General features: G+C 28.4%; 117 protein-coding genes and 2 tRNA genes. 57 read left to right on the top strand and 62 right to left on the bottom strand.

Annotated features, from left to right (window positions below; genetic code table 11):
- The coding region (locus AMN81_RS05495) for an AMP-binding protein (RefSeq protein WP_143312064.1) at positions 1–563 on the bottom strand (563 nt) is incomplete at its 3' end.
- Positions 564–736: 173 nt separating this feature from the next.
- Between AMN81_RS05495 and AMN81_RS05490 the strand changes: the two genes are divergently transcribed.
- Genes AMN81_RS05490 through AMN81_RS05475 form a run of 4 tightly spaced genes read left to right on the top strand, consistent with a single transcriptional unit; the run spans position 737 to position 4,796 of the window.
- Positions 737–3,217, top strand: coding sequence for a helicase-related protein (locus AMN81_RS05490; RefSeq protein WP_080986921.1), 2,481 nt, complete (start codon positions 737–739; stop codon positions 3,215–3,217).
- Between the two features lies 1 nt (position 3,218).
- A complete protein-coding gene (locus AMN81_RS05485) occupies positions 3,219–3,629 on the top strand; it encodes a tellurite resistance TerB family protein (protein WP_072091056.1) in 411 nt (136 codons plus the stop codon).
- Positions 3,626–3,952, top strand: a complete 327-nt coding sequence (fdxA, locus tag AMN81_RS05480; protein ID WP_072091055.1) for a ferredoxin FdxA — start codon at positions 3,626–3,628, stop codon at positions 3,950–3,952. Before AMN81_RS05485 ends, fdxA begins: the two co-directional genes overlap by 4 nt.
- The gene (locus AMN81_RS05475; RefSeq protein WP_072091054.1) at positions 3,909–4,796 is read left to right on the top strand and encodes a CarD family transcriptional regulator; all 888 of its coding nucleotides are present in this window, start codon (positions 3,909–3,911) and stop codon (positions 4,794–4,796) included. Before fdxA ends, AMN81_RS05475 begins: the two co-directional genes overlap by 44 nt.
- Before the next feature lie 351 nt (positions 4,797–5,147).
- On the opposite strand, the gene AMN81_RS05470 is transcribed toward AMN81_RS05475, so the two are convergent.
- Positions 5,148–6,878, bottom strand: coding sequence for an AMP-dependent synthetase/ligase (locus tag AMN81_RS05470; protein WP_072091053.1), 1,731 nt, complete (start codon positions 6,876–6,878; stop codon positions 5,148–5,150).
- A gap of 7 nt (positions 6,879–6,885) precedes the next feature.
- Positions 6,886–6,970, bottom strand: a tRNA-Leu gene (locus AMN81_RS05465).
- A gap of 62 nt (positions 6,971–7,032) precedes the next feature.
- Between AMN81_RS05465 and AMN81_RS05460 the strand changes: the two genes are divergently transcribed.
- Genes AMN81_RS05460 through AMN81_RS05450 form a run of 3 tightly spaced genes read left to right on the top strand, consistent with a single transcriptional unit; the run spans position 7,033 to position 8,633 of the window.
- On the top strand, positions 7,033–7,638 hold the full coding sequence (locus AMN81_RS05460) for a YqaA family protein (RefSeq protein ID WP_072091052.1): 606 nt from the start codon (positions 7,033–7,035) through the stop codon (positions 7,636–7,638).
- A complete protein-coding gene (locus tag AMN81_RS05455; protein WP_080986920.1) occupies positions 7,631–8,116 on the top strand; it encodes a disulfide bond formation protein B in 486 nt (161 codons plus the stop codon). The genes AMN81_RS05460 and AMN81_RS05455 overlap by 8 nt, the downstream gene beginning before the upstream one ends.
- Entirely contained in the window at positions 8,100–8,633 is a 534-nt protein-coding gene (locus AMN81_RS05450) for a demethoxyubiquinone hydroxylase family protein (RefSeq protein ID WP_072091050.1), read from the top strand. The genes AMN81_RS05455 and AMN81_RS05450 overlap by 17 nt, the downstream gene beginning before the upstream one ends.
- Here the strand turns inward: AMN81_RS05450 and AMN81_RS05445 are convergent.
- A complete protein-coding gene (locus AMN81_RS05445; protein WP_072091049.1) occupies positions 8,630–9,199 on the bottom strand; it encodes an HNH endonuclease in 570 nt (189 codons plus the stop codon). The two genes, AMN81_RS05450 and AMN81_RS05445, sit on opposite strands and share 4 nt — an antisense overlap.
- A 47-nt stretch (positions 9,200–9,246) precedes the next feature.
- Positions 9,247–9,897: an alpha/beta hydrolase gene (locus AMN81_RS05440; protein ID WP_072091048.1), complete on the bottom strand. Its 651-nt coding sequence runs from the start codon at positions 9,895–9,897 to the stop codon at positions 9,247–9,249.
- A 49-nt stretch (positions 9,898–9,946) separates the two neighbouring features.
- Here AMN81_RS05440 and AMN81_RS05435 point away from each other — a divergent pair, with 49 nt between their 5' ends.
- Positions 9,947–10,150 carry a twin transmembrane helix small protein gene (locus AMN81_RS05435; RefSeq protein ID WP_072091047.1) on the top strand — a complete coding sequence of 68 codons (204 nt, stop codon included), beginning with the start codon at positions 9,947–9,949 and terminating at the stop codon, positions 10,148–10,150.
- On the opposite strand, the gene AMN81_RS05430 is transcribed toward AMN81_RS05435, so the two are convergent.
- Positions 10,147–10,656: a TlpA family protein disulfide reductase gene (locus AMN81_RS05430; RefSeq protein ID WP_072091046.1), complete on the bottom strand. Its 510-nt coding sequence runs from the start codon at positions 10,654–10,656 to the stop codon at positions 10,147–10,149. The two genes, AMN81_RS05435 and AMN81_RS05430, sit on opposite strands and share 4 nt — an antisense overlap.
- 24 nt (positions 10,657–10,680) lie before the next feature.
- Between AMN81_RS05430 and argH the strand changes: the two genes are divergently transcribed.
- The 4 genes from argH to AMN81_RS05415 are packed head-to-tail and all read left to right on the top strand — an operon-like array spanning position 10,681 to position 14,128.
- Positions 10,681–12,072, top strand: a complete 1,392-nt coding sequence (argH, locus tag AMN81_RS05425) for an argininosuccinate lyase (protein WP_072091045.1) — start codon at positions 10,681–10,683, stop codon at positions 12,070–12,072.
- Positions 12,069–12,200, top strand: a complete 132-nt coding sequence (locus AMN81_RS06435) for a hypothetical protein (RefSeq protein WP_023854463.1) — start codon at positions 12,069–12,071, stop codon at positions 12,198–12,200. The genes argH and AMN81_RS06435 overlap by 4 nt, the downstream gene beginning before the upstream one ends.
- A complete protein-coding gene (gene lysA, locus AMN81_RS05420; protein ID WP_072091044.1) occupies positions 12,200–13,414 on the top strand; it encodes a diaminopimelate decarboxylase in 1,215 nt (404 codons plus the stop codon). Before AMN81_RS06435 ends, lysA begins: the two co-directional genes overlap by 1 nt.
- Before the next feature lie 12 nt (positions 13,415–13,426).
- On the top strand, positions 13,427–14,128 hold the full coding sequence (locus AMN81_RS05415) for a lysophospholipid acyltransferase family protein (protein WP_072091043.1): 702 nt from the start codon (positions 13,427–13,429) through the stop codon (positions 14,126–14,128).
- Here the strand turns inward: AMN81_RS05415 and dnaN are convergent.
- The 4 genes from dnaN to mutM all read right to left on the bottom strand — a co-directional run bounded on the left by dnaN (position 14,125) and on the right by mutM (position 18,105).
- Entirely contained in the window at positions 14,125–15,237 is a 1,113-nt protein-coding gene (dnaN, locus tag AMN81_RS05410; protein ID WP_072091042.1) for a DNA polymerase III subunit beta, read from the bottom strand. The genes AMN81_RS05415 and dnaN overlap by 4 nt on opposite strands.
- The gene (gene dnaA, locus AMN81_RS05405; protein WP_072091041.1) at positions 15,227–16,645 is read right to left on the bottom strand and encodes a chromosomal replication initiator protein DnaA; all 1,419 of its coding nucleotides are present in this window, start codon (positions 16,643–16,645) and stop codon (positions 15,227–15,229) included. Before dnaA ends, dnaN begins: the two co-directional genes overlap by 11 nt.
- 285 nt (positions 16,646–16,930) lie before the next feature.
- Complete coding sequence (rpsT, locus tag AMN81_RS05400; protein WP_072091040.1) at positions 16,931–17,191, bottom strand: 30S ribosomal protein S20; 261 nt, start codon at positions 17,189–17,191, stop codon at positions 16,931–16,933.
- A 50-nt stretch (positions 17,192–17,241) separates the two neighbouring features.
- A complete protein-coding gene (gene mutM / locus AMN81_RS05395; RefSeq protein ID WP_072091039.1) occupies positions 17,242–18,105 on the bottom strand; it encodes a bifunctional DNA-formamidopyrimidine glycosylase/DNA-(apurinic or apyrimidinic site) lyase in 864 nt (287 codons plus the stop codon).
- Between the two features lie 29 nt (positions 18,106–18,134).
- Between mutM and ubiE the strand changes: the two genes are divergently transcribed.
- Genes ubiE through AMN81_RS05365 form a run of 6 tightly spaced genes read left to right on the top strand, consistent with a single transcriptional unit; the run spans position 18,135 to position 23,250 of the window.
- Positions 18,135–18,839 (top strand): bifunctional demethylmenaquinone methyltransferase/2-methoxy-6-polyprenyl-1,4-benzoquinol methylase UbiE, encoded by a 705-nt coding sequence (gene ubiE, locus AMN81_RS05390; protein WP_072091038.1) that lies wholly within the window; start codon positions 18,135–18,137, stop codon positions 18,837–18,839.
- The gene (ubiB, locus tag AMN81_RS05385; protein ID WP_072091037.1) at positions 18,839–20,407 is read left to right on the top strand and encodes a 2-polyprenylphenol 6-hydroxylase; all 1,569 of its coding nucleotides are present in this window, start codon (positions 18,839–18,841) and stop codon (positions 20,405–20,407) included. The genes ubiE and ubiB overlap by 1 nt, the downstream gene beginning before the upstream one ends.
- A gap of 8 nt (positions 20,408–20,415) precedes the next feature.
- Positions 20,416–21,621, top strand: coding sequence for a bifunctional phosphopantothenoylcysteine decarboxylase/phosphopantothenate--cysteine ligase CoaBC (gene coaBC, locus AMN81_RS05380; protein WP_072091036.1), 1,206 nt, complete (start codon positions 20,416–20,418; stop codon positions 21,619–21,621).
- Positions 21,621–22,058 carry a dUTP diphosphatase gene (gene dut, locus AMN81_RS05375; RefSeq protein WP_072091035.1) on the top strand — a complete coding sequence of 146 codons (438 nt, stop codon included), beginning with the start codon at positions 21,621–21,623 and terminating at the stop codon, positions 22,056–22,058. Before coaBC ends, dut begins: the two co-directional genes overlap by 1 nt.
- On the top strand, positions 22,055–22,810 hold the full coding sequence (locus AMN81_RS05370) for a HesA/MoeB/ThiF family protein (protein ID WP_072091034.1): 756 nt from the start codon (positions 22,055–22,057) through the stop codon (positions 22,808–22,810). Before dut ends, AMN81_RS05370 begins: the two co-directional genes overlap by 4 nt.
- A complete protein-coding gene (locus tag AMN81_RS05365; RefSeq protein WP_102133217.1) occupies positions 22,801–23,250 on the top strand; it encodes an SH3 domain-containing protein in 450 nt (149 codons plus the stop codon). The genes AMN81_RS05370 and AMN81_RS05365 overlap by 10 nt, the downstream gene beginning before the upstream one ends.
- Here AMN81_RS05365 and AMN81_RS05360 read toward each other — a convergent pair.
- The 4 genes from AMN81_RS05360 to AMN81_RS05345 form a co-directional block, all read right to left on the bottom strand.
- Entirely contained in the window at positions 23,247–23,840 is a 594-nt protein-coding gene (locus AMN81_RS05360) for a DUF3501 family protein (RefSeq protein WP_072091033.1), read from the bottom strand. The genes AMN81_RS05365 and AMN81_RS05360 overlap by 4 nt on opposite strands.
- A 2-nt stretch (positions 23,841–23,842) precedes the next feature.
- Positions 23,843–25,174 (bottom strand): (Fe-S)-binding protein, encoded by a 1,332-nt coding sequence (locus AMN81_RS05355; RefSeq protein WP_072091032.1) that lies wholly within the window; start codon positions 25,172–25,174, stop codon positions 23,843–23,845.
- Between the two features lie 157 nt (positions 25,175–25,331).
- Positions 25,332–25,748 (bottom strand): rubrerythrin family protein, encoded by a 417-nt coding sequence (locus AMN81_RS05350; RefSeq protein ID WP_014953887.1) that lies wholly within the window; start codon positions 25,746–25,748, stop codon positions 25,332–25,334.
- A gap of 95 nt (positions 25,749–25,843) precedes the next feature.
- Positions 25,844–26,281 (bottom strand): Fur family transcriptional regulator, encoded by a 438-nt coding sequence (locus AMN81_RS05345; RefSeq protein WP_072091031.1) that lies wholly within the window; start codon positions 26,279–26,281, stop codon positions 25,844–25,846.
- 94 nt (positions 26,282–26,375) lie between these two features.
- Here AMN81_RS05345 and fabA point away from each other — a divergent pair, with 94 nt between their 5' ends.
- Genes fabA through AMN81_RS05330 form a run of 4 tightly spaced genes read left to right on the top strand, consistent with a single transcriptional unit; the run spans position 26,376 to position 29,890 of the window.
- Positions 26,376–26,876, top strand: a complete 501-nt coding sequence (gene fabA, locus AMN81_RS05340) for a bifunctional 3-hydroxydecanoyl-ACP dehydratase/trans-2-decenoyl-ACP isomerase (RefSeq protein ID WP_072091030.1) — start codon at positions 26,376–26,378, stop codon at positions 26,874–26,876.
- Positions 26,876–28,087: a beta-ketoacyl-ACP synthase I gene (gene fabB, locus AMN81_RS06335; protein ID WP_102133216.1), complete on the top strand. Its 1,212-nt coding sequence runs from the start codon at positions 26,876–26,878 to the stop codon at positions 28,085–28,087. Before fabA ends, fabB begins: the two co-directional genes overlap by 1 nt.
- Before the next feature lie 3 nt (positions 28,088–28,090).
- Positions 28,091–28,876, top strand: a complete 786-nt coding sequence (locus tag AMN81_RS06330; RefSeq protein ID WP_102133215.1) for an enoyl-ACP reductase FabI — start codon at positions 28,091–28,093, stop codon at positions 28,874–28,876.
- Between the two features lie 9 nt (positions 28,877–28,885).
- On the top strand, positions 28,886–29,890 hold the full coding sequence (locus AMN81_RS05330) for a class I SAM-dependent methyltransferase (RefSeq protein ID WP_072091029.1): 1,005 nt from the start codon (positions 28,886–28,888) through the stop codon (positions 29,888–29,890).
- A 22-nt stretch (positions 29,891–29,912) separates the two neighbouring features.
- On the opposite strand, the gene pnp is transcribed toward AMN81_RS05330, so the two are convergent.
- From pnp to AMN81_RS05270, 12 genes are all read right to left on the bottom strand, one after another.
- Positions 29,913–31,985 (bottom strand): polyribonucleotide nucleotidyltransferase, encoded by a 2,073-nt coding sequence (gene pnp, locus AMN81_RS05325; RefSeq protein WP_072091028.1) that lies wholly within the window; start codon positions 31,983–31,985, stop codon positions 29,913–29,915.
- 57 nt (positions 31,986–32,042) lie between these two features.
- Positions 32,043–32,291, bottom strand: coding sequence for a 30S ribosomal protein S15 (rpsO, locus tag AMN81_RS05320; protein WP_023854485.1), 249 nt, complete (start codon positions 32,289–32,291; stop codon positions 32,043–32,045).
- A gap of 12 nt (positions 32,292–32,303) precedes the next feature.
- The gene (gene rbfA / locus AMN81_RS05315; RefSeq protein WP_023854486.1) at positions 32,304–32,672 is read right to left on the bottom strand and encodes a 30S ribosome-binding factor RbfA; all 369 of its coding nucleotides are present in this window, start codon (positions 32,670–32,672) and stop codon (positions 32,304–32,306) included.
- Positions 32,672–34,891, bottom strand: a complete 2,220-nt coding sequence (infB, locus tag AMN81_RS05310; protein ID WP_072091027.1) for a translation initiation factor IF-2 — start codon at positions 34,889–34,891, stop codon at positions 32,672–32,674. The genes rbfA and infB overlap by 1 nt, the downstream gene beginning before the upstream one ends.
- A 10-nt stretch (positions 34,892–34,901) precedes the next feature.
- Positions 34,902–36,455 carry a transcription termination factor NusA gene (nusA, locus tag AMN81_RS05305; RefSeq protein WP_072091060.1) on the bottom strand — a complete coding sequence of 518 codons (1,554 nt, stop codon included), beginning with the start codon at positions 36,453–36,455 and terminating at the stop codon, positions 34,902–34,904.
- 99 nt (positions 36,456–36,554) lie between these two features.
- Complete coding sequence (gene metK / locus AMN81_RS05300; protein ID WP_072091026.1) at positions 36,555–37,724, bottom strand: methionine adenosyltransferase; 1,170 nt, start codon at positions 37,722–37,724, stop codon at positions 36,555–36,557.
- Entirely contained in the window at positions 37,717–39,261 is a 1,545-nt protein-coding gene (gene lnt, locus AMN81_RS05295; protein ID WP_080986918.1) for an apolipoprotein N-acyltransferase, read from the bottom strand. Before lnt ends, metK begins: the two co-directional genes overlap by 8 nt.
- Before the next feature lies 1 nt (position 39,262).
- A complete protein-coding gene (gene ybeY / locus AMN81_RS05290; protein WP_072091024.1) occupies positions 39,263–39,724 on the bottom strand; it encodes an rRNA maturation RNase YbeY in 462 nt (153 codons plus the stop codon).
- Entirely contained in the window at positions 39,717–40,712 is a 996-nt protein-coding gene (locus AMN81_RS05285) for a PhoH family protein (protein ID WP_072091023.1), read from the bottom strand. Before AMN81_RS05285 ends, ybeY begins: the two co-directional genes overlap by 8 nt.
- Positions 40,713–40,715: 3 nt before the next feature.
- On the bottom strand, positions 40,716–42,044 hold the full coding sequence (gene miaB / locus AMN81_RS05280; protein WP_072091022.1) for a tRNA (N6-isopentenyl adenosine(37)-C2)-methylthiotransferase MiaB: 1,329 nt from the start codon (positions 42,042–42,044) through the stop codon (positions 40,716–40,718).
- A 2-nt stretch (positions 42,045–42,046) separates the two neighbouring features.
- Positions 42,047–42,460 carry a Fur family transcriptional regulator gene (locus AMN81_RS05275; protein WP_023854494.1) on the bottom strand — a complete coding sequence of 138 codons (414 nt, stop codon included), beginning with the start codon at positions 42,458–42,460 and terminating at the stop codon, positions 42,047–42,049.
- A gap of 9 nt (positions 42,461–42,469) precedes the next feature.
- Complete coding sequence (locus tag AMN81_RS05270; protein WP_256998234.1) at positions 42,470–42,811, bottom strand: peptidase M22; 342 nt, start codon at positions 42,809–42,811, stop codon at positions 42,470–42,472.
- Here AMN81_RS05270 and AMN81_RS05265 point away from each other — a divergent pair.
- Positions 42,804–43,865, top strand: a complete 1,062-nt coding sequence (locus tag AMN81_RS05265) for a polysaccharide deacetylase family protein (RefSeq protein ID WP_072091020.1) — start codon at positions 42,804–42,806, stop codon at positions 43,863–43,865. The two genes, AMN81_RS05270 and AMN81_RS05265, sit on opposite strands and share 8 nt — an antisense overlap.
- A gap of 3 nt (positions 43,866–43,868) precedes the next feature.
- Here AMN81_RS05265 and AMN81_RS05260 read toward each other — a convergent pair whose 3' ends face one another.
- From AMN81_RS05260 to murJ, 4 genes are read right to left on the bottom strand one after another with little or no spacing between them, the layout of a single operon-like run.
- Positions 43,869–44,933, bottom strand: coding sequence for a glucosaminidase domain-containing protein (locus AMN81_RS05260; protein ID WP_080986917.1), 1,065 nt, complete (start codon positions 44,931–44,933; stop codon positions 43,869–43,871).
- A gap of 6 nt (positions 44,934–44,939) precedes the next feature.
- Positions 44,940–45,482: a NifU family protein gene (locus AMN81_RS05255; RefSeq protein ID WP_072091019.1), complete on the bottom strand. Its 543-nt coding sequence runs from the start codon at positions 45,480–45,482 to the stop codon at positions 44,940–44,942.
- 52 nt (positions 45,483–45,534) lie between these two features.
- Positions 45,535–46,536: a tryptophan--tRNA ligase gene (trpS, locus tag AMN81_RS05250; RefSeq protein WP_072091018.1), complete on the bottom strand. Its 1,002-nt coding sequence runs from the start codon at positions 46,534–46,536 to the stop codon at positions 45,535–45,537.
- Positions 46,537–46,540: 4 nt separating this feature from the next.
- Entirely contained in the window at positions 46,541–48,070 is a 1,530-nt protein-coding gene (gene murJ, locus AMN81_RS05245; protein WP_072091017.1) for a murein biosynthesis integral membrane protein MurJ, read from the bottom strand.
- A 52-nt stretch (positions 48,071–48,122) separates the two neighbouring features.
- Here murJ and AMN81_RS06440 point away from each other — a divergent pair, with 52 nt between their 5' ends.
- The gene (locus AMN81_RS06440; protein WP_072091016.1) at positions 48,123–50,408 is read left to right on the top strand and encodes an NADP-dependent malic enzyme; all 2,286 of its coding nucleotides are present in this window, start codon (positions 48,123–48,125) and stop codon (positions 50,406–50,408) included.
- Here the strand turns inward: AMN81_RS06440 and AMN81_RS05235 are convergent, their stop codons facing one another.
- Entirely contained in the window at positions 50,409–51,002 is a 594-nt protein-coding gene (locus tag AMN81_RS05235) for a BON domain-containing protein (RefSeq protein ID WP_072091015.1), read from the bottom strand.
- A complete protein-coding gene (gene rsmI, locus AMN81_RS05230) occupies positions 50,992–51,855 on the bottom strand; it encodes a 16S rRNA (cytidine(1402)-2'-O)-methyltransferase (protein WP_072091014.1) in 864 nt (287 codons plus the stop codon). Before rsmI ends, AMN81_RS05235 begins: the two co-directional genes overlap by 11 nt.
- Positions 51,856–51,888: 33 nt before the next feature.
- Here rsmI and AMN81_RS05225 point away from each other — a divergent pair, with 33 nt between their 5' ends.
- The gene (locus AMN81_RS05225; RefSeq protein WP_072091013.1) at positions 51,889–53,043 is read left to right on the top strand and encodes an ABC transporter substrate-binding protein; all 1,155 of its coding nucleotides are present in this window, start codon (positions 51,889–51,891) and stop codon (positions 53,041–53,043) included.
- Here the strand turns inward: AMN81_RS05225 and rdgB are convergent.
- The gene (rdgB, locus tag AMN81_RS05220; RefSeq protein WP_072091012.1) at positions 53,027–53,629 is read right to left on the bottom strand and encodes an RdgB/HAM1 family non-canonical purine NTP pyrophosphatase; all 603 of its coding nucleotides are present in this window, start codon (positions 53,627–53,629) and stop codon (positions 53,027–53,029) included. The two genes, AMN81_RS05225 and rdgB, sit on opposite strands and share 17 nt — an antisense overlap.
- Before the next feature lie 36 nt (positions 53,630–53,665).
- On the opposite strand from rdgB, the gene AMN81_RS05215 reads away from it, so the two are divergent.
- The 7 genes from AMN81_RS05215 to AMN81_RS05185 all read left to right on the top strand — a co-directional run bounded on the left by AMN81_RS05215 (position 53,666) and on the right by AMN81_RS05185 (position 60,654).
- Positions 53,666–54,319, top strand: a complete 654-nt coding sequence (locus AMN81_RS05215) for a nucleotide exchange factor GrpE (RefSeq protein WP_072091011.1) — start codon at positions 53,666–53,668, stop codon at positions 54,317–54,319.
- Between the two features lie 63 nt (positions 54,320–54,382).
- Positions 54,383–56,308 carry a molecular chaperone DnaK gene (gene dnaK, locus AMN81_RS05210; protein WP_072091010.1) on the top strand — a complete coding sequence of 642 codons (1,926 nt, stop codon included), beginning with the start codon at positions 54,383–54,385 and terminating at the stop codon, positions 56,306–56,308.
- Positions 56,309–56,337: 29 nt separating this feature from the next.
- Positions 56,338–57,465: a molecular chaperone DnaJ gene (gene dnaJ, locus AMN81_RS05205; RefSeq protein WP_072091009.1), complete on the top strand. Its 1,128-nt coding sequence runs from the start codon at positions 56,338–56,340 to the stop codon at positions 57,463–57,465.
- A 2-nt stretch (positions 57,466–57,467) separates the two neighbouring features.
- Positions 57,468–58,286, top strand: a complete 819-nt coding sequence (locus AMN81_RS05200; protein WP_143312063.1) for a hypothetical protein — start codon at positions 57,468–57,470, stop codon at positions 58,284–58,286.
- A 7-nt stretch (positions 58,287–58,293) separates the two neighbouring features.
- Positions 58,294–59,070 carry a 4-hydroxy-tetrahydrodipicolinate reductase gene (dapB, locus tag AMN81_RS05195; protein ID WP_072091007.1) on the top strand — a complete coding sequence of 259 codons (777 nt, stop codon included), beginning with the start codon at positions 58,294–58,296 and terminating at the stop codon, positions 59,068–59,070.
- Positions 59,070–59,723 carry an endonuclease III gene (nth, locus tag AMN81_RS05190; RefSeq protein ID WP_072091006.1) on the top strand — a complete coding sequence of 218 codons (654 nt, stop codon included), beginning with the start codon at positions 59,070–59,072 and terminating at the stop codon, positions 59,721–59,723. Before dapB ends, nth begins: the two co-directional genes overlap by 1 nt.
- 1 nt (position 59,724) lies before the next feature.
- The gene (locus tag AMN81_RS05185) at positions 59,725–60,654 is read left to right on the top strand and encodes an adenosine kinase (protein WP_072091005.1); all 930 of its coding nucleotides are present in this window, start codon (positions 59,725–59,727) and stop codon (positions 60,652–60,654) included.
- Here AMN81_RS05185 and AMN81_RS06420 read toward each other — a convergent pair.
- Together AMN81_RS06420 and AMN81_RS05180 are read right to left on the bottom strand one after the other, a co-directional pair.
- Positions 60,651–60,776 (bottom strand): alternative ribosome rescue factor ArfA, encoded by a 126-nt coding sequence (locus tag AMN81_RS06420; RefSeq protein WP_256998233.1) that lies wholly within the window; start codon positions 60,774–60,776, stop codon positions 60,651–60,653. The genes AMN81_RS05185 and AMN81_RS06420 overlap by 4 nt on opposite strands.
- On the bottom strand, positions 60,757–61,320 hold the full coding sequence (locus AMN81_RS05180; RefSeq protein WP_179850573.1) for a winged helix-turn-helix domain-containing protein: 564 nt from the start codon (positions 61,318–61,320) through the stop codon (positions 60,757–60,759). The genes AMN81_RS06420 and AMN81_RS05180 overlap by 20 nt, the downstream gene beginning before the upstream one ends.
- Before the next feature lie 12 nt (positions 61,321–61,332).
- Between AMN81_RS05180 and AMN81_RS05175 the strand changes: the two genes are divergently transcribed.
- Positions 61,333–61,827, top strand: a complete 495-nt coding sequence (locus tag AMN81_RS05175) for a L,D-transpeptidase family protein (protein WP_072091003.1) — start codon at positions 61,333–61,335, stop codon at positions 61,825–61,827.
- Here the strand turns inward: AMN81_RS05175 and AMN81_RS05170 are convergent.
- Complete coding sequence (locus AMN81_RS05170; protein ID WP_072091059.1) at positions 61,824–62,483, bottom strand: YggS family pyridoxal phosphate-dependent enzyme; 660 nt, start codon at positions 62,481–62,483, stop codon at positions 61,824–61,826. The two genes, AMN81_RS05175 and AMN81_RS05170, sit on opposite strands and share 4 nt — an antisense overlap.
- Between AMN81_RS05170 and AMN81_RS05165 the strand changes: the two genes are divergently transcribed.
- Positions 62,478–63,053: a thiamine phosphate synthase gene (locus AMN81_RS05165; RefSeq protein WP_072091002.1), complete on the top strand. Its 576-nt coding sequence runs from the start codon at positions 62,478–62,480 to the stop codon at positions 63,051–63,053. The two genes, AMN81_RS05170 and AMN81_RS05165, sit on opposite strands and share 6 nt — an antisense overlap.
- Here the strand turns inward: AMN81_RS05165 and AMN81_RS05160 are convergent, their stop codons facing one another.
- Positions 63,054–63,974 (bottom strand): porin, encoded by a 921-nt coding sequence (locus AMN81_RS05160; protein WP_072091001.1) that lies wholly within the window; start codon positions 63,972–63,974, stop codon positions 63,054–63,056.
- Positions 63,975–64,187: 213 nt separating this feature from the next.
- On the opposite strand from AMN81_RS05160, the gene AMN81_RS05155 reads away from it, so the two are divergent.
- Genes AMN81_RS05155 through holA form a run of 4 tightly spaced genes read left to right on the top strand, consistent with a single transcriptional unit; the run spans position 64,188 to position 68,766 of the window.
- Positions 64,188–64,745, top strand: a complete 558-nt coding sequence (locus AMN81_RS05155) for a DUF3576 domain-containing protein (protein ID WP_072091000.1) — start codon at positions 64,188–64,190, stop codon at positions 64,743–64,745.
- Between the two features lie 18 nt (positions 64,746–64,763).
- Positions 64,764–67,322 (top strand): leucine--tRNA ligase, encoded by a 2,559-nt coding sequence (gene leuS / locus AMN81_RS05150; RefSeq protein ID WP_072090999.1) that lies wholly within the window; start codon positions 64,764–64,766, stop codon positions 67,320–67,322.
- A gap of 2 nt (positions 67,323–67,324) precedes the next feature.
- Positions 67,325–67,777 (top strand): hypothetical protein, encoded by a 453-nt coding sequence (locus tag AMN81_RS05145; protein ID WP_072090998.1) that lies wholly within the window; start codon positions 67,325–67,327, stop codon positions 67,775–67,777.
- On the top strand, positions 67,774–68,766 hold the full coding sequence (gene holA / locus AMN81_RS05140; protein ID WP_072090997.1) for a DNA polymerase III subunit delta: 993 nt from the start codon (positions 67,774–67,776) through the stop codon (positions 68,764–68,766). The genes AMN81_RS05145 and holA overlap by 4 nt, the downstream gene beginning before the upstream one ends.
- Here holA and AMN81_RS05135 read toward each other — a convergent pair.
- From AMN81_RS05135 to hemE, 10 genes are all read right to left on the bottom strand, one after another.
- On the bottom strand, positions 68,756–69,598 hold the full coding sequence (locus tag AMN81_RS05135) for a ParB/RepB/Spo0J family partition protein (protein ID WP_072090996.1): 843 nt from the start codon (positions 69,596–69,598) through the stop codon (positions 68,756–68,758). The two genes, holA and AMN81_RS05135, sit on opposite strands and share 11 nt — an antisense overlap.
- Positions 69,598–70,392 (bottom strand): ParA family protein, encoded by a 795-nt coding sequence (locus tag AMN81_RS05130; RefSeq protein WP_072090995.1) that lies wholly within the window; start codon positions 70,390–70,392, stop codon positions 69,598–69,600. Before AMN81_RS05130 ends, AMN81_RS05135 begins: the two co-directional genes overlap by 1 nt.
- Positions 70,393–71,058, bottom strand: a complete 666-nt coding sequence (locus AMN81_RS05125; protein WP_072090994.1) for a 16S rRNA (guanine(527)-N(7))-methyltransferase RsmG — start codon at positions 71,056–71,058, stop codon at positions 70,393–70,395.
- Positions 71,058–72,929: a tRNA uridine-5-carboxymethylaminomethyl(34) synthesis enzyme MnmG gene (gene mnmG / locus AMN81_RS05120; protein ID WP_072090993.1), complete on the bottom strand. Its 1,872-nt coding sequence runs from the start codon at positions 72,927–72,929 to the stop codon at positions 71,058–71,060. The genes AMN81_RS05125 and mnmG overlap by 1 nt, the downstream gene beginning before the upstream one ends.
- A 118-nt stretch (positions 72,930–73,047) precedes the next feature.
- Positions 73,048–74,379: a tRNA uridine-5-carboxymethylaminomethyl(34) synthesis GTPase MnmE gene (gene mnmE, locus AMN81_RS05115; protein ID WP_072090992.1), complete on the bottom strand. Its 1,332-nt coding sequence runs from the start codon at positions 74,377–74,379 to the stop codon at positions 73,048–73,050.
- Positions 74,380–74,400: 21 nt separating this feature from the next.
- On the bottom strand, positions 74,401–75,966 hold the full coding sequence (locus AMN81_RS05110; RefSeq protein ID WP_072090991.1) for a tetratricopeptide repeat-containing sulfotransferase family protein: 1,566 nt from the start codon (positions 75,964–75,966) through the stop codon (positions 74,401–74,403).
- A 32-nt stretch (positions 75,967–75,998) separates the two neighbouring features.
- The gene (gene rho, locus AMN81_RS05105; protein WP_023854529.1) at positions 75,999–77,267 is read right to left on the bottom strand and encodes a transcription termination factor Rho; all 1,269 of its coding nucleotides are present in this window, start codon (positions 77,265–77,267) and stop codon (positions 75,999–76,001) included.
- Between the two features lie 66 nt (positions 77,268–77,333).
- The gene (gene hemJ / locus AMN81_RS05100; RefSeq protein ID WP_072090990.1) at positions 77,334–77,768 is read right to left on the bottom strand and encodes a protoporphyrinogen oxidase HemJ; all 435 of its coding nucleotides are present in this window, start codon (positions 77,766–77,768) and stop codon (positions 77,334–77,336) included.
- 3 nt (positions 77,769–77,771) lie between these two features.
- Entirely contained in the window at positions 77,772–78,767 is a 996-nt protein-coding gene (gene hemH, locus AMN81_RS05095) for a ferrochelatase (RefSeq protein WP_072090989.1), read from the bottom strand.
- Positions 78,764–79,768 carry a uroporphyrinogen decarboxylase gene (gene hemE / locus AMN81_RS05090; protein ID WP_072090988.1) on the bottom strand — a complete coding sequence of 335 codons (1,005 nt, stop codon included), beginning with the start codon at positions 79,766–79,768 and terminating at the stop codon, positions 78,764–78,766. Before hemE ends, hemH begins: the two co-directional genes overlap by 4 nt.
- A gap of 267 nt (positions 79,769–80,035) precedes the next feature.
- Here hemE and AMN81_RS05085 point away from each other — a divergent pair, with 267 nt between their 5' ends.
- Genes AMN81_RS05085 through dnaQ form a run of 5 tightly spaced genes read left to right on the top strand, consistent with a single transcriptional unit; the run spans position 80,036 to position 83,456 of the window.
- Positions 80,036–80,863: a pyruvate, water dikinase regulatory protein gene (locus AMN81_RS05085; protein WP_072090987.1), complete on the top strand. Its 828-nt coding sequence runs from the start codon at positions 80,036–80,038 to the stop codon at positions 80,861–80,863.
- Entirely contained in the window at positions 80,853–81,437 is a 585-nt protein-coding gene (locus AMN81_RS05080) for a Maf family protein (protein WP_072090986.1), read from the top strand. Before AMN81_RS05085 ends, AMN81_RS05080 begins: the two co-directional genes overlap by 11 nt.
- Positions 81,437–82,231 carry a shikimate dehydrogenase gene (aroE, locus tag AMN81_RS05075; RefSeq protein ID WP_072090985.1) on the top strand — a complete coding sequence of 265 codons (795 nt, stop codon included), beginning with the start codon at positions 81,437–81,439 and terminating at the stop codon, positions 82,229–82,231. Before AMN81_RS05080 ends, aroE begins: the two co-directional genes overlap by 1 nt.
- The gene (gene coaE, locus AMN81_RS05070; protein ID WP_072090984.1) at positions 82,224–82,793 is read left to right on the top strand and encodes a dephospho-CoA kinase; all 570 of its coding nucleotides are present in this window, start codon (positions 82,224–82,226) and stop codon (positions 82,791–82,793) included. Before aroE ends, coaE begins: the two co-directional genes overlap by 8 nt.
- Entirely contained in the window at positions 82,794–83,456 is a 663-nt protein-coding gene (gene dnaQ / locus AMN81_RS05065) for a DNA polymerase III subunit epsilon (protein ID WP_072090983.1), read from the top strand.
- Here the strand turns inward: dnaQ and AMN81_RS05060 are convergent.
- Together AMN81_RS05060 and AMN81_RS05055 are read right to left on the bottom strand one after the other, a co-directional pair.
- Positions 83,453–83,875 (bottom strand): protein-export chaperone SecB, encoded by a 423-nt coding sequence (locus AMN81_RS05060; protein WP_080986916.1) that lies wholly within the window; start codon positions 83,873–83,875, stop codon positions 83,453–83,455. The two genes, dnaQ and AMN81_RS05060, sit on opposite strands and share 4 nt — an antisense overlap.
- Complete coding sequence (locus tag AMN81_RS05055) at positions 83,859–84,284, bottom strand: FxsA family protein (protein ID WP_072090981.1); 426 nt, start codon at positions 84,282–84,284, stop codon at positions 83,859–83,861. The genes AMN81_RS05060 and AMN81_RS05055 overlap by 17 nt, the downstream gene beginning before the upstream one ends.
- A 100-nt stretch (positions 84,285–84,384) precedes the next feature.
- Between AMN81_RS05055 and AMN81_RS05050 the strand changes: the two genes are divergently transcribed.
- Both AMN81_RS05050 and AMN81_RS05045 read left to right on the top strand, forming a co-directional pair.
- Positions 84,385–84,939: a Tim44/TimA family putative adaptor protein gene (locus AMN81_RS05050; RefSeq protein ID WP_256998232.1), complete on the top strand. Its 555-nt coding sequence runs from the start codon at positions 84,385–84,387 to the stop codon at positions 84,937–84,939.
- A complete protein-coding gene (locus tag AMN81_RS05045; protein ID WP_072090979.1) occupies positions 84,940–85,362 on the top strand; it encodes a Smr/MutS family protein in 423 nt (140 codons plus the stop codon). It abuts the gene before it with no gap.
- On the opposite strand, the gene hslU is transcribed toward AMN81_RS05045, so the two are convergent.
- Complete coding sequence (hslU, locus tag AMN81_RS05040) at positions 85,352–86,725, bottom strand: ATP-dependent protease ATPase subunit HslU (protein WP_080986915.1); 1,374 nt, start codon at positions 86,723–86,725, stop codon at positions 85,352–85,354. The two genes, AMN81_RS05045 and hslU, sit on opposite strands and share 11 nt — an antisense overlap.
- Positions 86,725–87,240 (bottom strand): ATP-dependent protease subunit HslV, encoded by a 516-nt coding sequence (gene hslV, locus AMN81_RS05035; protein ID WP_072090978.1) that lies wholly within the window; start codon positions 87,238–87,240, stop codon positions 86,725–86,727. The genes hslU and hslV overlap by 1 nt, the downstream gene beginning before the upstream one ends.
- An 89-nt stretch (positions 87,241–87,329) precedes the next feature.
- Between hslV and hisB the strand changes: the two genes are divergently transcribed.
- The 7 genes from hisB to AMN81_RS05000 are packed head-to-tail and all read left to right on the top strand — an operon-like array spanning position 87,330 to position 91,087.
- Positions 87,330–87,920, top strand: a complete 591-nt coding sequence (hisB, locus tag AMN81_RS05030; protein ID WP_072090977.1) for an imidazoleglycerol-phosphate dehydratase HisB — start codon at positions 87,330–87,332, stop codon at positions 87,918–87,920.
- 5 nt (positions 87,921–87,925) lie between these two features.
- A complete protein-coding gene (gene hisH / locus AMN81_RS05025; RefSeq protein WP_072090976.1) occupies positions 87,926–88,552 on the top strand; it encodes an imidazole glycerol phosphate synthase subunit HisH in 627 nt (208 codons plus the stop codon).
- Complete coding sequence (hisA, locus tag AMN81_RS05020) at positions 88,553–89,278, top strand: 1-(5-phosphoribosyl)-5-[(5-phosphoribosylamino)methylideneamino]imidazole-4-carboxamide isomerase (RefSeq protein WP_072090975.1); 726 nt, start codon at positions 88,553–88,555, stop codon at positions 89,276–89,278.
- The gene (hisF, locus tag AMN81_RS05015) at positions 89,271–90,026 is read left to right on the top strand and encodes an imidazole glycerol phosphate synthase subunit HisF (RefSeq protein ID WP_072090974.1); all 756 of its coding nucleotides are present in this window, start codon (positions 89,271–89,273) and stop codon (positions 90,024–90,026) included. Before hisA ends, hisF begins: the two co-directional genes overlap by 8 nt.
- Position 90,027: 1 nt before the next feature.
- Positions 90,028–90,300: a phosphoribosyl-ATP diphosphatase gene (hisE, locus tag AMN81_RS05010; protein WP_072090973.1), complete on the top strand. Its 273-nt coding sequence runs from the start codon at positions 90,028–90,030 to the stop codon at positions 90,298–90,300.
- Entirely contained in the window at positions 90,297–90,662 is a 366-nt protein-coding gene (locus tag AMN81_RS05005) for an HIT domain-containing protein (protein ID WP_072090972.1), read from the top strand. The genes hisE and AMN81_RS05005 overlap by 4 nt, the downstream gene beginning before the upstream one ends.
- Positions 90,659–91,087, top strand: a complete 429-nt coding sequence (locus AMN81_RS05000; RefSeq protein ID WP_256998231.1) for a GNAT family N-acetyltransferase — start codon at positions 90,659–90,661, stop codon at positions 91,085–91,087. Before AMN81_RS05005 ends, AMN81_RS05000 begins: the two co-directional genes overlap by 4 nt.
- Before the next feature lie 70 nt (positions 91,088–91,157).
- Here AMN81_RS05000 and AMN81_RS04995 read toward each other — a convergent pair whose 3' ends face one another.
- Positions 91,158–91,706 carry a LolA family protein gene (locus AMN81_RS04995; protein WP_072090971.1) on the bottom strand — a complete coding sequence of 183 codons (549 nt, stop codon included), beginning with the start codon at positions 91,704–91,706 and terminating at the stop codon, positions 91,158–91,160.
- The gene (locus AMN81_RS04990; RefSeq protein WP_072090970.1) at positions 91,706–93,790 is read right to left on the bottom strand and encodes a DNA translocase FtsK; all 2,085 of its coding nucleotides are present in this window, start codon (positions 93,788–93,790) and stop codon (positions 91,706–91,708) included. Before AMN81_RS04990 ends, AMN81_RS04995 begins: the two co-directional genes overlap by 1 nt.
- A 62-nt stretch (positions 93,791–93,852) precedes the next feature.
- On the opposite strand from AMN81_RS04990, the gene AMN81_RS04985 reads away from it, so the two are divergent.
- On the top strand, positions 93,853–94,935 hold the full coding sequence (locus tag AMN81_RS04985) for an FAD-dependent monooxygenase (protein ID WP_179850572.1): 1,083 nt from the start codon (positions 93,853–93,855) through the stop codon (positions 94,933–94,935).
- Position 94,936: 1 nt separating this feature from the next.
- Here the strand turns inward: AMN81_RS04985 and AMN81_RS04980 are convergent, their stop codons facing one another.
- On the bottom strand, positions 94,937–95,575 hold the full coding sequence (locus AMN81_RS04980) for an LON peptidase substrate-binding domain-containing protein (RefSeq protein WP_072090968.1): 639 nt from the start codon (positions 95,573–95,575) through the stop codon (positions 94,937–94,939).
- A 46-nt stretch (positions 95,576–95,621) separates the two neighbouring features.
- Here AMN81_RS04980 and AMN81_RS04975 point away from each other — a divergent pair, with 46 nt between their 5' ends.
- From AMN81_RS04975 to AMN81_RS04965, 3 genes are all read left to right on the top strand, one after another.
- Positions 95,622–96,470 (top strand): sulfotransferase domain-containing protein, encoded by an 849-nt coding sequence (locus tag AMN81_RS04975; RefSeq protein WP_072090967.1) that lies wholly within the window; start codon positions 95,622–95,624, stop codon positions 96,468–96,470.
- 111 nt (positions 96,471–96,581) lie between these two features.
- Positions 96,582–96,656 (top strand) — tRNA-Gly (locus AMN81_RS04970).
- Positions 96,657–96,667: 11 nt separating this feature from the next.
- Positions 96,668–97,012, top strand: coding sequence for a 4a-hydroxytetrahydrobiopterin dehydratase (locus tag AMN81_RS04965; RefSeq protein ID WP_023854556.1), 345 nt, complete (start codon positions 96,668–96,670; stop codon positions 97,010–97,012).
- Here the strand turns inward: AMN81_RS04965 and purH are convergent.
- From purH to AMN81_RS04935, 6 genes are all read right to left on the bottom strand, one after another.
- The gene (gene purH / locus AMN81_RS04960; protein ID WP_072090966.1) at positions 97,002–98,540 is read right to left on the bottom strand and encodes a bifunctional phosphoribosylaminoimidazolecarboxamide formyltransferase/IMP cyclohydrolase; all 1,539 of its coding nucleotides are present in this window, start codon (positions 98,538–98,540) and stop codon (positions 97,002–97,004) included. The genes AMN81_RS04965 and purH overlap by 11 nt on opposite strands.
- Positions 98,540–100,165, bottom strand: coding sequence for a heparinase II/III family protein (locus tag AMN81_RS04955; RefSeq protein WP_072090965.1), 1,626 nt, complete (start codon positions 100,163–100,165; stop codon positions 98,540–98,542). Before AMN81_RS04955 ends, purH begins: the two co-directional genes overlap by 1 nt.
- 4 nt (positions 100,166–100,169) lie before the next feature.
- A complete protein-coding gene (gene rpe, locus AMN81_RS04950; protein ID WP_072090964.1) occupies positions 100,170–100,829 on the bottom strand; it encodes a ribulose-phosphate 3-epimerase in 660 nt (219 codons plus the stop codon).
- Between the two features lie 34 nt (positions 100,830–100,863).
- On the bottom strand, positions 100,864–101,214 hold the full coding sequence (locus AMN81_RS04945; protein ID WP_072090963.1) for a hypothetical protein: 351 nt from the start codon (positions 101,212–101,214) through the stop codon (positions 100,864–100,866).
- A gap of 68 nt (positions 101,215–101,282) precedes the next feature.
- On the bottom strand, positions 101,283–103,097 hold the full coding sequence (locus AMN81_RS04940) for a VC_2705 family sodium/solute symporter (RefSeq protein WP_080986914.1): 1,815 nt from the start codon (positions 103,095–103,097) through the stop codon (positions 101,283–101,285).
- Complete coding sequence (locus tag AMN81_RS04935; protein ID WP_023854562.1) at positions 103,094–103,354, bottom strand: DUF4212 domain-containing protein; 261 nt, start codon at positions 103,352–103,354, stop codon at positions 103,094–103,096. The genes AMN81_RS04940 and AMN81_RS04935 overlap by 4 nt, the downstream gene beginning before the upstream one ends.
- A gap of 135 nt (positions 103,355–103,489) precedes the next feature.
- On the opposite strand from AMN81_RS04935, the gene AMN81_RS04930 reads away from it, so the two are divergent.
- On the top strand, positions 103,490–104,113 hold the full coding sequence (locus AMN81_RS04930; protein ID WP_072090961.1) for an esterase: 624 nt from the start codon (positions 103,490–103,492) through the stop codon (positions 104,111–104,113).
- Here AMN81_RS04930 and acs read toward each other — a convergent pair.
- Positions 104,110–106,161: an acetate--CoA ligase gene (acs, locus tag AMN81_RS04925; protein ID WP_072090960.1), complete on the bottom strand. Its 2,052-nt coding sequence runs from the start codon at positions 106,159–106,161 to the stop codon at positions 104,110–104,112. The genes AMN81_RS04930 and acs overlap by 4 nt on opposite strands.
- A gap of 15 nt (positions 106,162–106,176) precedes the next feature.
- Positions 106,177–106,301 (bottom strand): EVE domain-containing protein (locus AMN81_RS04920; protein ID WP_143312062.1); only part of this gene is annotated, 125 nt, incomplete at its 5' end.

The following is a 106,301-nucleotide window of genomic DNA, read 5'->3' as shown; positions in this document are numbered from 1 at the left end:
TTTGGATTAATTTGAGAAAATCTTTCTATAACCCCTTTAGAACCAAAATCAGGACTACAAGAAGACCAAATACCTCCCAAAGAAGTTGTAGCAATGAATGCTTCAACAGTTTCAATAGTATTCGGCATATAGGCAGCTACTCTATCTCCTTTTTTAATATTTATTTTTTTTAGAAACTTTGAAATTTTATTAGAATTTAAATTTAATTGTTTCCATGATCTTTCTTCTCTAAATCCATTTTCACTAATAAAGGTTACTGCTTTTTCATTATTGTTTTTAGATAATAAATTTTCACCAAAATTTAGTTTGCTACCTGGTAAAAATAAATTTTTATAAAAAGTCTTTGATTTTCTAAAATTTTTATTACTTTTAATTCCCTTAATTTTGCTAAAATCCCAAAATCTACTCCAAAACTCTGGTGAATTTTTAATACTCCAATTTAATAATTTTTTATAATTTCTATTAAATTTTATTTTTAATTTTTTTGAAATGTAATTTTCAAAAGCAAATAAATTTGAATTTTTTTTTACAATTAGAGAAGGTTGCCAAAGTTTTTTACTCATTTTATTAAATTAAATTACTGTTATAGAATTAATCTTATTTATGATAATCTCACTAATATTTAAAAGAAAATGAGAACTTTTTACCCTCCGATTCGGTCATGTTTTAGTCTATTTTTGTTCTTTAGCAGTAACAATATCTGGTAGGTAAAAAAAAAGAAGCACAAAAGATAGAAATGACTAAAAATAAAATTACAGCTGTTCTCGGTCCTACAAATACAGGTAAAACCCATCTTGCTATCGAAACTATGCTTTCTTTTGAGAGTGGCATGATTGGATTTCCACTTAGATTACTTGCAAGAGAAGTATATGACAAAGTAATCAAGAAAATAAGTTTAGATAAAGTTGCACTTATAACTGGAGAAGAAAAAATAATCCCATCTAATGCAAAATATTTTTTATGCACAGTAGAGTCTATGCCAATTGACAAATATCTTGAGTTTGTTGGTGTAGACGAGATTCAAATGTGCTCTGATCATGAAAGAGGTCATATTTTTACTGATAGACTTTTAAATATGAGGGGGGAAAAACTTACAATGCTAATGGGCTCAAGTACCATTAAAAATATTATTTCAAAATTAGATGGAGATATTGAATTTATAAATAGAGAAAGACTATCTAAACTTACCTACGCTGGTCATAAAAAAATATCAAGAATTGAAAGAAAAACAGCAATCATTGCTTTTTCAGCAGAGGAGGTTTACGCCATTGCTGAGTTAATAAGAAGACAAAAGGGTGGTGCAGCTATTGTAATGGGATCACTAAGTCCAAAAACAAGAAATGCTCAAGTTGAATTATATCAATCTGGGGATGTTGATTTCCTAGTTGCAACAGATGCAATTGGGATGGGAATAAACATGGATTTAGATTTTGTTTATTTTTCAAATGTTAAGAAATTTGATGGAAAAAAATTAAGAAGATTAAATTTATCTGAAATAGGTCAAATAGCCGGCAGAGCTGGTCGATACCTTAACGATGGAAGTTTCGGTATTACTGGTGATTGTAAAGAAATATCTCCAGAAGAGGTAGAATTATTAGAAAATCATAAATTTGAAGAAATAAGAACTTTGTTTTGGAGAAATTCAAATCTTAATTTTAATAACCCAATTAGTTTAATTAAAAGTTTAGAAGAAAAATCTCAGGTGGAATGGCTAAGAAAAATTCATGAATGTGAGGATGAAAAAGCACTTAAATATTTTTTAAAAGATCAAAAAATTTTAAATAGAGAATTTGATAAGAAAACTTTAATGCTTTTATGGGAATGTTGCCAAATACCTGATTTTGTTAAAAAAACTTATGGAAATCATTTTGAAGTTATTGGAAATGTATTTAAATTTTTAACTAGCAAAAAAGGACTAATTTCTGAAGATTATATGAGGTTGCAGCTAATGAAACTAGATAAATTAGATGGAAATGTAGATTCTTTATCAAATAGAATTGCAAATGTCAGAACTTGGTCATATGTTTCAAATAAAAATAATTGGGTAGAAAATCAAAGTTATTGGATAGAAAAAACTAAATATTTAGAAGACAGACTTTCAGACAGATTACATGAAGAACTTACTAAGACTTTCATCGACAAAAGAGCAAGTGTACTCGCAAGAGGTTTAAAACAAGATATGGAATTTAAAACTGAAATTTTACAAAACAATGACGTTAAAATTGACGATCAATTTATTGGAAAGATAAAAGGACTAAAATTAGAACTAGATCTAAAAAAAGGTGCTTTAGAAACTGATATTAAATCTTTAAAAAAAGCTGCAAGACAAACTATTGGTCCGGAATTAGAAAAACGTGTACAATCAATAATTGATACAGGATTAATTAGTTTAAATGAAGATTTTAAAATTTACTGGAATGATTTCCCAATTGCCAAATTAACAACAGGTAATGACTATTTAAATCCTAGTTTTGATTTAATTGTTGATGATGTTATTGAAAAAAACAATAAACAAAAATTAAATGAATATATTAATAAATGGATACATTCAAAAATAAATAACGTTCTTAAAAGTTTAATTGATTTAAAAAATATAAAAGAAAATAATTCATCAATTAAAGCACTGGCATACCAACTCTATGAAAATAATGGAGTATTAAAGCGAGATCAAGTTTCTGAATACCTAAAAAACTTAGAACAAAATGAAAGAAAAATTCTTAGAGATTTAGGAGTTAAGTTTGGTAGATATCATGTTTTCCTTTATCAATTAATTAAACCAGAAGCAGTATCTTTGCGAACATTATTATGGAAAAATTTTTATCAAAAATTTCATAAATTAAAACCACCTACCTTCGGTTTGAATTTTTTAAACGATAAAGAAATAAAAAATAAAGATTTTATGCTTTTGTGTGGATTTGAAAGATTTGATAATTTTTTTGTAAGAATTGATATTTTGGAAAGATTATTTGTATTGATAATAAATTCTAGCTCAAAAGAAAATTCTGAAATAAAATTAGTTCCAGAAATGTTAAATCTTTTAGGATGTAGTAAAGATAACTTCAAAAAATTACTTCAAAAAATGAATTATAAAATATTTGAAAAAGAAAATGAAACATTTTTTAAATATAGTCCTACTAAGAAATTTAAAAAAATTACTACAAAGAAGATCTCAAATGAAAATCCGTTTAAAATATTAAAGAATTTAAATTTAAGTTAAAATGTTTTTTAAAAAAGAAGAAATAAAAAATAATAATTTTCTCACAAAAGTTTGTGCTTTATTAATTCATGCTGCTAAAATAGATGAAAACTATACAGATAAAGAGGAAGAAATTATTAAAAAAACACTTAATGAGCTAGGTATAGAGAATGAAAATATTTCTAAAACAATTGAAGAAGCAAAAATAATTGAAGAAAGTTCAAATCAAATTTTAGATTTTACTAGAGAAGTAAAAAATTTATCTGAAGAAGACAAAATTAAAATCGTAGAGGCTTTATGGTCTATAATTTATTCCAATAAGGACGCTGATGTATATGAAACTAATTTAATGAGACGACTTGCGGGGTTACTTTACATTGACAATAAAACTATGGGCGATATTAAAGAAAAAATTAAACAAAATTTTAAATGACATATATCGTTAACGACAATTGTATAAAGTGCAAATTAACAGACTGTGTTGATGTTTGCCCAGTTGATTGTTTTTATGAAGGTAAAAATATGCTTGTAATTAAACCCGATGAGTGTATAGATTGTGGCGTTTGCGAGCCAGAATGTCCTGTCGATGCCATAAAAGCAGACACCGAACCTGGAAGTGAAAAATGGTTAGAGATCAATAAAAAATACTCTGAAATCTGGCCTAACATAAGTGAAAAAAAAGATCCGCCAGCGGATCACGAGAATTTTAAAAATGAGCAAAATAAGTACGAAAAATATTTTAAAGAAAATCTTTAAAGGCAAAACAGACAAAAAAGTGAAAAAAAAAGTTTCTAAAAAGAAGATTTTAAAAGCTAAAAAAATTAAAAAAGCTAAAAAAATAATTTCAAAAAAAATCAAAAAAGTTGTTAAAAAAGTTTCATCTAAAATAACTAAAACAAAAAAAACTGTTAAAGTTAAAGAAACAACTGCTGAACCAAAAATAGATAATTTAAGAATTTCAAAAACAAATGAAGTTAAGCCTGAAATTAAAAAAGTAAAAAAACAAGAAACTGAAAAAAAAGAATTTAAAGTAAAAGACTATATTGTTTATCCAAAACATGGCGTTGGTCAAATCACTGAATTCAAAAAGATTAATATAGGTGGTATCGATGTAGAAACTTATGTAATAAAATTTGAAAAAGATAAAGCCTTTGGAATGGTGCCAGTCAATAAACAATCACATTTAAGACCTCTAGCATCTATTAACCAAGTTAATAAATGTATCTCAATTCTAAAAAGTAAACCAAAAATTAAAAGATCAATGTGGAGTCGGAGAGCACAGGAGTATGAAGCAAAAATTTCTTCTGGTAAAATTTATGAACTAGCAGAAGTAGTTAGAGATTTGAATAAAGGCGATGATCTTGTAGTTGATCAATCCTATAGTGAAAGACAATTATTCGAAAAAGCCTATGAGAGAATTTTATCAGAATTTCAAATTGTATTAAATGTATCCTTAGAAGATACACAAAAAAAGCTAGATAAAGCACTAAAAAGAAATTTAACTGGGCAGCCTCAACCAGTAACAACTGCAAAAACTCCAACTAGTGAACTACCTGTAGACGAGCCAATTTCTGATAACGACGAACCGATTGACGAGTAAAAAAAAACGCCTCTCACACAAACTGTAATGAGAAGCGTTTTTTATTAAGAATACTAAGTTACTATCTTCTTCTTCTTTTTTTTGCTTTCTTAGCTTTTTTCTTAGCTTTTTTCTTAGTTTTCTTTGCCGCTTTTTTTCTTTTCTTAGGCATCTTTAGCTCCCTTTTTTAGTTAAACGAATCATATTGATTCGTTGTTACTATATTTTTATTTTTTTCTATAAGTTATGTCAATTCTTTAATTAGAAGTTAAATTTTATAAAAATTATTTTTAACTTTTTATTTTTATAAAACTTTTTTTTATTAATTTAGTTAATGTTTATGCGGTTAATAAACAATTTTAATTAAATATTTTAATAAAGATTTTCTAACTGATTTTTATATTTTTCTGTAACTTTTTTCCTTTTTACTTTCATTGTTGGTGTCATTAAACCATTTTCAATAGAAAAATTTTCATCTATTAATTGAATTTTTTTTATCTTTTCTAATAAAGTTAATTTTTTATTTATTTTTTCAATTACTTTATTTATTTTTTCTTTTTCATTTAAAAAATCTTTGTTAGGAACAATTAAAGCAACTAAGTAATTTTTTTTATCACCATAAACCATGCATTGATCTATCTCTGGTTCACTCGTAATCATATTTTCAATTTTAGCAGGTGAAATGTTATCTCCACCAGCGCTTACTATGATATCTTTTTTTCTATCAGTAATTTTTAAATAACCATCATTTGGATCTATCTCTCCAATATCTCCTGTATGTAACCATCCATTTATAATTACTTTTTCAGTTTCTTCTTTTTTGTTCCAATATCCTAACATTACATTTTCGCCTTTGACTAAAATTTCTCCATCTTCAGCAATTTTAACTTCATTTCCTTTAAATGGAGGTCCTACAGTTTCCACTTTAATTTTATGTATTGGATTGCAACTTACTACTGGTGATGTTTCTGTTAAACCATAACCCTGAAGAGTAGGCAGCCCTACAGAATTCAAAAATTCTCCTATTTCTTTGTCTAGAGCCCCACCACCTGAAACGAAAGCTTTCAAATTTCCACCAAACTGTTTTTTTATTTTTTTTCTAACTAATTTATCAGCTATAATATTGAGTAATTTTTCAGAAAATGTCATTTTTTGATTTAATAATTTTTTTCTTCCCAAACGAAGAGTTGCTTCAATTAATTTAGCTTTAAAACCTGTTTGTTTTTTTAAATTCATATTTATTTTGTTGTAAAGGTTTTGGTAGAATCTTGGAACAGCTGTCATGATTGTAGGTTTTGCTTCAGATATATTTTCTAAAAGTTTTTCTATTTTTTCTGCATAAAATACTTTTGCTCCTACTGCTATCTGTGCAAATTGAACACAATGCTCATAAGAGTGTGAAAGAGGAAGCCAAGTTAAAAATACTGGTCTTGAGTTAAATAATGGTTTCATAATTTCGCATGCTCCTACGAGATTATTCAAAATTCCACCATGACTTAAAATTACTCCTTTAGGATTACCTCCAGTCCCAGAAGTATAAATAATACATGCGGGAGAATTTCTTTTTAATTTATTATTTTCAATTTTATCTTCTGTTAATGAATTGTTCTTTACAATTAAATTAAAATCTAAATATTTTTCTTTGTTAATTATATTTAAACTATTTGTTACCTCAGCTTTTACATCCAAAGTAATAACTTTTTTGATAAAGTCTTTTTCATTAATTGAATTATTTAATTTTTTTAACATTTCATTATTTGAAACAACAACTAAGCTAGGCTCACAATCTTCTATCAAGTACTTATAATCATCTTCTGTATAGGTTGTGTATGCTGGAACTGTAATTCCTCCAGCTACCATAATAGCTAAATCAGAAACAAACCACTCCGGTCTATTTTCTGAAACTAAAAGACATCTATCACCTTCTTTTATATTTTCTTTAATTACTTTTGATAATTTCAAAATATTCTTTTCAGTTTCTTCCCATGTGTATGTTTTTTTATTGTTTGGGTTTAGCCATTCTAAAAAAATATCTTTTTTGTTTTGTTTATTTGCTTGATTAACAAATAATTCGATCAAATTATTTAAATTATTTAAATTCATAGTTACTTGGTGGGCGAAGAGAGAATCGAACTCTCACTTCTTGCGAAACACGATTTTGAGTCGTGCGCGTCTACCAGTTCCGCCATTCGCCCTAGGTATTCAATTAAATTATATTTAAATAGTATAAGAACTAAATTTATATTAAAACCAAAAAATGTTTAAAACACTTTACAAAAAATGTTTAGAATTAGCCGCGCATAAAAGTTCAAATTTTTATTTAGGGCTTGTATCTTTTATAGAAAGTTCTTTTTTTCCTATACCTCCAGATGCAATGATAATTCCAATGGTTATTGCTAAAAAAAAGGAATATTTGAAAATATTTTTAATAGCATCTATATTTTCAGTTCTTGGTGGAATCTTTGGATATTTGATAGGTTATTTATTTATTGATTTAGCAATGTATGTAATCGAATTTTATGGTTATCAAGATAAAGTTGAAAATTTAAAATTTAGCATGTCTCAAGGTAGTGGATTCCTCGCGTGGCTGAGTATTCTTTTTTTAGCTGGCTTTACTCCATTGCCTTATAAAGCCTTTACGATTTCAAGTGGTTTAATTGCTTTTAATCTTCCTGTTTTTATTTTTGTTAGCGTAATTTCAAGAAGTCTGAGATTTTTTATAGTTGCCTATTTATCCTATAAATTTGGAGAATTATTTACAGAGTATATGGAAAAACATGGATCAAAATGGTTCACCATAATTGGAATTATTATAGTTATAATATTTATTATTATTTATTTATTTTTTAAATTTAATGGTTGAGATTAACAAAACAATTACATTAAAGTTAATTTTTTTAATTAGCATTATTGCTTTATCTTCAGCATTTTTTATTGAATATGTTTTAGGTCATCAACCCTGTAACTTGTGTATATTGGAAAGAATTCCATACCTCTTAGCATTAATAATTATTGTATTAAATTATAAATTTATTAATCTTGAAAAATATTTCATTCTTTTTCTTATTTTAATTTTTTTAGCTGCTACTATTTTATCTTTATATCATTTAGGTATTGAGCAAGGTTTTATTGAAGAATCATTAGTTTGCGATTTAAAAAATGGCTCCAATTTACTATCAAAAGAAGACATATTGAGACAATTGCAAGAAAAGAATGTTAGCTGCAAAGATGTTACATTTAAAATTTTAGGATTATCGCTTACAAGTTACAATATTATAATATCAATATTAATAGTATATTTTACAACAAGAACTTATTTAAGTTATGACAACAATAAATAAAAAGAAAATAGAAGAATTTATTAGAGTTGATCATGCTGGGGAGCGTGGTGCTGTTAAAATTTATGAAGGACAGTTGCTTGCTCTAAACACATTAGTTAAAGATGAAGGTTTAAAAAAAACAATTGAAGAAATGAAGGTCCATGAAAAAGAACATTCTAATTTTTTTGAAGAAGAAATTAAAAAAAGAAATATAAAACCGACAAAATTTTTACCCTTATGGGATTTATTAGGTGTTGGATTAGGTTTTGGTTCAACTTTACTTGGTAAGAAAGCAGCTATGCTTTGCACTGCTTCAGTTGAAGAAGTGATAGATGAGCATTATTTAAACCAAATAAAACAACTTGATAATAGTGAGTCAAAACTTAAAAAAAAAATAATTAAATTTAGAGAAGATGAATTAAGTCATAAAGATATTGCCTATGAAAAGGGTGCTACAAAAGAAGGTCCATACTCTATATTAGATAAAATTATTAAAACTGGATCAAAAATTGCAATAAATATTTCAGAGAAAATTTAGGACTCTAACTCTACATCCCAATATAAGTAATCCATCCAACTTTTATGTAAAAAATTTGGCGGAAAATTTTTACCATTTTTGTGTAGATCTTCTGTTGATGGTCGATAAGGGTACTGATGCAACTTCATCCCTGAATGTTTTAATAGTTTTCCACCCTTTTTCACATTGCATGCAGAACAAGCTGTTACAACATTATCCCAATTAGTTTCGCCTCCTTTTGATCTAGGTAATAAGTGATCAAAAGTTAACTCTTCATTGCTTCCACAATATTGACAGGAAAATTTATCTCTTAAAAACACATTAAATCTAGTAAAACTTGGCTTGCTTTGAGGTACAATATAATCCTTTAATGCAATGACACTTGGTAATTTCATGTTAAATGATGGACTTCTTATAGTTCTATCGTAATTACTAACAATAACAACTCGGTCAAGAAAAACTGATTTAACAGTATCCTGCCATGACCATAAAGACAAAGGGTAGTAACTCAAAGGTCTATAGTCTGCATTGAGTACTAGCGCAGGACACTTTTCTAATGAAACATTTTGTTCAATAAAATTGTTCATTAACTAATTTTAACTTAGTTAAACAAATTTATCAATAATAAGAGATGTTAAATTTTTTTTAAAATAAAATTTAAAGCTGTACTTGATGCTTCAATAGGAATATGATGATCACAATTTTTTATTAATAATGTATCAACTTCAACGTTGTTTCTAATTAAAAAATCTTTCGCTTCTAGTAAATGTGTTGATGGGACAATTTGATCAGCTTCTCCATGTATAAGTAATGTTTCAGTATTATTTTTGATTCTGTTTTTTAAATCTTTTTGATTTATTATCTTTCCAGAAAAACCAACTATACATGAAAATTTTTCTTCAAACGTAAGACCAACATTTAAAGACATCATGCATCCCTGACTGAATCCTGATAAACAGATTTGATTATTTGATAACTTAAACTCTTGTTTTATTTCATTAATAAATTTTTTTAAAACTTCTTCAGCTTTAATTGATTGCTCTAATATGTAATCAGTATCCTCTTTAGTTAAATCAAACCACTGATAACCAGAAGGATTTATAGCGCATGGCTCATGACCATTCGGGCAAACAAAGACTGTATTAGGCATATGTCTTTTCCAGTTTAAAGATAGCATGCTTATATCCTTTCCATCACCTCCATAACCATGAAGCAAAATAATAGCATTTTTAATTTCAACACCGTCTTCTGGTTTAATAATTATTGAATCTAGGCAAAATGTCATAGTTGATAAATTATGTTTTTTATTTCAAAAAACAATCTAAAATAAAAATATGATATCAGGAATATTTGTAAAAGTTTTATCAATAGCTCTTTTGATTGCTGTGGGAATAGTTTTAATTTTAGGCATAGGTACTCTTTTTAAAGGAGGGGAAACTAGTAAAAAATATTCAAACAAATTGATGCAATTAAGAGTTCTTCTCCAATTTATTGCTATTCTTGCTTTGGTTGGCTTTGCTTACTTTTTTAAAAATTAGTTATATTTTTTTATCCAATTAACGAAATTTGTATCTTCAAAATCAATTGAACCTATTATTCTGGCAAATTCTTGACCCTCTTTATTAATTAGAATTGTTGTAGGGACACCTCTTAAAGTAAACATTTTTGCTAATGTAGTAGGTGGGTCAAAATAAGGTTCAAAATTTTTAATGTTAAGATCTATAAAAAATTTATTAACTTTTTCTAAGGTTTCTTTACCAATATTAATTGGAAAAATTTCTATTTTATCCAATTCTGGGTTAGCTTGGAGTTTATCTAAAGATGGCATTTCATCTTTACAAGGTTCACACCAGGTCGCCCAAAAATTTAATATCAATAAGTTGCCAGTATATTCATTGATATTAATTTTTTGATCATTTTTGTCTAAAAAAATAACATTATCATATGTTTTTGGTATTTTATGGATTACAATATTTTTAATACCAGGTAGTTGTTCGGCTACAGCATTGGTTATCAAAAAAATAAATATTATTAAAAATCTCATGTTAAATAGGTATAATTAAATATCATGGCAAAAAATAAAAACAACCAAGCAATCTGGAATACACGCATAAAAAAAAATGCATCAAGTTTGTTTCAAAAAGTCGGTAATTCAATAGATATTGATAAAAGACTCTACAAAGAAGATATTCAGGGATCAATTGCTCATGTTGAAATGCTTTTTAAACAAAAAATAATTTCATTTAAAATAAAAAATAAAATTATTTATGGACTAACAAAAATTGATAAGGAAATCGCAAAAAATAAATTTGAGTTTAATAAAAAATATGAAGATATTCATATGAATATCGAAAAAAGACTTTTTCAAATTATAGGTGATGAAGCTGGCTATGTTCACACTGCAAGATCAAGAAATGATCAAGTAATTACTGATTTTAAAATTTGGATGAAAAATTCGACCAGCGAAATAATTAGTAATATTAATAAAATTATTAAGAGCACAATCAAGTTAGCAGAAAAAAATGTTGAGACTATCATGCCTGGATTTACACATCTTAAAAATGCTCAGGCTATCTCTTTTGCACATTATTTAATGTCTTATGTAGAAATGTTTAATAGAGACAAAAAAAGATTTTCTAATAATTTAAACAGTTTAAATGAAAATCCCTTAGGTGTTGCAGCTTTAGCAGGAACATCATTTAATATAGATAGAAATTATACAACCAAAAAACTTGGTTTTAAAATACCTACAAATAATTCTATTGATACAGTTTCAGATAGAGATTTTGTTTTAGATTTTTTATACGCTACATCAGTATGTGCTATGCATATTTCTAGAATTGCTGAAGAGTTAATTATTTGGAATTCTGATGGTTTTAACTTGATCAATTTATCTGATAAAGTTGTTACTGGATCATCGATAATGCCACAAAAGAAGAATCCTGATCTTTTAGAATATTTGCGTGGAAAATCAGGAAGCGCTTATGGAAATTTATTTTCGATGCTTACAATTTTAAAAGGTTTACCATTATCTTATTTTAAAGATTTACAAGACGACAAGGAAATAGTTTTTAAATCAAACGATAATCTTAATAATTGTTTAAAAATTTTTGATGAAATACTAAAAAATTGTAATCCAAATAAGAGTAGAATGTTAGAACTTGCTAATTCTGGATACATTACAGCAACTGATTTGGCTGACTATCTTGTAAAAAATCACTCAATATCTTTTAGAAAAGCATATCAAAAAACTGCTGCTGTAGTTAATTTTGCTGAAAAAAGAAAAAAAAAGTTAAATGAATTAACTTTAGATGAGTTAAAAAAAATTGAACCTAAACTTAAAGAAGATGTATTGAAAATATTTAACTTGAAAAATTCAATTAATTCGAAAAAATCTTATGGTGGAACTTCTTTTGATAATATTAAAAAAATGATAATGAAATATAAAAAAGAAAAATGATAAAAAAATTTACCATAATTATATTGTTATTTTGTGTAGTTATTTCTTGTGGAAAGAAAGGTGATCCTAAATACGTAGATCCAGATAAAAAAGCAGAAATAAATGAAGTTTCAATTAACTTAACTTAATGAAATACATAAATAGAAGATTAACAATAGAAAAAATTAGTCTCCAAAAAATTGCAAATAAATTTGGAACTCCATTTTATTCTTATTCTTATTCTAAATTAAAAGAAAATATTAGTAATTTTAAAAAAAGCTTTAGATCTTTTTCGCCACTTATCTGCTTTGCAGTCAAATCCAACACAAATGTTAATATAATTAGAGAAATTAAAAAATTTGGGTTAGGTGCTGATGTTGTTTCTGTAGGAGAACTGATGATGGCATTAAAAGCAGGAATTAATCCAAGCAAAATAGTATTTTCTGGTGTTGGTAAAACAACAAGTGAAATCAGCTTTGCTATTGATAAAAAAATTCTGCTTATTAACGCTGAGTCTTTAAGTGAAATAAAAGAAATAAATCGAATAGCAAAATCAAAAAATAAAAGAATTAAAATTGGTGTAAGACTAAACCCTAATACAGATGCAAAAACATTAAGCCAAATATCAACTGGGAAAAAAGAAAATAAATTTGGTGTAAATAAAAATACTTTCTATGAAATTATAAATTATTGCAAGAATTCAAAAAATATTGATTTAAAATGTCTAAGCGTTCATATAGGCAGTCAAATTTTAGACTATAGACCTTATGAAAAAATGCTTAAAGCGGTCAGTCAAATTCTCAATAAATCAAATCATAAATTTGAATTTATAGATTTAGGTGGAGGTATGGGCATTTCTTACACTGATAAAAATAAAAAACTTAATTATAAAAAATATAATACAGCTGTTCTTAAATTTTTAAGAAAACATAAAGTAAAAATTATATTTGAGCCAGGTAGATCAATTATTGGCGATACCGGGACATTAGTATCAAAGATAATCTATATAAAGGATAGCGGAAGTAAAAAATTTATAATTTTAGATGCTGCAATGAACGATTTAATGAGACCTGCTTTGTACGGTGCATTTCATAAAACCTTACCTGTTACAAAATCTAACAAAACATCTAAAAAACCATATGAATTTGTAGGTCCTATTTGTGAAAGTACAGATAAATTTGTTACATTAAAAAAATTTCAATTGTTGAATGAAAAAGATTTAATAGCAATATGTGATGTGGGGGCTTATGGAATGTCACTAAGCTCAAATTATAATTTAAGACCTAAACCAATAGAATTATTAATAAAGGGATCAAAAATTAAAGTAATAAGAAAAAGACAAAAGCATAAAGATATAATTTAGCTTTTGATAAAAATGATAAGAAACTTTTTATTTTCAATATTATTTTTCACTGGAATCATCTTCATTTCGATAATTTTTTTACCATCATTTTTTTTACCTAAACAGGTTGTTTTGATGGGAGGTAAATTGATGGGCCATTGGGCTAGTTTTTGTTTAAGGTTTGCTCTTTCAGTAAAGATTTCAATCAAAGGAAAAGAAAATATTATTAATAATGAAAAATTTTTTATAGCAGCATCTCATCAATCAATGTTTGAAACTTTTTATTTACAAACAATCTTTAACTCACCTGTATTTATTCTAAAAAAAGAATTATTGTTAATTCCAATATTTGGTTGGTACTTAAAAAAAATAGGGTCAATTTCAATAAAAAGAAACAAAGTTACAAAAGATAACTTGGGTTTTTTTGATGATATTTCAAAAATGATGGCTACTTCTAATAGACCTTTAATTATTTTTCCTCAAGGAACTAGAGTTCTTCCAGATGAAAGACCACCTTTTAAAAAAGGTGCTTCGAGAATTTATGAACAACTAAATGTTACTTGTCAGCCAGTTGCAATTAACTCTGGATATGTGTGGCCTAAAAAAGGTAAAAAAAAATCTAATAGAACCATAACAATCTCTATTCTAAAACCAATTCCTTCTGGATTAACAAAGGAAAATTTTATTCAAATTCTTGAAAAAAATATTTATTCAGAGTTAGATTTAATTAATTAGCCCTTCATAGGCATAACAACAAAAATACTATCGAAATCACCCGGATCTTTTATCAGTGCTGGTGAACCGGTATCATTAAAGAAAATTTCAATTCTATCTCCATCTAGTTGTGAAGCAACATCTATCAAATATCTAGAGTTAAAACTTATCTCTAAGTCATGATCAAAGTTAACAGTTAAAGTTTCTTTACCATCACCACTGTTAGTATTATTTACTGATAGATCTAAAGTGTCTTTAGATAAATTGAATTTCACACCATCTTTTTTATCTAATGAAACAGATGCTACTCTATCAACTGAGTTTAAAAATAATTTTAAGTCTATTTCTAATTTTTTTTGATTATTTTTAGGTATAACTTGAATGTAATTAGGAAATTTTCCATCAATAAGTTTCGAAATTAAAATACTATTATTTAATTCAAATTTTATTTTTGATTTCATATTTGAAACTTTTACATCTCCATCATAGCTATCTAATAAAGAGCAAAGTTGAAAAATTGTTTTTTTAGGTAAAATTATTGGATCAAAATCAATTTTTTCTTCTAATCTAACTTTTGAAATAGACATTCTATGACTATCAGTTGCAACTGCAGTTAAATAATTTTTATCTTCAACTTCTGTTTGATGAAAATATATACCACTTAGATAATGTCTTGTTTCATCATTAGAAACTGAAAATTTACACTTATTTAATAGTTTTAAAAGTTGTTTTGATTTAATTATAAATTCATTTTGATTAAAATTTTCGTCTGTCAGTGGAAACTCTGTTGCACTTATACAATTCAAATTAAAAATAGATTTTTCAGACTCTACTTGTAATTTGCTTATATCTTTTAAAGAAAGATTTATTTTTTTTCCTGAATTAAACTTTCTTATAATATCATACATAATTGATGAAGTTGTGGTTGTTTTGCCCTCCTCTAGAATCTCTATATTATTTAATTGGTGTATAAATATTAAATCTAGATCAGTCGCTGTTATAGTAAGTTTTGAATTACTTGCATCTAACAAAATATTAGAAAGTATTGGTAATGTACTTCTTTTTTCAATAACGCCTTGGCAATAATTTAATGCTTGCTGAAGGTCTTGTTGATTAACGTTAAATTTCATTTTCTTTATTATTATATAAAATCTGGTTTTTTAATTTATTTATATTATCAACCATCTCAGGATCTTTTTCTTTTATCTTTTCAATAGTTTTTACTGAATGAATTATTGTTGTATGGTCTCGGTTAGAAAATTCTCTTCCAATTTCAGGCAATGATTTAGAAGTCAAAATTTTAGTTAAATAAATTGCTGTTTGCCTAGGTCTTACTAAATATCTTGATCTTCTAGATGATAACATTTCATTTTTGCTAATTTTGAAAAACTTACAAACAATTGTCTGAATTAGATCTATTGTAACCTTATTTTCTGCTAAATTTAATAAATCCTTTAAAACTACTTTAGTTTCAGCAAGATTTGGAACTTTGTTGTAAATTCTTGAAAATGAAACAACTCTATTTATTGCTCCAACTAATTCCCTTACACTTCCAGTTATTTCATTACTTATAAAATCTTGAATTTCACTAGAGACTTGTAATTGTTCAGAATACAAGGCATTCAATTCTTCATTTTTTTTTTCAACTATTTTTTTTCTTAGCTCAAGGTCTGGCTTTTGAATATCAACAACTAATCCGCCAGAAAATCTTGATTTAATTCTTTCTTGAATCCTTGATAATTTATTTGGTGCTCGATCGGCTGATACAATTATTTGAGATCCCTTATCAAGTAATGCATTAAATGTATGAAAGAACTCCTCCTGCATAGCCTCTTTTCCACTTATAAACTGGATATCATCGATTAATAAAATATCTGTATTTCTAAAATATTCTTTAAACTTAACCATGTCGTTTGATTTAATTGATTTTACAAACTGATACATGAAACGTTCGGCAGAAATAAACATTACTTTATTATTTTTTTTAAGCTCTAAACCTATTGAATTTAACAAGTGAGTTTTTCCCATTCCAACACCACCATAAATATAAAGTGGATTATAATGGGATATATTTTCTGAAACTTTTAAAGAAGCTTCGTAAGCTAATTTATTACTTGAACCTGTTATAAAATTACCAAATCTTTTATTTGGATCAATTCGGTTATACTGAAGGTAGGAGTCTTTTATAAATGAAATATTTTCATTAGTATTATTCTCTTTAATATTATTTTCTTTTAAAGAGATATCTTGAGCTTTTTCAACTATTTTAAACTCAATTCTAATAATGTCTTTTTTATATACTTTAATTATCTGTAATATTTGGTCTAAATACCTTGATGTAATCCAATCTCTAATAAATCTTGTTGGAACTGATAATAATAAATAATTATTGAATTCCTCTACAAAAGAAATCTTTTTTAACCAACTCTCATAAACTTCTAAGCCTAATTTATTTTTCATTTCATCCTGCACTTGCTTCCATTCAAAGCCTTCAGAAGAAAAATTATTAATATTTTTTATATTTGTTAATTTATTCATAACGTAAGGGGAAATCTCAGTTAGAACGATTTAAAAAAATTTGCAACAAGTTAATAATAAAAATTAAAAAAAAATAAAATCTATGATTGTGATTTATAACGTTGCAGATTAATTTTTTGTTTAGATCTAAAATTAAAATTATAAATTGAATCAAACATAGATTGAATCAAACATAGATTGAATGATGGTAAACCAAATATTTACTAAATCTAAATATAGTAACTTAAGACAAATCTAAAACATATAATGTAGATATCAGGAGTTGTTTAAAAATTAAACTAACGTTTAAATTGCAGCTATTTTTTTGGTAATTCTAGAAACATTTCTAGAAGCATTTTGTTTTTTTATTATTCCTGTTTTTGCAATTTTCATCAACTCAGAGTTTAACTTTGGTAAAAATTTTAGAGCTTCATCTTTTTTTTTACCATCAATTAGAAGGTTCATTTTCTTAAGAGCGTTTCTAAATCTGCTCTTTCTAGCTTTATTTACCGCTGTTTGTTTAGAAATTCTTCTAATTCTCTTAATTGCTGATTTTGTGTTTGCCATCTGCGCAGGGGTATAGCTTGAGAATTTATAGTGGTCAACTAAATATTTAACTATTTTTGACAGGAAACACAAAAAAAAGACGACCTATTTGATGTTATTTTTTTTTTTATAATACCTTTGCAATTCGTACGCTTACAATCAGCTCCCTCTTGCTGATAAACTTTAAACTCCTTTTGAAAGGTACCTTTGTTACCTGAGATATCTTTAAAATCTCTTATACTTGAGCCTCCTTTATTAATTGCCTGTTGAAGTATTTTCTTAGAATTAAATATAATATTTAAACATTCATTTTTATTAAGTTTTTTTGCCTTTTTAAATGGATTTATTTTACTAGCGAAAAGAATTTCACTTGCATAAATATTACCTATTCCAGAAACAAATCTTTGATCAAGTAAAAAACTTTTTATATCCTTATTTTTTTTCTTAAAATAATTAACTACATAATTTAAGTTAAATTTATCACTAAATGGTTCAGGTCCCATTGATTTAAATCTTTTCTGTAGATCTTGATAATTATTAATTATTTCAAAAAATCCAAAACGTCTTGGATCATTATAAATTACTTTCAAGCTATCAAATATAAACTCTGCATGATTGTGTTTTTTAGGTAAAAAAGGTGAATGATAAAAACTAGTATTCGTAAATTTTAGAGGTTTTTTCTTATCAAGAATGTGAATTGTTCCTGACATTCCTAAATGGATTAAACAATAATCTTCATTTTGAAAATGGATAATCAAATATTTAGAAAATCTACTAACTTCAATTATTTTTTTGTTTTTAAGAAAACTTTCAAAATCACTTGGTATTTTAAACCTTAAATTCCTGTTTCTAATTATTACTTTTTTTATACTTTTTTTTTTGATCTTTTTATGAAGGGATTGTCTAACAATTTCTACTTCTGGTAATTCTGGCATTTGATACTATATTCAATATATATTTTTTTATGCAACAAAATCTTCAAAATAAAAAAGGACTTGTAGAAAATGTATTTAATCAAGTCTACAACAAATATGACTTGATGAATGACTTTATGTCTATGGGTGTACATAGATATTGGAAAAAAAATTTAATCAATATGATGAATCCGAGAGTTAGTAGAAAATTGATAGATGTTGCGTGTGGGACGGGTGATGTTGGAAAGTTATTTTTAGATAGCACAAATAAAGAGGCTGAAATTACATGTGTAGATCCTAATAAAGGGATGGTTAGTCAGGGAAAACAAAAATTATCAGATTATAAAAATGTAAAATGGGTTATTTCACCAGCAGAAAAATTACCAATAGAAGACAATTCATTTGATTACTACACTATTAGCTTTGGACTAAGAAATACAAAAAATTTAAATGAAGCACTTTCAGAAGCCTATAGAGTTTTAAAACCTGGTGGACGCTATCTATGTCTAGAATTTTCTAAGATTCAAAATTCAAATATTGATTTTATATATAAAAATTATTCAAAACTTATTCCTATTATTGGTCAGTTTGTAGTTGGAGAAAAAGAACCTTACGAATATTTAATCAAAAGTATTGAACAATTTATTAATCAAGAAGAATTAATAGAATTAATGGAAAAAAATAATTTTCACAAATGTTCTTATAGAAATCTTTCTGGTGGTATTGTTTCAATTCATAGTGGTTGGAAAGTTTAATGATTAAAAAACTTATTACTTTATTTAAATTAGGAAGAAAAATTGCAAGATCAGATATTTTAAAAATTGCATCGAAATTTAAAAAACCTCCCTTAGCTGTAACAATATTATTCCAAATTTTATCTATTTCATTTGAAAAAAGAGAAAAAAATAATTTAATTGAAGATGATGGAGAAAGATTATCTAGGTCTTTAGAATCTATGGGTACAACTTTCATTAAACTTGGGCAATTTCTTGCTACTAGACCTGATATAATCGGAGAAGAATTATCTATAAAGCTAGAAAAACTTCAAGATCGATTACCCCCTTTTTCAATTCATGAAGCAAGAGAAATTATTAAAGAGGATCTTGGAGTTGATGCATTTAATTCAATAATTGATTTAAGTGAACCAGTTGCTGCTGCATCAATTGCACAAGTTCACAAAGCAAAAATAAATGACAATGGAACAATTAAAGATGTAGCAATAAAAATTTTAAGACCAAATATAAAAAAAATATTCAATGAAGAAATAGATGCAATGATGTTATTTGCATTTATTATCGAGTCATTTATAAAAAAAACAAAAAGATTAAAACTTGTTGAGGTTGTTTTTTTACTTAAAGAAATAACTAATCTTGAAATGGATTTAAGATTCGAAGCTGCTGCGGCTAATGAATATGCTGAAAACACTAAAAATGATGCTGGGTTTAAAGTTCCTGAGATTTATTGGAATTTTACTAGTGAAAATGTAATGACTTTAGATTGGATAGATGGAATTTCAATTAGGGAAGCTGAGGAGTTAAAGAAAAGAAATTTAGATACCAATAAAATAGCAGAAGATATTATCCAGCATTTTTTGAGACATGCTGTAAGAGATGGTTTTTTTCATGCAGACATGCACCAAGGAAATATTTTTGTTGATAATAATGGCCAGATTGTACCTATAGATTTTGGGATTATGGGCAGGTTAGACAAACTTAGCAAAAGGTTTTTAGCAGAAATTTTATTTGGATTTATTCAGAGAGATTATCGTAAAGTAGCTGAGGTTCACTTGGTAGCCGGATTAGTTCCGAAAGAAGTACCAATCGATGATCTAGCTCAAGCTTTGAGATCAATTGGTGAGCCTATATTTGGTCAAGAAGTAAAAGATATTTCAGGAGGTAAATTACTCAAACAATTGTTTGATGTAACAGAAAAATTTAATATGCAAACTCAACCTCAATTATTAATGTTGCAAAAAACTATGGTTGTTGTTGAAGGTGTAGCAAGAAAATTAAATCCAAACACAAATATTTGGACAACTTCAAAGCCTGTACTAGAAAATTGGCTTAAAGAAACAAAAGACCCAATTAATAATTTAAATGAAACTTTAAAAAATACATCTGAAGTTATTAAACGTTTGCCAGAATTTCCTGAGATTATGGATAAAGCAAATCAAGCATTAACATTTTTAGCTAGTGGTCAAATTCCACAAAACTCAAATTCTTATACCGCTCTGAATGATAAAAAATCAGAAATGATAGCATTTAGAAATCAATCTATTATTGGTTTATTACTTCTTGTAATTTTTGGCCTTATAGTATTTTAATTCTGGAAATGAAAAATTTGTTAAATAAAAAAATACTATTTATTATCTGTGGAGGAATATCTGCTTATAAAAGTCTTGAAACAATTAGGCTTTTTAAAAAAAATGGCGCAGATATAAAGACAATTCTTACAACAAGTGCGAAAGAGTTTGTAACTCCACTTTCAGTAACATCACTTTCTCAAGGTAAAGTTTATAGCGATTTATTTAGCGTAGAAAATGAGACAGAAATGGATCATATTTCACTTTCAAGATGGGCAGATATAATTGTAATTGCGCCTGCAACTGCAAATACAATTTCAAAACTGGCTCAAGGAACAACTGATGATTTAGCATCTACTGTTGTTTTGGCTTCAGATAAAGACATTATTTTAGCACCAGCAATGAATGTAAGAATGTGGGAACATCCAACTACTAAAACAAATATAAAAAAATTAAAAGAGTTTGGATATAAACTAATTGGTCCTGAGGTTGGTGAAATGGCATGTGGTGAATATGGAGATGGTAAAATGTCAGACCCATCAATAATTGCTGAAGAAATTGATAAATATTTCTTAACTCAAAAAAATAACAAAAAATTTAAAGCATTAGTTACAGCAGGTCCAACTAATGAGTACATAGATCCAGTTCGTTTTATTACGAATAAATCAAGTGGCAAACAAGGATATGAATTAGCAAAATCATTATCCAAAAAAGGTTTTGATACAACATTAATATCAGGTCCAACTAATCTTGAAATAACTAAAGATATTAATCTTATAAAAGTCGAAACAGCAGATGAAATGTTAGTTGCCACTCAAGAAAATTTACCTGTTGATGTAGCAATTTTTTCTGCTGCAGTAGCTGATTTTAAAATTAATAAAAAATATGAAAATAAAATTAAAAAACAAGAGAACTTAAACTTAAATTTAGAAAAGAATGTAGACATACTTCATTATGTGTCTAACCATAACTCCATGAGACCTGATCTTGTCATTGGATTTGCAGCAGAAACTAATGAGATTGATAAAAATGCAGAGGAAAAATTAAACAAGAAAAATTGCGACTGGATAATTTCTAATGATGTATCAAATAAAGATATAGGATTTAATTCTGATTATAATGAGGTAACAATTCATTATAAGAATAGAGACATTAAAAAAGAAAAACTTTCATACAAAAAAAAATCTGGAATTTCTGATGAAATAGTTGATAGAATACTTGATCAATTAAATTAATGGCAAAAGTTCTTATCAAAAAGTTAGACCCTGCGGTTGAATTACCTGCTTATAAAACAGAGGGTGCATCAGGCATGGATTTAATGGCATTAATAAAAGAACCCATTAATCTTAAACCAAACTCTTCATGTTTAGTTCCAACTGGGCTTGCTGTTGCATTTTCAAATGATTTCGAAATCCAAATAAGACCAAGATCCGGTTTAGCTGCAAAAAATAGTATAAGTGTTTTAAATACACCTGGAACTATTGATAGTGATTACAGGGGAGAAATAAAAGTAATTCTTTTTAATCATGGTAAAAATGATTTCTTGATAAATAATAATGATAGAATAGCGCAAATGATTTTAACTCCTGTAATTAAAATGGATCTCGAGGAAACTGATGATCTACCAGAAACAATTAGAGGAGAAGGTGGGTTTGGCTCAACAGGAAAATGAGCAAAAATTTAAACAAAAAAGAAATAGAGAAATTCTCAAGGCAAATAATTCTTAAAAATATTGGAGCACCAGGTCAAAAAAAAATTTTATCATCTAAAGTTTTGATAATTGGTATGGGAGGTCTAGGTTGCCCAGTAGCAGAATTTTTAACTCGATCAGGTATTGGCACACTTGGAATTATAGATCATGATACTGTAAGTCTCTCTAACATTCACAGACAAAGTCTTTATAATGAAAAAGATATAAATCAATCAAAAGTAAAAATTGCAAAAAAAAAATTAAATAAAATTAATTCAAAAACAAAAATACATATTTTTAATTTAAAATTAAATAAAACTACATTTGAAAAAATTATTAAAAATTATGACTATATTGTTGATGGGACTGATAACTTTGAAAGTAAATTTTTAATAAATGATTTAAGTCTAAAATATAAAAAATTTCTAGTCACCGGTGCTATAAGTAAGTTTGATGGACACATTTTTACTTTTAATTTTACCAACAAAAAAAATCCTTGCTTGAGATGTTTTTATCAAGAAGACACAATATCTGATGAAATTTTAAATTGTGAATATGAGGGAATTTTAGGAACTGTTGCGGGCACAATAGGTACATTGCAGGCAAATGAAGTTTTGAAAAAAATATTAAATATTGGACAAAATTTAAATGGATACATTCTAATTCTAGATCTATTAAATTTAAATTTCAGAAAAGCAAAAATCAATAAAAGAAAAAAATGCCTATGCAATTAATAATAAAAAAAATTTATATAGTATTTTTTTTATTATTTTTTACTCACATCTCGTTTGCTAATGAAATTTTTGTCTCTCTTAAAAAAAATAAAGTAAATGTTCGCTATGGACCAAGTTTTGAATCTGATATTAAATATGTTTATAAAAAAATAAATCTTCCATTAAAACAAATTGATAAAAAAGAAAATTTTAGGCGAATTATAGATTTAAAAAATAACAGTGGGTGGATTCATATCTCTCAATTAAAAAAAAGTAATTCTGTAATAGCCACGAAAGATAAAGTTTTATTTAAAAAACCTACATCTTTTGCTAAACCAATTGCTCAAATAAAAGAGGGAAGATTATTAATTATAGAAAAATGTGAACAAAATTGGTGTAAAATTAAATCAGAAGAATTTGAAGGTTGGATTAAAACAGATAATATTTGGGGGCTAAATTAACTAAAATCAGTAGATAAAGAGGCTATATTTTCTGTAGATAATTTTGTGCTATGAGAATATTCTTTATGATCAATTCCAAGCTCAATTTCTGAGCTATTAGATTGAAATTTCTCTATTTGATCATCAGTAAAATTAAAATGAATAAACTGTACTGAGGAAGCTTTTCCTTCAGCAGAAGTTCTGTCAACATCTTCTTCCGGAACTGCTTTAATTTTCTCACCATTGATTTTCATAAATACTGTTTCTTCTATTCCACCAACTTTTCCAAGAAACGCAGCTCTTGAGATAGGATTATCTATTTCAAACATTAAAGTTGCTGTTAGTTCTTTGCCGTTAGGTATTAAAGGATTGTACGCAGATAACTCATCCTGGAGTTGCTCATCACCACCTTTTTCTATGTACAGCATTTCTTGCACTTGAGCTAACATTGTTTCATAACTTTCAAAATAAAAAGTTGCATAAGGACCTAATGCAACTCTTCTATTTTTTTTATAATCAACAATACTTTTTCTTAATTCACGTCTCTTTTCTGTATAAACATCTAAAGGCATAATGTCTTCTTTCTGAATTTCTCTTTTTTCTCTCGGCATGATCATAAGTTATAACTTTTTGCCATTAATTCGATAGGATGTAGTGCCTCATCATTAGTTATGTTTGTATCAACTTCTAACTGTTTTAAATGTTTACCAGCTAAAGGACAATCAGAAGCCATATACTTATTATTTTTAGTTTTTATTTGTCTAGCTGTAGGTCTTCCAACTTTATTTGCTAAATCATGAGTTTCTTTCATTACTCCAAAAGTTCCTCCATGACCTGCACATCTTTCAACTACATCAATTTTAATGTTTGGTATCAATTTTAACATATCTCTTGCTTTGATACCCATATTCTGTGCTCTAGCATGACAAGCATGATGCACGGTTACTCCTCCATCAATCTTATTTAATCCTTCTGCTAACCCCTCATTATTCGCTATGTCAACCACATACTCATCAATGTCCATAACATTTGCAGATAATTTTTTTATTTTTTCATTGTCTGGTAATAATAAAGGCCATTCGAATTTTAACATCAATCCACAACTTGCTGTTAAGGTTACTACTTTATATCCTTTATCAATCCATTCGATTAAATCCTTAGAAACTTTTTTCGCTTGTTCAACAACCTTTGGCAAATCTGCTTGCTCTAAAAATGGCATCCCGCAACAACCAGGGTAAGCCTCCTGAACCTCTACACCATTTTTTTTCAAAACTTTTAAAGCAGCAACACCTGTATTTTTTTTATTAAAATTTACAAAACAGGTTGAGTAGATAACAACCTTTCTATCTTTTGAAGGTGTTTGATAATTTATCTTATCTTTATTTTTTTTAAAAAAATTTGAAAAAGTTTCTGAGTTATATTTTGGTAACTGAACTCGTTTATCTATTCCAGTAATTAGTTCTAAGATTTTTCTCATTAATTTATTTTTAATATTTGATGCCCAGTTAACTATTTTTGAGAACATAACACCAATTTTAGCGTTTCGATCTATTTGGGCTAATTGTGTTGGTACACTTGGTAATTTATCTAATTTTTTTTGAGCTGTTCTATATCGCAGCATTAAATGTGGAAAATCTAAATCAAAATCATGAGGTGGAACATATGGGCATTTGGTCATAAAACACATATCACATAAAGTACATGCATCTACGACGGGAGCAAATCGATCACTAGATAGGCTTTCAACATCTTCATTTGTAGACTCATCAATCATGTCAAATAACTTTGGAAATGAATCGCAGAGATTAAAGCATCTTCGGCATCCGTGACAAATATCAAACACTCTTCTCATTTCAGCGTCTAACTTTTCGGGATTTAAAAAATCAGGATGCTCAAAATCTATAGGATGTCTTATAGGTGCACCTAAACTTCCTTCTTTGCTCATATGACTAAGTTAGAAATAATAATTAATGATAAAGAAACCAGAACAACGGGTTCATTAAACCAATCCTTAAGTATTTGTAAAATTTGCTCTACCATTTTATAAAATTTTAAATTTGAATTGTTTTTAGTGGGCGTTAAACGCCCACTAAGAAATTTAGTTAGCTAATAGACTCTAAAGTTTTTTGGAATTTACCAGCGTGTGATTTTTCAGCTTTAGCTAAAGTTTCGAACCAGTCTGCGATTTCTTCAAAGCCTTCTTCTCTAGCAGTCTTAGCCATACCAGGGTACATATCTGTGTACTCATGAGTTTCACCTTCAATAGCTGAAGCTAAGTTAGCTTTAGTTTCACCAATTGGTTTTCCTGTAGCAGGGTCACCAACTTGCTCTAAGTATTCTAAATGACCATGAGCGTGACCAGTTTCACCTTCTGCTGTTGATCTAAAAACTGTAGCTACATCATTGTAACCTTCGATGTCTGCTTTTTGTGCAAAATAAAGATATCTTCTATTTGCTTGACTTTCTCCAGCGAATGCTGCTTTTAAGTTTTCCTCTGTTTTACTTCCTTTTAAAGACATTATTTTCTCCTTTTAAATGTTACTGACCATATAATAGTTATATGAAATATGTCAACAGTTTAGAATTGTTATAATGTAGATTTTAAATTATTGATTTAATTTAATTTTTTTTGATTTTGATTATCACTCGCAACTTTAACCAAAACTTCAACTGAATTTATTTTTTTTCCAGTAATATTTTTTTTTATATTAACCGGATCAATATCATTTTCATCGCAATCTATTAACTCATGGGTGTCTTCATCATAAAAATGATGATGTACAGATGTATTGGTATCAAAATAACTTTTATCACTGTTTATTGTAATTTCTTTTAGGTATCCTTTTTTTTCAAATGCGTGAACTGTATTATAAACTGTGGCTAAGGAAATCTTCTCATTCATTTCTTCTGATATCATTTTAACAAGATCATTTATTGTGAAATGAAAAGTTTTTTCTCTATTGAATAAGACCTCACACATTTTAACTCTTTGTTTTGTAGGTCTAAGTCCTAGTCCTCTCAATTTTTCAATAAAATTGCAGTTTTTTACCATAATTGTTTATAATTATTCTAATGTATGAATAAAAATTATAATGTTTTATTATATTATATTAGCATTAAATCAAGTATTAAGGGAACTCAAAATTATGAAAAAAAACTCATATTCCTACGATGACCTTATAACTTGTGGAAATGGTGATCTTTTTGGTCCTGGTAATGCAAAATTACCTCTTCCACCAATGCTTATGTTTGACAGAATAACCGAAATCAATGAAAATAATGGCACATTTAATAAAGGCTCTTTAAAAGCTGAATTAGATATTAAAGATGATCTTTGGTTTTTTGATTGTCATTTTAAAAAAGATCCAGTTATGCCAGGGTGCTTAGGTTTAGATGCTATGTGGCAACTCGTAGGTTTTTTTCTAGGTTGGCTAGGAAATTCTGGAAAAGGAAGAGCTTTAGGAGTGGGTACTGTGAAATTTACAGGTGAAGTTTTACAGAGTGTAAAAAATGTAAGATATGAAATAGATATGAAAAAAATTATGTCTCCTGGAGGAACAACTGTTGGGCTTGCAAATGGAATTGTTCTTGCAGATAATAAAAAAATATATTCAGCAGAAAGTTTAAAGGTAGGTTTATTTAAATAATGAGAAGAGTAGTTATTACTGGTTTAGGAGTAGTTTCTTGCTTAGGAAATAATCAAGAGGAAGTTCATCAATCTTTATTAAACTCAAAATCAGGGATTTCTTATGCTGAGGAATACAAGGAGCACAATTTAAAAAGCCATGTTCATGGTAAACCAAATATTAAACTTGAAGATCATATCGATAGAAAAACAATTAGGTTTATGGGTTCAGGCTCAGCTTATAATTATATTGCAATGAAAGAGGCAATTGAGGACTCTGGATTAGAAGAAAGTGAAGTAAGTAATTTTAAAACTGGGATTGTAATGGGATCTGGTGGCCCATCAATTGAAAACGTAATTCTTGCAGCAGATAAAACTAGGGCGAAAACACCAAAATTAATGGGGCCTTTTATTGTTCCCAGAACAATGGCTAGTACTGCTTCAGCAACACTTGCTGTTCCATTTAAAATAAAAGGAACTAATTATACGATGAGCTCTGCTTGCGCAACTAGTGGACACTGCATAGGAAATTCTATGGAATTAATTCAAATGGGTAAACAAGATATTGTTTTTGCAGGTGGAAGTGAAGAAATTCATTGGGCTATGACAGCAATGTTTGATGCGATGACTGCATTGTCCTCAAAATATAATGATACCCCTGAGTCAGCCTCAAGAGCTTACGACAAAACAAGAGATGGATTTGTGATCGCAGGTGGTGCCGGAGTGTTAGTGCTTGAAGAATATGAACATGCCAAAGCAAGGGGTGCTAAAATATACGCGGAATTAACCGGTTATGGAGCAACTTCAGATGGTTACGATATGGTAGCACCTTCTGGTGAGGGTGCAGTTAGATGTATGAAAATGGCTATGGCAACTGCTAAAAATAAAATTGATTACATTAATACTCATGGAACATCTACTCCAGTAGGGGATATAACTGAGCTTAATGCTATTAAAGAAACTTTTGGAGACAATGTTCCTAAAATAAGTTCAACAAAATCTTTATCAGGTCACCCTTTAGGAGCTGCTTCAGTTCATGAAGCAATTTATTGTTTAATAATGATGAAAAATAATTTCATAACAGGCTCTGCAAATATTACTAAGATGGATGATGATGCTAAAAAGTTTCCCATAGTTTCCAAAACTGAAACAGGAGCAAATTTAAATACAGTAATGTCAAATAGCTTTGGTTTTGGTGGAACAAATGCAGCTTTAATTTTTGAAAAGGTTTAATTTATGAGTTTAATGAAAGGTAAAAAAGGGTTAATCATGGGTGTCGCTAATGAAAGATCCATTGCCTGGGGTATATCTCAAAAACTTGCTGAGGCTGGAGCGGAACTTGCATTTACGTATCTAGGTGATGCTCTAAAAAAAAGAGTAGTTCCTTTAGCAGAAAAATTAAATTCAAAAACTACATTTAGCTGTGATGTTGAAAAAAAAGAAGAAGTAATAAAACTATTTAAAGATATCAAATCTCAATGGGGTGAAATTGATTTTGTAGTACATGCAGTTGCTTTCTCTGATAAATCAGAATTGTCAGGTGAATATTTAAATACGACTAGAGAAAACTTTTTAAGAAGTATGTTAATTTCATGCTTTTCATTTACTGAAGTTGCAAAAGAAGCTTCTAAAGTAATGAAAGAAGGCGGAAGTTTAATTACCTTAAGCTATGAAGCAAGCAAAGCTATTCCAAATTACAATGTAATGGGAGTATGTAAAGCTGCTTTAGAATCTAGTGTTAAATATCTAGCAAGGGACTTGGGTGCTAAAGGAATTAGAGTTAATGCAATTAGCGCAGGTCCTATTAAAACATTAGCAGCTTCTGCTATTGGGGATGCAAAATTCTTATATAAGTGGAATGAAAACCATTCTTTCCTTAAAAGAAATGTAGATATTCATGATGTTGGTAATTCAGCATTATATCTACTAAGTAACCTTGCAAACGGAGTTACTGGTGAAATTCACTATGTAGACGCCGGATATAATAAGGTTGGGATGCCAGATCCTAAAAATATTGTATAATCATGCATAATGGATATTAAAAAAACACTACTGGATAGAAAATTCTTAGGTGAAACAAGTGAAATCAGTTTTGATAAAATATTAAAAGAACCTGTTAAAAATTCTTTAACTTCTCATATAAAAAATATACATCAATTTAGTTTATATAAATTGTTTAAATTAATTGTTAAAAGGTATTTAGTAGATTTTTTGAATCTATTTATAAAAGAAAAAAAAGTTTATAATGAAAATAGATCAGTCAGAGAAGTAAAAGCTAAATATGAGAAAATATCAGGCTTATACATTGATAAATTTTATGATGAAGAAAAAATGGAAGAAGGAATTTTAAAAAAGAAAGATTTTTTAGCTTTTAATAATCATGAAAATAAAATTTATCTAATCAAAGGTGGAAGGGCTATAAAACCAATAACAAATATAGTTTCAAGATTTTGTAATCATCATAACTTAAAGTCTTTAATTGAGGTTGGTGCTGGTGAGCTAACAACTCTTTATCCAATAATTAAAAAAATAAATAATTTGAAATTTATTTCTGCCCTTGATTTATCGCCCAACAGACTTAAACATGGTAAGGCATTTTTAGAAAAAAAAAATATTCAGATTGATCATTTAATAGCATGTGATGCATCAAATATTCCATATGAAGATAATTCTTTTGATATATCATTCACTCACTACTGTATTGAGCAAGTCCCACACCTTGCAAAAAAAATAATAAATGAGATGATAAGAATTTCCTCAAAATATATTTTAATAGTGGAACCATCCTATCAATTTTCTAATAACATCACTAGAAGGAACATACTTAATAAAGGATTTCCAAAGCTGAATGATAGTCATTTCAAAAGTTCAAAAGCAAAAGTAATTTATCGTGATGGTTTACCTTTTACCAGGTATTCAAATTACGCAGAAATTACAGTATTAGAAAAAATTACTAAATGTGACGGAAAGCCAATTTTACGTTATTCTCCGAGCTTTAAAAAAAATGATGAAATAATAGATTTTTCTAATATTTAAAAATTTTTTCTAATAAATAAATTTATACTAATGCTTGTTTAATAGAAAGTTTAACTTTACCTCTATCAAAACCAATGACTTTAACTTTTACTTCATCGCCTTCTTTAACAACATCAGTTACTTTAGCAACTCTTTTATCTGCAAGTTCTGAGATATGAACTAGTCCATCTTGTTTTCCTAAGAAATTAACAAATGCACCAAACTCCATAATCTTCATTACTTTACCTGAATAAATTTTGTTTAATTCAGCTTTTGCAGTGATGTCTTTAATCATTTGCATTGCGATATTTCTAGACTCTTCATCTGGAGCAGCAACTGTTACCACACCTTCATCATTTACATCTACTTTTGCACCTGATTTTTCAACAATCTCTCTGATCGTTGCACCGCCTTTTCCAATGACAGCAGCAATGTCTTTTTTATCAACATTAACTTGTTCCATTTTTGGAGTATGTTTTCCAACATCAGATCTTGAAGCTGACAATGCTTTATTCATTTCTCCTAAGATGTGAACTCTTCCATCTTTAGCTTGGCTCAATGCCTGCTCCATAATTTCAAAAGTAATACCTGTAATTTTGATATCCATTTGAAGAGAAGTAATTCCATCTTTAGTTCCAGCAACTTTAAAGTCCATGTCACCAAGATGATCTTCATCACCTAGGATATCTGAAAGGACGCTGAAATCATCACCTTCTTTAATTAATCCCATTGCAATACCAGCAACTGGCTCTTTTATTGGTACACCAGCATCCATTAATGCTAAAGAAGTTCCGCAAACAGTAGCCATTGAAGAAGAACCATTAGATTCTGTAATCTCTGAAACTACTCTAAAAGTATATGGAAATGCTTCTTTTGAAGGTAATGAAGAGTTAATTGCTCTCCAAGCTAGTTTACCATGACCAATTTCTCGTCTACCTGTTCCAATTCTTCCAGTTTCCCCAACTGAAAAAGGAGGAAAATTATAGTGAAGCATAAATCGCTCTCTTTGTAATCCATCTAAACTTTCAATTCTTTGTTCGTCATCAGATGTTCCTAAAGTTGCTACAACAATTGCTTGAGTTTCACCTCTAGTGAATAATGCAGAACCATGGGTTCTTGGTAGAACACCTACTTCACAAGAAATAGGTCTTACGTCTGACAAACCTCTTCCGTCAATTCTATTTTTGTTTTTTAGAATATCGGTTCTGACAATTGATTTTTCAAGATTTTTTAACTGACTGTTAACATCAAGATCAGTGTAGTTTTCATCTTCCTCATAAAGCTTTTTAGCTTTATCAGTGATTTCTGAAATTTGATTTGATCTATCCTGTTTATCTCTTGTTGCGAAAGCTTTCTTAAGATCTTCCGTAAAAGTTTCCTCAAGTTTTTTCTTAACTTCAGATAAATCTTTTTTCTCAACTATCCACTCAGGTTTTCTACATTCTTTTGCAAGTTCCTCGATCATTTCAATTACTGGAACAAATCCTTCATGTCCAAATTTAACTGCGTTTAACATTTCTTCCTCTGTTAAACCACTTGCTTCAGACTCAACCATAAGCACAGCATCTTTTGTACCTGCTACAACTAAATCTAATTTCGATTTTTCTAACTCTGCTTTAGATGGGTTTAAAACATATTTTCCATCAATAAAACCAACCCTTGAAGCTCCTACAGGCCCCATAAATGGCATTCCTGATATAGCTAATGCTGCTGATGAAGCAGTGATTGATAAAATATCTGGTTCATTTTCTTTATCGTATGAAATTACAGTTGGTAATAACTGTACCTCATTTTTAAATTCATCAGGAAACAGAGGTCTGATAGGTCTATCAATTAATCTAGAGATTAATGTTTCACTTTCAGTTGGTCTTGCTTCTCTTTTAAAATATCCACCTGGGATTTTTCCTGCTGCATAATATTTTTCTTGATAATTTACAGATAATGGAAAGTAATCCATATCAGGATTTACTTTTTTTGCTCCCACTGCTGTTGCTAGTACGACTGTCTCTCCACATGTTGCGATTATTGCACCGTCTGCCTGTCTTGCTACTTTACCTGTTTCTAAACTTATCTTCTTTCCTGCTACTTCAATTTCCTTCTTGTATACTTTAAACATTTCATTTCCATTTCGTTTCGTTCGTTTCGTTCCATTCCATTCTATCTATCTTGACTTCTATTTTCTTAAATTCAATTTCGACAGTACATTTTTGTAAGAATCCATTTTATTTTTCTTTAGGTATTCTAACAATTTCTTTCTTCTATTTACCGCTCTCAACAATCCAACAGATGAATGTTTATCCTTTTTGAATTGCTTAATATGTTTAGAGAGAGTTTCAATTTTCTCTGTTAGCAAAGCGATCTGTATCTCTGAAGATCCAGTGTCTTTATCGTGTATTGCTAATTCTTGTGCCTTTTTGTTCATGCCTCTTTCTTCCTATTTATTTGTTTGTTTTATTAAGTTTTCTATTTTTTCCGCATACTCAAAAGATTCGTCTTTTCTAAAAAGTAATTTTGGTAAAAATTTCATAACCACTTTTTGTGATAAGATTTTTCTAATTAAAAATGAGTATTCCTTTAGAACACTAATTGTTTCCTCCGCATCTTTTCCACCCAATGGAAGAACATATGCTTTAGCAATTTTTAAATCAGGACTCATTCTAACCTCAGTAACCGTTATAGTGTTTGTTTCTAAATTTGGCACCTTAGCCTCATTTCTTATAAAAATCATGCTTAAAGACTGCTTAATCATTTCACCTACTCTTAACTGTCTTTGTGACACTGGTTTTCCTATTCTATCTGCCATTAAATTGACCTCTCAGTAGATGTAACACTAAATGCTTCTATTGTGTCATTTTTTTGGAAATCTATATAATCTTTAACGGTTATTCCACATTCTTGACCATCACTTACCTGTTTAACTTGGTTTTTTTCTCTAAATATTGTTGAAACTTTGCCAGTATATATAATAGTACCATCTCTAATAATTCTTACATCTGAAGTACTATTAATTTCTCCTTCAGTTACTTTTGAACCAGCAACTTTACCTGCGCCCGAAACTTTAAATATTTCTAAAATTTGTGCAGTACCAGTAATTTTTTCTTGTACATCGGGCGCCAATAATCCTGACATTCTTTGTTTAATATAGTCTAAAACCTCATAAATAATATTGTAAGAAGATATTTTTATTTTCTCATTCTCAGCAAGTTTTTTTGCTTCTTTACTTGGTTTAACATTGAAAGCTATTAATACTGCATTTGAAGCTTTAGCTAATGTAACGTCTGTTTCTGTTATCATTCCAATATCTGCTAAAATTATTTTAGGTTTAACCTCATCATGTTTGATTTGATTAATTGCATTTTTGATTGCTTCTGATGATCCATGTACATCAGATTTAATTATTAAATTTAATTCTTCAGTAGATTTATCTGAAAAGGCAGAGTCTTGTGTTGCAAAAGATATTGGATTTTTTCCATCCTTACTCTCTTGAGCTCTATTTTCACTCAGTGTCTTTGCTTCTTTTTCTGTATCAAGAACAATGAAATCGTCTCCAGCTTTGGCTGCACCATTTATTCCTAAAATTTCAATAGGAGTAGAAGGTAATGCTTCATTAATATTTTTTCCTTTATCATTAATAATAGCTCTTACTTTCCCCCACTTTAAACCACTTACAAAAAAATCACCTCTCTTAAGTGTTCCTGTTGTTACAATTATATTTGCAACTGGACCTCTTCCAACATCAATTTTTGATTCTAAAACTATACCTGTAGCTTTAGATTCATAATCCGTTTTAAGATCTAAAATCTCTGCTTGTAGTATTATTGACTCTACTAATTTATCTAAATTTTGTTTTGTTTTAGTTGAAATTTCAACCATTAAAGTATCACCAGATAAATCTTCCGCAATTAATTCATGCTCTAATAATTGATTTTTTATTTTCTGAGGATCTGCCTCTGGTAAGTCACATTTATTAATTGCTACAACTATTGGAACATTTGCAGCTTTGGCATGTTTAATAGACTCAACTGTTTGAGGTTTAACTCCATCATCAGCAGCAACGACTAAAACAACCACGTCTGTTAATTTTGATCCTCTTGCTCTCATTTCTGTAAATGCAGCATGGCCTGGCGTATCAATAAATGTTAATTGATTACCTTGACTTTCAATTTGATAAGCTCCTATGTGTTGGGTTATTCCACCAAATTCTCCTGAAACCACGTTCGCACTTCTGAGCACATCTAGTACTGATGTTTTGCCATGATCCACATGACCCATGACGGTAACTATTGGTGGTCGATTTTTTAAATTTTCTGTTCTTGAAGCTTTTATTTTTTGAATAATTTCTTCTGCTTTTTCTTCCCTAATTGGATTGTGACCAAATTCTTTAACTAAATATTCTGCAGTATCTGCAGCTAATGTTTGATTAATAGTCACAGTAACACCCATACCAAACAAATGCTTAATTACATTGCTTGATTGTTCAGCCATCCTATTTGCAAGTTCTCTTACTGTGATTGCTTCAGGAATATTAACATCTCTTTTAATCGGTTTTAAATTTTCTTGAGAATTATCTTTTGTAGCATTTTTAATTTCTTTTTGTCTTGCTCTCTTTACTGATGCTAAACTTCTTTGTTTTGCATCAATCTCATCACTTAGTGCTCTTGATACAGTTAACTTTAACTCTCTCTTCTTTGTTCCTGCTTTTAAAGTTTTCCTATCTTTGTTTTCACTATCTCCTTTAAGTCGTTTAGTAGCTCTTTGCTCTGCTAGTTTTCTCTTTTCAAAATTGTTTGTTATAGGGGGTGATTTAGGATTAAATGAAGGTTTTAATGGTGTTCCTCTGTTTAAAGTTGAGGTTGTTCTTGACTTATTCGTACTAGATCTAAACGATCCACTTCTACTCGAGAATTTTCCAGTTTGTTTTTCAATTACTACAGAATTTTTTCCTTGAGATTTAGCAATCTCAATACTCTTGATTGATTTTTTGGCTGAGCCTGAAATTGTTAATTTTGTTTTTTTCTCCATACCTCATCACTCAATCTTTATAAACAATGTTTCTGGAAGACATAATTAATTCATCCGCTTCTTCTTTAGATAAAGCGAAATCTTCAAGATAACCTTGAATTTTTACTCTCTCACCTTTAACTACGTCATAACCACCAGTTAATTCGTCAGATGCTAAGTCTGCAAAATCTTTTAAACTTAAAATTTTTTGTTCACCAAGTGTGACTAACATTCCCGGTGTTAATCCCTTTAAATTAATCAAGGCATCTTCAAGACCTAATTCTTTAATTCTCTGAGAGATATCCTCTTGATCCTTTTCATGAAACTCTTTTGCTCTTTCTATCAATGCTTTAGCTGTATCTTCATCTATACCCTCTATCTTCATCAAATTTTCAGTTGAACTATCTTTAATATCATCAATGGTTGAAAAACCTTCAGCAACAAGTAACTGACCCAACGTTTCATCTAACTCTAAATTTTTTACAAAGTTCTCTGTTTTTTCTTTAAATTCTAATTGTCTTCGTTCAGACTCTTCTGAATCTGTCATTATGTTAATTTCATAATTTAAGAGTTTTGTCGCAAGTCTTACATTTTGACCTCTTCTTCCAATTGCCTTGCTTAAGTTTTCCTCAGTAAGAATTACATCAAGTTTTTTTCTTTCACTATCAACGTTAACCCTTTGTACTTCAGCAGGGGATAACGCATTTGAAACCAAAATAGCAGGATCTTCTGACCAATTAACTATATCAATTTTTTCTCCTTGAAGTTCATTTACAACTGCTTGAACTCTTGAACCTCTCATACCTACACAAGCTCCCACTGGATCTAGAGATGTATCAACTGCTTTAACACATATTTTAGCTCTACTTCCAGGATCTCTTGAAGAAGATTTAATTTCTATTAGTCCATCATAAATTTCGGGAACCTCTTGAACAAAAAGCTTTTCCATAAATTTAGGATGAGCTCTAGAAAGAAATATTTGTTGCCCCCTAGGTTCTCTTCTAACATCATAACAATATGCTTTTATACGGTCACCTGCTTTAATATTTTCTCGAGGTATTAATTCATTTTTTTGAATTATTGCTTCAGTTCTACCTAAATCAACAATTACATTTCCAAATTCTAATCTCTTTACAATTCCACTTAAAATTGAGTCTTTCTTATCAACAAAATCGCTAAATTGTCTTTCTCTTTCAGCTTCTCTTACATTAAAACTAATCACCTGCTTTGCGGTTTGTGCAGCTATTCTTCCAAAATCAAAAGAAGGAAGTGGCTGTAATACTTCGTCACCAATAGTCTTATCTTTGTTTAATTCATTTAAATTAATTGCATCTTCCAATTTTATCTCTGTATTTGCATTTTCTGGATTTTCAGCGATAATCAATTTTCTAAAAAGTTCAATATCTCCATTGTCTCTATTTATAGAAACTTTAATTTCATTTTCCTGTCCAAATTTAGATTTTGCAGCTTTGGCAATACCCGTTTCCATAGAATTTATGATTAGCTCTTTATCAATTGATTTTTCTAAAGCTACGGCTTCAGCAATTCTTAATAATTCAAGTTTATCTGCTCTTTTATTCAACATAATTTTGTTTGCTCCAAAAAAAAATGGGCTAAAGCCCATCTTGTAAAGTTCAATAATGTAGTTGCAATATAGTAAAGTTTTTTTTTAATTCAACAGAAACTATCTAAAAAAAACGTTAGTTTTATCAGTTTTTTCCCATGAAAATGAACCATTTTCTTCAGGTGCTCTACCAAAATGACCATAAGCAGATGTTTTTTCATATATTGGTTTATTTAAATTCAACATTTCTCTGATACCTCTAGGGCTCAAATCAAAATTTTCTTTAATCTTTTCTACAACAAATTTATTTTTATCTAGATCGTTATCAAATAAATTAACATAAATAGATAATGGTTTTGATACGCCAATTGCATAAGCTAACTGAATTAGACATTTTTCAGAAATCTTAGAACCAACAATATTTTTAGCAATATATCTTGCCGCATAAGCGGCTGATCTGTCAACTTTTGTTGGATCTTTTCCTGAAAAAGCACCACCACCATGAGGTGCAGCTCCACCATAAGTATCAACAATAATTTTTCTACCTGTCAAACCACAATCTCCATCTGGACCACCAATTACGAAATTTCCTGTAGGATTTACATAAAACTCGTTTTCATTAAAACCATCAAGAAAATTCTCAGGAATGGATTTTAACATATAAGGTCTAAGTAAATCTCTGACTTGCGATTGATTAACATCTGGTGAATGCTGTGAAGATATAACTACAGATTTTACTTTTGATGGTTTTCCATCAACATACTCGAATGTTACCTGGCTTTTTGAATCTGGTTCAATATTTTTTAATTTTCCAGATTTTCTATCTTCAGCCATTAATCTTAAGATTTTATGAGAATAATGAATTGGTGCTGGCATCAAAACATCCGTTTCATTACAAGCGTATCCAAACATGATACCTTGATCTCCAGCTCCTTCATCTTTATTGCTAGAGGAATCTACACCCATAGCAATATCAGCTGATTGGGAATGTAAGTGACTTTCAATTTTTGTAGCTTCTTTCCAGGTAAATCCTTCTTGGTCATAACCAATATCTTTTATACAATTTCTTACTTTTTCAATTAATTCATCTTTTTTAATTTCTGGTCCTCTCACCTCACCAGCTAGAACAACTTTATTTGTGGTAGTAAGTGTTTCGCAAGCAACTCTAGAATATGGATCTCCAGAAATAAAACTATCAACAACCATATCTGAAATCCTATCAGACACTTTATCTGGATGTCCCTCGGAGACAGATTCACTTGTGAAAAGATAATTTTTTAAATTACTCATTTTTACTTTTCTTAAATGAAAATATTAAAAAAATATACAACAAAATTATAAATCCAAAAATTTTATTTCCAAATTTTGTAAACAAGCTCATCTGAATTTTTCTTGACTCACTTAAATCTACATAACCAGATTTATTAATATCGACTTTTTGCTCAATAACTCCCATTGGGTTAATAATTGCTGTTGTCCCATTATTTGCTGACCTTAAAACATATTTTCCACTCTCTATAGCTCTAAAAATACTATGAGTAAAATGTTGCTCTGGACCAATTGACTTACCAAACCAGCCATCTTCGGAAATATTTACAATATAATCAAAATTACTGTTTGTAAAAATTTTGCCAGAATAAATTATCTCATAACAAATGAGAGGCAATATTTTCACTGATAAATTATTATAATTCAGATTAATTATGTTTCTTTCTTTACCTTTCGAATATGATTGGTAGTCATTAGTAATTGTTTTTAGGCCAATACCTTTTAGTAATTTTTCAAAAGGTAAAAATTCACCAAAAGGAACAAGGTTTATTTTTTTATATGAATTTATTATATTTAGATTGTGATCAAAAATAGATAATGAATTAAAATGTTTAATAGTTTTATTCTCATCTTCTTTAATATTGATACCAATTGCTAACAAATGATTTTCGTTAAATTTATTTTCAAATAACCACTTGTATTCTTTTAATTGGTATTGTGAAATACCTGGAATTATACCCTCTGGCCAAATAAAAATTATTTTTTCACTTTTTTTAGGAGCGCTGATTTCAATTAGCTCTTCTATAACAGCTATTGGATCGATATTATTATAAAATCTATCTATACTTATATTTGAACTCAAAATTCTTACTTTATAGTCAAGATTTTTTACTTCTTGTTTGTTAAATTTTTCTAAATTTTGTGAACCAAGTACATAAAACGACATTGCTGTAATAAGAAACGCAACACAAACACTAATATCTTTTTTATTTTCTCTTAAAATAAATATTGATGGACTTGTAAATAATGAAATACAGAAAAGATTAAAGCTGTATGTGCCTATTACTGATATAATATTTAAAATTTCGATTTGATTAGAGAAACTATAAGCAATTAAATTCCAAGGGAAACCAGTTAGTATTGATCCTCTAACAAATTCTACTATTCCAAATATTAAAGAAAAAAGAAAAAATGAGCTTAAATTATTTTTTGGTTTTAAAACCACAAATAAATAAGCAACTAAAGCATAAAACAAGGCTAAGAAACAAGGTATTAATATTATTGTAAAAGGTATTAAAAACTTAAAATTTTGATCGAACGTTAATGATATTGAGATCCAATATAAATTACTTACAAAATAACCAAAACCAAATAACCAACCATAAAGGAAAAATATTATTTTATTTTCATAAAACTCGATTTTTTTTATTAAAAATATATAGAATAAACTAAAAGTTAAAAAATTTATTATAACATAATTAAATGGAGGCAAACTTAAGGAAGTAAGCACTCCTATTAAAATTAAATAAATTAATTCAATATAAAATTTATTTTTCAATTTAATTTATTTTTGATTGTACAGATTTAAATAATAGATTTTCCTCTTTTAACATTTTGGAATAATCTTTATTTTTTTTATGATCAAAACCTAAAAGATGAAGAAAACCATGTATGAATAATTTAGTAACATTTTCTTTAAAAGATTTTAAATTTTGTGATCTTGGTTTGTTTAGATAATTATAACTGATGATAATGTCTCCAAGATAAGTATTTTTTGTAATTTTTATTTTTTTATTTAATGGAAAAGATAATATATCGGTAGATTTATTTTTTTTTCTAAAAACTTTATTTAATTTTTTAATATTCTGATTATTTGAAAGTAATATTGTTAAGGTTACTTTTTTATTCAAAAATTTATATTTTTTCGGAAAAGCTTTACATATTTTTTTAAAAAAAATGTCCTTATTTTTAAGTCTTTTTGACCAAGCCTTCTCCTCAGAGAAGACGTTAATACTAATCATTATTTGAGTATGCTTTGACTATTTTAGAAACAAGTGGATGTCTAACTACATCTGAATGATCAAAATCAACTATGGATATTTCCTTTAAATGCCCTAGTAACTCTTTTGATCGAACTAATCCTGACATGCTTTTATTTGGTAAATCAATTTGAGATGGGTCACCATTTACAACAATTTTAGAATTTTCTCCAATACGAGTTAAAAACATTTTTATCTGAGTATCCGTAGCATTTTGTGCTTCATCTAAAATTGCAAAGGAATTTTTTAGAGTTCTACCTCTCATAAAAGCTAAAGGTGCAATCTCTATATCTCCAATCTCAATCATTCTTTGTATTTTTTCAAAGTCGAAGAGATCATATAAAGAATCATATAAAGGTCTAAGATAAGGGTCTACTTTTTCCTTCATATCACCAGGTAAAAATCCCAAACGCTCGCCTGCTTCTACAGCTGGTCTTGAAAGAATAATTCTCTCAATCTTTTTTTCTAGAAGCATAGTTAGACCTACAGCAACTGCCAAAAAAGTTTTTCCAGTTCCTGCGGGCCCTGCTGAAATTATAATATCACTCTCTCTCAAAGCTCTCACATAGCTTTTTTGTTTTTCAGATCTAGGAATTATAGATTTTTTTGGAGTTTTGATAATATCTGTAACATTATTATTTTTTACTTTTTCATTAATCATAAAGTTATCAACCGATGAAAGTATATCTTTATTCTCTATACTTCCATTATTAATAAACTGATTAGCCAAAAATTGAATAGCATTTTTAATTTTTTCATTCTTTTCATGTGTTGATTTAATTAAAATTGAATTTCCCCTTGAATATAAGTTGCAATTTGTAATTTTTTCTAATTCTTGTAAATTTTTATTAAATTCCCCAACAACACCCATTAACAAGTTATTGTCATGAAATATAACGCTTAAAGAGTTGTTATCTGAATAAACAAATTTTAAAGACTGATCAATATTTTTTTTAGTTATTCCACTCAAATTCTATGCAACCTTCTGATCCGAATTAGTTATAACTTCACCGAATAAAGTATTTCTATTACTATCTTTAATTCTCACTTGCACTATTTTTCCAATATCATTCTTTTTACCATTAAAAATTACAGATGTCATATACTCAGATCTACCAAAAGCTTTGCTTTTATCGTAAGTCAAATTTTCGACCAAAACATCAATAATTTTCCCCTTCAATGAGTTGTTCATTCGGATTTGATTTTCGAATAAGATATTTTGAATTTTTTCTAATCTTTCAATACAAATTTTTTTTTCAATTAAGTCTAAATTTTCAGCTACTGTTCCAGGTCTTGGGCTAAAAATGAAAGAGTAAGAGTTAATAAATTTAACCCTTTCAATTAAATTAAAGGTATCTTTAAAATCCTTATCTTCTTCACCAGGATAACCTATGATAAAATCGCTTGAAAATTCTATCTTTGGATTAATTTCTTTTAATATATCAAAAGTATTTAAATATTCTTCAATAGTATGTTTTCTATTCATTGAGTTTAAAATTTTATTAGATCCACTTTGGACAGGTAAATGCACAAGTGGCATTAACTTTTTAGAAGTTTTATAAACTTCGATCAAATCCTGTGTCATATCTTTTGGGTGAGATGTTGTATATCTAACTCTCTTAATTTCAGATATTTTTTCAATATTTAAAATTAAATCTGATAGTCTGTATCCTTCATTATCATAAGCATTAACATTTTGACCAAGTAAAACAATTTCTCTTGCGCCATTGTCAGCTAAATATTTTGCTTCATCTAAAATTTGATTTAATGGTCGAGAATATTCTGGTCCTCTTGTATATGGAACTACACAAAAATTACAAAACTTATCACATCCTTCTTGAATAGTTAAGAAAGATGATACTTTTCCAGCTTCATTTTTTATTTTACTTAAATATTTAAATTTAGAAACCGCATCAAATTCGGTTTCTTCAATCTTTTTATTTTTTTTAATATAATTGAAAATTGTATCATTAATTTTATGATAAGCTTGAGGACCAATTACTAAATCAATGTAAGGTTCTCTTTTAAGCATTTCTTGGTTTTCTGCTTGAGCAACACACCCTGCAATAATCACCAATGGTTTTTTTTTAGATCTAAATATTTTTTTTACTCTACCTATTTCTGAGTAAACTTTTTCTTTTGCTTTATCTCTGATATGACATGTATTTAAAAGATAACAATTTGCTTCTTCATATTTTTCTGTTTTTTCATAACCAATTTTTTTAACTGAATCATATATTCTATTAGAGTCATACTCATTCATTTGACATCCAAAAGTTTTAATAAATATTTTTTGATTCATAATTATTGGGATTTTTTCTTAACCCCATATAATTCTAATTTATGGTCTACTAATTTATATCCATATTTTTCTGCAACTTTTTTTTGTAACTTTTCAATTTCTTCGTCTACAAACTCTATGATTTCACCAGTTTTCACATCTATTAAATGATCGTGATGGCCTTCATTTAATTCTTCATATCTAGCTTTTCCACCTTTAAACTCATGCTTTGTTAATATTCCAGACTCTTCAAACAGTTTTACCGTTCTATAAACAGTTGCAATACTTATTTTTGGATCAATTTTAGATACTCTATTGTAAAGCTCATCTACATCCGGATGGTCAGAAGAGTCGGACATTACTTGTGCAATTACTCTTCTTTGATCAGTTAATTTAACTCCTTTTGCTATACATTTTTGCTCTATTGTTTCTGACATAAAATAATTTTAACTTAAATAAATAGGGTTAATCAAATTTTTTTTAATATTAAATTTATCGCACAAATCAGGGATATTTTCGTGTTTTATGTTTTTTTCACCTTTAAAATCTTGAATACTGTAACAATAATAATCAATATTATTAGTTAAATTAAATGCTTTAACTATAGAAAGCGAATTTCGTATTCCTGCAAAACTTCCAGGCCCTCTATTTAAATAAATTGTATTAATATCTTTCAAGTTTAATTGATGAGAATTTAAAAAATCATTAATAATTAAAGTTAATTTTTCATAATTAATTTTAGTATTCTCTTTAGTAATATTATAAATATCATTACTAGTTATGATCATTAAAAAAATTTTTTCACTGGCTACATCAATTATCAGTTTATTCATAATTCTTTTATTTTCTAATATCAGTTCTAAATCAGATGAAAATAATATCAAATACTATTCCAATGATGAAGGAATTCTATCAATTATGTATCATCGTTTTAATGAGAATAAGTACCCCTCAACCAATATTAAAATGGATATATTTGAGGAACATATAAATATTATTAAGAACTCAGATTTTAATTTTCATAATCCAAATAATTTTGATGAACAGTTTAATAAACCAAAACAAAAAAAAGAAATTCTTATAACTATCGATGATGCTTTTGAATCTTTTTATACTGAAGCATGGCCTTATCTAAAAGAAAATAAAATTCCATTTATTTTATTTGTTTCAACTGAGCCAGTGGGAAATAAAGGTTATATGACTTGGGAACAAATTAAAGAAATTGAAGCTAATGATTTTACATATATAGGTCATCATTCTCATACTCATGAATATCTTATCGATGTAAGCAATGACGAATTTATTTTAGATATTGAAACAGCCAATACAATTTTTTTAAGAGAACTTGGTTATGTCCCTAATCTATTTTCATATCCATTTGGTGAATACTCTAAGTTTATGAAAGATTATATATCTAAAAATTTTAAATATGCTTTTGGTCAGCATTCTGGTGTAATTGATTTAAATAAAGATAAATTTGAATTACCTAGATTTCCAATTAATGAAAAATATGGAGAGTTAAAAAGATTTAGATCAATAATAAATTATTTTCCACTTGAATATAAAAGAATACTTCCGGAGGAAAAACAATTATTCGAAAATACAAACCCTCCAAATTTTAAAGTTGAATTTTTCAAGCAACAAAAAAATTTATCTAATATTAATTGTTATTCTAATGAGGGTGATGTTTGGAAAAAATCAAAAACAAGTTTTGCTAATAATTCTTTAACAATTGAATTTAGAGAGCCATTCAAACCAAGAAGAGGTAGAATTAATTGTTCTCTGAATGAAAATGGAAAATGGAGATGGTTTGGTGTTCAATTCCCTATAAAAAATAAATGAATATTAAATCAAACTTTCTAGATCTTTACTTGAAGGCAACAATCTCGCCTCATCAAAATCTTTTAAGTTATTCTGTTCAATAATTTTCTGCAAAACTTCAATATATTGACTACCAGTTTCAGCATATTTATCTAAATATTTAGACAAAATTAAACTGTCTAAAGGTTTATTTTGATTTCTAAGTTCTGTTCTAGCTTTTCTTAAATCTCTGTATGTTGAATGGGTATTTAAATTTCTTAAGTAAGCTCTTACTGACAACTGCAAACTATGAAATTTCATAACCTTATGATCTTTGCCCTCATCTGCATTTTTAGGTTTCAAGCCCTCACCAGACCAAGTCCATTGTCCAAATAAAGCATTTCCCTTTAAAGCAAATCTTGAAGTACCCCAGCCAGTTTCTTTAGCAGCTTGAGCTATAGCAAGCGAAACTGGTATTTCATCCATCCTTATTTTTAAAGTAGATAAATCATTCTGTTTAACACCATATTGTTTATATTTTTTTTCTAACCATTTTTTTTCAATATCAGTGTTGCTATTTTTATTTAAAATTGTGAATAATCTTTTTCTATCAACTCTAATTTTATTATTTTCCTTAACTATTAAAGGGAGAACAATTTTTATAAACATATCTTTTCTTTTTTTAGTGTTTCCGATATTTTTAATTTCATTCGGTAAAAGACCAATATCTATTGGTTTTACTAATTTTTTATCTCTGACATCTTTTAAATTATAATTTACCTCTTTAAATAGTGAGTCTATCTCGGATGTTGTGTATCTGACTAGATTAATTTCAGAATTATTCTCTTCTAAAATATCATATAATAAATCTCTTTCATCAGCATTTGCTTTTGAGTCTTCTTCTATTAGTTCATCTTTGTTTAAAGCTCTATTTAAAATATTTTTTGAATTGTTTGTGAATTCTTTATTAATAAAATTTTTATCATTAAAATTAATAACTATGGGTGCCACATAAAAGAATGAAATCAAAATAAAAGAACTTAAAAAAAATCTTGAAATTATGTCAAAACTTTTATTTTTCATAAAATTTGGTTTTTTAAATTTTCTCATAGTAAATTATTGTATTGCAACAACCTCTTTTACCTCTGGTAGGTAATGACATAAAAGATTTTGAACACCTTGTTTTAAAGTCATTGTTGAACTAGGACAACCAGAACAACTCCCTTGTAATTGTACCTTTACAACTCCATCTTTAAACTCTTTAAATTTTATATCTCCACCATCTCTTGCAACAGCAGGTCTTATTTTTTGCTCTAAAATCTTTACAATTTTTTCCTCAATTTCACTTAAATCTAAAACTTCCTCTTTTATATTTTCATCAATTACAAATTCTTTACCATCTGCGTAAAAATCATTTATTAGAGAAATTACGATGTGTTTTATTTCGTCCCACTTAATGTTTTCGTTTTTATTTACTGAAATAAAATCTTGCCCTAAAAAAATACCCTCAACACCATTAATTGACAAAATATTTCTCACCAATTCATTTTGCATATCTTCTTTATTTGTAATTTCATAAGGACCACTGTTTGAAACTTTCTTCCCAGGAAGAAATTTTAAAGAATTTGGATTTGGTGTTACTTCTGTTTGAATGAACATATTTTATATATAGTGAATATTTTAAAAATTAAAACTTGATAATAAATTTTTATTAAAAACCTACTATTTCTTTAATTCTTTCAATCTTTTTGGATGCAATTAAATTAGCTTTTTCAACTCCATCTAGAAGAATTTCATCTAAATAATTTTTATCTCCTAAAAGTTTTTTTATCTCATTAGAAATAGGTTCAATTTTATTCACAAGATTTTCTGCTAATTCGTCTTTAAATTCTGAAAAGTTTTTACCAGCAAAATTTTTTACTGAATTTTCTAATGTAGAATTAGTTAAACTTGAATAAATTCCTAAAAGATTTTTCGCCTCTAATCTTTCCTCAAGTTCCTTTATGTCTTGTGGCATAGGCAAAGGATCGGTCTTCGCTTTTTTAATTTTGTTTATTATTTGGTCTTTTTCATCTGTTAAATTTATTCTACTTAAATCTGATAACTCTGATTTACTCATTTTTTTTGAACCATCTTTTAAACTCATTATTCTTGAAAATTCTTTTTGAATTAAGGGTTCAGGAACTTGAAGAAAATTTTCTACTTCAAAATCGTTATTAAATTTTTGAGCTATATCTCTACATAACTCCAAATGTTGCTTTTGATCGTCACCCACAGGAACATGAGTAGCATCATATAGAAGAATATCAGCTGCCATTAAAACTGGGTAGGAGTACAATCCAATACTAGCTTTCTCTTTATCTTTACCAGCTTTCTCCTTAAATTGTGTCATTCTATTTAACCAACCCATTCTTGCAACACAACTTAATATCCATGCTCCCTCAGCATGAGCTGCTACTCTGGATTGATTAAATATTATACTTTTTTTAGGATCTATTCCGCTTGCTATAAAAGTAGCAACAGTTTCTCTAATATTGTTTTTTAACTCTTTAGGGTCTTGCTTTACTGTAATAGCGTGTAGATCGACTACACAAAAAATGCATTTGTTGTCATTATCATTATTTAAATCTACAAAGTTTTTTATAGCTCCCAAATAATTTCCTAAATGAAGATTGCCAGTTGGCTGTACACCAGAGAAAATTTTTTTACCCATAAAATTAATACTCTAATTTAATATCACTCATTTGGAAAGCTTTGATGAAATAACAAACAATTAAATAAAACAATAATCCCAATATAACAGATAAAACTAAATATAAAGATTTATTTGATTGATCAAATCCTAACTCGTTTTGAAAAAAGTTTAATAAGAATTTAAAAAATAAACCCATCAGAATTGATGAAAAAATTATTTTAATAAGTTTGATAAAAAATATTTGATTAAAATAAAATAATTGTCGATTTTTTAAAAATAAAAATAACAAAATTGAATTAAACCAAGATGAAATGGATGTGGCTATTGGAATTATTATAAAGCCAATTTCTCTAAAATAATACAAACTGATAAAAATATTAACCAATACTGAAATTAAAGAAATGTAAAATGGAGTTTTAGTATCGTGATTTGCAAAGAAAAAACTTGAAAAAACTTTTATCATAGCAAAAGCCGGTAGGCCTAATGCAAAATAATATAAAGCTAAACTTGAGTTATTGACTGAATTTTCATTAAAAGAACCATAGCCAAACAAGGCTGAAATAATTTGTTCTGATCCAATTATTAAAGCGATAGTTGCTGGGAGACTTAAAAATAAGCTTAATTCAAGAGCTTTGTTTTGTATAAGCAAAATCTTATTTTTTTTTCTAGATTGAATATGTTTTGAAAGCTGTGGAAGTATAACAACACCAATTGCAATACCAGCTATAGCTAGGTTAATTTGATAAATTCTATCTGCATAATATAGATAAGAAACTGCACTTGCTTGAAATGATGCAATTATTGTACCAATTAAAATATTAATTTGAGTAACACCTGATGAAAAAATACTTGGTAAAAGTTTTTTAAAAAAAAATTTAACTTTGTTATTTACTTTTAATTCAAAACTAAATTTAAGTGAGTAATATTTTGAAACGTATTTGTATAAAAATATTAACTGTAAGAAACCAGCTAAAGAAACACCATAAGATAAGTAATAAACTAACTGGTCACCTAAAGAGCTAGAAAAAATTAATACCGAAATTAGAACAATATTCAAAATTATTGGAGCTGCAGCAGCAGCTGCAAATTTATTATGTGAATTTAGGATTGCAGAAAAAAATGAGGCCAAACAAATAAAAAATAAAAAAGGAAAAGTAATTCTTGTTAAATTAATTGCTATCTCCATTTTTTCTAAGTCACCAATAAAGCCTGGTGCAATAATTGAAACAAATGCAGGCATGAAAATTTCAATTATTATTGTTAAGAATAGCAACCCTAAAAAAAGTAGATTGAAAATATCGTTAGCGAATTTGTTTGATTGTTTTTTTCCCTTAATAATTTCTGATGAATAACTTGGAACTAATGCTGCATTAAAGGTGCCTTCTGCAAACAATCTTCTAAAAGTATTTGGAATTCTAAATGCTACAAAAAAGGCATCCGCCAACATCCCTGTTCCTAGGAAAATTGCTATTAAAATATCTCTTAAATAACCAAGCAATCTACTAATGATAGTATAGAAACTAAATGTGCCTGTTGACTTAAGTAAGTTCATAAATCATATTAGTCTTAATTTTACCCCAATTGTACACTTATTGTTATCAGAAATGAAAAAAACAAAAATCGACCATTACACAGATAAAGAAGCTTTAGATTTTCATAAAGACAAAAAACCAGGCAAGATTGAGATTATTTCCTCAAAAAATATGATAACTAAGCGTGATCTAGCTTTAGCATATTCTCCAGGAGTTGCTGCTCCTGTAAAAAAAATAAGTGAAAACCCAGAAGCAGCTTATGATTACACAAGTAAAGGAAACCTTGTTGCCGTGATAAGTAATGGTTCAGCAATATTAGGTATGGGAAATTTAGGTGCTCTTGCCTCAAAGCCTGTGATGGAAGGGAAGGCCGTATTATTTAAAAGATTTGCAGATATAGATTCGATTGATTTAGAGATTGATTGTAAAGATTCAGACGAAATTATAAATTCAATTAAAAATTTTGCACCTAGTTTTGGTGGAATAAATTTAGAAGACATAGCGGCCCCAGATTGTTTTGTAATAGAGCAGAAATTAAAAGAAATTTTGGATATTCCAGTTTTTCATGATGATCAACATGGAACAGCAATTATAACAACCGCAGCATTAATTAATGCTTTAGATATTTCTGGTAAATCAATAAAAAAAATTAAAGTTGTAGTTAATGGTGCTGGGGCCTCAGCACAAGCTTGTACTGAATTATTTAAAAACTCAGGAGTAAAATCTGAAAATATAATAATGCTAGACAGAAAAGGTGTTATATATGAAGGAAGAACTGAAGGAATTGATCAATGGAAATCCAGATATACAGTTAAAACTAAACATAGAACTTTAGAGGATGCTGTTAAAGGTGCAGATGTTTTTTTAGGATTGTCTACAAAAGGTGTTCTAAAAAAAGAGATGGTTAAATCTATGGCAAAAAATCCAATTATATTTGCCTGTGCTAATCCTGATCCAGAAATTACCCCTGAGGAAATTAATGAGGTTAGAAATGATGCAATTGTTGCAACAGGAAGATCAGATTACCCCAATCAAGTAAATAATTTAATTGGATTTCCTTATATCTTTAGAGGAGCTTTAGATGTTAGATCCAAAACAATAAATGAAGAAATGAAAGTTGCTGCAGCTAACGCAATAGCTAAGCTTGCAAGAGAAGATGTTCCTGATGAAGTGGTTGCTGCTATGGGTGGAGAAAGACCTCATTATGGAAAAGATTATATTATTCCATCTACATTTGATCCAAGATTAATTAGTGTAATACCAGCAGCTGTAGCAAAAGCAGCTATGGATAGCGGTGTAGCTAGAAAAAATATAGATGATTTTGATATTTATAAAGATCAACTAAAACAAAGATTAGACCCAACAGTAACTATCATGCAAGGTATAAATTCATTTATTAAGAAAAATCAGAAAAAAATTGTTTTTGCAGATGGTGAAGATGAAAATACTTTAAAAGCCGCTATAGCATTTAAAAATTCTAAATTAGGTATTCCAATCTTGGTCGGTAAAGAAAGTAAAATTAAAGAACAGATCAAAAATATTGGCTACAGTGAAAATTTTGACATTGAAATTGTTAATTCAAAAGATGAAGAAAAAAGAAAAAGATACGTTAAACATTTATTTAAAAAATTGCAAAGAGAGCAAGGATTATTAGAACGAGATTGTGACAGAATGATTAGAAATGATAGGGTAGTTTGGGCCACAAGTATGGTTGCATGTGGTGATGCTGATGGTGCTGTTACAGGCAATACAAGGCGTTTTGGGGCTTCATTTGAAAAGATTAAGCAAGTTGTGGATGTAAGAAAAGGAGAAATAATGTTTGGATTAAACATGATAGTTCATAAGGGAAGAACTATTTTTGTTGGCGATACAAGTGTTCATGAATATCCTACATCTGAACAAATGGCTGAAATAGCAATATCTACTGCAAGAGTAGTTAGACTTTTCGGATTTGATCCTAAAGTTGCTTTTGTTTCACACTCAACTTTTGGACAACCTCTTACAAGTAGAACAAAACATATCAGGAATGCAGTTGAGATATTAAAAGAAAAAAAAGTTGATTTTGAATTTGATGGAGACATGCAGCCAGACGTTGCTTTAAATCCAGAATACGAGGAACTTTATCCTTTCGCAAAGATTGTTGGTAAAGCAAATATTCTGATAATGCCAGGCCAGCATAGTGCTGCAATTTCATACAAATTAATTAAAACAATTGGAGAAACAAAAGTTATAGGTCCCCTCTTAATTGGTTTAGGTTTACCAATAGAGATTGCTCCACTTAGATCTTCAACCTCAGAAATACTAAACCTTGCCTCTATTGCAGCGTATTCTTCAGAAGTAATTGACTATAAAAAATAATTACTCTCTTTGAATTCTTAAATCTTCAACAAGTATTATACTTGCAATCACATCCTCAACATCAAGAATTTCCTTAGCTTCACTTATTACTAAATCTTTTTCTTCAATTGTAAGTGCAATACCATAAACATAAATTTTTTTTTTATATGTATCGATTTGATAATTGGTAGATTTAATATTTTTATTTAAAATTAAAGCTGTTCTAAGCTGAGATGTAATTAAAACATCCTTAGCTGATTGTTTAAATTTAAATTGTTCTTTAATTTTTATGTCATTCCTAACTGAACGCGCACCTTTTGTTTCCCAAGCCAGTTTTGTTAAATATAATTTTTCTTCAGGCTCATCTACTTTTCCTGTAAGAAAAATTTTTCCATCTATTACTTTAGATTTTACTGATAAAAAATATTTTTTATCTCTAGCAATTATTTTCGCTGCTAAACTTTTTTGCATTATTGAGTCATCTATTTGAGTTCCTACTGTTCTTGGATCTAAAGCAACCGAAACACCAGTTCCAAAAAGACCTTTAGAACTAACACCAATGCATCCAGTCAAAATAAAACTCATTAAGATAAAAATTAAAAATTTATTTTTCATTTTTTAATTCTAAGCAATAATTATATATTTCTTTTTTTGATGCATTGCTAGTTTGACTTAAAATATCTGTAATTTCTTTAGTAGATAATTTATTAATCATTTTTTTTATTACATTCATATCTGATTCAGTTAATTTTTTAGAGATATTTTTATTTATTTTTCTCTCAGAAATAACAACTGTGAGTTCACCTTTTGGTTCTTTTTCAAATAATTCTAATTCATTTACATTTTTTCTAATAAATTCTTCGTACATTTTCGATATTTCCCTACAAAAAACTATCTTTCTTCCATTAAAATTCTTTTTTATTTCAGGTATGATTTTATTAATTTTTTTAGGAGAAATAAAAAAAACTAAAGAATTCTCAAATTCTGAAAGTTTTTTTAATTGATTAGATAATTCCTGTTTTTTGTCTGGAAAAAAACCACAAAAAGAAAATTTATCCGAAAATCCACTGATTGAAACAGCTACAGCAACAGCCGATGGTCCGGGAATCGGAAAAATTCTTATATCATTATTAATACACTCATTAACTAATATTGAGCCTGGATCAGAAATGCTTGGCGTACCAGCATCAGATATCAAGGAAATTATTTTTCCAGTCTTCAGATATTCTATAATTTTTATTAGATTTTTTTTTTCATTAAATTTATGATTTGAAATTAATTTTGATTTTATTTGATATTTATCTAAAAGATTTTTTGAAACTCGAGTGTCTTCGCATAAAATATAATCAGATTGCTGCAAAACTTCAATTGCCCTTAAAGTGATATCTTTTAGATTTCCTAAAGGAGTTGATACCAAATAAAGACCATTTTCGTATTCTTTTAATTTAAATTGTGGTTTTATGATCATAATTTAGCTTAAAAAACATTATACTAACATTAAATGATTAAATTAATTAAAATTATTTTTTTTATTTTTTTAAGTCTTCACTTTCTTTTTTTTTCAACTGTTAATGCTAAAGAAAAAATAAAAATAGGACTATTAGTTCCTATGACAGGAGAAAATAAAGAAATTGGAGAATCAATCATTAAGGCAGTCGGATTAGCTGTCAAAGATATTGATAATGACTTAATTGAAATCTTTCCAAAAGATACAGCAACTAAAGCTAACCAAACTTTAAAATCAGCGTTTGAATTAAGTGAAATGGGAATAAAAATTGTCATTGGGCCTGTCTTTCATGAAAGTTTAGCCTATTTAAATGAAATGAAAAATTTAACATTTTTATCATTAACAAATAAAACTTTAGATCTTCCGAAAAATGTAATTTCTGCTGGAATTAATTCTACTTCACAATTTAATACAATAAAAAAATTTTTAGAAACTAATCAAATACAAAGAACTGTTTTTTTAACACCAATCCGAGATTATGAATTTGAAATTAAAATAGGGATGAAAAATTCAAAAATTAAAATTTATAAAGATTATGAATACAATACAGAACCTACAAAACTAACAAAACAAATAGAAGAAATCACAAACTATAGAATTAGAAAACAAAATTTAGAAGATGAAATAAATAAGATAAAAAATTCGAATGATCCAAATAAAGAAAAAAAAATAAAAAGACTGGAAAAAAGATATACTTTAGGCAATTTAAATTTTGATGCTGTTGTAATTGCAGATTTTAATGAAAGTCTCAAAAGTGTATCTACATCACTTTTATACACAGATGTGCTTCCTAAAAATAAATATTTTATAACTTTAAATCAATGGTTCGATGAAAGTTTATTAAACGAAACTGATATTCAACCATTATATTATCCATCAATAAATAAAGAAAATTTTGATACTTACAAAATAAAATACTTTAACGCATTCAATGAAGATCCAACTCATTTATCCTTATTAAGCTATGATCTTATTGGATTAGTTTATTATTTATCAGTAAATTCAAATGAGGAAAACTTAAATAAAATTTTTAAAAGTAAAAATTCATTCAAAGGAAAAATAGGAATTTTTGATATCAAAAATAATAAAATAAATCACAGACTTAATTTTTATAAAATTGAAGATCAAAAACTTATAGAAATTTTCTAATTTTTTTAAAAGCTTTGTATCTATGATCCATCTTATATTTTTGAGATGGCTTCATTTCTGCAAAAGTTTTTCTTTTTTTTACAGGAATAAAAATTGGATCATAGCCAAATCCATTTTTACCTTTTGGTTTATGTGAAATATAACCCTCTACTTTTCCTACAACACAAGCTATTTTTTTATTTAAATATGAAATAGAAATAGCACAAATAAATCTCGCTTTAATTTTTTTATTTTTCCAATTTTTATCTTTTTTATTTAACTCTTTATAAACTCTTCTTATTGCTTTAACAAAATCTCCGTGCTTTCCACCCCACCTTGCAGAATAAATTCCTGGGCTTTTGTCTAAAAAATCTATCTCTAAACCAGAATCATCAGCCAAACAAATTAATCCTGTTTTTTTTGAAAAATATTTAGATTTAATTAACGAATTTTCTTTAAAAGTCTTTCCATTTTCAGTCGGACTCTTAAGACTAAATTCGGATGTAGAGTAAATTTTAATACTTTTTGGCAACAAACTCTTGATTTCACGTAATTTGCCCTTGTTATTAGTACCAATAATTAATTTATTAATTTTTTTTTTAGACATCTAGAAATTACTAAAATCCTTACCATATAAGAGGTTATGGAAAAAGAGGAAAACCAAAATAGCACTGCTTCAGATAAAAATCAGGATATAGCAAAGAAATCTGAAAAGCTTGAGGAAAGTTCAGCTGAAGAAAATAAGCAAGAAACAGAACAAGAGCCCAAAGAAGAAATTAAGGAACCAACCCCAGAAGAAAAAATTGTTGAACTTGAGGATAAAGTAACAAGAACTTTTGCTGAAATGGAAAATCAAAGAAGAAGGTTTGAAAAAGAAAAAGAGGATGCTTTTGAATATGGTGGTTATAGTTTTGCTAAAGAAGCATTAAATTTAATTGATAACTTGGATCGATCAAAACATGTTCTTGAAAGTGATGATAAGTTAAAAGAAACTGAAGCATTAAATAAAACGCTAGAACATTTAGATATAATTAAAAAAGATCTAATCTCAATATTTGAAAAAAATAACATTAAACCAATTGAGAGCATTAATAAAAAACTAGATCCAAACTTTCATCAAGCAATGATGGAGATAGAAGATGATACGAAAGAACCTGGAACAATAATCCAAGAAATTCAAAAGGGCTTTATGATAAAAGACAGATTACTTAGACCTTCATTGGTAGGAGTGTCAAAAAAAGTTACAAAAAAAGAAGAAAAAGCTGAGGAAAATCAGGAAAATCCTGAAAATAAATAATTATGAGACCAACTTGTAGTTTTATATTTAAACCCTATATGACGAAAGAGAGATATTAATATTATGAGTAAAATTATTGGAATAGACCTAGGAACAACAAATTCGTGTGTTGCCATTATGGAAGGAACACAAGCTAAGGTTTTAGAAAATGCTGAAGGAGCAAGAACTACTCCATCAGTTGTAGCATTTACAGATGAAAATGAAAAACTAATTGGACAACCAGCAAAAAGACAGGCTGTTACAAATCCAGAAAATACCATATTTGCAGTTAAAAGATTAATCGGAAGAAACTTTGATGACCCAACGGTGAAAAAAGATGTAGAAGCTGCACCTTTCAAAATAGTTAATTCTGAAAAAGGTGATGCTTGGATTGAAGCTAAAGGTGAAAAATACTCTCCTTCTCAAATTTCTGCTTTCATTTTACAAAAAATGAAAGAAACCGCTGAAAAATATCTAGGTCAAGCTGTAACAAAAGCTGTTATTACAGTTCCTGCTTACTTTAATGATGCACAAAGACAAGCAACAAAAGATGCTGGTAAAATTGCTGGGTTAGAAGTTTTAAGAATTATTAACGAACCAACTGCAGCGTCACTTGCATATGGTTTAGATAAAAAACAAAATAAAAAAATTGCTGTGTATGACTTAGGTGGAGGAACATTTGATGTTTCGATTTTAGAATTAGGTGACGGTGTTTTTGAAGTTAAATCAACTAATGGTGATACTTTTTTGGGTGGTGAAGATTTTGATAACGCTGTTGTTGATTATTTAATTTCAGAATTCAAGAAAGATAACGGAATTGATCTTAAGTCAGATAAACTTGCTTTACAAAGATTAAAAGAAGCTGCTGAAAAAGCAAAAATTGAATTATCTTCTGCCGAACAAACAGATATAAATTTACCTTTTATTACTGCAGATAAAACAGGTCCAAAACATATTAACTTAAAAATGACTAGAGCAAAACTTGAGGCTCTAGTTGAAGACTTAATTGCTAGAACAATACCTCCATGTAAAACCGCATTAAAAGATGCAGGAATTACTGCTGGTGAAATTGATGAAGTAGTAATGGTTGGTGGTATGACTAGAATGCCAAAAGTAATTGAAGAAGTAAAAAACTTTTTTGGAAAAGACCCCAACAAAAGTGTAAACCCGGATGAAGTAGTTGCAATGGGTGCTGCTATTCAGGCAGGTGTTTTACAAGGAGATGTTAAAGACGTACTTTTATTAGATGTAACTCCACTATCACTGGGTATCGAAACACTTGGAGGAGTTTCTACAAAACTGATTGATAAAAACACAACAATACCAACTAAAAAAAGTCAGGTATTTTCAACTGCAGAAGATAATCAGCCAGCTGTATCTATTAGAGTTCTACAGGGTGAAAGAGAAATGGCAGCTGATAATAAGGCCCTTGGTAATTTTGAATTAGTAGGTATTGCTCCAGCACCAAGAGGAGTGCCTCAAATTGAAGTTACATTTGATATTGATGCTAATGGTATTGTAAATGTTTCAGCAAAAGATAAGGGAACTGGTAAAGAGCAAAAAATTCAAATCCAAGCTTCAGGCGGACTAAGTGATGAAGAAATTGAAAAAATGGTCAAAGATGCAGAGGCAAATAAAGAAGCTGATAAAAAGAAAAGAGAGTCTGTTGATGTTAGAAACCAAGCAGATACTCTAATTCACTCTACTGAAAAGAACTTAAAAGAGCATGGATCAAAGATTTCTGATGCAGAGAAAAAAGCAATTGAAGATGCATCAACAGCTGTAAAAGAAGCTTTAAAAGGTGAAGATATTGAAGATATTAAGAAAAAAACTGAGGCTCTAGTTCAAGCTTCTATGAAACTTGGAGAGGCAATCTATAAATCACAACAAAGTGCAAAACCAGAATCTGGAAAAGATGATGGTGGAGATGATGCAGGTAAAAAAGACGAAAATGTTGTTGATGCTGATTTCGAAGAAGTAAAAGACGAAAATAAAGAAAAAAGCGCTTAAACTGACATTTAATTGTCTGGGGTAATTTGATGGCTAAAAGAGACTATTACGATGTCCTAGGCGTTAATAAAAGCGCAAGCCCTGAAGAATTAAAATCTGCATATAGAAAATTAGCTGTTAAGTATCATCCTGATAAAAATCCTGGGGACTCTAAAGCAGAAGAAAAATTCAAAGAAGCTAGTGAAGCATACGGAATTCTTTCTGATAAAGAAAAAAAACAAAACTATGATAACTTTGGTCATGCTGCATTTGAAAACGGTGGTGGTAGACCAGGAGGTGGCTTTAGTGGTTTCAGTGGAGCAGATTTTTCAGATATTTTTGAGGATTTCTTTAGTGATTTTGGAGGCGGAGGAAGATCAAGAGGTAGAAAATCAAACAATAGAGGTTCAGATTTAAGGTATGATTTATCAATTTCTCTAGAAGAAGCTTATCACGGAAAAAAACAAGATATTAAATTTTCAACATCAGAGCAATGCAGCACTTGTAAAGGAAATGGATCAAAACCAGGTTATTCTCCAGACAGATGTTCATATTGTGGTGGGAATGGCAGAATAAGATCTAATCAAGGGTTCTTTACTGTTCAGCAAACCTGTCCTCAATGTAATGGAAATGGTGAGGAAATTACTAACCCTTGTAATGATTGCAATGGTCAGGGTAAAAAACAGGCATCTAAAAGAATATCTGTAACAATTCCAAAAGGTGTAGATGATGGAACAAGAATAAGACTTGCAGGAAAAGGTGAAGCAGGAACTAGAGGTGGAGCGACTGGTGATCTTTATTTGTTTATTAATGTAAATTCACATAACTTATTTAAAAGATCTGATGAAAATTTATTTTTTGAATTTCCACTTTCTTTTGCAGATGCTGCTTTGGGAACAACAATTGAAATACCTACAATTGATGGAGGAAAAGCTAAAATTAAAATTCCTGATGGTACTCAAAATGGTAAACAATTTAGATTAAAGGGTAAAGGCATGCCATTTATGAGAAGAGGTGATTTTGGGGACTTATATGTTCAAGTTAAAACAGAAGTACCTGTGTATTTAAATAAAAAACAAAAAGAATTACTGGAACAATTTAGAGAAATTGAAAACGACAAGTCAAATCCAAGTATTAAAAAATTTTTTCAAAAAGCAAAAGACTTTTGGAAAAGTTAATAATGAAATACTTTTATAAAAATATTCCTCATTGGAAAAATGATGAACTAATTAAATCATTAGACACATTTAAAAAAATTTACGAGTCAAGACCGATTAAAAATAATATTGGTGGCATGCAATTTCCTCATATGTTTGCTACATATTTTATTTTAAAAAAAATCAATCCATCATTTGTAATTGAGTCTGGAGTATTTAGGGGTCAATCAACATGGTTAATTGAAAAAACTCTCCCAGACTCTAAAATATTATCAATTGATATAGATCTTACTAACCGTGAATATATCTCAAAAAAAGCTGAGTATTCTAATCTAGATTTTAAGTATCATGACTTTTCTAATATTCCACATGATACCCTTGTTTTTTTTGACGATCATGTCAGTCATTATGAAAGATTAATGCAAGCAAAATTTTTTAATATTAAAAATATTATCTTAGAGGACAATTATTCTGAAAGCAAAGGAGACTTTTATTCTATTAAACACTCATATCAAGGATTTGGATTTAATCATAATTACAAGTTCATAAGTCTTATTAAAACTCTATACCTTTTCTTTAATGAAATTATAAAAAAGATATTTTTTAAAAATTACAATATTTCAAAGGATAAAATTATTTCTAGACTAAAAGATCATAAAATAAATAAAAATGATTTTAACAACATAGAAAAAAATATTGATATATACTACGAGTTTCCACCTATATTTTTTCATAGTGAAAATTCAACAAAACCAATGTTCGAAAATAAAAATTTTGAATTTGAAATTACTAAAGAAGAATTATTGAACTATAATCATATTACTTATATAAAATTGAAATAATTATAACATGGCAAAAATTAATTTAGCTATATCCGGTTGTATGGGTAGAATGGGCCAACAACTAATTAAATCCTCAAAAAAAAATAAAAATTTTAAACTAGTCACACTTACAGAAAATAGATTGGTGAATAAAAAATTTAATGGAGTTAAACCTGAATTAAATTCTGATAAAGCGTTTAAAAAAACTGATGTAATTATTGATTTCACAGTTCCAAATTGTACGCTTGAAATACTCAAAATAGCATCAAAACTACGAAAAAAAGTAGTAATTGGTACTACCGGATTTAACAGAAGCCAAGAAAATCAAATTAAAAAATATTCAAAAAAGATACCTATTTTAAAAGCTGGTAATATGAGTTTAGGTGTAAATTTATTAATGTATTTAACAGAGATTGCATCTAAATCATTAAAAGATGAATACTTAAGTAAGATATTTGAAGTACATCATAAACATAAAAAAGACTATCCATCCGGTACTGCATTAATGCTAGGTAAAGGAATTGCTGATGGAAAAAATAAAAATTTATATAATTTAATTGGTAAGAAATTCTTAAATAAAAAATCTTTTCCTTATGGAAAAAAAATTAATTTTAATTCTATTAGAAAAGGTGAAATTATTGGTGAGCATGAGGTAAAATTCTCAAGTGGTAAAGAAATAATTACATTAAACCATGAGGCTTTTGATAGAGCACTCTACTCAGATGGAGCTTTAACTGCTTCTAAATGGTTAATGAAAAAAAAACCAGGTTTATACTCCATGAGAGATTTGCTTAATTTTTCATAATGAATGAAAGACAAAAAGCAAAAATCATCATTAAAACCCTAAATAAAATTTATCCTAAAACACCAGTTCCATTAAAAAGTAAAAATACTTTTACACTTTTGATTTCTGTTCTGCTTTCTGCACAATGTACTGATATAAACGTAAACAATGTAACAAAAAATATCTATCCAAAATACTATAAACCAGAACACTTTGTAAAATTGGGAAGAAAGAAAATTGAAAAATCAATAAAAAAAATTGGTATTTTTAGAATCAAAGCAAAAAGTATTTACTTAATGTCAAAACAAGTTTTGGAAAAACATAAAGGTAAAGTACCTAAAACTTTTGAAGAACTAGAAAAACTACCTGGTGTAGGCCATAAAACAGCAAGCGTTGTGATGTCTCAAGGTTTTGGTTATCCAGCTTTTGCTGTTGATACTCATATTCATAGACTTGCTCAAAGATGGGGTTTAACAAATGGAAAAAATGTAGCGCAAACTGAAAAAGATTTAAAAAGAATATTTCCTAAAAAAACCTGGTCTAAACTTCACTTACAAATAATTTTTTATGGCAGAGAATATTGTAAAGCAAGAAATTGTTATGGCTTAAGTTGCAAAATATGCACTACTTGCTACCCAAATAGAAAAAAACCTGTTATTACCAAAAAGGCTTAATATGAAAATTTTAGGAATAGGAAATGCAATAGTTGATGTTATTTGCAAAGTAAATGACAATTTTATTGATCAAAATAATCTTACAAAGAGCACAATGAAATTATTTTTTGATGAAAAAGAGTTTAAAAACTTAATAACAAATCTTAAAATTGAAAAAACTGTCTCTGGAGGATCTGTAGCTAACTCTATAGTTGGATTATCTCAACTTGGTGACAAGGTTGGATTTATAGGCAAAGTATCTGATGATGAATTTGGTAGTAAATACGAAGAAGGTTTAAAAAAAGAAAATGTCGAGTATTTTTATTCGAAAAAGAAAGAGGAATTACCGACCGGAACGTGTTTAATTTTGGTAACTCCAGACTCAGAAAGAACAATGTGCACATTTCTTGGAACTGCAGGAAAAATTAATGAAAATGACATAAGTTCTGATGCAATTAAAAAAAGTGAAATAATTTTTTTAGAAGGTTACTTATGGGATGAGGGAGATCCTAAGAGAGCATTCGATAAAGCTATAAATAATGCAAACAAAATTGCTATGTCACTCTCTGATCTATTTTGCGTAGATAGACACAAACCCCATTTTTTAAACTTAGTAAAAAATAAACTTGATATAATTTTTGCTAACGAACAAGAAATTACATCATTAATTAATGCAAAAAATTTTGATGAAGTTATACACTTTTCAAAACAACTTAATAAATTAATGATTGTAACTAGAGGAGAAAAAGGTGCCGTTGCAATTGATGATGGTGAAGTTATTGAAAGAGGTATACAAAAAAATCTAAAAGTTATTGATCTTACAGGCGCAGGTGATTTATTTGCTGCTGGTTTTTTACACGGATATATTAACAAATTGCCTACACATGATTGCCTTGAAAAAGGTACTGAGATGTCATCCAAAGTAATACAGCAAATTGGGGCAAGACTTTAAATTTTATTTTTGTTTCTTTTAAAGCTTCCCTTACCTTTTTTTGGTTTAACTATTTTTGGTTTATATTTTTTAGTGAATAAGTCCTTAGCCATAGGATTTTTCTTATTTGATTTGATAGCCATTTTTCTCACTAGTTATGAAATTATCATCATTAAATGTATTTAAAATTTTTTTTCTTAGTCGATAAATGTGAGTTTCAACTGTGTGAGTTTCTATATCAGATTGATAACTCCAAACTTTTTCTTGTAACTCAACAACACTAACCGGTTTGTCTGATTTAGATAAATAAGTAATTGTATTTATTTCTTTTTCAGTCAACTTAAGCTTTGTATTTTTTGTTAACATTTCTCTAGAATTTAGATCAATAATATAATTATTTATTTTCACCTCAGATTGGCTGTTAAATTGCAATTTTAAAAATTCAATATTTATCTTTTCAATTAATTTAAATACATTAATTGGTAAATTATCTAAAACAAATTGATTGGGAATATCTGAGTATTTTTTATTTGATATAATTAAATAATTATTAAAATTTTTAACTCTTTCATTTAAAGCATCATCTCTATCTTCAAATTCAATATTAAAATTTAAATCTGCTCCAATTTCATCAAGGATTTGATATAATCTTGTAAACTTATATATTATTAAATTCTGACTGCTCACTAGAGGTAGAATATGACAATTTTTGTAAAAAATAAACATACTCTTCAAATAGATGAATTTAAATTTAAGTGCTGCATTGGAGAGAAAGGTTCAACTGATAACAAAATAGAAGGAGATAAAAAAACACCAAAAGGTACTTTTAAAATTGAAAATCTCTATTTTAGAGAAGATAGAGTTAAAAAACCTTTGACTTTATTAAAATGTATCAAAATAAAAAAAAATATGGGTTGGTGTGATGACATTAGTTTTCCACAAAAATACAACAAGCTTATTAAAATTGAAAAAAAAATTGGGCACGAAAAATTAAAAAGAAAAGATAATAAATATGATTTATTAATTCCAATTAAATACAACTATAAAAAACCTATCAATGGAAAGGGTAGTTGTATTTTTATTCATCTTACCAAAAATTATAAGCCTACTGCTGGATGCATTGCTTTAAAAGAAAATGATTTTTTAATTATGCTAAAATTAATAAAAAAAGATTCAAAAATAAAAATTTTTTAGGATCTTTGACCAAAAATACTAGATCCAACTCTGATAAATGTTGACTCATATTTGGCAGCGATAATGAAATCTGAAGACATTCCCATGCTAAGTTCAGTTAAACCAAGAGATTTGTTTAGATTTTTCATCTCCTCAAAATAAACTTCTGGATCAATGTTAGCAGGCGGAATACACATTAAGCCAATTAAATCTAAATTAATTTCTATGCAGTAATTAACTAGACTTTTTAGCTCATTTTTGTTAATTCCGGATTTTTGATTTTCATCACCAATATTAACTTGCAAGAATATTTTTATATTTTTATTTATTTTATTTTGTTCATCAGCAATTTTTTTTGCAAGCTTTTCACTATCTACCGAATGAATATAATCAAATAATTTTACAGCAAATTTAACTTTATTGGTCTGCAATTTTCCAATCATATGTAGTTGTAATTCTGGATTTATTTTTTTTATTTCTGTCCATTTTTCGACAGCTTCCTGAACTTTATTTTCACCAAAATCTATATGCCCATAATCTATCAGAGGCGATATTTGATCAATTTTAAATGTCTTGGAAACTGCTATAATTTTTGGATAATTATTAATATTTATTTTGTTTAACTTAACTTTTATAGTGTCTTGTATATCTAATAAATTTTTTACTGTACTATGCATATAAATAATTTTAGAAAATATTACTTTATTAATAAATTTGATACAAAAAATATAGATAAACAAACACTAAATACAGGAATTATTTATAGAAATTATGAGGCAGAAGATAGTTTATCAACTATTATTAAACTTAAAAATTACTGTAAAAAAAAAGGTCACAAATTCTTTTTGTCAAATAATGTTAAATTAGCAATAAACCTGAATTTAGATGGAGCATATATTCCTTCATTTAACAAAAGTACAAATCACCTTTCATATTCTAAGAGTAAAAATTTTTTATTAATTGGATCTGCACATAACAATAAAGAAATTAAAATTAAAGAAAGACAGGGTGTAAGTATATTATTTTTCTCTTCAGTTTTTAAAAAAAATAAAAACTATTTGGGATTGAATAAATTTAAATTATTGACAAATTTAACTAACAAAAAAGTTATAGCTTTAGGTGGTATAACAAATGAGAATTTAAAAAAATTAAGTTTAATTAATTGTAAAGGTTTTGCTGGAATTTCTTACTTCCAAAAAAAAACGGCCCCACAAGGAGGCCGTTTAAATTATCTAATAAGTATCTAATTAGAATGAAAATGCAAGACCAACCTCTTTATGAGTATCGTCTGTACCATTTGTTCCACCTACGTTGTCAGATGCATTGGCTGCAGCTGTTAACGACATAGATCCCATTGTGTAAGAAACAGAGAAACCTGAATCTTCTTGGTCAGTTTTTGAACCATCTTCAAACTCAACAGTAGACATACCGAATGAAACCGATAAATCTTCATTTACTGCAAAAGATGCACCAATGTGAGTTCTATCTGTATCAGCATTTGCTGTAGAGAAATCTATAGATGTTAACTGAAGACCAAGTGTAGTAGCACCTACAGTGTAAGTTCCACCAAATGTCGTTTGGTCAGTTGAAGCGTTACTTCCAGCGTATTCATCAGACATTGCAAGGAAAACCATTGCACCGTCTACTGGAGACATGTCAACACCAAATGATTTAGCAGATCCACCATCTTCTTGTTTGTTGTAATCTACAGAAAAGTTAGCTCCGCCTAAAGAGTTACCATAACCGATTTTATTAACCTTATTACCAGTTAGTACACCATTAGCTTGACCATCCATATCATCCCATACTTGCTCTGCAGCTGTTGGTACTTTATCTTCGTAAGCTGAAATACCTTGACCTTGAGAAGTTCCGTTTGCGAATGTTAGCATACCAGAATCACCCATATCAAGTTTTAATCCTGAAGATGAGAAACTACCGGCAGTTAACATTTGGTGGTAGCTGATAGTCATTCCATTGTCCATTTCACCTGAACCAGAGAAAGTAATATCTCTAGTCATTGACCATGGGTTTCCACCACTTTCAGTTTCATCTGCACTTGTGTAAGACACTTTAGCAGCACCTGCTACGTCTAAAGATCCAGCGTACGCAGTACTAGCAACTAAAGATCCTGCTAATGCAGTTAATCCTAGTTTTTTTAAGTTTGTCATAATTGACTCCTGTTATTGTTATTTATAATTAATTATAATTGATCCTTAATTATCACTTTCATACGTTTAAAAGTGTTAAATTATGTTATTTATCAATAATAAACCGAAATTGTTGCATATATACAACAATTTTATTGGAATAGATTATTTTCATAATAAATATGCAATTTTATGATATTAAAAGCCCTAATTAATAAGAATTCTGACATATCTATGAAAAAATTATTCTGTATATTTACTATATATTTTATGGTTTTTCAAACACTTGTATCCTGTGGGATTTATAGGCCTGTAGATGCAAAGAAATACCCTCCCCAACCTGAGTTAAGAGTAAAAAAAAATCAGGAAGAAGGCAGAGGTTTTAGATTAATGAGTGGATTTAATGGGGGTAAAGGTGGAAAATTCGAGTTTGCAAATGCAAATCCTTTATGGAGAGCTTCATTAGATGTAATTGATTTTATGCCCTTGCTTTCTGTAGATTATGGTGGAGGCATAATAATTACTGATTGGTATGGTGAAGAAAACACAAATGATGAAATTAAAATTACAATTCAATTTCTTTCAAACGAGGTTAGATCAGATGCACTAAGCATAAAAGTGTTTAAAAAAAAATGTACTAATTTATCAAATTGTAAGGTAATACAATCCCAATCTGATATCGACCAGGAACTTAGAGTTGCTATTCTGAAAAGAGCAGCAAAATACAAAACAAGTGATTTTGAAAAGAAAAATAAAGGTAGAGAAATCCGAGTTAAAGAATTTAGAAATTAGTGTAAATCAAAGTCGTAAGTGGAAAGATATAATTTCAAAATAGTTGAAAAAAAATGGCAAGAATTTTGGGATAAAAATCAAACCTTCAAATCTGAAATAAAAAAAGACAAAAAAAAATTCTATTGTTTGGAAATGTTTCCCTATCCCTCGGGTAATATTCACATGGGACATGTAAGGAACTACACTATAGGTGATGTTCTTGCTCGGTATAAAATGATGAAAAATTTCAATGTCCTTCACCCAATGGGTTGGGATTCATTTGGTATGCCAGCTGAAAATGCTGCGAAACAAAATAATCTTGATCCTAAAAGTTGGACTGAAAAAAATATTTCAAATATGAAAAAACAACTTAAAAAGTTGGGTCTTTCAATTGATTGGAATAAAGAGATATCAACCTGTTCGTCTGATTACTACAAACATCAGCAGAAATTATTTTTAGAATTTTATGATAAAGGCTTAGTATATCGTAAAGAAAATTATGTCAATTGGGATCCAGTTGATCAAACAGTACTTGCAAATGAACAAGTAATCGACGGTAAGGGATGGAGATCAGGAGCTCAAGTGGAAAGAAAAAAATTAAATCAGTGGTTTTTTAATATTTCAAAATTTTCTGACGACCTTTTAAGAAGTTTAGATGATTTAGAACTTTGGCCAAACAAAGTAAAGGTAATGCAAAAAAATTGGATTGGAAAATCTTTTGGATGTGAAATTAATTTTAAAATTAAAGACAATCAAGATATTAATGAGATAAAATGTTATACAACTAGGCCTGACACCCTTTATGGTATGTCATTTCTTGCTGTTTCCGTAGATCACCCATTATCAAAATTATATGAAAAAAATGCTGAATTTTTAAAATTTAAAGAAGAATGTTCTAAAACAGGAACTACAGAAGAAGCAATAGCACAAGCCGAGAAATTGGGATTTAAAACAAATCTAAATGCAATTAATCCACTTGATGAAACATTGTCTGTGCCAGTTTATTTTGCAAATTTTGTTTTAATGGACTACGGCTTTGGAGCTGTTTTTGGATGTCCGGCTCACGACCAAAGAGATTTAGATTTTGCTTTAAAATATAATTTACCAGTCAAAACAGTCGTGAGACCATTAGATAAAGATTTAAATTTCAAAGTAAAAAATAAGGCATACACTGAAAATGGTATACTTATAAACTCCCAAAAATTAGATGGACTGAAAGTTCCAGATGAGTCTATTCCAACAACTATAAAAATTTTAGAAGAAAAAAAGTTTGGAAATAAAAAAATTAATTTTAGATTAAAAGATTGGGGTATTTCAAGACAAAGATATTGGGGTTGTCCAATACCAATAGCCTATGATGAAAATAATCAAATTTTAAAAATACCTGAAAAACAACTACCAGTGAAATTACCGGATGGAGTAGATCTTAACGTTCAAGGAAACCCTCTAGATCATCAAGATAAATGGAAAAATATTGAAATAGATGGAAAAAAATGTGTTCGTGAGACAGACACATTAGACACATTTGTAGATTCTTCTTGGTATTTTTTAAGATTTTGCTCAAGTGATAATTCAAAAGTACCATTTAACAATGAGGAAGTTAAATATTGGATGCCAGTTGACCAATATATAGGTGGCGTTGAACATGCAATTTTACATCTTCTTTATTCTCGATTTTTTGTGAAAGCAATATCCTATAAAAATAACAACTTTGATATGAAAGAACCTTTTGATGGTCTTTTTACTCAAGGAATGGTTTGTCATGAAACTTACAAAGATCAAAAAGGTAATTGGCTTCATCCTGATGAAGTAAAATCAGATGATGGTAAAAATTATTTTAAAAAAGATAACTTAAATGAAAAAGTTATAGTTGGACCAATAGAGTCAATGTCTAAATCAAAAAAAAACACAATTGAGCCAGCTAAAATAATTGAGCAGTATGGTGCAGATTCGGTAAGATTATTTATATTATCTGATAGTCCTCCAGAAAAGGATGTTCAGTGGTCAGAGGAAGGTATGATTGCCTCATATAAATTTATACAAAAATTATGGGCTCTTCATAAGAAAATAAAAGCAATCTTAAACGATGAAATAGAAATTGAAGATAAAAAAAATGAAAGGACGGAAGAGTTAAATAAATTCACAAATCAAATGACACATAAGATTACCAACAACTTAGAAAAATTTAACTATAATGTAATCATTGCAAATTTTCATGAAATTTATAATTATTTTTCAAAAGAAATAAATAATTTCATTAAAAAAGACTCTCTTAGAGAAAACTATAAAAATATATTATTTTTACTTTCACCAATCATACCTCATTTTGCACAAGAATGTTTATCTGAGTTAAATATTAAAAATAAGATTATCTGGCCAGAAGCCAATAAAAAATACCTGCAAGAAGATATTGTCGAGATAGTAATACAAATAAATGGCAAAAAACGATTTACTATTCAAAGTAATACTGACTCAACTGAAAAAGATGTATACGATAAAGTTGTTAAAGAAGCATATTTTATAAAAAATTATAGTGCTATGGATATAAAAAAAACTATATTTGTTAAAAATAGACTAATGAACTTAATAATTTTATAATTATGAAAAAATATTATTTATTTATTATTTTACTATTGTTTACTCAATGTGATTATAAACCGATTTATTCAAAAAATAATCAGAATTTTGGAATTAAAATTATAGAATTTAATGAAAATAGATCAAATAAGATTTTAGCTACTAGACTTGAGAATTATTCATATGAAAAAAATAATATTTTTTTATATGAATTAAAATTATTAACGTCTGAAAAAAAATTAATACTATCAAAAGACACTAAAGGCGATCCTTTGCTTTTAGGTTTAAAAATTAATCTGAAAATTGAAGTTTATGAGAAAGATAAACTAATTACGAAAAAAGAATACAACGAACAATTTAATTACCAAAACTTGAGTAAAAAATTTGAATTAAACAGCTACGAAAGTGAAATTAGATCAAACATTTATAATAAAATGATATCAAAAATTTTAATTGATTTAACAAATCTAAAATGATTTTTAAATCTTTTGAAATAAATAAAATTAATAAAAAAATAAATCAACTAATATTGTTTTATGGAAAAAATGAGGGTTTAAAAAATGAAGCTCTTAGTATTTTGATTAAAGATAAAAACGATGTTCAAAATTATGAAGAAAAGGAAGTTTTGGACAATGAAAATAATTTTATTGAAAATATTTTAACCAAATCTCTTTTTGAAAAAGAAAAATTTATTGTTATTAAAAGAACTACAGACAAAATTTTAAAGGTAATCGAAACGTTACTTTTAAAAAACCTTGAAAACACAACAATTATTTTAAACTCAGATAATTTAGAAAAAAGATCAAAATTAAGATCTTTTTTCGAAAAAGACAAAAAATTAGTTTGTATCCCCTTTTATCCTGACAACGATCAAACATTATCTAAATTAGCTTATAACTTTTTAAATAATAAAAAGATTTCACTTTCTCCTTCAAATGTAAACTTGATAGTTAGCAAATGCAGTGGAGACAGAGAAGCTCTTATCAATGAGCTTCAAAAGATAGAATATTTTGGCAAGAATGGAAAAAAAATTAATAGTGAAAACATATCAAAGCTGATCAATTTAAATGAAAACCACAGTATATCTGAACTTATTGATAATTGTCTTGCTCAAAACAAAAAAAAGATAATAAGCATCTTAAATGAAAATAATTTTAGTAATGAAGATTGCATTATGATTATTAGATCTTTTATTATAAAAGCCAAAAAGTTGTTGGTACTGTCAAAAACCTATGAAACTAACAAAAATATAGATTTAACCATCTCATCAGCAAAACCACCAATTTTTTGGAAAGAAAAAGAAATTACAAAACAACAAATTCAAAAATGGAAACCAAATAATATCAAAGATCTGATCTACGCATTAAGTGAAGCTGAATTACAAATTAAAAAAAATATTAACAATTCAATAAATTTAATTACAGATTTTATTTTACTTCAATCTTCTTCAACAACTAGTAATTAGACTTAATTATATCTATAATTTTATTTAGTTGATCTAAGTCTTTATATTCAAAAGAAATTTTTCCTTTATTTCTCTTACTGTTGTTTATTTCTACGTTTAATCCTATTTTATTTGATACTGATAGTTCAAGAGCAATAATATTAGCATCTTTTGTGATCTTTGACTTTTGTCTTTTATTTTTAAATAATTGTACAAATTTTTCTGCTTGCCTTACTGAAAGTTTATTTTCTATTATTTTATTTGCTACAAAGCTAGCATTGTCGAGACCTACTAAAATCTTAGCATGTCCTGTAGATAACTTATGGGACTCTATTAGTTTTATAACATCATCTGGCAAGGTAAGTATTCTTAAAGAATTAGTTATATAACTTCTACTTTTACCAATAAACTTTGAGACCTTTTCTTGATCATATGAAAATTCATCTATCAATCTTTTATAACCTTGGGCTTCTTCTAATGGATTTAAATCATGTCTTTGAACGTTTTCAACTATTGCAAATTCTAAAGATTTTAAATCATCTGCCTCAGTGATCACCACAGGAATATTGTGAATGCCTGCTCTCTGTGCAGCAAGCCATCTTCTCTCGCCTGCTATAATTTCAAATTTTAAATTTTCATTATATGATTTTCTAACTATGATCGGTTGTATCATTCCTCTTTCTTTAATTGAATTTGTTAGGTCCTCTAAATGTTTCTCATCAAAATTTTTTCTTGGTTGGTACTTGTTTGGTATTAAGTCACTAACAGGTAGCTGATTTGTTTTGGCTTCAACTTTAGTCTCACCAATCAGGGATGACAAACCTCTACCTAAACCCTTTTTAATTTTATCCATTATGCAGCGCTTCCGATTGTTGTCTCTTGATTAATAAATTCATCTGTAAAGCTAAAATACGACTTACTACCAGGACATGATTTATCATAAATTAATACTGGCATTCCATGTGAAGGTGCTTCTGATAATCTAACATTCCTTGGTATTACCGTTGTATAAACTTTTTCATTAAAATAATCTCTGGCTTCTTTTTCGACTTGTGAAGAAAGCTTATTTCTCTTGTCATACATAGTCAAAAGGATCCCTCTAATTTTTAAATCAGGATTTAAACTTACTTTTATCCTCTCAATCGTTTTCATTAATTGGGTTAATCCCTCAAGTGCAAAGAATTCTGTTTGCAAAGGAACCAAAAGTGAGTTGGAACATACAAGCGCCATAACTGTCAGAAGACTTAAGGATGGTGGACAATCAATTAGCACATAATCATATGATCCACTAGAATTGTTTAAATAAGCGCTTAATTTAGCCTTTAATATAAAGGCTCTATTACTATCATCAGCTGTTTCAACTTCAAGTCCAGATAAATCTACATTGGAAGTGATTATATCTAAATTTTCAAACTCTGTTTTCTTGATTATCTGATTAATCTCTCTGGTTCCATTCAGTACCCCATAAATTGTGTCGCTTGAATTATCTATGTTTGATAATCCAAGACCTGTTGTGGCATTTCCTTGGGGATCCAAATCAATAACTAAAATTTTTTTATTAAGTTGAGTCAATCCAGCTGCTAAATTTATAACGGTTGTTGTTTTTCCTACCCCACCCTTTTGATTTATTACTGAAATAATTTGCATTTAATTTTTCTTATATCTTTTTTTATTTTTCTTAGTAATTTTTTTTATATTTAATAAAAATGAATCCTCATTCGTTAAACTTTTTTTTTCTATGTATTCTAAATCCCAATCGTTTCTAGATTTTTCAAATATTTTTTTTCCACTCTTTCCCATAAAAAAAATTAAATTTTTATATTTTGAAAAATTTTCATAGACTAAATCTAAAACTACTGGCATTGGCTTGAAAGCTCTTGACATTATAGTACCTGTTTCTAAATTTTTTATTTCAAAAATATTTTTTTGAAAAATTTTTGTATTTAAATTTAGTTTTTCTGAAACCTCCTTTAAAAAACGGCTTTTATGGTAGCTTTTTTCATAAAGGTGCACACTCATACTATTTTTCATGTTTTTAAGTATAATTGCCACTACAATTCCTGGCATACCGGCTCCTGATCCTAAATCTGTGGTTGTATTACAATTAAAGTCAACAAAATCAATGATTTGTGCTGAATCAATTATATGACGCTCAATTATAGATTTTTTTGACGATGTTTTTTGGCTGATTATGTTAATTTTTTTATTTTTTTCATTAATCATGGATATATAGTTTTCAAAGTCCAAAAATGTTTCACGTGAAACATTTAAGCCATTGAGTTTAGAGTATGAATTTAAAATTTCTTGATCCATTAAGCTATATGCTTAATAGACTTTCTTTTAACGTGTGACAACAAAATATATACAGCAGCTGGAGTAATTCCATCAATTCTCAGCGCTTGTCCCATTGTTTTTGGTTTAATTTCCTTAAATTTAGCTTTTACTTCATTTGATAAACCTGAAAGGCTATCATAATTAATTTTATCCGGTATTATGAGGTTTTCATCTCTTTTAAAGGCCAAAATATCAGCTTTTTGTTTTTTTAAATAACCCCTATAATGTGCATTAATTTCAACTTGTTCATCGATTTCTTTGCTAAAATAAGGTATATCAGGCCACATTTCCCTGATTTTGCTCATATCTACCCCTTTTTGAGTTAATATTTCTTTAGAAGATCTTAAAATTCCATCTTTTGCTATTTTTACCCCAAATTTCTCAGCTTTATTTGGTGATATAGTGGATTGATCCATTTTTAGATTTATTTGACTAATTTTATTGAATTTATCTAAATATAGATTTTTTCTAACATCGCCAATTAGTCCTATCTCTATTCCTTTTGCAGTTAATCTTTGATCCGCATTATCAGATCTAAGACTTAATCGATATTCTGCTCTTGATGTAAACATACGATATGGTTCGGCCACACCTTTGGTCACTAAATCATCTATCATCACTCCTATGTAAGCATCAGATCTATCAAGAATAAAAGGTTCTGACTTTTTAAAAGATAGAGCAGCATTTATCCCGGCAATAAGGCCTTGAGCTGCTGCTTCTTCATATCCAGTTGTTCCATTAATCTGCCCAGCAAGATAAAGGTTGCTAATCTTCTTAGTTTCAAGTGTTAAAAACAGTTCTCTTGGATCTATATAGTCATATTCTATGGCATATCCCGGCCTTATAATAGATACATTCTCTAAACCATTGATATTATTACATATTTCATGTTGAACTTCAACGGGAAGTGATGTTGAGATACCATTTGGGTAAATTGTATGGTCATTGAGTCCTTCTGGCTCTAAAAATATCTGATGTCTACCCTTATCAGCAAATTTTACTATTTTGTCTTCTATCGATGGACAGTATCTTGGTCCAACACCTTGTATGCTGCCTGAGTACATGGCACTCTTAGATAAATTTTTTTTGATAATTTGATGAACCTTGTCATTAGTATAAGTCATACGACATGAAACTTGTTTGTTAATATTTTTTTTTGTTAGGAAAGAAAAAAAATAAGGATCATCATCTGCAAACTGTTCTTCTAAATTTTCATAATTAATTGTTCTTGAATCAAGTCGAGGAGGGGTTCCTGTTTTTAATCTTCCTATTTTAAAATTATATTTTTCTAATTGTTCACTTAATCCTGTTGAAGGTTTTTCATCATATCTTCCTGCAGGTGTTCGTTCATCACCTATATGTATCAAACCATTTAAAAAAGTGCCCGTTGTTAGTATTAGCTTAGAACATAAAACTTTTTTACCTGCTTTAGTTAAAAAGCCATTTATTGTATTTTTATCAAAAATAAACTTTATAACTGGATCTGAAAAAATCTTTAAATTACAGTAGTTTGCAAGTTTTTGTTGCATATATTTACGATATAATGATCTATCAGATTGAGTTCTTGGCCCTCTTACTGCTGGACCTCTACTTCGATTTAATAATCTAAATTGTATACCCGATTTATCTGCAACCTCACCCATAACACCATCAAGGGCATCTATCTCTCTTACTAAATGTCCTTTACCCAAACCACCAATTGCTGGGTTACAAGACATCTCTCCAATAGTTTCTTTCTTATGAGTGAATAGGGCAGTGTTAACTCCTAATCGTGCAGAAGCTGCAGCTGCTTCACAACCAGCATGGCCACCACCTATTACTACAACATCAAATGATAAATCATTTTTCATATGCTAAATTTATAACTGATTATTATATTTACAAGGCGCGTAAAATTTTGCTTAAATAAGCTTTAATTATCAACGTTTTTCAGTAAAAAAGGGCTTAAAATCAAGGAAAAAAAGGCTATTATTTACCTATACAAAAATCGTTGAAAATACTACCTAATATCTCCTCAACATCTACTTTTCCAACAATCATACCAAGATGTCTAGTAGCTAATCTTAAATCTTCTGCAGCTTTATCAAAATCCTCAACTTCATTTTTTTTATTAAAATTTTTTAGATGCTCTAAGCATTGTTCAAGATGTTGTCTGTGACGTTCTCTGGTAATTAAAATATCATCACTGGTTATAAATTTATTTTTTAAATTATTTTTTATTTTTAAAATTAACTCATCAATGTTTAAATTATCTTTAATTGAAATTAATACATGATTTAATTTTTTAATCTCATGATCAATATCTCCCTTCAAAAGATCTGATTTATTTATTACTAAAATTGCATTTTGGTCCAACAATCCCTTCAAAACATCAGTAAAATCGAGGTTTTTGGCATCAACAACTACCAGCTTCAGATCAGCTTCTTCTGCTCTATTTAAAGATAACTTTATACCTTTCTTTTCAATTTCATTTTTAGAATCTCTAATCCCAGCAGTGTCAGAAACAATTACTGGATAACCATCAATATTAAGATGGGTTTCAATTACATCTCTTGTTGTTCCTGCAATTTCTGAAACTATTGCAACATCTCTATTTGATAAATGATTCAGAAGACTGGACTTACCTGCATTGGTTGGTCCAAGAATTGCAATCTTGAATCCTTCTCTAATTCTTTCTCCAACTTTTTGATCATCTAAAATTTTTTCAATATTTATTAAAACTTCATCAGAACTTTTTTTGATTTCTTTTAAAATATCATCAGGTAAATCCTCATCTGGAAAATCTATCTTGGCTTCAACGTGCGATAAAATTTTTAAAAGTTTTTCTCTTAGAAAATTAAATTGATCAGCAGATTTTCCATTCATAATTTTAATTGCTTGCTGTCTTTGAATTTCAGTTTCAGAAGAAATTAAATCTGCAATGCTTTCTGCTTTAAGTAAGTTTATTTTTCCATTTTGAAATGCAAGTTTAGTAAACTCACCAGGTTCCGCTAGACGACAATTTTCAATATCTGAAATAGAAGTGTGAAGAGCATCGACAACTGCTTTGCTTCCATGTACTTGTATTTCAGCCATATCTTCTCCTGTATAGCTCTCAGGCCCAGGAAACCACAGTATTATGCCTTCATCAATCAGTTCAGAAGTATTGATTTTATTGATTTTTCTAAGAGTTGCCACTCTCGGCTCGGGAATATCTTTTCCTGTTAATAGCTTAATAACTTTTTTTGTATTATCTCCTGAAATTCTTATAACCGCTATGCCAGAAATACCTGGCCCAGTTGATAGCGCAAAAATTGTCATCAACTCATTATACTTGCTTTTTTACTTCTTGGTATCAAGAATGTGGAACATTTCAGTTAAATATTTTGAAAATCCTTCATTTGAATTAACTGATGATTTATAAATTGGTTTACTTGCTTGATTAACACTTACTGTTGAAATTGGAGTTTTTTTGGTTTTATAGAAATTTAGACAGTTTGGATCCCATGTTAAATTGCAAAAAGAAAAAATTTTTTTTAATTCGTCTTCAGGAAACTCAACAAGACGTTCATAATTAACATCTAAAATACTATCTTTAAATTTATTTTTCCAAAAATCCATCAAATCTAAATAAGAATTATAATAATTAGCTATATTTGTTTGGTCAAAAGACCATAACATATCGTTAGATGGAAAATAATTTTTATATATAGAAAGACAATTATCCCTTGGATTTCTATAGGAATGAATAATTTTACTATTTGGAAAAAAAATTTTTATAAAACCCATCCAAAGAAAATTCTGTGGAGCTTTATCTGTAACAATATTCGTTTTAAATTTATGATATTTTAATATTTCAATATATTCTTCTGCTATAATGTTTCTTTCTAAAGAAGCTTCTTCAATTAATTTTTGTTTATTAAATTTAAAATCTTGTAGAAAATTTTTTGCTACTACATCTCGCAAATAACTTAATTCACCTGCTCCACTAACTTCTTCATGGGATGCTATCATTTGTTCAATTAAAGTTGAGCCTGATCTAGGCATTCCACATATAAAAATTATCTTGTTTTGGAGTTTTTTTTTTTTAATTTTTTCAAAATCAAAATCATGAAATAATTTAATAATACTTTTAATAAGTTTTTCGTGTGCATATTGATTATAATTTATCTCTTTATTTTTAATTAAATTTCCTTTTTGAAGATAATTAAAAGACTTTTCATAATCTTGATTATCCTCGTATGCTTTTCCCAATGAAAAATATATGTCTTTTTTTTCCTCTGATGAAAAATTTTTAAAATCATCGCTCTTCTCTATTTCAATTATTTTTGGAAAATAGGATTTATCAGATCTGTGGTTTATAATTCCACAAATAAATCTATGAGCTGCTGTGTGGTTTGGTTGTAAATTAAGTATTTTAAGTGCACAATCTTTAGCCTGATCTAATTCTCCTAAACTTTGATAACATTCAGCAAGATTAAAAAGAATGTTTAAATTTTTTTCCTCGATTTCTAATGCTTTCAATAATAATTTTTTTGCCGTCTCATAATCTCGAAGAGTTTGTTTTAAGTTCGAAAAATTATTTAAACACTTAATATTGTTAGGGTCTTTTCTTAATACCTTTTCATATATCTCTTCGGCTCTATTAAAGTAATTTAATGATTTATAAGAGTTTGCTAAATTGTTCATTGCAGCTAGATTTTCTGGATCATGGTTCAAAGCGATATTAAAACTTTCTACTGATTTTTTTATTTGGTTATTGCCCTGATAGGCCATACCACAGAGGTTATAAAGATAAGAAACATTTGGATAAAGTTTAATTAATTTATGAGAGTTTATTATTGCCTGTGTAAATTTTTTTGCACACATCAAATTATGAATAATTGCTATTTTTTCTTTTATATCCATAAATTTAAAAACTATTTTTTTAAAATAGTTTTTTAAGATGGTTTATTCATAGAATTAAAAAACTCAGAATTATTTTTAGTGTCTTTTAATTTTGAACTAATAAACTCAATTGCATCCATAGTTCCCATTGGAGCAATTATTCTTCTTAATACATTCATTTTTTGTAGGTCGTTTTTATCAAATAATAATTCTTCTCTTCTGGTTCCAGATTTTGTTATATCGATTGCTGGATAAATTCTTTTATCAGCAATTTTTCTATCTAGAACTGTTTCACTATTACCTGTTCCTTTAAACTCCTCAAAAATAACTTCATCCATTCTACTACCGGTGTCAATTAGTGCAGTTGAAATAATAGTTAATGAACCGCCTTCTTCAATATTTCTTGCAGCCCCAAAAAATCTTTTTGGTCTTTGAAGTGCATTTGCATCCACACCTCCAGTTAAAACTTTACCAGAACTTGGGATAACAGCGTTATAAGCTCTTCCTAATCTTGTGATTGAATCTAATAAAATGACAACATCCTTTTTGTTTTCTGTTAATCTCTTAGCTTTTTCAATTACCATTTCAGCTACAGCAACATGCCTTTGGGCAGGTTCATCAAAAGTTGAACTTATAACTTCACCTTTTACAGATCTTTGCATATCCGTTACTTCCTCAGGTCTTTCATCAATAAGCAGTACAATCAAATAGCACTCTGGATAATTCTTTGCAATTGAGTTTGCAATACTTTGCAAAATCATCGTCTTACCAGCTTTAGGCGGTGATATAATTATTGATCTTTGACCTTTGCCAATAGGACTTACCAAATCAATTAATCTTGGAGTTAGATCTGGTTTTTTTTCAATTTTTGTAGTTTCTATTTCCATCACCAATTGCTTATCTGGGTATAATGGGGTTAAGTTTTCAAATGCAATTTTGTGTCTTGATTTTTCTGGCTCTTCAAAATTAATCTTACTTACCTGGAGTAAAGCAAAATATCTTTCACCTTCTTTGGGTGCTCTAACGGGACCCTCAACTGTATCTCCTGTTCTTAAACCAAACTTTCTGATCTGACTTGGACTAACGTAAATATCATCTGGTCCTGGTAGGTAATTTGACTCCATTGCTCTTAAAAAACCAAAGCCATCTTGTAATAGCTGCAATACACCTACACCAGTAATTTCTTCTTTTTCTGCAACCTTCTTTAAAATTGCAAAAAGTATTTCCTGTTTTCTTAGTGTGCTAGCATTTTCAATGCCAAGCTCTTCTGCTTGCGTAATAAGTTGTTCAGATGATTTTAGTTTAAGTTCTTGAATATTCATGATTATTCTTTCGATAAGGACTTATCAGATGGATTTAATATATATACTAATGTTATTATTTCAACCCTAGATTGGCTTAAAAATGGCTAAAAACACAATAATAATTAAGATAACCGTTGGTATTTCATTAATTATTCTGAAAAATTTTGCAGATCTTGTGTTTGTAGAATTTTTTAGAGCAACAAGACATTTCCCTAAGTAATCATTGTAAGCTGATAACAAAATTATTAGCACAATTTTTATCTGAAACCATAATTGAGAAATAATATCTATTCCATTGAGATAAATTAATACTAACCCAAAAACCCAACTAAAAATCATTGCAGGACGCATAATGTAGTTAAACAACCTTCTTTCCATAACTTCAAAAATATCTGTTGCTTCTTTTTTCTCTTTATTTTCAACGTGGTAAACAAAAATTCTAGGAAGATACAAAAGACCAGCCATCCAAGAAATGACTGCAATCAAATGCAAAGATTTAAATAATAAATACAAGTTCATATATCAAATATTTCTTTCGATTAAGGATTTTAATAAAAGGATATGATCATTATTATCATTTAAGCAAGGAACCATATCAAAATTTTCTCCTCCAGCAGTAATAAAGCTCTCTTTGCCCTGAATTAAAATTTCCTCCAACGTTTCAACGCAGTCAGATGAAAAGCCTGGGCAAATTGTAAGAACATTTTTGACTCCTTCTTTGGGTAAGTTATCTAGAGTCTTATCAGTATATGGTTGAAGCCATTCTTGTGGACCAAATCTTGACTGAAATGTAGTTTTAATTTCAATTGAAGTAAATTTTTCTGAAATAAGTCTTGTCGTTTTATGACAATAACAATGGTAAGGATCACCTTTGTCAAAATATTTTTTTGGTATGCCATGATAAGAGGCTATAATAAGATCTGGCTTCCAATTTATTTCGTTAAGTTTTCTGTTAATAGAATTAACAAGTGCATCAATATAAAAAGGATCAGATTCGTAGTGTGGTATTATTTTTAAAGAGGGTTGCCATCTCATTTTCATTAAAGTTCTATAAACTTCATCACAGACCGTTGCTGTTGTGGCAGCAGCATACTGTGGATAAAGAGGAAGAATAACTAAATTTTCGCAGCCCATTTCATGTAATTTATGAATCTTGCTTTTAATACTAGGGTTTCCATATCTCATTGCAAAATCTATAATGATATTTTTTTTAGAAATTGAGTTTGAAATTTTCTCACTTTGCATTTTTGTATAATAGAGGAGCGGGGACATATTTTTGTCTTTCATCCATATTTCTTTATAAGCTTTGGCTGTTTTGGAGGGCCTAAAATTTAAAATAAAAACATTTAAAATTGTTTGCCAAATCACAGGATTTACCTCAATAACCCTTCTATCAGAAAGAAACTCTCTTAAATATTTTCTTACATCAAACCAACTAGTAGAGTCGGGTGTTCCTAAATTAACTATCAGAACGCCTGTTTTGCCAAACTTTACAAGAGGATGGTTTTTTTCCATCATTTGAAATTTTTTACAACTTTAATTAAATTTTCTAACATTTCTGGATTAGTCTCAGGTAAAATACCGTGCCCAAGATTAAATATATATGGATGATCTCTAAAGATTTCCAAATATTTAGAGACTTCCTTTTTCAAAGTTTCTTTGTCTGTTAATAAAATTTTAGGGTCTAAACCACCTTGAATAGGTATTTTTATATCCTTAAGTATATTTTTTGGATCAACATTATAATCGATACTAACGGCATCTGGTTTAACTATTTCACAAAATTCTTTATAATTTTTTACTTCTCTAGGGAAACATATAACTGGTACTTTTAAAGATTTTACATAATTTACCAAATTTAAAGTAGGAGAATAAACATAATTTGGTAAATCTTTTTCATCTAATAAACCCGCCCAACTATCAAAGATTTGAATTATATTTGCTCCATTATCAATTTGATTCTTTATATGAACCTTTAAAAATTTTTCTATGATTAATAAAATTCTGTTTATTAAAAACTCATCTTTAAAAAAATCTTTTTTCAGGTTTTTTTTAGGTGACTGTTGATTAATCATATAAACTAATAATGTCCAAGGAGCACCAACAAATCCAATAGTATTTTTATTGTTTAAAGATGGATTTGAACTAACATTTTTTATTGCCTTATACACACGATGAATTTTCTTTACAAAATCAATTTCATCAATTTTAGCAATTTCGTTTAAATTTAATTCTCCTAACTTAGGCCCAAAATTTTTTTCAAATTCTACTTTCTGGCCCAACCCATATGGAAGCATTAAAATATCTGAAAATATTATAGCAGCATCTAAATTAAATCTCTTTAAGGGTTGTAAAGTTATTTTTGACGATAATTCGTCGTTTAAGCATAAATTGATAAAATTCGGATTTTTTTTTCTAATTTCTCTAAATTCGGGAAGATATCTTCCTGCTTGTCTCATAATCCAAATAGGATTAAATGAAGTGTCTTTGTTGATAATTATTTTATGCAAAGGTTTCATAAATAAATATTATAAATTATAGTAGTTGTAATATATCCTGTGAATAAAGGTGATTATTTTTTGTAAACATTATTTTCACAGTTTACTAACATCTTTATTAACTAAAATTGTTTAAAATGAAGCTTTTTTGGTTCTTTTAATTTTTGTGGATTGTTTTAGCCTATTTATTATTATTGTTAATAAAAATCAGGTTTTACTAGCATAATTAAAGAAATTTAAAATTGTATAAATTAATAAAAATAATACAAATTTATTAACAATTTATTCATGAGTAATACATATCAAATATATTTAATTTCAGATTCAACTGGTGAAACTTTAGACAGGATTTTTTTAGCTCTTAAAGCTCAATTTTTAAATATAAAATATAAAGTTCATTCTTATTCTTTTACAAGAACAGAAAATCAAATTTTAAAAATTTTAGTTGATGCAGAAAAGAACACAAACGCAATAATTTTATATACTATTGTGGATAATAATTTAGCCAAGTATTTGGCTAATGTTAGTGAAGATAAAAATATTCCATGCTTTGGAGTACTCGGAAATTTAATTTTAAATTTTTCAAAAATTCTTAATCAAAAAGCAACCCATGAGCCAAGTGGTCAGCATATTTTAAATGAAGAGTACTATGAAAGGATTGAAGCAATTCAGTTTACCATGAATCACGATGATGGAAATTTAATAAATGAAGCACATAAATCGGATATAATTCTTGTGGGAGTTAGTAGAACAAGTAAAACACCTACATCTATCTATTTAGCCAACAAAGGGTATAAAACGACGAACATTCCTTTAGTGAATGAAAATTCATTACCAGAAGCTCTAAAAAAAAATCCTAATATGACCTGTGTGGTTGGCTTAAGTACCGAACCTGAAAGATTAGTTGACTTAAGAAAAAACAGAATGAACACGCTGAGAGAAACTGAAAACATAAAATATACAGACTTAGAAAACATTAGGAAAGAAGTTATAAATGCAAAAAAAACTTTTCAAAAATATAAATGGCCATTCATAGATGTAACAAGAAAATCTGTAGAAGAGACAGCAGCCTCTATAATTAAAATTCACGAAATATATTCAAACAATGTTAAATAAAATTATACTTGCATCTAAAAGCAAGGTCAGAAAAGAAATTTTAGACAAACACAATATTAAAAACGACGTTGTTCCATCAAATGTTGATGAAGATGTTGTTAAAATTAGTTTATTAAAAGAACGAGCAAGTCCTGAGATTATATCAAAAAATTTAGCAGAATTAAAAGCAAACAAAGTTAGTTTAAAAAAAGTTGATCAAATAGTACTGGGCGCTGATAGCGTTATTGATTTGGAAGGTGAATTAATTTCTAAACCAGAGAACAGGGAAGAAGCCATGACTATATTGAAAAAACTAAATGGTAAAACTCATCATTTAATTAGTTCTGTCTGTATATCAAAAAATGGAACTATGATTTGGAATTATACTGACAAGGCGGAGTTAACCATGAAAAATCTTTCTAACGAAGAGTTAAAAACCTATTTGTCTCAAATATCAGATGAAAAACTTTACGCATATAATGTTTACCAAATAGAGGGAGATGGTAGAAATTTGTTTGACAGTATAAAAGGTGATGAAAACACTATTATGGGACTTCCGGTTGCAAAAATAAAGGAGTATATAAGCTCTTTGTAATGAAAAAATATTTCGTTATAGGCAATCCAATTAATCATTCACTGTCACCAAAACTTCAAAACCGGTGGTTAAAAGAAAATAATATTGATGCAAAGTATGACAAAATTAAACTAGAGGACCATGAAATTAAAAATTTCATCCAAGATATTAAGGAACAAAAAATAGCTGGCTGCAATGTAACTGTGCCTTTCAAAAAAAAAGTTATTCCCTTTTTAGATAAATTAAGTCATGAGGCAGAACAGACTCAATCAGTAAACACAATTACTTTTGATAATGGTGATTTAATTGGACATAATACAGACATTAGTGGTTTTGATACCGCGATTAAAAAGTTAAACTTTAAAATAAAAGGCAAGAAGGTTTTAATATTAGGGGCCGGCGGTGTAGTCCCTTCAATAATTTTTGCATTAAAAAATATGGGTGTTCAAGAGATAATAATCAGCAATAGGACTAGGGAGAGGGCAGAAACATTGAAAGTTTTATTTAATAATCTCAAAATTTTAGAATGGGGAGATTTAACGGATTTTCATATGATAATAAATGCCACAAGTCTTGGTTTGAATAATGAAAAAATAAATTTAGATTTTCCAAGTTTAGGACACGATAAATTGTTTTATGACGTAATTTATAATCCTCAAGAAACTCCTTTTTTAAAGGTAGGGAAACAATTAGGATACAAGACAGAGAATGGAAAAACTATGTTTGTTTACCAAGCTTTAGAGGCATTTAAATTATGGCACAAAAAAAAACCAAAAGTTAATACCGACATATTTAAGCTTTTAGATAATGATTAGGATTGGAATTTTAGGAGAGATAGGATCTGGAAAAAGTTTTGTTGCAAAAGTTTTTGGTCATCCAGTTTTCAATGCAGATTACGAAGTATCAAAACTTTACAAAAAAGATAAAAAAATTTTCATTAAATTAAATAAAAAATTACCAAAGTATATTTCTAAATTTCCAATAGATAAAAATGAGATTACAGTAGCAATACTAAGTAATAAAAATAATTTAAAAAAAATAATTACTATTGTTCACAAAGAGATTAAAAAAAAAATGAAATTATTTCTTAAGAAAAATAAAAGCAAGAAAATTGTAATATTGGATATACCTCTATTATTAGAAAATAAAATTAATATTAAAAAAGACATATTAATTTTCGTTGATTCAAAAAAAAAAGATATTGAAAAAAGACTGATTAAAAGAAAAAATTTTGATCAAAAATTGTTTAATAAATTTAAAAAAATACAGCTTTCATCTTCTTATAAAAAGAAGAAATCTCATTTCGTTATTAAAAATGATTTTAAAAAACAATCTGTTAAAAATGAAATTAAAAATATTTTAAAAAAAATTTTATAAATGAGAGAAATAGTTTTAGATACTGAGACAACAGGGATATCTGTAAAAGATGGTCACAGAATAGTTGAAATAGGCTGTATTGAGCTTGAAAATCTAATACCAACAAAAAATAAATTTCATTGTTATTTAAATCCAGAAAGAAAGGTTTCAGAACAAGCTTTTAAAATTCATGGTTATAGTGATGAATTTTTATCTAAACAAAAAAAATTCCATGAAATAGTCGATGAGTTTTTGGAATTTATTAAGGATAAAAGGCTTATAATTCATAATGCTGAGTTTGACTTAACACATTTAAATAATGAGCTTAAATTACTTGGATTAGAAAAAGTTGATAACAATGTAATTGATACATTAGTTTTAGCTAGAGATAGATTTCCAGGATCTCAAATTAGTCTAGATGCTCTATGTAAAAGATTTAGAATAGATAATTCAAGAAGAGTAACACATACAGCATTAATTGATTGTGATTTGCTTGCCAAGGTTTATATTAATTTAATAGATCAAAAAGAGCCATCTTTAAATTTTAAAGAAATAAATAATCAATACGAAAAAAAAGATAATGCTATTTTGAATTACTATAAAAAAATAGTTAAACCATCAGAGACAGAAGAAAAAAATCATAAAGAATATTTAAAGAACAATTTGAAAAAAAATTATTTTTAATTGAATCTTTGATTGTATAGTTTTTCAAAATCAACTTTTTTTTCAAATTTAATACCCGGATATCCTGAGTTATGAAGGAGATCTAGTAAAGATTTTTCTAGATCAGAATAAATCTCAATTTGAACATCACATAATATAATTTTTTCTAATTCTTTTTTTTCTTTTATACTATCATTCACTTTAATTATTGTTGCATATATTATTTCAAAATATGATTTTTTTTCGTTTCCTTCTTTATCTTCAAATTTAAGTTTTGTATTTATTTCAACCATTTGATTTTTTAAAGCTTTTGAAGTGATATCAATTCCAAGTTGGTATTTTGAGATGTTATCTTTAACAAATAAATATGTTTCTGTGTTTGGAGTTTCACTAGATAGGTCTTTTATAAATTTAGCTAAAATCTTATAATTTTCTGTCATTGTCATCTTCTATATCTTCAAAGTCTCCATCAATATAATCTTTTTTTATATTTTCTTTTTTACTAAATTTTTTTGATAAATTTTTAAAAATTAGCTTTCTGCTAGGAGGAAAAATTAATGAAAAACCCACAATGTCAGTTACAAACCCCGGAACTATCAAAAGAAGAGCAGCAAAGGCTATGGCTGCACCTGATAAAATTTCAAAAGCAGGCGCTTCATTTTTACTTAACTGAATAAATCCTGATTTTATTGTATTTAAACCCTCGTATTTTGCGTAATAAACACCAATAATTGCTGTGGAAAAAATAAGTAATATAGTAGTAATCGCACCAATTTGTGAACCAATTTTAATAAGAACATAAATTTCAATTATTGGTATTAAAATTATTGATACTAAAATTGTGTTCATTTGTCCTTAATCTAAATTGCTGGTTGAAATTAATCAACATAGTAATTACAATCTAGTCATGAATTATAGTTTCGAATATATCGACATTATTTTATTGGCGATGATTGCAGGATTTATTTTTTTAAGACTTCGGGGCATTCTTGGAAAAAGAACAGGTTTTGAGGGAAAATCACCAGCTCAATTTAAAGAGGTTTTAAAAAATATTAAAGTGGATCAAGCGGTGAAACCAAAAGAGAAGTTTGATGATGAAGCTCAAAAAGAATTTTTAAAAGGTGCAAAAATTGCTTATGAAACAATTATTACTGATTTCAGTGATAATGATAATAAGATTACAAATGCAAAATCTCTGTTAAATAAAGATATATATAATCAATTTGATGATGCACTGAAAGAAAGAGCAAAGAGAGGTCATTTTGCAGAAATAACATTTATTGGAGTTAATAAAGCTGAGATTAAAGAGCATAAAAAAATTGGAAATATTTTAAACGTAACAGTAGACTTTATAGCTGAGGTGATTACTTGCATAAGAGATAAAGATAAAAAAATTGTTTCTGGAGATCCTGAAAAGATTAAAAAAATTTATGATACTTGGATTTTTTCGCGAGATACCACGTCATCAAATCCAAATTGGCAGCTAGTTAATATATTAACATAATTGAACGATAATATTTCAGACAAAGATAAAAAAGACTGGAACAAATTTATAAATAGCACAGAAAAATTACCAGATAAAGATTTTAAGAATATAGAAAAAAAAAATAACAAAACTAGATCAATAGATCTACATGGATTTACTTTAGATGAAGCTAATAAAACTATAGAAAATTTTATAAATAAAGCTTTTTCAGAAAATATAAATAAATTAATTATCGTTACAGGAAAAGGACTTCACTCAGAAAATGAAAAAGACCCTTACGTGTCGAAAGATCTTGGTATTTTAAAATATTCTGTTCCAGAATTTATTTCAAATAATGCAAGTTTAATGAGCATGATAAATGAAATAACAGATGCAAAAATTGAGGACGGAGGCACCGGAGCTTTTTATATTTATCTGAAAAAAAATAAACTTATAAAATAAATTTCGATAGATCTGTATCTTTTACCAAAGTATCTAAATTTTTATTAATGTATTGTTTGTCAATAATAATTTTTTCACCTGCTCGGTCTGTTGCAGTGAAGCTAATTTCATCCAATATTTTCTCAATTATAGTATGCAGTCTTCTAGCTCCAATATTTTCAACACTAGTATTTACTTCCGAAGCAATATTGGCAATAGCATCTATACCATCATCAGAAAATTCAAGATCAACATTTTCAGTTTTTAAAAGAGCCACATATTGTTTTATTAAACTGAAATCAGGCTCTCTTAAAATTCTTTTAAAATCTTCACTAGTTAAAGCTTCTAGCTCGACCCTAATAGGCAATCTCCCTTGCAATTCAGGAAGCAAATCAGATGGTTTTGCTAGCTGAAATGCACCAGATGCTATAAACAAAATATGATCTGTTTTTATTGGACCATGTTTTGTGTTTACAGTAGTTCCTTCAATTAGAGGCAACAAATCTCTTTGTACACCTTCTCTTGAAACATCTCCTCCAACTCTATCTGTTCTTGCTGAAATTTTATCTATTTCATCTAAGAAAACGATACCATTGTTTTCAGTTGAAAGTTTTGCTGCCTTAACAATTTTATCTTCTTCAATTAATTTATCAGACTCATCATTTATTAAAATTTCATGAGATTCTTTTACTGTCATTTTTTTCTTTTTTTCTTTATTGCCCATTGATTTTCCAATCATTTCACCAATGTTAATCATTCCAACGTTAGCTCCGGGCATTCCAGGTATTTCAAAAGAAGCACCACTCGAACCATTATTACTAACAGCTATTTCAATTTCGTTATCATCTAAATCACCATTTCTAAGTCTTTTTCTAAAACTTTCTCTTGTTGCTAAACTTGCTTTTTTGCCAACCAATGCGTCTAGAACCTTTTCTTCTGCAGATTTTTGAGCTTGCGCATAAACTTCTTTTCTTTTTTTTACTTTTTCCATTGATATTGCAATTTCAATTAAGTCTCTTACAATTTGTTCTACATCTCTTCCAACGTAACCAACTTCAGTAAATCTTGTTGCTTCAACTTTTACAAAAGGAGCTTCCGCTAACTTTGATAATCTTCTTGAAATTTCAGTTTTTCCAACACCAGTTGGCCCAATCATTAAAATATTTTTTGGTAAAACTTCATTTTTCATTTCACCTTTAAGAGCTTGACGTCTCCATCTGTTTCTCAGAGCAACAGCAACGGCTCTTTTGGCTTTATTTTGTCCAACAACAAATCTATCTAATTCAGATACAATTTCTCTTGGAGATAAAGAACTAACCAAAGAGGCATCTTCTTTTTGGTTTTTATCTTTTGGGTGTAGCTGTGTTACGTTTGAATTATCCATTATATTTTTTCAATTTTAACATTATCGTTTGTAAATACACATATATCAGCTGCTACTTTAATCGCTTTTTTAGCAACTTCCTCTGCAGACATATTACCTTCCATTAAAACTTTTCCTGCAGCAAGTGCATAATTACCACCTGAACCTATTCCAATAACATCTCCTTCAGGCTCAAGGACATCACCAGTCCCAGAAATAATATAGCTGTTGTTTTTATCACCGACAGCCATTAGCGCTTCTAATCTTCTTAAATATTTATCTGTTCTCCAATCTTTCGCTAACTCCACAGCAGCTCTTGATAAGTTGCCTGCATGTTTTTCTAACTTTCCCTCTAATCTTTCAAATAAAGTTAACGCATCTGCAGTGGATCCAGCAAATCCAGCAACCACATCTCTTTTTTCAATTTTTCTGACTTTTGAGGCTGTGCTTTTAACAACAGTATTTCCCATACTTACTTGTCCATCGCCAGCAACTACTACTTCATTATTTTTTCTAACTAGTACGATTGTTGTCATAATTAATAAATGGTAACTATTTTTGATACTTCAAGTGTTTAGACTAATATTGATATAGTGGAATTATGTATGTATACCATTAAAAATATATGGCTAGAAAAGGAAAAGTATCTCGAAAAACTAAAGAAACTAGTATTAATGTTGAAGTAAATATTGACGGCAAGGGTAAGTACCAAATTGACACTGGTATAGGTTTCCTAGATCACATGCTTGAGCAGTTATCAAAGCATTCATTGATTGATTTAAAAGTTAAAGCTAAAGGAGATACACACATTGATCTTCACCACACAACAGAAGATACTGGAATTGCTATTGGAGAGGCTCTAAAAAAAGCTGCTAAAAAATTTGTAGGGATAAAAAGATATGCTCATATAGTTATCCCAATGGATGAAACATTAACAAGGGTTGCCATAGATGTTTCAAACAGACCTTATTTGATTTGGAAGGTAAAATTGAAAGTTGAAAAACTTGGAGAAATGGATACTGAATTATTTAAAGAATGGTTCCAAGCTTTCTCCCAATCCGCTGGAATTACAATGCATGTTGAAAATATTTATGGTGATAATAGCCATCACATAATTGAGTCTTGTTATAAAGCATTAGCAAGATCATTAAGAGCTGCATTAGAGATGGATCCAAGAAATAAGAAAAGCATTCCATCCACTAAAGGCTCATTATAAGTTTAATGAACGTCACAATTGTTGATTATAATTCTGGCAATATAAGCTCGGTAATAAACTCCTTTAAGGAAGTTGCTAAAGATAAAGTAAATATCGAAGTAACATCAGATTTAAACAAGATTAAATCATCAGATAAAGTAGTTTTACCGGGGCAGGGCTCGTTTAAAAGTTGTGTTGATGCACTAAATGATATCAATGGTTTAGTTGATACATTAAATGACTTTGCGACAAGTAATAAAAAGCCTCTTCTTGGAATTTGTGTTGGATTACAAATGTTTGCAGACATTGGATATGAGGAAACAGAAACCAAAGGCCTTGGTTGGATTTCAGGAAAAGTATCAAAAATAGATAATAAAAACGGAAAGTACAAACTTCCTCACATTGGTTGGAATCAAATTAACATCGTTAAAGATAGTAAAATTTTTAAAGATATAGAAAACAATTCTCACATGTATTTTGTACATAGTTACGAATTTATTCCTGAGGATAAAAGTTTAATTTCTGCAACAACAGATTATTCATCAAATATTGTTTGCTGTGTTGAAAAAGAAAATATTTTTGGAACTCAATTTCACCCTGAGAAAAGCGATAAAATTGGACTGAAAATAATTGATAATTTTATAAATTTGTAAATGAAAATATTCCCAGCCATAGATATTAAAGATAAAAAATGTGTGAGGTTAGTTAAAGGAAACTTCGATAATAAAACCGAATATGAAATATCCCCAATTGAACAAGCAGGTAAATACAAAGATCATGGTTTTAAAAACTTACATGTTGTTGATTTAGATGGGGCTTTAACTGGCGAAACAGTGAATTTAGATATTGTTCAAGAAATAGTAACTAAATTTGATCTTAAAATTGAAATAGGTGGAGGAGTTAGAAATTTTGAAAGTATACAGAAGTATACCGATGCCGGTGTAGAGAAAGTTATTTTAGGAAGTGCTGCTATAAAAGATAAAAATTTTTTAAAAGAAGCTTGTGAAAAATTTCCAAATAAAATTGCCTTAGGGTTAGATGCTAAAGATGGCTATTTATCTGTTTATGGTTGGAAAGAAAATTCAAATCAATTAACTTTAGATTACTTAAAAGAAGTGAATGATTATGGAGCAAGTAGACTTATTTATACTGATATTAATAGAGATGGAATGAAGCAAAGTCCTAATTTTGAAGAGACAGCAAAGATTGCTAATACATCCAATTGCCCAGTAATTATATCAGGAGGTGTTTCTTCAATTGATGACATTAAAAAAGCGAAGGAATTTAAAAATAAGAACATCGAAGGTATCATAGTAGGGAAAGCTATCTATGATGGGAATATTAAATTAGACGAATTAGTGAAGGAATTAGATGCTTAAAAATAGAATAATACCTTGTTTAGATGTGAAAAATGGCCGTGTAGTTAAAGGGATTAATTTTGTTGATCTAAAAGATGCGGGTGATCCTGTTGAACAAGCTAAAATTTATTCAGACGGTGGAGCAGATGAAATTTGTTTTTTAGATATTACTGCATCAAATGAAAATAGAGATACTATTTACGATGTAGTAGGGAAAACGTCGAAGAAATGTTTTGTTCCTCTGACATTTGGAGGTGGTGTTAGAAGTGTTGATGACATCAACAAACTACTGAACTGTGGTGCAGACAAAGTATCAATCAATACTGCTGCAGTTCAAAATCCGGAAGTAGTTGAAGAAAGTTCAAAAAAATTTGGGTCACAATGTATTGTGGTTGCGATAGATGCTAAAAAAAAAGGTGAAAAATGGGAAATATTTACTCATGGAGGAAGAAACAATACTGGAATTGATGCTATAGAATTTGCAAAAAAAATGGAAGATAGTGGGGCAGGCGAGCTTCTAGTTACTTCTATGGATCGGGATGGTACCCAAGTTGGTTATGATATAGAGCTTATGTCTAAGATATCTTCTATGGTAAATATTCCAGTTATTGCTTCAGGCGGAGTAGGAAATTTAGATCATTTAGTAGATGGAATCAAATTAGGAAATGCAAGCGCAGTTTTAGCAGCATCAATATTTCACTATGGCAAACATTCTGTAAAAGAAGCTAAGGAGTATTTGGATTCAAAAGGAATTCCTGTTAGAATTTAATATGCTTAACACATTAGAAAACTTAATTAAACTTGCACGAGAGAGAAAATCTTCGCCTGTTGAAGGTTCGTATACTAATAAGTTGCTTACAGATAAATCATTAAGTAAAGCAAAAGTTTTAGAAGAAGTTGATGAATTAATTGAAGCTGTAGAAAAAAATTCTAATAAAATCCATGAAGCTGCAGATGTATTTTACCACTTGTTAATATATTTAGAGGCTAATGATGTAAAAATTGAAGAGGTAATGTCAGAGTTAGAAAAAAGAAAAAAATGAGTTACGACGACAATAACATTTTTGCAAAAATTTTACGTGGAGAGATCCCTTGTAATAAAATTTATGAGGACGATTTTGTTTTATCATTTCATGACATTAATCCTCAAAAAAAAATTCATGCACTAGTAATTCCTAAAGGAAAATATAATGACTTAGATGATTTTTGTTTAAAAGCCTCTTCTGAGGAAATGGTTGGTTTGATAAAAGGGATTAATATAGTTGCTAAAAAGCTTGGTATTTCAACAGAAGTAGGCAAAGGCTATAGAGCTTTAACAAATATTAGTGATCACGGTGGTCAAGAAGTGCCTCATTTACATTTTCATTTATTTGGAGGAGAACGAGTTGGGAAAATGGTCGAGTGACAGAAGAAGTTAAAAGAAATTACTTAGAAATTAATTCACTTCAAGATCTAATCGAGGGAAATAAACCATCTGAAGATTATTCTTTAAGTTTAATAAATCCAATTAATTTTCAATTAAATAAATTTTTTTACAAAAACATTGGTAAAAAACATAAGTGGGTAGATAGACTTACTTGGTCAGAAGAAAAATGGATTAATTATGTTTCTTCTAAAAATGTTAATTCATATGTTTTTAAACATAAAGATGATTTAGTAGGTTTTTTTGAATTAATTTTTCATCCAGAAAATAATGAAACAGAAATTGCATATTTTGGAATTTTAGAAGAATATCAAAATAAAAAATTAGGATCTTTTTATTGTCAGAAGCTATTAAAAAATCTTTTGCAAATAATACCAAACGAGTTTGGGTGCATACATGTTCTTTAGATCACAAAAATGCTTTAAGTAATTATATTTCAAGAGGCATGAAAATATTTAAAAGTGAAATATTAAATATTTAATTTTGTGCAGGTATCTTAAATAAGTTCTTAGATAGCACCCTATTTTTTCTAATAGATGAAAGGAAAGTGATATTAAAATTTTGATACATGTCTGTATTTTGCCAACCAATTAAATCATAAGTTTGTTTGTCAAAAAATATACTTATCTCGTTATTATTTTCAAAAATTGTAAAATTAATCAGATTGTTATCGATTGTTCTTTCTTTTAAAGATTCAATTTTATTGATTAGAATATTTTTATCCAAAATAACATTTAAGGGAGTTTTTTCTAAAGGATACCGATAATAGCTCGAAATAGTTTTAATAACTAAAGAATTTCCATTCGAAACTAAAATTTTATTGTTACTTCTTGCATATTCACAAAATATTTTTTTTGGATATTCTATCGTACAGTTACCATTCTCTATTTTACCATTAACATTTTGTTCAAATTTAAAATCTAAATTTTTTGTATTCTTAAGGTTTTGAATAATTTTCTCTTTTATTTCTGCATTCGAATTTAATGTTAAAAAAAAGAAGATGATTATCAAAAAAAATCTTAACATCAGAGAACGTCTCTTTTACCAACATGATTAGCTTTACTCACAATTCCATCTGACTCCATCATATCAATAATTCTTGCAGCTCTGTTGTAACCAATTTGGAGTTTCCTTTGTAAAAAAGAAGTGGAAGCTTTTCCTTCTGATCTTATAATTTCCAAAGCTTGTTCATAGAGTTCGTCTTTATCACCTAGATTTTGACTATCTCCCATCTCCTTTTCATCTGCAAAATTTAAAATTTCATCAACATAATCAGGTTCAGCCTGTGATCTTAAAAAATTGTTTATTTGTTCAATTTCTCCATCTGAAACGAAAGGAGCATGAATTCTCACTATACGATTAGCAGAAGACATATATAGCATATCTCCTTTTCCTAATAATTGCTCTGCTCCTTGCTCACCCAAAATTGTTCTACTATCTATTTTTGAAGTAACTTGAAATGATATCCTTGTGGGAAAATTTGCTTTAATTGTTCCAGTAATTACATCAACACTAGGTCTTTGAGTGGCCATAATGATATGAATTCCGGCTGCTCTTGCCATTTGTGATAATTTTTGGATATAGTTCTCAATTTCTTTACCTGCTACCAACATTAAATCCGACATTTCATCAACAACAACAACTATATAGGGCATTGGAAGTTTGTGTTTTGTATTATAGCTATCGATATTTCTGACTCCTTCTTTAGTCATAAGTCTATATCTACTCTCCATTTCCTTAACTACCCAACCAAGAACAGACGCAGCTTTTTTAGCTTCTGTTATTACAGGACACAATAAATGTGGAATACCTTCATATGTTGAAAGCTCAAGCATTTTCGGATCTATTAAAATAAATTTACATTTTTCAGGAGTATGTCGATAGAGAAGAGATAAAATAATAGTGTTGATGCAGACCGATTTACCTGATCCTGTAGTACCTGCGATAAGTAGATGAGGCATTGATGACAAATCTCCGACTATAGGTTTACCAGAAATACTTTTTCCTAATGCGATCGGCAATTTAATGTCTCTTTTTTTAAAATCAGGATTGTTCAAAATTTCGCTTAAATAAACATTTTCTCTAACATTGTTTGGTAGCTCAATACCAACAGTATTGCTTCCAGGTATTGTAGCTATTCTTGCAGACTCTGAACTGGTATTTCTTGCAATGTCGTCAGATAAATTAATTATTTTTGAAACCTTTACACCAGCTGCTGGCTCAAACTCATTTAAAGTTACCACAGGTCCATGGCTAACTTTCTTGATGTTTCCATTAACACCAAAATCTAAGAGAATTTTTTCTAAAAATTCAGGATCTTGTGTTTCACTTTTTTCAAAATTTTCTCTTTCTTTTTTAGAAGGGGTTTTCAATAAATCCAAGTCTGGTAATTTAAATTTAGGTGAATTTTTACTTTTATTCTCAGCCTTAATAAAAGGTAAATCCTCTTGAATAAGATTTTTTATTTCTTCTTGAGGGATATATTCACTGATTACTTCACTTTTATCAGTATAATTTTTTCTTTCTTTTTTTGTAAAAAATTTATTTAAACTTTTTATTAATTCATAAAATTTTATTGGATGAAAATTAATACTTATTAAAAATAAAAAAATATTTAAAATAATTAACAAATAATAAGAAATTACCTCGTTAATTAAAATTATTGAATTTAAATATGTTTGATTTAAATAAGCACCTATAAATCCACCATTTCCATTTATATATAGAGTAAACGCTTCTGAATAAAAATGTGCAAAAAATAAAGTTCCAAATATAGAATAAATTATTGTAAAGAATATATTTTCAATTATTAAAAAAAATTCTTTACTTCTAATAATGTTGATACCAGTTATAATTAAAGTAAATGAAAAGAAATACGAAATTAGGCCTATTGATTGAAAAAATACATCTGAAACAAAACTTCCTTGAAAACCCAAAATATTTTCAATTTTTGTGCTTTCTGGAAAAATGAAATTAGGGTCTTCCGGTGAATAGGTTATCAGCGCCAATAATAATAAAACCCCAGCACAAAAAACAGTTATCCCGAAAATTTCCGCTATTCTTTTAATAGTAAAATTAGCAAATGAATTAGCTGTTTTTTTTATATCCATATTTATGAATCAATTTTACCACTTTGTATCATCTAATTTTTCTTGTTAAAATTAAAAATAATATGAGAGTTTGTATACTTGGTTCAGGTTTAACTGCTTTAACTTTAGCAAAAGCTTTAGTTAATCAAAATATTTTTGTTGATTTAATTTCATCGAACAAAAATCATAAAATTAATCATTCTAGAACGATAGGCATTTCAGAGAGTAACTTTAATTATTTTAATAAAAATATATCAAATATAGAAAAAATTAGCTGGAAATTAAAGAAAATCGAAATTTATACTGATAAAAATAAAAATAAAAATGAAAAAATATTAAATTTTGAAAATAGTAACAATCAACTTTTTTCAATAATAAAAAACTACCAATTATACGAAGTTTTAAATAAAGGTTTATTTAAAAATAAATATTTTAAAAAAATAAAATCAAAAAAAAAATTAATAAAAATAGAAAAATACAATTTAATTGTAAATACCGAATATAATAACGTTTTTACAAAAAAATATTTTAGCAAAAAAATTGAAAAAGTTTATAATAGTTCTGCTTACACAACTGTAATTAATCATAAAACTATTTCAAACCAAATTGCTGTCCAAATATTCACTAAAATTGGGCCACTTGCTTTTTTACCATTATCAAAAAATAAAACTTCAATTGTGTATTCAATATATAATTCAAAGGATGTTGATAGAAAAAAAATAATCCATCTCATTAATCAACATAATATTAAATACAAAATAACAAAAATTCAGAAAATAGAAAATTTTGAACTTAAATCTTTTAATTTAAGATCTTATTATTATAATAATATTTTAGCTTTTGGTGATTTGCTACATAGAATTCATCCACTTGCCGGTCAGGGTTTCAATATGACAATTAGAGATATAAACGTTTTTATTCGTATTATTAAAAATAAAATAAATTTAGGTTTGCCTATTGATAGTTCTGTAAATTATGAATTTGAAAAAAATTTGAAACATAAAAATTATATTTTTTCAAATAGTATTGATTTTGTTCAAGAATTTTTTAATTTTGAGAGAAAATTAAATAATAATGTTTTAAGCAAATCTTTGAAAATTTTAGGTAAAAACAGTTATATAAATAAATTATTTACCAAAGTGGCTGATAAGGGGATAAACTTTTAAATTATTGAATCGTTGTGTTATCAAAATTATCAAAAGTATAAGTGCTCAAAATTTGAGAAATCTTTTCTTTTCTGTTATCTAAATTTTGTGCTTCTAAAAGAATTTGTTTTTCCTCTAAAGAAAAAGGTGAAGCCATCGCAAGTGCATTGATTGTTTCATCAAGACTTTGCTTTTCTAAAGCTTTCCAATTAATTATAAAACCTCTTTTTTCAAATAACGATTTTAAATCTTTAAAAATTAGCTCAAGATCAGAGAATTTTAAATTTTCTTTTTCATCACTTAAATCCTGCTGGAAGTCTTTAAAATTAACTTCCAAAACTCTATATTTTTTTTTAGAATCAATTTCTTTTATCACTTTAAATCTTATTAAACCTTTTAATTCGATTAAATATCTACCATCTTCTGTTTCTCTAAAACTGGTAATTTTTCCTAGACAGCCAACTTCATGTAATTCAGGTATAATTTGATCATTATTTGAATTTTTAGGTTGTATTATACCGATCATTTTATTTGATTTCATACTATCATTTATCATATCAATATATCGTGGTTCAAAAATATTGAGAGGCACTGTAGTTTTTGGAAATATAATAAAATTACTTAGTGGAAAAACTGATATTTTTTTAGGCAAGTCATTCATAATATAAAATTTACTAATTTATTTTAATTAATCTATAATTAAATTTATGATATTTTGGATTGCTTCATACCCTAAAAGTGGAAATACTTGGGTAAGATCACTATTATCTTCTTATTATTTTACTAATGACGGAATTTTTAATCAGAAACTACTCGCTAATATTGAACAATTTCCTCAAAAAAAATTTTTTGCAGATTTCAAATATAATTCATCAGTAGTTGGAGATACAGCCAAACATTGGATTAAAGCTCAAGAAAAAATAAATTTAGATAATAAAATTAGATTTTTAAAAACTCACAATTCATTAAGTGCAATAAATGGTTATCAATTCACCAATCTTAAAAATACCATTGGATGCATTTACGTAATAAGAGACCCAAGAAATGTTATTACATCACTTAAAAATCATTTTGAATTAAACAATGAGGAAGCATTGAAATTTATGATGAACGAAAAAAAATTTACTTATGATTTTCATGCATTAAAAGATTATAGTGATTTTCAATTTATAAGTTCTTGGGAAAATAATTATAAGTCGTGGAAAAATCAAATTTTGATTCCAGTTAAATTTATAAAATACGAAGATCTGATAGATAAAACATATATTATTTTTAAAGAAATTGTAGAATTTATAAATAAATTATCAAATGTAGAAAAGAAGTTTAATAAAAAAAAAGCATTAAATTCAGTGCGAACAACTTCATTTAATAATTTGAGTAATTTAGAAAAAAGACAAGGTTTCATCGAGTCTTTAATTTCAAAAAATGAAAAAAAAAAAATTCCTTTTTTTCATCTTGGTCCTGAAAATGATTGGAAAAAAATGTTGGATGAGAATTTAAAAAAAAAATTATTTGATATTTTTCAAGAAAATCTTAAGGATTTAAGTTATCTTTAATTATATCTAAATTTTTTAGCTCTTTATTGTTATATTTTGTCTTTGATTTTTTTTTCATTTTGTCCCTTGCTATATTTTTAAAAAGCTTCTATTTTTAATTATAATTAAGTTGCGGGCATAGCTCAGTGGTAGAGCGTCTCGTTGCCAACGAGAAGGTCGAGGGTTCGACCCCCTTTGCCCGCTCCAAAAAAAGTTTTATGAGTGATTTAGCAAATAAAAAGTGTGTACCATGTGAAGGAAATATTCCGCCTTTTAATGCTGATGAAATACATAAATATCTAAAAAAAGTTGATGGTTGGGAAGTTTTAGAAGATAAAATCGATGGATTTCATTTAATAAAAAGTTTTAAATTTGATAACTTTTTAAAAAGTCAGGAATTCGTAAATAAAGTTGGAGAAATAGCTGAGTCGGAAGGTCATCACCCTGATTTGTGGTTTGGGTGGGGTTATGCGAGAATTAAAATATTCACACACGCAATTAAAGGTTTAGCAGAGAGCGATTTTATTCTTGCTGCAAAAATAGATAAAATTTCTAATGCCTGAAGTGTCTTGTTTTTGAAAAGAGAAGCACAGTGCTGGTTTCATTTGCAAAATTAATTATCTCTTTATCTCTTATTGATCCAGCGGGTTGAACTACAGCTCTGACGCCGGATTGTACCAATTTTTCAATACCATCTACAAAAGGAAAGAATGCATCTGAGGCAGCAACTAAATTATCATTCTGAAGATTAAATTTTTTCATTTTATTTATTGCTATTTGACAACTATCTAATCTGCTTGGTTGACCAGAACCAATACCAACAGTGGTTTCGTTTGATGCTAACACTATTGCGTTTGATTTGACATATCTGCATATATTGAAAGCAAAAATAAGATCTTTAAGTTGTTTTGATGTTGGTTTTCGTTTTGAAACGATTTTAAAATTTTTGGTTGAAAATAAATTTAAGTCCTCTGATTGTACCATTATATTTTTGTTAAATGATGCAAATTTAAGAAGTTCTTCTGATGTATAATTTGTTCCATCAATTAATCTTAAGTTTTTTTTAGCTTTTAATATTTTGATTGCACTGCTTTCAAATCCATTTGCGATAATCACTTCTAAAAATAATTTATTTAATTCTAAAGCTAAATTTTTACTAATTTTGAAATTACAAGAAACTATTCCACCAAAAGCACTAACAGGATCACAAGAAAGAGCAGATTTATAACTCTCTAAATGATCATTTTTAGTAGAAACTCCACATGGATTTGCATGTTTAACTATGACTGTTCCTTTACCTTTTGGTAAAGATCTTGAAATAGTTAGAGCACTAAATATGTCATTATAATTGTTATAACTTAGTTGTTTTCCATGAATTTGTTTTAAATTTGTATTCAAACTACTTGAATAGATTGCACTTTGTTGATGAGGATTTTCTCCGTATCTAAGTTTTTCTGTAAGATTTACATGCAAAACTTTTTTCTTAGGAAAAATAGTATTTGTTTTTTTATTAAAATAGTCAGAAATAACAGAGTCATAATAAGCTGTTTCAGTAAAAGCTACTCTTGACAGTTTTTCCCTAAAACTTAAGGAAGTAGATCCTTTGAATTTTTTTAATTCTTCAATTAAATCCTCATACTGGTCTGAAGAAGTTATTACAGTCACATCATTATAGTTTTTAGCTGCAGACCTAACCATTGTAGGACCACCTACATCAATATTTTCTATAATTTTTTTATGGTCTTTTGTTTTTTTAAGAGTGTTCTCAAATGGATAAAAATTAACTATGACTAAATCAATATTCTCAAAGCCATTATCTTTTAGATCTTTTAAGTGAGATTTTCTCTCTCTCTTATTTAAAATCCCTGCATGGATTTTTGGATGAAGAGTTTTGACTCTACCCTCCAAAATCTCAGGTGAATTGGTAAAATCAGATACTTCTAAACAGTTAAATTTTAATCTTTTAATTTCTTTATAAGTACCACCCGAGCTAATTATTTTAATTTTGTTCTTTTTTAAAATATTTAATAATGGTTTTAAGTTATTTTTATCAGATACAGAGATTAGGGCTGTTTTGATTTTTTTCTTCATTATAATTTACTTATCTCCCACTTTATTATCTGTTCTTTTTTATTATTTATACCTGAGATAAAAATATTTTGGTTTTCTTTATATGAATTTTTATTACCGAAATATAAACCATTATCAATATTAATATCAAAGTTATCACAACTAAATTTCCAACCTTCCTCATCTAATTCAATTAGTATAGATTTGTTATCTTGTGTTTTCATCACTTTTGAGTTTGGATCAAGATGAAATCTAATATCAAATTTAATTTCTTTATTTGAACTTTTTCTAAATAACTTATCATAGCCAATAAATTTCATTTGTTCTGGGTAGAACTCAATTTCTCTTTCATAAATGGTTCCAAATTTAATTAAATATCCATCATGTGTACCTGATATTTTCCAATAATTATTTTCAAAAACTACATTTTTTTTTGATATTTTCAGCCCTGTACCAGTAATCAAATTTTGCTGATGCTTAATAAAATTACAAGAAGAATAATCCTCAATTGTTAAAGCACAATGGAGAGAAGTGCTTCTTGATAATTTATTAAATTTATTATTTCTATCCGCGTAATAACCGGCATTTGAAATTAATTTTTTTTCATTTGAAAATATTTCAAAAGATAAGGCACCTGCTTGATAGTTATTAGAAAAAGTTTTGTTAGGACTAGAACCTATATCAACAGCAAGAATTATTTTTTTATTTTTAAGAATTGCATATCCACCAAGTTCATTAATTTGATTTTTAAAAGTGTAACCAAACCTTTTTAAGTATTGATCAAATTCTTTATTTTCAGAAGAATAATTACCATTAAAAAAAATATCTTGTTTTATATTTTGCCAAATGAAAGCATAACTTGATCCTAAATAATAAATGGTCTCATCAATATATTCAGGAATTAAGCTCTGGGATTCTTTAAACCACTCTCTAATAATTATAAAGTATTTTAAATAAAATATAAGTTGTCGAATATTTCTTGATTTTGGAAAGCCTTGATTATCAATTGAGGATTTAATAATATTTTTTAATAAATTCAATCCATTTACAAGATATTGTTTTTCATTTTTATAAGCTAATCCAGTTAAAATTATCGCAGCGCACCCAATCATCTTATTTTCTACTTCTTTTGAGTTTTTGATTTCATTTAACAAGTGATTAGTTTGTTTTTGAATCATATGATCAAAAGCAGATCTGTATTCTTGATCACCATCTTCATAAGTGAGTTGATGATTTGATAACCATGAAATAATTCTTTTTGCTGTTAAATCAAATTCCCAACTTTTTTTTTGAAATTTTTTGTTATTTGAAATCCAATTTTTAATAACTGTTTGTGTAGTTTTTTTTGAAGATTTTAAATCTAAGCTAAAAAACCAAAAAAAATTATTTAATTTTTCATAATCTTTTGAGCTTAAATTATTTTGCCAAATGGACTCGATAGCAAAGTCTTCAATTTTATATTTTTTGTTTTGGTATTTAATTATAGAAGAAAGCAAATGAGGACTTGGTTTATATTCAAATCTATTATCAAAAGTTTTTGATATTTTTTTTTCGTAAAAATTTGAATTTTGATAAATTGATTTAAAACTTTCTTTTATATTAAAATAAAATTGACCTAAAATGCCCAAGGAATTTGTATTAATCATTAACTTATTTTAATTTTAATAAATTAATATTTTTCTTTATATCTCCATCATTACTTTTGAACACCGTAGTACCTGAAACAAGAATATTTGCACCAGCATCAATTGCACTTTTGCAGTTATCAAAATTGATTCCACCATCAATTTCTATGTCAAAATCTAACTTTTTGTGTTCTCTTATTTTTTTTAATTCTTTAATTTTATCTAAAACTTCTGGCATAAATTTTTGCCCTCCAAATCCAGGATTTACACTCATAATTAAGACTAAATCTATTTGATCTAATAAATCTATTATTAAATCAATTTTAGTTTCAGGATTTAGCGAAACTCCAACTTTTTTATTTTTTTCTTTTATTATTTTAATTGAATTTTCTAAATTATCAGTTGCTTCAGGGTGAATAGTGATTATGTCTGCTCCTGCATCAGCGTAAGCATCTATATATTTGTGAACTGGTGATATCATTAAATGAACATCAAATTTTAATGAACTATGTTTTCGAAGAGCTTTAATTACAGGTGGACCTATAGTTAAATTAGGAACAAAATGACCATCCATCACATCCACATGAATCATATCAGCACCGCCTTCCTCAAGTCTTTTTATTTCTGATCCTAATTGACTGAAGTCAGCTGATAAAATGGATGGTGAAATTTGTATATTTTTCATTGATTACTAAATTAACTAGTATCAATTTTAAAAATTAAAATGAATTAAAAAATTGATAAATTTGTCTAGAAATTTCACTCTCTAAAGGAAATGACAACATTCCCATCACTGAATAGCCCAAGATCCAAGGCATTAAATAAAATCTGATCATGTAAAAGAACCAAGCTACATATAAAGGCACCAATGGCCCAATAATAAATGAAGGTGTGATTGGTTTAAATAATTTAATTAAAGGGTTTGTATATTTAACAAATACTCTCATGAAAAAGAATTGAGAGTCTTCTCTTTGAAAAATATTCATCGCTACTCTTCCAATTAGAGTCCACATTATGATCCCAAGCAAATAATCTATAAAATATATTAAAGGATGAAAATTTGCTGACATTTAAAATTTATATTGGAAAATGTATTGAAATAAAAGGGGCGAAATTAATCGCCCCTTTAAAAGATTATTTAGTGTGATTTACCAAGAATTGTTTTACCACTTGGTACACGTACTTCATCAACCATTTTTTGAGTAGCTTTATCTGGTTCTGCAGTCATTAAACTAACTACTACCATTAAAACTAAACTAACAGCTGATCCGAAGATACCAAATGTTAACTGTGTAATTCCTAGGAATCCGCTTCCACCAGTTCGTACCCAAATTAAGTACCAAGCACCGGCGATTAGACCACCTAGCATACCAGCAATCGCACCTTGTCTATTAGCTCTCTTCCACCATACACCAAGTACAAGTGGGAAGAACAATCCAGACATCGCAAAATCAAAAGCCCAGATAACTGAACCTAAGATTCCTTGAATCTCCATTGCTGCAATAGTTGCTCCAGCAAAACCAATTACTACAAGTAATACCCTTGCAACAAGTAGTCTTTTTGCAGTTTCCGCTTTTGGATCAATGATCTTATAGTAAACATCATGTGATATAGCGTTTGCAATTGCTAGAATCAAACCATCAGCAGTTGACATGGCAGCTGCCATACCTCCTGCAGCAACCAGACCTGAAATTACATAAGGTAATCCAGCTATCTCTGGTGTTGCTAATACAACGGCTTTACCACCCATGAAGAACTCATTTAATTCCAGAGTTCCATTTCCGTTAAAGTCGCTGATAAACATTAGGTTTGCTTGGTTCCAGTTTTGGTACCAATCTATCGCTTCCACTTCTGCAAATGTTTTACCGATAATACCAGTTGGTAAATTCGGGTCGATCAATGATAACTTAGATAATGTAGCTAACATTGGAGCAGAAGAATAAAGTAGGAAGATAAAGAATAATGACCAACCTACTGATTTTCTAGCTGCTTTTACACTTGGAGTAGTAAAGTATCTCATCATCACGTGCGGTAATGAAGCTGTTCCCATCATCATCGCTAGTGCTAATGAAATAAATGCCCAAGGTGTAGCGTTCACTGCAGAGTGAGCTTTAGTTATTCCTGCTAAGCCTTTAGGTACTGATTTTAGATCAGCAGCTGCGTTTTTAACAAAACCAAACTGTTGTTCTAATTCACCAATTCTAGCTACCTCGTCAGCTAACATAAAGTGAGGGAAGAAACCCGCACCCATTTTGTTACTGATCCAGAAAACTGGAAGTAAGTAAGCTATAATCAGTACGATATATTGTGCAACCTGTGTCCAAGTTACCCCTCTCATACCACCTAACATTGAACATAATAAAATACTTATTAGTCCAACATAAACTGCGTATTGGAATGGGATATCAAGTGCAACAGATGCAATAGTACCTGTAGCGTTAATTTGTGCAGTCACATAAGTAAATGAAGCAACAGTTAAAACTACAACTGCGCTAAATCTAGCTAAATTACCACCGTATCTAGTACCTATAAAATCTGGAACTGTATAACAGCCAAATTTTCTTAAGTATGGTGCTAACAAAGATGCAACAAGCACGTAACCACCAGTCCAACCTACAAGTAGAGCCATATAGCCGTAACCTTTAAAGTAAATACCACCCGCCATTGCAACGAATGAAGCACCAGACATCCAGTCTGCTGCAGTCGCCATTCCGTTGAAGACTGTTGGTACTTGCCTACCAGCTACGTAATATGCATCCGCTTGGGCTGTTCTTGATAGCCAACCGATTAATGCATAGATGAATACAGTAAATGCAACGAAAGCGATACCGATCGCTTTAGCTGTCATACCCATCTGTTCAGCAATTGCCATGATGATTATAAAACCTATAAATCCTCCAGTATAGATTCCATAAACCTTAGGCAAATTATCTATGAAATTACCTTTCATTATTCGTCCTCTCTTTCGCTAAAGCCGAACTCTTCATCGATTTTTTCTTGTCTGTTCGCAAACCAAAAAATTAGGATTACGAAAGCGCCAAGAGATCCCTGACATGTAAACCAATATGTCCATGGATAACCGAAAGGTCCTGTGACCTCGTTCATTTCAGCTCCAAAGAGAAAGATGCCAATTGAGAAAACAAACCAAATTGCCAATGTTATAAATAACAATGACCTGGTTTTTTCCCAGTGTTTTTGTTGATTTGACATTTATACCTCTCTTTTTAGTTATAACTGGGTAAAACCATAACCATTATGAGAGCTTTGAAAACCCTAAAAATTGATCATATTAGGTACTTATTTACTGACTTTTTTAAGATATAATTGGCGCACTTACAAATTTACATGGGAAAATATAAATTAACTTGGAGAGATATAAAACTTGACGATTTTAAAACATATTTATTCGCCATGTTTAAGGCGTTTATTCCAAAGAAAAAAATAAAAACTTTAGATGAATTAGAGCAGTTTATTCAAACTAAATCTGCATGGGCCACTCAAGTTACTTTATATAATTATCTAAAAACTAGAATGGGAACAAGATATGTTCTTCATTTTGATAATGATGAATTTATGTCATCGGTAAATCTTGCTAAATGGAATATTTATTCGGTTGCATTACAAGATTTAACTTTTTTTACTTTTTCATATTTGAAAGTTAATTTCAATTTTCATGATATTCATAAAGCAAACGAAATTTTTAATAAAATTTTAGATGATGAAATTTCTAATAAGATGCCATTAAATATTATTGATGAAGCTAGGAAAAGTTTTGATGAAAGATTGGATAAAATAAATTGGGATATTTATTATGAGGATTTGCCTTTTAATCCTAGTGCACTCTCTTTATATAAATGGGCTCCGATTGCAGATGAATTAAAAACTTTAGATCGAAAGATTGTTTTAAATTCGATGATTTTAAAATGGGATGTTGTTAAACAAGAGTTTAAAGACTTAATTCAGTTTTAAATATTTTTTCTATTTTCAACCAAACTATCAACAACACTTGGATCTGCTAGAGTAGTTGTATCTCCTAGTTGACCATGTTCATTTGCAGCAATTTTTCTTAAAATCCTTCTCATTATTTTTCCTGATCTTGTTTTGGGAAGACCTGGTGTAAAATGAATTAGATCTGGAGTTGCAAGAGGTCCGATTTGTTTTCTTACCCAAAGCTTAAGATCTCTCTCAAGTTCACCAGTTTCTGTTTCTCCAGCGTTTAAAGTTACATAACAATATAATCCATTCCCTTTAATATCATGAGGGTAACCAACTACAGCGGCCTCAGCTACTTTCGGATGTGCAACAAATGCACTTTCAATTTCAGCTGTTCCTAGGTTGTGTCCTGAAACAATAATTACATCATCTACACGACCTGTGATCCAATAATATCCGTCTTTATCTCTCCTACATCCATCACCTGTGAAGTATTTTCCATTAAACTGTGAAAAATATGTATCAATAAATCTTTGGTGATCACCATAAACTGATCTCATTTGTCCAGGCCAAGATTGAGCAATACATAGCCTGCCTTCTCCAGGTCCTTTAATTTCTTTACCTTGTTTATCTACTAATACTGGTTTAATTCCATAGAAAGGTTTTGTTGCAGAACCTGGTTTTAGATTCATAGCACCAGTTTGAGGAGCGATCATTATGCCTCCAGTTTCTGTTTGCCACCAAGTGTCTACAATTGGGCATTTAGAATTACCAACAGTTTTATAGTACCACATCCAAGCCTCTGGATTTATTGGTTCTCCCACCGTTCCTAAAAGCTTAAGTGATTTTCTAGAGGTTTTTTTAACTGGTTTATCTCCTTCACGCATCAAAGCTCTTATTGCTGTTGGAGCTGTGTAGAAAGTATTTACTTTGTATTTGTCAACTATTTGCCACCACCTAGAACTATCAGGATAATTTGGAATTCCCTCAAACATGATAGTAGTAGCGCCATTCGCTAGGGGTCCATAAATAATATAACTATGTCCGGTTACCCACCCAATATCAGCAGTGCACCAATAAATATCCTTTGGTTTATAATTAAAAATATATTGATGAGTCATTGATGCGTAAACCATATAACCACCCGTCGTGTGAAGAACTCCTTTAGGTTTGCCTGTAGAACCTGAAGTATATAAAATAAACAAAGGATCTTCAGCATTCATTTCTTCTGGTTCACAGTGATTAGGAGCATCTTTAATTAAATTGTGGTACCAAACATCTCTATTTTGATCCCAGTTGATATAGTTACCTGTACGTTTGACAACAATACATTTTTTAACATTTGGACAACTCATTAGAGCTTCATCTACAGTATCTTTAAGTGGAATAGTTTTTCCACCTCTAACGCCTTCATCTGCTGTAATAATATATTCAGATTTGCAATCATTTACTCTTCCAGAAATCGATTCTGCTGAAAAACCACCAAAAATGATTGAGTGAACAGCTCCAATTCTAACACATGCAAGCATCAAAATTGCAAGCTCAGGTATCATAGTTAAATAAATTGTGACTCTGTCACCCTTTTTAATTCCTAATTTTTTAAGACCATTTGCTGCTTTCGAAACTTTTTGATGGAGTTGTTTATATGATATTTTCTGATTATCCTTTGGATCATCTCCAACCCAAATTATTGCAGTTTTATCTTTTTTATCTTTTAAATGTCTATCAATACAATTTGCAGATGCATTTAATGTGCCGTCTTGAAACCATTTTATTTTAACTTCTTTAGAGCTGTATTTTACATCTTTAATTTTTTTGTATGGTTTTATCCATGTAATTCTTTTTCCTTCTTTTTTCCAAAACTCATTATTATTTTTAATTGATTGAGAATATTTGTCCTGATATTTACTTTTTGTAACAAAACCACTCTTAATCCATTCAGGTTTAGTTTTAATAATAAGTTCTTCTGATGAATTGTTAATTTTTTTTTTAACTTTAACTTTGTTTCTTAATTTCGATTTCTTCTTAACTTTTTTTGAAGCTCTTTTTCTTACTTTAGTTTTTTTCTTTTTTTTTTTAGGCATGAAATAATTAATTTTTTAAATTTTACTCATATTATTTATAATTTTCCAGCTCTTAGAGTCAATTGGCATGACAGATAATCTGCTTTGTTTTATTAATGCTAAATGCCTTAATTCTTTATTGTTTTTAATGTTTTCAAGAG

It is taken from the genome of Candidatus Pelagibacter communis (genome assembly GCF_001179845.1).
Classification (GTDB): Bacteria; Pseudomonadota; Alphaproteobacteria; order Pelagibacterales; family Pelagibacteraceae; genus Pelagibacter; species Pelagibacter ubique_Q.
This window is presented reverse-complemented; position numbering and strand designations above follow the sequence as displayed.

Bases quoted from the DNA above. Each gene is read 5' to 3' on its own strand.
- AMN81_RS05490 (WP_080986921.1), top strand. From the start codon at position 737: ATGACTAAAAATAAAATTACAGCTGTTCTCGGTCCTACAAATACAGGT.
- AMN81_RS05485 (WP_072091056.1), top strand. From the start codon at position 3,219: ATGTTTTTTAAAAAAGAAGAAATAAAAAATAATAATTTTCTCACAAAA.
- fdxA (WP_072091055.1), top strand. From the start codon at position 3,626: ATGACATATATCGTTAACGACAATTGTATAAAGTGCAAATTAACAGAC.
- AMN81_RS05475 (WP_072091054.1), top strand. From the start codon at position 3,909: ATGAGCAAAATAAGTACGAAAAATATTTTAAAGAAAATCTTTAAAGGC.
- AMN81_RS05470 (WP_072091053.1), bottom strand. From the start codon at position 6,878: ATGAATTTAAATAATTTAAATAATTTGATCGAATTATTTGTTAATCAA.
- AMN81_RS05460 (WP_072091052.1), top strand. From the start codon at position 7,033: ATGTTTAAAACACTTTACAAAAAATGTTTAGAATTAGCCGCGCATAAA.
- AMN81_RS05455 (WP_080986920.1), top strand. From the start codon at position 7,631: ATGGTTGAGATTAACAAAACAATTACATTAAAGTTAATTTTTTTAATT.
- AMN81_RS05450 (WP_072091050.1), top strand. From the start codon at position 8,100: ATGACAACAATAAATAAAAAGAAAATAGAAGAATTTATTAGAGTTGAT.
- AMN81_RS05445 (WP_072091049.1), bottom strand. From the start codon at position 9,199: ATGAACAATTTTATTGAACAAAATGTTTCATTAGAAAAGTGTCCTGCG.
- AMN81_RS05440 (WP_072091048.1), bottom strand. From the start codon at position 9,897: ATGACATTTTGCCTAGATTCAATAATTATTAAACCAGAAGACGGTGTT.
- AMN81_RS05435 (WP_072091047.1), top strand. From the start codon at position 9,947: ATGATATCAGGAATATTTGTAAAAGTTTTATCAATAGCTCTTTTGATT.
- AMN81_RS05430 (WP_072091046.1), bottom strand. From the start codon at position 10,656: ATGAGATTTTTAATAATATTTATTTTTTTGATAACCAATGCTGTAGCC.
- argH (WP_072091045.1), top strand. From the start codon at position 10,681: ATGGCAAAAAATAAAAACAACCAAGCAATCTGGAATACACGCATAAAA.
- AMN81_RS06435 (WP_023854463.1), top strand. From the start codon at position 12,069: ATGATAAAAAAATTTACCATAATTATATTGTTATTTTGTGTAGTTATT.
- lysA (WP_072091044.1), top strand. From the start codon at position 12,200: ATGAAATACATAAATAGAAGATTAACAATAGAAAAAATTAGTCTCCAA.
- AMN81_RS05415 (WP_072091043.1), top strand. From the start codon at position 13,427: ATGATAAGAAACTTTTTATTTTCAATATTATTTTTCACTGGAATCATC.
- dnaN (WP_072091042.1), bottom strand. From the start codon at position 15,237: ATGAAATTTAACGTTAATCAACAAGACCTTCAGCAAGCATTAAATTAT.
- dnaA (WP_072091041.1), bottom strand. From the start codon at position 16,645: ATGAATAAATTAACAAATATAAAAAATATTAATAATTTTTCTTCTGAA.
- rpsT (WP_072091040.1), bottom strand. From the start codon at position 17,191: ATGGCAAACACAAAATCAGCAATTAAGAGAATTAGAAGAATTTCTAAA.
- mutM (WP_072091039.1), bottom strand. From the start codon at position 18,105: ATGCCAGAATTACCAGAAGTAGAAATTGTTAGACAATCCCTTCATAAA.
- ubiE (WP_072091038.1), top strand. From the start codon at position 18,135: ATGCAACAAAATCTTCAAAATAAAAAAGGACTTGTAGAAAATGTATTT.
- ubiB (WP_072091037.1), top strand. From the start codon at position 18,839: ATGATTAAAAAACTTATTACTTTATTTAAATTAGGAAGAAAAATTGCA.
- coaBC (WP_072091036.1), top strand. From the start codon at position 20,416: ATGAAAAATTTGTTAAATAAAAAAATACTATTTATTATCTGTGGAGGA.
- dut (WP_072091035.1), top strand. From the start codon at position 21,621: ATGGCAAAAGTTCTTATCAAAAAGTTAGACCCTGCGGTTGAATTACCT.
- AMN81_RS05370 (WP_072091034.1), top strand. From the start codon at position 22,055: ATGAGCAAAAATTTAAACAAAAAAGAAATAGAGAAATTCTCAAGGCAA.
- AMN81_RS05365 (WP_102133217.1), top strand. From the start codon at position 22,801: ATGCAATTAATAATAAAAAAAATTTATATAGTATTTTTTTTATTATTT.
- AMN81_RS05360 (WP_072091033.1), bottom strand. From the start codon at position 23,840: ATGCCGAGAGAAAAAAGAGAAATTCAGAAAGAAGACATTATGCCTTTA.
- AMN81_RS05355 (WP_072091032.1), bottom strand. From the start codon at position 25,174: ATGAGCAAAGAAGGAAGTTTAGGTGCACCTATAAGACATCCTATAGAT.
- AMN81_RS05350 (WP_014953887.1), bottom strand. From the start codon at position 25,748: ATGTCTTTAAAAGGAAGTAAAACAGAGGAAAACTTAAAAGCAGCATTC.
- AMN81_RS05345 (WP_072091031.1), bottom strand. From the start codon at position 26,281: ATGGTAAAAAACTGCAATTTTATTGAAAAATTGAGAGGACTAGGACTT.
- fabA (WP_072091030.1), top strand. From the start codon at position 26,376: ATGAAAAAAAACTCATATTCCTACGATGACCTTATAACTTGTGGAAAT.
- fabB (WP_102133216.1), top strand. From the start codon at position 26,876: ATGAGAAGAGTAGTTATTACTGGTTTAGGAGTAGTTTCTTGCTTAGGA.
- AMN81_RS06330 (WP_102133215.1), top strand. From the start codon at position 28,091: ATGAGTTTAATGAAAGGTAAAAAAGGGTTAATCATGGGTGTCGCTAAT.
- AMN81_RS05330 (WP_072091029.1), top strand. From the start codon at position 28,886: ATGGATATTAAAAAAACACTACTGGATAGAAAATTCTTAGGTGAAACA.
- pnp (WP_072091028.1), bottom strand. From the start codon at position 31,985: ATGTTTAAAGTATACAAGAAGGAAATTGAAGTAGCAGGAAAGAAGATA.
- rpsO (WP_023854485.1), bottom strand. From the start codon at position 32,291: ATGAACAAAAAGGCACAAGAATTAGCAATACACGATAAAGACACTGGA.
- rbfA (WP_023854486.1), bottom strand. From the start codon at position 32,672: ATGGCAGATAGAATAGGAAAACCAGTGTCACAAAGACAGTTAAGAGTA.
- infB (WP_072091027.1), bottom strand. From the start codon at position 34,891: ATGGAGAAAAAAACAAAATTAACAATTTCAGGCTCAGCCAAAAAATCA.
- nusA (WP_072091060.1), bottom strand. From the start codon at position 36,455: ATGTTGAATAAAAGAGCAGATAAACTTGAATTATTAAGAATTGCTGAA.
- metK (WP_072091026.1), bottom strand. From the start codon at position 37,724: ATGAGTAATTTAAAAAATTATCTTTTCACAAGTGAATCTGTCTCCGAG.
- ybeY (WP_072091024.1), bottom strand. From the start codon at position 39,724: ATGATTAGTATTAACGTCTTCTCTGAGGAGAAGGCTTGGTCAAAAAGA.
- miaB (WP_072091022.1), bottom strand. From the start codon at position 42,044: ATGAATCAAAAAATATTTATTAAAACTTTTGGATGTCAAATGAATGAG.
- AMN81_RS05275 (WP_023854494.1), bottom strand. From the start codon at position 42,460: ATGTCAGAAACAATAGAGCAAAAATGTATAGCAAAAGGAGTTAAATTA.
- AMN81_RS05265 (WP_072091020.1), top strand. From the start codon at position 42,804: ATGATCATTAAAAAAATTTTTTCACTGGCTACATCAATTATCAGTTTA.
- AMN81_RS05270 (WP_256998234.1), bottom strand. From the start codon at position 42,811: ATGATCATAACTAGTAATGATATTTATAATATTACTAAAGAGAATACT.
- AMN81_RS05260 (WP_080986917.1), bottom strand. From the start codon at position 44,933: ATGAGAAAATTTAAAAAACCAAATTTTATGAAAAATAAAAGTTTTGAC.
- AMN81_RS05255 (WP_072091019.1), bottom strand. From the start codon at position 45,482: ATGTTCATTCAAACAGAAGTAACACCAAATCCAAATTCTTTAAAATTT.
- trpS (WP_072091018.1), bottom strand. From the start codon at position 46,536: ATGGGTAAAAAAATTTTCTCTGGTGTACAGCCAACTGGCAATCTTCAT.
- murJ (WP_072091017.1), bottom strand. From the start codon at position 48,070: ATGAACTTACTTAAGTCAACAGGCACATTTAGTTTCTATACTATCATT.
- AMN81_RS06440 (WP_072091016.1), top strand. From the start codon at position 48,123: ATGAAAAAAACAAAAATCGACCATTACACAGATAAAGAAGCTTTAGAT.
- AMN81_RS05235 (WP_072091015.1), bottom strand. From the start codon at position 51,002: ATGAAAAATAAATTTTTAATTTTTATCTTAATGAGTTTTATTTTGACT.
- rsmI (WP_072091014.1), bottom strand. From the start codon at position 51,855: ATGATCATAAAACCACAATTTAAATTAAAAGAATACGAAAATGGTCTT.
- AMN81_RS05225 (WP_072091013.1), top strand. From the start codon at position 51,889: ATGATTAAATTAATTAAAATTATTTTTTTTATTTTTTTAAGTCTTCAC.
- rdgB (WP_072091012.1), bottom strand. From the start codon at position 53,629: ATGTCTAAAAAAAAAATTAATAAATTAATTATTGGTACTAATAACAAG.
- AMN81_RS05215 (WP_072091011.1), top strand. From the start codon at position 53,666: ATGGAAAAAGAGGAAAACCAAAATAGCACTGCTTCAGATAAAAATCAG.
- dnaK (WP_072091010.1), top strand. From the start codon at position 54,383: ATGAGTAAAATTATTGGAATAGACCTAGGAACAACAAATTCGTGTGTT.
- dnaJ (WP_072091009.1), top strand. From the start codon at position 56,338: ATGGCTAAAAGAGACTATTACGATGTCCTAGGCGTTAATAAAAGCGCA.
- AMN81_RS05200 (WP_143312063.1), top strand. From the start codon at position 57,468: ATGAAATACTTTTATAAAAATATTCCTCATTGGAAAAATGATGAACTA.
- dapB (WP_072091007.1), top strand. From the start codon at position 58,294: ATGGCAAAAATTAATTTAGCTATATCCGGTTGTATGGGTAGAATGGGC.
- nth (WP_072091006.1), top strand. From the start codon at position 59,070: ATGAATGAAAGACAAAAAGCAAAAATCATCATTAAAACCCTAAATAAA.
- AMN81_RS05185 (WP_072091005.1), top strand. From the start codon at position 59,725: ATGAAAATTTTAGGAATAGGAAATGCAATAGTTGATGTTATTTGCAAA.
- AMN81_RS06420 (WP_256998233.1), bottom strand. From the start codon at position 60,776: ATGGCTATCAAATCAAATAAGAAAAATCCTATGGCTAAGGACTTATTC.
- AMN81_RS05175 (WP_072091003.1), top strand. From the start codon at position 61,333: ATGACAATTTTTGTAAAAAATAAACATACTCTTCAAATAGATGAATTT.
- AMN81_RS05165 (WP_072091002.1), top strand. From the start codon at position 62,478: ATGCATATAAATAATTTTAGAAAATATTACTTTATTAATAAATTTGAT.
- AMN81_RS05170 (WP_072091059.1), bottom strand. From the start codon at position 62,483: ATGCATAGTACAGTAAAAAATTTATTAGATATACAAGACACTATAAAA.
- AMN81_RS05160 (WP_072091001.1), bottom strand. From the start codon at position 63,974: ATGACAAACTTAAAAAAACTAGGATTAACTGCATTAGCAGGATCTTTA.
- AMN81_RS05155 (WP_072091000.1), top strand. From the start codon at position 64,188: ATGAAAAAATTATTCTGTATATTTACTATATATTTTATGGTTTTTCAA.
- AMN81_RS05145 (WP_072090998.1), top strand. From the start codon at position 67,325: ATGAAAAAATATTATTTATTTATTATTTTACTATTGTTTACTCAATGT.
- holA (WP_072090997.1), top strand. From the start codon at position 67,774: ATGATTTTTAAATCTTTTGAAATAAATAAAATTAATAAAAAAATAAAT.
- AMN81_RS05135 (WP_072090996.1), bottom strand. From the start codon at position 69,598: ATGGATAAAATTAAAAAGGGTTTAGGTAGAGGTTTGTCATCCCTGATT.
- AMN81_RS05130 (WP_072090995.1), bottom strand. From the start codon at position 70,392: ATGCAAATTATTTCAGTAATAAATCAAAAGGGTGGGGTAGGAAAAACA.
- AMN81_RS05125 (WP_072090994.1), bottom strand. From the start codon at position 71,058: ATGGATCAAGAAATTTTAAATTCATACTCTAAACTCAATGGCTTAAAT.
- mnmG (WP_072090993.1), bottom strand. From the start codon at position 72,929: ATGAAAAATGATTTATCATTTGATGTTGTAGTAATAGGTGGTGGCCAT.
- mnmE (WP_072090992.1), bottom strand. From the start codon at position 74,379: ATGACAATTTTTGCGCTATCAACTGGGCCAGGTATTTCTGGCATAGCG.
- AMN81_RS05110 (WP_072090991.1), bottom strand. From the start codon at position 75,966: ATGGATATAAAAGAAAAAATAGCAATTATTCATAATTTGATGTGTGCA.
- rho (WP_023854529.1), bottom strand. From the start codon at position 77,267: ATGAATATTCAAGAACTTAAACTAAAATCATCTGAACAACTTATTACG.
- hemJ (WP_072090990.1), bottom strand. From the start codon at position 77,768: ATGAACTTGTATTTATTATTTAAATCTTTGCATTTGATTGCAGTCATT.
- hemH (WP_072090989.1), bottom strand. From the start codon at position 78,767: ATGATGGAAAAAAACCATCCTCTTGTAAAGTTTGGCAAAACAGGCGTT.
- hemE (WP_072090988.1), bottom strand. From the start codon at position 79,768: ATGAAACCTTTGCATAAAATAATTATCAACAAAGACACTTCATTTAAT.
- AMN81_RS05085 (WP_072090987.1), top strand. From the start codon at position 80,036: ATGAGTAATACATATCAAATATATTTAATTTCAGATTCAACTGGTGAA.
- AMN81_RS05080 (WP_072090986.1), top strand. From the start codon at position 80,853: ATGTTAAATAAAATTATACTTGCATCTAAAAGCAAGGTCAGAAAAGAA.
- aroE (WP_072090985.1), top strand. From the start codon at position 81,437: ATGAAAAAATATTTCGTTATAGGCAATCCAATTAATCATTCACTGTCA.
- coaE (WP_072090984.1), top strand. From the start codon at position 82,224: ATGATTAGGATTGGAATTTTAGGAGAGATAGGATCTGGAAAAAGTTTT.
- dnaQ (WP_072090983.1), top strand. From the start codon at position 82,794: ATGAGAGAAATAGTTTTAGATACTGAGACAACAGGGATATCTGTAAAA.
- AMN81_RS05060 (WP_080986916.1), bottom strand. From the start codon at position 83,875: ATGACAGAAAATTATAAGATTTTAGCTAAATTTATAAAAGACCTATCT.
- AMN81_RS05055 (WP_072090981.1), bottom strand. From the start codon at position 84,284: ATGAACACAATTTTAGTATCAATAATTTTAATACCAATAATTGAAATT.
- AMN81_RS05050 (WP_256998232.1), top strand. From the start codon at position 84,385: ATGATTGCAGGATTTATTTTTTTAAGACTTCGGGGCATTCTTGGAAAA.
- hslU (WP_080986915.1), bottom strand. From the start codon at position 86,725: ATGGATAATTCAAACGTAACACAGCTACACCCAAAAGATAAAAACCAA.
- hslV (WP_072090978.1), bottom strand. From the start codon at position 87,240: ATGACAACAATCGTACTAGTTAGAAAAAATAATGAAGTAGTAGTTGCT.
- hisB (WP_072090977.1), top strand. From the start codon at position 87,330: ATGGCTAGAAAAGGAAAAGTATCTCGAAAAACTAAAGAAACTAGTATT.
- hisH (WP_072090976.1), top strand. From the start codon at position 87,926: ATGAACGTCACAATTGTTGATTATAATTCTGGCAATATAAGCTCGGTA.
- hisA (WP_072090975.1), top strand. From the start codon at position 88,553: ATGAAAATATTCCCAGCCATAGATATTAAAGATAAAAAATGTGTGAGG.
- hisF (WP_072090974.1), top strand. From the start codon at position 89,271: ATGCTTAAAAATAGAATAATACCTTGTTTAGATGTGAAAAATGGCCGT.
- hisE (WP_072090973.1), top strand. From the start codon at position 90,028: ATGCTTAACACATTAGAAAACTTAATTAAACTTGCACGAGAGAGAAAA.
- AMN81_RS05005 (WP_072090972.1), top strand. From the start codon at position 90,297: ATGAGTTACGACGACAATAACATTTTTGCAAAAATTTTACGTGGAGAG.
- AMN81_RS04995 (WP_072090971.1), bottom strand. From the start codon at position 91,706: ATGTTAAGATTTTTTTTGATAATCATCTTCTTTTTTTTAACATTAAAT.
- AMN81_RS04990 (WP_072090970.1), bottom strand. From the start codon at position 93,790: ATGGATATAAAAAAAACAGCTAATTCATTTGCTAATTTTACTATTAAA.
- AMN81_RS04985 (WP_179850572.1), top strand. From the start codon at position 93,853: ATGAGAGTTTGTATACTTGGTTCAGGTTTAACTGCTTTAACTTTAGCA.
- AMN81_RS04980 (WP_072090968.1), bottom strand. From the start codon at position 95,575: ATGAATGACTTGCCTAAAAAAATATCAGTTTTTCCACTAAGTAATTTT.
- AMN81_RS04975 (WP_072090967.1), top strand. From the start codon at position 95,622: ATGATATTTTGGATTGCTTCATACCCTAAAAGTGGAAATACTTGGGTA.
- AMN81_RS04965 (WP_023854556.1), top strand. From the start codon at position 96,668: ATGAGTGATTTAGCAAATAAAAAGTGTGTACCATGTGAAGGAAATATT.
- purH (WP_072090966.1), bottom strand. From the start codon at position 98,540: ATGAAGAAAAAAATCAAAACAGCCCTAATCTCTGTATCTGATAAAAAT.
- AMN81_RS04955 (WP_072090965.1), bottom strand. From the start codon at position 100,165: ATGATTAATACAAATTCCTTGGGCATTTTAGGTCAATTTTATTTTAAT.
- rpe (WP_072090964.1), bottom strand. From the start codon at position 100,829: ATGAAAAATATACAAATTTCACCATCCATTTTATCAGCTGACTTCAGT.
- AMN81_RS04945 (WP_072090963.1), bottom strand. From the start codon at position 101,214: ATGTCAGCAAATTTTCATCCTTTAATATATTTTATAGATTATTTGCTT.
- AMN81_RS04935 (WP_023854562.1), bottom strand. From the start codon at position 103,354: ATGTCAAATCAACAAAAACACTGGGAAAAAACCAGGTCATTGTTATTT.
- AMN81_RS04930 (WP_072090961.1), top strand. From the start codon at position 103,490: ATGGGAAAATATAAATTAACTTGGAGAGATATAAAACTTGACGATTTT.
- acs (WP_072090960.1), bottom strand. From the start codon at position 106,161: ATGCCTAAAAAAAAAAAGAAAAAAACTAAAGTAAGAAAAAGAGCTTCA.